The sequence below is a fragment of the Pseudomonas sp. m6p genome (genome assembly GCF_055760375.1).
The window spans coordinates 5,109,257-5,224,599 of the sequence record NZ_CM147084.1; the positions used below are offsets into that span (position 1 = coordinate 5,109,257).

Annotated in this window: 97 protein-coding genes, 7 tRNA genes and 3 rRNA genes (2 of these 107 running past the window's edge); 49 read left to right on the forward strand and 58 right to left on the reverse strand. The window is 59.0% G+C overall.

Annotated elements, in window-relative coordinates; all coding sequences use genetic code 11:
- The 22 genes from rpoC to tyrS all read right to left on the reverse strand — a co-directional run.
- Positions 1–3,946 carry the 5' portion of a DNA-directed RNA polymerase subunit beta' gene (gene rpoC / locus ACYZUM_RS23380; protein WP_041074962.1) on the reverse strand. 254 nt of this gene lie to the left of the window's left edge, so 3,946 of the gene's 4,200 nt are visible here — the first part of the coding sequence; its start codon is at positions 3,944–3,946; its stop codon lies off the left edge, out of view.
- 63 nt (positions 3,947–4,009) lie between these two features.
- On the reverse strand, positions 4,010–8,083 hold the full coding sequence (gene rpoB / locus ACYZUM_RS23385; protein WP_027614262.1) for a DNA-directed RNA polymerase subunit beta: 4,074 nt from the start codon (positions 8,081–8,083) through the stop codon (positions 4,010–4,012).
- Positions 8,084–8,304: 221 nt separating this feature from the next.
- Positions 8,305–8,670: a 50S ribosomal protein L7/L12 gene (gene rplL / locus ACYZUM_RS23390; RefSeq protein WP_041074960.1), complete on the reverse strand. Its 366-nt coding sequence runs from the start codon at positions 8,668–8,670 to the stop codon at positions 8,305–8,307.
- A 74-nt stretch (positions 8,671–8,744) separates the two neighbouring features.
- The gene (gene rplJ / locus ACYZUM_RS23395) at positions 8,745–9,245 is read right to left on the reverse strand and encodes a 50S ribosomal protein L10 (RefSeq protein WP_003228752.1); all 501 of its coding nucleotides are present in this window, start codon (positions 9,243–9,245) and stop codon (positions 8,745–8,747) included.
- A 198-nt stretch (positions 9,246–9,443) separates the two neighbouring features.
- Entirely contained in the window at positions 9,444–10,139 is a 696-nt protein-coding gene (gene rplA / locus ACYZUM_RS23400; RefSeq protein WP_003228754.1) for a 50S ribosomal protein L1, read from the reverse strand.
- Complete coding sequence (gene rplK, locus ACYZUM_RS23405; protein ID WP_003228756.1) at positions 10,139–10,570, reverse strand: 50S ribosomal protein L11; 432 nt, start codon at positions 10,568–10,570, stop codon at positions 10,139–10,141. Before rplK ends, rplA begins: the two co-directional genes overlap by 1 nt.
- Positions 10,571–10,687: 117 nt before the next feature.
- Positions 10,688–11,221 carry a transcription termination/antitermination protein NusG gene (gene nusG / locus ACYZUM_RS23410; RefSeq protein ID WP_025113545.1) on the reverse strand — a complete coding sequence of 178 codons (534 nt, stop codon included), beginning with the start codon at positions 11,219–11,221 and terminating at the stop codon, positions 10,688–10,690.
- Positions 11,222–11,230: 9 nt separating this feature from the next.
- The gene (secE, locus tag ACYZUM_RS23415; RefSeq protein WP_041074957.1) at positions 11,231–11,599 is read right to left on the reverse strand and encodes a preprotein translocase subunit SecE; all 369 of its coding nucleotides are present in this window, start codon (positions 11,597–11,599) and stop codon (positions 11,231–11,233) included.
- Between the two features lie 45 nt (positions 11,600–11,644).
- Positions 11,645–11,720, reverse strand: a tRNA-Trp gene (locus ACYZUM_RS23420).
- Positions 11,721–11,773: 53 nt separating this feature from the next.
- The gene (tuf, locus tag ACYZUM_RS23425) at positions 11,774–12,967 is read right to left on the reverse strand and encodes an elongation factor Tu (RefSeq protein WP_095668187.1); all 1,194 of its coding nucleotides are present in this window, start codon (positions 12,965–12,967) and stop codon (positions 11,774–11,776) included.
- Positions 12,968–13,051: 84 nt separating this feature from the next.
- Positions 13,052–13,127: transfer RNA gene (locus tag ACYZUM_RS23430), tRNA-Thr, on the reverse strand.
- A gap of 26 nt (positions 13,128–13,153) precedes the next feature.
- Positions 13,154–13,227: transfer RNA gene (locus ACYZUM_RS23435), tRNA-Gly, on the reverse strand.
- A 24-nt stretch (positions 13,228–13,251) separates the two neighbouring features.
- A tRNA-Tyr gene (locus ACYZUM_RS23440) sits at positions 13,252–13,336 on the reverse strand.
- Between the two features lie 142 nt (positions 13,337–13,478).
- A complete protein-coding gene (locus ACYZUM_RS23445; protein WP_108183965.1) occupies positions 13,479–13,916 on the reverse strand; it encodes a hypothetical protein in 438 nt (145 codons plus the stop codon).
- A gap of 7 nt (positions 13,917–13,923) precedes the next feature.
- On the reverse strand, positions 13,924–14,673 hold the full coding sequence (locus ACYZUM_RS23450; protein ID WP_108183966.1) for a pantothenate kinase: 750 nt from the start codon (positions 14,671–14,673) through the stop codon (positions 13,924–13,926).
- Positions 14,663–15,616 carry a bifunctional biotin--[acetyl-CoA-carboxylase] ligase/biotin operon repressor BirA gene (gene birA, locus ACYZUM_RS23455; RefSeq protein ID WP_108183967.1) on the reverse strand — a complete coding sequence of 318 codons (954 nt, stop codon included), beginning with the start codon at positions 15,614–15,616 and terminating at the stop codon, positions 14,663–14,665. The genes ACYZUM_RS23450 and birA overlap by 11 nt, the downstream gene beginning before the upstream one ends.
- A 132-nt stretch (positions 15,617–15,748) precedes the next feature.
- Positions 15,749–15,864, reverse strand: a 5S ribosomal RNA gene (gene rrf / locus ACYZUM_RS23460).
- Between the two features lie 154 nt (positions 15,865–16,018).
- Positions 16,019–18,910: ribosomal RNA gene (locus ACYZUM_RS23465) — 23S ribosomal RNA — on the reverse strand.
- A gap of 237 nt (positions 18,911–19,147) precedes the next feature.
- Positions 19,148–19,223: transfer RNA gene (locus ACYZUM_RS23470), tRNA-Ala, on the reverse strand.
- Between the two features lie 9 nt (positions 19,224–19,232).
- Positions 19,233–19,309 (reverse strand) — tRNA-Ile (locus tag ACYZUM_RS23475).
- A 124-nt stretch (positions 19,310–19,433) separates the two neighbouring features.
- Positions 19,434–20,970: ribosomal RNA gene (locus tag ACYZUM_RS23480) — 16S ribosomal RNA — on the reverse strand.
- Together the 16S, 23S and 5S rRNA genes with 2 tRNA genes alongside form the textbook arrangement of a ribosomal RNA operon.
- 553 nt (positions 20,971–21,523) lie before the next feature.
- Positions 21,524–22,723: a tyrosine--tRNA ligase gene (tyrS, locus tag ACYZUM_RS23485; protein ID WP_041070157.1), complete on the reverse strand. Its 1,200-nt coding sequence runs from the start codon at positions 22,721–22,723 to the stop codon at positions 21,524–21,526.
- A 212-nt stretch (positions 22,724–22,935) separates the two neighbouring features.
- Here tyrS and ACYZUM_RS23490 point away from each other — a divergent pair, with 212 nt between their 5' ends.
- Complete coding sequence (locus tag ACYZUM_RS23490) at positions 22,936–24,360, forward strand: peptidoglycan DD-metalloendopeptidase family protein (protein ID WP_108183968.1); 1,425 nt, start codon at positions 22,936–22,938, stop codon at positions 24,358–24,360.
- Positions 24,361–24,363: 3 nt separating this feature from the next.
- Positions 24,364–25,455 (forward strand): anhydro-N-acetylmuramic acid kinase, encoded by a 1,092-nt coding sequence (locus tag ACYZUM_RS23495; protein ID WP_108183969.1) that lies wholly within the window; start codon positions 24,364–24,366, stop codon positions 25,453–25,455.
- Positions 25,456–25,530: 75 nt separating this feature from the next.
- On the opposite strand, the gene erpA is transcribed toward ACYZUM_RS23495, so the two are convergent.
- Both erpA and argC read right to left on the reverse strand, forming a co-directional pair.
- Complete coding sequence (gene erpA, locus ACYZUM_RS23500; protein ID WP_003228776.1) at positions 25,531–25,881, reverse strand: iron-sulfur cluster insertion protein ErpA; 351 nt, start codon at positions 25,879–25,881, stop codon at positions 25,531–25,533.
- Between the two features lie 168 nt (positions 25,882–26,049).
- Positions 26,050–27,084: an N-acetyl-gamma-glutamyl-phosphate reductase gene (argC, locus tag ACYZUM_RS23505; RefSeq protein ID WP_047296942.1), complete on the reverse strand. Its 1,035-nt coding sequence runs from the start codon at positions 27,082–27,084 to the stop codon at positions 26,050–26,052.
- A 135-nt stretch (positions 27,085–27,219) separates the two neighbouring features.
- On the opposite strand from argC, the gene hemJ reads away from it, so the two are divergent.
- From hemJ to coq7, 6 genes are all read left to right on the forward strand, one after another.
- On the forward strand, positions 27,220–27,648 hold the full coding sequence (gene hemJ, locus ACYZUM_RS23510) for a protoporphyrinogen oxidase HemJ (RefSeq protein WP_041070145.1): 429 nt from the start codon (positions 27,220–27,222) through the stop codon (positions 27,646–27,648).
- A gap of 34 nt (positions 27,649–27,682) precedes the next feature.
- On the forward strand, positions 27,683–28,651 hold the full coding sequence (locus tag ACYZUM_RS23515) for an NAD(P)H-dependent flavin oxidoreductase (RefSeq protein ID WP_108183970.1): 969 nt from the start codon (positions 27,683–27,685) through the stop codon (positions 28,649–28,651).
- Between the two features lie 79 nt (positions 28,652–28,730).
- A complete protein-coding gene (locus ACYZUM_RS23520; protein ID WP_041070139.1) occupies positions 28,731–29,678 on the forward strand; it encodes a DUF805 domain-containing protein in 948 nt (315 codons plus the stop codon).
- A 61-nt stretch (positions 29,679–29,739) separates the two neighbouring features.
- Positions 29,740–30,528, forward strand: a complete 789-nt coding sequence (locus ACYZUM_RS23525; RefSeq protein WP_108183971.1) for an SDR family NAD(P)-dependent oxidoreductase — start codon at positions 29,740–29,742, stop codon at positions 30,526–30,528.
- 80 nt (positions 30,529–30,608) lie between these two features.
- Positions 30,609–30,947: a histidine triad nucleotide-binding protein gene (locus ACYZUM_RS23530; RefSeq protein ID WP_003228789.1), complete on the forward strand. Its 339-nt coding sequence runs from the start codon at positions 30,609–30,611 to the stop codon at positions 30,945–30,947.
- Positions 30,948–31,146: 199 nt separating this feature from the next.
- Positions 31,147–31,794 (forward strand): 2-polyprenyl-3-methyl-6-methoxy-1,4-benzoquinone monooxygenase, encoded by a 648-nt coding sequence (gene coq7 / locus ACYZUM_RS23535; RefSeq protein ID WP_007966428.1) that lies wholly within the window; start codon positions 31,147–31,149, stop codon positions 31,792–31,794.
- 117 nt (positions 31,795–31,911) lie between these two features.
- On the opposite strand, the gene speD is transcribed toward coq7, so the two are convergent.
- Together speD and ACYZUM_RS23545 are read right to left on the reverse strand one after the other, a co-directional pair.
- The gene (speD, locus tag ACYZUM_RS23540; RefSeq protein ID WP_047296949.1) at positions 31,912–32,706 is read right to left on the reverse strand and encodes an adenosylmethionine decarboxylase; all 795 of its coding nucleotides are present in this window, start codon (positions 32,704–32,706) and stop codon (positions 31,912–31,914) included.
- Positions 32,707–32,943: 237 nt separating this feature from the next.
- Positions 32,944–33,366, reverse strand: coding sequence for an OsmC family protein (locus tag ACYZUM_RS23545; RefSeq protein ID WP_003228794.1), 423 nt, complete (start codon positions 33,364–33,366; stop codon positions 32,944–32,946).
- A 239-nt stretch (positions 33,367–33,605) separates the two neighbouring features.
- On the opposite strand from ACYZUM_RS23545, the gene crp reads away from it, so the two are divergent.
- Positions 33,606–34,250: a cAMP-activated global transcriptional regulator CRP gene (gene crp / locus ACYZUM_RS23550; RefSeq protein ID WP_007966430.1), complete on the forward strand. Its 645-nt coding sequence runs from the start codon at positions 33,606–33,608 to the stop codon at positions 34,248–34,250.
- Positions 34,251–34,260: 10 nt separating this feature from the next.
- Here the strand turns inward: crp and ACYZUM_RS23555 are convergent, their stop codons facing one another.
- From ACYZUM_RS23555 to ACYZUM_RS23570, 4 genes are all read right to left on the reverse strand, one after another.
- On the reverse strand, positions 34,261–34,962 hold the full coding sequence (locus tag ACYZUM_RS23555; protein WP_108183972.1) for a lipoate--protein ligase family protein: 702 nt from the start codon (positions 34,960–34,962) through the stop codon (positions 34,261–34,263).
- Between the two features lie 124 nt (positions 34,963–35,086).
- Complete coding sequence (trpC, locus tag ACYZUM_RS23560; protein ID WP_108183973.1) at positions 35,087–35,923, reverse strand: indole-3-glycerol phosphate synthase TrpC; 837 nt, start codon at positions 35,921–35,923, stop codon at positions 35,087–35,089.
- Complete coding sequence (trpD, locus tag ACYZUM_RS23565) at positions 35,920–36,969, reverse strand: anthranilate phosphoribosyltransferase (RefSeq protein ID WP_047296957.1); 1,050 nt, start codon at positions 36,967–36,969, stop codon at positions 35,920–35,922. The genes trpC and trpD overlap by 4 nt, the downstream gene beginning before the upstream one ends.
- Positions 36,970–36,977: 8 nt before the next feature.
- Entirely contained in the window at positions 36,978–37,571 is a 594-nt protein-coding gene (locus ACYZUM_RS23570; RefSeq protein ID WP_041070117.1) for an aminodeoxychorismate/anthranilate synthase component II, read from the reverse strand.
- 407 nt (positions 37,572–37,978) lie between these two features.
- Between ACYZUM_RS23570 and estP the strand changes: the two genes are divergently transcribed.
- Positions 37,979–39,889, forward strand: coding sequence for an esterase EstP (gene estP / locus ACYZUM_RS23575; protein WP_108183974.1), 1,911 nt, complete (start codon positions 37,979–37,981; stop codon positions 39,887–39,889).
- A gap of 215 nt (positions 39,890–40,104) precedes the next feature.
- Here estP and trpE read toward each other — a convergent pair whose 3' ends face one another.
- The 10 genes from trpE to ACYZUM_RS23625 all read right to left on the reverse strand — a co-directional run bounded on the left by trpE (position 40,105) and on the right by ACYZUM_RS23625 (position 52,599).
- Positions 40,105–41,586 carry an anthranilate synthase component I gene (gene trpE / locus ACYZUM_RS23580; RefSeq protein ID WP_047596415.1) on the reverse strand — a complete coding sequence of 494 codons (1,482 nt, stop codon included), beginning with the start codon at positions 41,584–41,586 and terminating at the stop codon, positions 40,105–40,107.
- A gap of 71 nt (positions 41,587–41,657) precedes the next feature.
- Positions 41,658–42,476 carry a phosphoglycolate phosphatase gene (locus ACYZUM_RS23585; RefSeq protein WP_047296963.1) on the reverse strand — a complete coding sequence of 273 codons (819 nt, stop codon included), beginning with the start codon at positions 42,474–42,476 and terminating at the stop codon, positions 41,658–41,660.
- Complete coding sequence (gene rpe, locus ACYZUM_RS23590; RefSeq protein ID WP_003228808.1) at positions 42,473–43,147, reverse strand: ribulose-phosphate 3-epimerase; 675 nt, start codon at positions 43,145–43,147, stop codon at positions 42,473–42,475. Before rpe ends, ACYZUM_RS23585 begins: the two co-directional genes overlap by 4 nt.
- 80 nt (positions 43,148–43,227) lie before the next feature.
- Positions 43,228–44,376, reverse strand: coding sequence for an iron-containing alcohol dehydrogenase (locus ACYZUM_RS23595; RefSeq protein WP_142579892.1), 1,149 nt, complete (start codon positions 44,374–44,376; stop codon positions 43,228–43,230).
- 219 nt (positions 44,377–44,595) lie between these two features.
- A complete protein-coding gene (locus tag ACYZUM_RS23600; protein ID WP_041070101.1) occupies positions 44,596–45,420 on the reverse strand; it encodes an ABC transporter permease in 825 nt (274 codons plus the stop codon).
- A 12-nt stretch (positions 45,421–45,432) separates the two neighbouring features.
- Positions 45,433–46,680 carry an ABC transporter permease gene (locus tag ACYZUM_RS23605; RefSeq protein ID WP_041070099.1) on the reverse strand — a complete coding sequence of 416 codons (1,248 nt, stop codon included), beginning with the start codon at positions 46,678–46,680 and terminating at the stop codon, positions 45,433–45,435.
- Positions 46,681–46,938: 258 nt separating this feature from the next.
- Positions 46,939–47,982 (reverse strand): ABC transporter substrate-binding protein, encoded by a 1,044-nt coding sequence (locus ACYZUM_RS23610; protein WP_041070096.1) that lies wholly within the window; start codon positions 47,980–47,982, stop codon positions 46,939–46,941.
- A 49-nt stretch (positions 47,983–48,031) separates the two neighbouring features.
- Entirely contained in the window at positions 48,032–49,156 is a 1,125-nt protein-coding gene (locus tag ACYZUM_RS23615; RefSeq protein ID WP_007966453.1) for an ABC transporter ATP-binding protein, read from the reverse strand.
- A 331-nt stretch (positions 49,157–49,487) separates the two neighbouring features.
- Positions 49,488–50,117 (reverse strand): response regulator, encoded by a 630-nt coding sequence (locus ACYZUM_RS23620; protein ID WP_003228820.1) that lies wholly within the window; start codon positions 50,115–50,117, stop codon positions 49,488–49,490.
- Positions 50,118–50,202: 85 nt separating this feature from the next.
- On the reverse strand, positions 50,203–52,599 hold the full coding sequence (locus ACYZUM_RS23625) for a PAS domain-containing sensor histidine kinase (RefSeq protein WP_108183977.1): 2,397 nt from the start codon (positions 52,597–52,599) through the stop codon (positions 50,203–50,205).
- A 74-nt stretch (positions 52,600–52,673) separates the two neighbouring features.
- Between ACYZUM_RS23625 and ACYZUM_RS23630 the strand changes: the two genes are divergently transcribed.
- Entirely contained in the window at positions 52,674–53,663 is a 990-nt protein-coding gene (locus tag ACYZUM_RS23630; RefSeq protein WP_041070089.1) for an alpha/beta hydrolase family protein, read from the forward strand.
- A 101-nt stretch (positions 53,664–53,764) separates the two neighbouring features.
- Here the strand turns inward: ACYZUM_RS23630 and ACYZUM_RS23635 are convergent, their stop codons facing one another.
- From ACYZUM_RS23635 to ACYZUM_RS23645, 3 genes are read right to left on the reverse strand one after another with little or no spacing between them, the layout of a single operon-like run.
- Positions 53,765–54,532, reverse strand: coding sequence for a TerB family tellurite resistance protein (locus ACYZUM_RS23635; RefSeq protein WP_108183978.1), 768 nt, complete (start codon positions 54,530–54,532; stop codon positions 53,765–53,767).
- Position 54,533: 1 nt separating this feature from the next.
- Entirely contained in the window at positions 54,534–55,205 is a 672-nt protein-coding gene (gene murU, locus ACYZUM_RS23640; protein WP_108183979.1) for an N-acetylmuramate alpha-1-phosphate uridylyltransferase MurU, read from the reverse strand.
- Positions 55,202–56,221 (reverse strand): aminoglycoside phosphotransferase family protein, encoded by a 1,020-nt coding sequence (locus ACYZUM_RS23645; protein ID WP_108183980.1) that lies wholly within the window; start codon positions 56,219–56,221, stop codon positions 55,202–55,204. The genes murU and ACYZUM_RS23645 overlap by 4 nt, the downstream gene beginning before the upstream one ends.
- A 130-nt stretch (positions 56,222–56,351) precedes the next feature.
- On the opposite strand from ACYZUM_RS23645, the gene ACYZUM_RS23650 reads away from it, so the two are divergent.
- From ACYZUM_RS23650 to ACYZUM_RS23700, 11 genes are all read left to right on the forward strand, one after another.
- The gene (locus ACYZUM_RS23650) at positions 56,352–59,147 is read left to right on the forward strand and encodes an LPS-assembly protein LptD (RefSeq protein ID WP_108183981.1); all 2,796 of its coding nucleotides are present in this window, start codon (positions 56,352–56,354) and stop codon (positions 59,145–59,147) included.
- A complete protein-coding gene (gene surA / locus ACYZUM_RS23655) occupies positions 59,128–60,444 on the forward strand; it encodes a peptidylprolyl isomerase SurA (RefSeq protein WP_108183982.1) in 1,317 nt (438 codons plus the stop codon). The genes ACYZUM_RS23650 and surA overlap by 20 nt, the downstream gene beginning before the upstream one ends.
- Positions 60,441–61,430, forward strand: coding sequence for a 4-hydroxythreonine-4-phosphate dehydrogenase PdxA (gene pdxA, locus ACYZUM_RS23660; RefSeq protein ID WP_108183983.1), 990 nt, complete (start codon positions 60,441–60,443; stop codon positions 61,428–61,430). The genes surA and pdxA overlap by 4 nt, the downstream gene beginning before the upstream one ends.
- Positions 61,427–62,245 (forward strand): 16S rRNA (adenine(1518)-N(6)/adenine(1519)-N(6))-dimethyltransferase RsmA, encoded by an 819-nt coding sequence (gene rsmA, locus ACYZUM_RS23665; RefSeq protein ID WP_108183984.1) that lies wholly within the window; start codon positions 61,427–61,429, stop codon positions 62,243–62,245. Before pdxA ends, rsmA begins: the two co-directional genes overlap by 4 nt.
- Before the next feature lie 114 nt (positions 62,246–62,359).
- Positions 62,360–62,740 carry a Co2+/Mg2+ efflux protein ApaG gene (gene apaG / locus ACYZUM_RS23670; RefSeq protein ID WP_108183985.1) on the forward strand — a complete coding sequence of 127 codons (381 nt, stop codon included), beginning with the start codon at positions 62,360–62,362 and terminating at the stop codon, positions 62,738–62,740.
- On the forward strand, positions 62,740–63,621 hold the full coding sequence (locus ACYZUM_RS23675; protein WP_108183986.1) for a symmetrical bis(5'-nucleosyl)-tetraphosphatase: 882 nt from the start codon (positions 62,740–62,742) through the stop codon (positions 63,619–63,621). Before apaG ends, ACYZUM_RS23675 begins: the two co-directional genes overlap by 1 nt.
- A 33-nt stretch (positions 63,622–63,654) precedes the next feature.
- Complete coding sequence (glpE, locus tag ACYZUM_RS23680; RefSeq protein WP_041070058.1) at positions 63,655–63,984, forward strand: thiosulfate sulfurtransferase GlpE; 330 nt, start codon at positions 63,655–63,657, stop codon at positions 63,982–63,984.
- A 294-nt stretch (positions 63,985–64,278) separates the two neighbouring features.
- The gene (locus ACYZUM_RS23685; RefSeq protein WP_003228848.1) at positions 64,279–66,201 is read left to right on the forward strand and encodes a PrkA family serine protein kinase; all 1,923 of its coding nucleotides are present in this window, start codon (positions 64,279–64,281) and stop codon (positions 66,199–66,201) included.
- Between the two features lie 205 nt (positions 66,202–66,406).
- Positions 66,407–67,678, forward strand: coding sequence for a YeaH/YhbH family protein (locus tag ACYZUM_RS23690; protein ID WP_041070055.1), 1,272 nt, complete (start codon positions 66,407–66,409; stop codon positions 67,676–67,678).
- Positions 67,675–69,237, forward strand: a complete 1,563-nt coding sequence (locus ACYZUM_RS23695) for a SpoVR family protein (RefSeq protein ID WP_041070053.1) — start codon at positions 67,675–67,677, stop codon at positions 69,235–69,237. Before ACYZUM_RS23690 ends, ACYZUM_RS23695 begins: the two co-directional genes overlap by 4 nt.
- 64 nt (positions 69,238–69,301) lie before the next feature.
- Positions 69,302–70,525 carry a multifunctional CCA addition/repair protein gene (locus tag ACYZUM_RS23700; RefSeq protein WP_108183987.1) on the forward strand — a complete coding sequence of 408 codons (1,224 nt, stop codon included), beginning with the start codon at positions 69,302–69,304 and terminating at the stop codon, positions 70,523–70,525.
- A 91-nt stretch (positions 70,526–70,616) separates the two neighbouring features.
- Here ACYZUM_RS23700 and folK read toward each other — a convergent pair whose 3' ends face one another.
- Together folK and folB are read right to left on the reverse strand one after the other, a co-directional pair.
- A complete protein-coding gene (gene folK / locus ACYZUM_RS23705) occupies positions 70,617–71,132 on the reverse strand; it encodes a 2-amino-4-hydroxy-6-hydroxymethyldihydropteridine diphosphokinase (RefSeq protein ID WP_108183988.1) in 516 nt (171 codons plus the stop codon).
- Positions 71,123–71,479 carry a dihydroneopterin aldolase gene (gene folB, locus ACYZUM_RS23710; RefSeq protein WP_041070044.1) on the reverse strand — a complete coding sequence of 119 codons (357 nt, stop codon included), beginning with the start codon at positions 71,477–71,479 and terminating at the stop codon, positions 71,123–71,125. The genes folK and folB overlap by 10 nt, the downstream gene beginning before the upstream one ends.
- Positions 71,480–71,553: 74 nt before the next feature.
- Here folB and plsY point away from each other — a divergent pair, with 74 nt between their 5' ends.
- Positions 71,554–72,123 carry a glycerol-3-phosphate 1-O-acyltransferase PlsY gene (gene plsY / locus ACYZUM_RS23715; protein ID WP_041070041.1) on the forward strand — a complete coding sequence of 190 codons (570 nt, stop codon included), beginning with the start codon at positions 71,554–71,556 and terminating at the stop codon, positions 72,121–72,123.
- A 23-nt stretch (positions 72,124–72,146) separates the two neighbouring features.
- Here the strand turns inward: plsY and tsaD are convergent, their stop codons facing one another.
- Positions 72,147–73,172, reverse strand: a complete 1,026-nt coding sequence (gene tsaD, locus ACYZUM_RS23720; RefSeq protein WP_041070038.1) for a tRNA (adenosine(37)-N6)-threonylcarbamoyltransferase complex transferase subunit TsaD — start codon at positions 73,170–73,172, stop codon at positions 72,147–72,149.
- Between the two features lie 199 nt (positions 73,173–73,371).
- Here tsaD and rpsU point away from each other — a divergent pair, with 199 nt between their 5' ends.
- From rpsU to ACYZUM_RS23820, 20 genes are all read left to right on the forward strand, one after another.
- Positions 73,372–73,587 (forward strand): 30S ribosomal protein S21, encoded by a 216-nt coding sequence (gene rpsU, locus ACYZUM_RS23725; protein WP_002551877.1) that lies wholly within the window; start codon positions 73,372–73,374, stop codon positions 73,585–73,587.
- 478 nt (positions 73,588–74,065) lie between these two features.
- A complete protein-coding gene (gene dnaG, locus ACYZUM_RS23730; protein ID WP_108183989.1) occupies positions 74,066–76,030 on the forward strand; it encodes a DNA primase in 1,965 nt (654 codons plus the stop codon).
- A gap of 67 nt (positions 76,031–76,097) precedes the next feature.
- On the forward strand, positions 76,098–77,945 hold the full coding sequence (gene rpoD / locus ACYZUM_RS23735) for an RNA polymerase sigma factor RpoD (protein WP_041070030.1): 1,848 nt from the start codon (positions 76,098–76,100) through the stop codon (positions 77,943–77,945).
- A gap of 126 nt (positions 77,946–78,071) precedes the next feature.
- Positions 78,072–81,818, forward strand: coding sequence for a bifunctional diguanylate cyclase/phosphodiesterase (locus tag ACYZUM_RS23740; protein ID WP_473061188.1), 3,747 nt, complete (start codon positions 78,072–78,074; stop codon positions 81,816–81,818).
- Positions 81,819–81,833: 15 nt separating this feature from the next.
- Positions 81,834–81,910 (forward strand) — tRNA-Ile (locus ACYZUM_RS23745).
- Between the two features lie 366 nt (positions 81,911–82,276).
- Positions 82,277–82,501: a DUF3077 domain-containing protein gene (locus ACYZUM_RS23750; RefSeq protein WP_411157859.1), complete on the forward strand. Its 225-nt coding sequence runs from the start codon at positions 82,277–82,279 to the stop codon at positions 82,499–82,501.
- Positions 82,498–82,647: a hypothetical protein gene (locus tag ACYZUM_RS23755; protein WP_411157858.1), complete on the forward strand. Its 150-nt coding sequence runs from the start codon at positions 82,498–82,500 to the stop codon at positions 82,645–82,647. Before ACYZUM_RS23750 ends, ACYZUM_RS23755 begins: the two co-directional genes overlap by 4 nt.
- An 86-nt stretch (positions 82,648–82,733) precedes the next feature.
- On the forward strand, positions 82,734–83,327 hold the full coding sequence (locus ACYZUM_RS23760) for a HipA family kinase (protein ID WP_262948173.1): 594 nt from the start codon (positions 82,734–82,736) through the stop codon (positions 83,325–83,327).
- The gene (locus ACYZUM_RS23765; RefSeq protein ID WP_332874469.1) at positions 83,320–83,478 is read left to right on the forward strand and encodes a HipA family kinase; all 159 of its coding nucleotides are present in this window, start codon (positions 83,320–83,322) and stop codon (positions 83,476–83,478) included. The genes ACYZUM_RS23760 and ACYZUM_RS23765 overlap by 8 nt, the downstream gene beginning before the upstream one ends.
- Positions 83,475–84,284, forward strand: a complete 810-nt coding sequence (locus ACYZUM_RS23770) for a DUF3037 domain-containing protein (RefSeq protein ID WP_108183992.1) — start codon at positions 83,475–83,477, stop codon at positions 84,282–84,284. The genes ACYZUM_RS23765 and ACYZUM_RS23770 overlap by 4 nt, the downstream gene beginning before the upstream one ends.
- 124 nt (positions 84,285–84,408) lie before the next feature.
- Positions 84,409–84,870 (forward strand): Lrp/AsnC family transcriptional regulator, encoded by a 462-nt coding sequence (locus ACYZUM_RS23775; protein WP_108183993.1) that lies wholly within the window; start codon positions 84,409–84,411, stop codon positions 84,868–84,870.
- Between the two features lie 276 nt (positions 84,871–85,146).
- On the forward strand, positions 85,147–86,829 hold the full coding sequence (locus tag ACYZUM_RS23780; RefSeq protein WP_108183994.1) for a flavin monoamine oxidase family protein: 1,683 nt from the start codon (positions 85,147–85,149) through the stop codon (positions 86,827–86,829).
- 12 nt (positions 86,830–86,841) lie between these two features.
- Positions 86,842–87,636 carry a carbon-nitrogen hydrolase family protein gene (locus ACYZUM_RS23785; protein WP_108183995.1) on the forward strand — a complete coding sequence of 265 codons (795 nt, stop codon included), beginning with the start codon at positions 86,842–86,844 and terminating at the stop codon, positions 87,634–87,636.
- A gap of 48 nt (positions 87,637–87,684) precedes the next feature.
- Entirely contained in the window at positions 87,685–90,102 is a 2,418-nt protein-coding gene (pqqF, locus tag ACYZUM_RS23790; protein ID WP_108183996.1) for a pyrroloquinoline quinone biosynthesis protein PqqF, read from the forward strand.
- 156 nt (positions 90,103–90,258) lie between these two features.
- Positions 90,259–90,333, forward strand: a complete 75-nt coding sequence (gene pqqA / locus ACYZUM_RS23795) for a pyrroloquinoline quinone precursor peptide PqqA (RefSeq protein ID WP_003422658.1) — start codon at positions 90,259–90,261, stop codon at positions 90,331–90,333.
- Positions 90,334–90,414: 81 nt separating this feature from the next.
- Positions 90,415–91,326 (forward strand): pyrroloquinoline quinone biosynthesis protein PqqB, encoded by a 912-nt coding sequence (gene pqqB / locus ACYZUM_RS23800; RefSeq protein WP_041070011.1) that lies wholly within the window; start codon positions 90,415–90,417, stop codon positions 91,324–91,326.
- Positions 91,327–91,461: 135 nt separating this feature from the next.
- A complete protein-coding gene (pqqC, locus tag ACYZUM_RS23805) occupies positions 91,462–92,214 on the forward strand; it encodes a pyrroloquinoline-quinone synthase PqqC (RefSeq protein ID WP_108183997.1) in 753 nt (250 codons plus the stop codon).
- Complete coding sequence (gene pqqD / locus ACYZUM_RS23810) at positions 92,211–92,486, forward strand: pyrroloquinoline quinone biosynthesis peptide chaperone PqqD (protein ID WP_108183998.1); 276 nt, start codon at positions 92,211–92,213, stop codon at positions 92,484–92,486. Before pqqC ends, pqqD begins: the two co-directional genes overlap by 4 nt.
- The gene (gene pqqE / locus ACYZUM_RS23815; RefSeq protein WP_108183999.1) at positions 92,458–93,618 is read left to right on the forward strand and encodes a pyrroloquinoline quinone biosynthesis protein PqqE; all 1,161 of its coding nucleotides are present in this window, start codon (positions 92,458–92,460) and stop codon (positions 93,616–93,618) included. The genes pqqD and pqqE overlap by 29 nt, the downstream gene beginning before the upstream one ends.
- Positions 93,584–95,395 carry a S9 family peptidase gene (locus ACYZUM_RS23820; RefSeq protein WP_108184000.1) on the forward strand — a complete coding sequence of 604 codons (1,812 nt, stop codon included), beginning with the start codon at positions 93,584–93,586 and terminating at the stop codon, positions 95,393–95,395. The genes pqqE and ACYZUM_RS23820 overlap by 35 nt, the downstream gene beginning before the upstream one ends.
- Before the next feature lie 148 nt (positions 95,396–95,543).
- On the opposite strand, the gene ACYZUM_RS23825 is transcribed toward ACYZUM_RS23820, so the two are convergent.
- On the reverse strand, positions 95,544–95,702 hold the full coding sequence (locus ACYZUM_RS23825; RefSeq protein ID WP_003228885.1) for a YqaE/Pmp3 family membrane protein: 159 nt from the start codon (positions 95,700–95,702) through the stop codon (positions 95,544–95,546).
- A 196-nt stretch (positions 95,703–95,898) separates the two neighbouring features.
- Positions 95,899–97,182, reverse strand: coding sequence for an aspartate aminotransferase family protein (locus ACYZUM_RS23830; RefSeq protein WP_108184001.1), 1,284 nt, complete (start codon positions 97,180–97,182; stop codon positions 95,899–95,901).
- A gap of 169 nt (positions 97,183–97,351) precedes the next feature.
- Between ACYZUM_RS23830 and ACYZUM_RS23835 the strand changes: the two genes are divergently transcribed.
- Positions 97,352–98,281 carry a LysR family transcriptional regulator gene (locus tag ACYZUM_RS23835; RefSeq protein WP_108184002.1) on the forward strand — a complete coding sequence of 310 codons (930 nt, stop codon included), beginning with the start codon at positions 97,352–97,354 and terminating at the stop codon, positions 98,279–98,281.
- A gap of 227 nt (positions 98,282–98,508) precedes the next feature.
- On the opposite strand, the gene ACYZUM_RS23840 is transcribed toward ACYZUM_RS23835, so the two are convergent.
- The 9 genes from ACYZUM_RS23840 to bioB form a co-directional block, all read right to left on the reverse strand.
- Positions 98,509–100,287 (reverse strand): acyl-CoA dehydrogenase C-terminal domain-containing protein, encoded by a 1,779-nt coding sequence (locus ACYZUM_RS23840; RefSeq protein WP_108184003.1) that lies wholly within the window; start codon positions 100,285–100,287, stop codon positions 98,509–98,511.
- A 189-nt stretch (positions 100,288–100,476) separates the two neighbouring features.
- Complete coding sequence (locus ACYZUM_RS23845; RefSeq protein ID WP_041069989.1) at positions 100,477–101,766, reverse strand: GGDEF domain-containing protein; 1,290 nt, start codon at positions 101,764–101,766, stop codon at positions 100,477–100,479.
- A 193-nt stretch (positions 101,767–101,959) separates the two neighbouring features.
- Positions 101,960–103,765 (reverse strand): phenylacyl-CoA dehydrogenase, encoded by a 1,806-nt coding sequence (locus ACYZUM_RS23850; protein ID WP_108184004.1) that lies wholly within the window; start codon positions 103,763–103,765, stop codon positions 101,960–101,962.
- A gap of 276 nt (positions 103,766–104,041) precedes the next feature.
- The gene (locus ACYZUM_RS23855) at positions 104,042–104,338 is read right to left on the reverse strand and encodes a hypothetical protein (protein ID WP_047297018.1); all 297 of its coding nucleotides are present in this window, start codon (positions 104,336–104,338) and stop codon (positions 104,042–104,044) included.
- Between the two features lie 108 nt (positions 104,339–104,446).
- Positions 104,447–105,127, reverse strand: a complete 681-nt coding sequence (gene bioD / locus ACYZUM_RS23860; RefSeq protein ID WP_108184005.1) for a dethiobiotin synthase — start codon at positions 105,125–105,127, stop codon at positions 104,447–104,449.
- On the reverse strand, positions 105,124–105,936 hold the full coding sequence (gene bioC, locus ACYZUM_RS23865) for a malonyl-ACP O-methyltransferase BioC (RefSeq protein WP_108184006.1): 813 nt from the start codon (positions 105,934–105,936) through the stop codon (positions 105,124–105,126). The genes bioD and bioC overlap by 4 nt, the downstream gene beginning before the upstream one ends.
- Positions 105,929–106,660 carry an alpha/beta fold hydrolase gene (locus ACYZUM_RS23870; protein WP_108184007.1) on the reverse strand — a complete coding sequence of 244 codons (732 nt, stop codon included), beginning with the start codon at positions 106,658–106,660 and terminating at the stop codon, positions 105,929–105,931. Before ACYZUM_RS23870 ends, bioC begins: the two co-directional genes overlap by 8 nt.
- Positions 106,653–107,831, reverse strand: coding sequence for an 8-amino-7-oxononanoate synthase (gene bioF / locus ACYZUM_RS23875; protein WP_108184008.1), 1,179 nt, complete (start codon positions 107,829–107,831; stop codon positions 106,653–106,655). Before bioF ends, ACYZUM_RS23870 begins: the two co-directional genes overlap by 8 nt.
- Before the next feature lie 128 nt (positions 107,832–107,959).
- A complete protein-coding gene (gene bioB / locus ACYZUM_RS23880; protein ID WP_027610689.1) occupies positions 107,960–109,015 on the reverse strand; it encodes a biotin synthase BioB in 1,056 nt (351 codons plus the stop codon).
- A gap of 91 nt (positions 109,016–109,106) precedes the next feature.
- Between bioB and ACYZUM_RS23885 the strand changes: the two genes are divergently transcribed.
- From ACYZUM_RS23885 to rarD, 5 genes are all read left to right on the forward strand, one after another.
- Positions 109,107–109,841 carry a ComF family protein gene (locus tag ACYZUM_RS23885; RefSeq protein WP_108184009.1) on the forward strand — a complete coding sequence of 245 codons (735 nt, stop codon included), beginning with the start codon at positions 109,107–109,109 and terminating at the stop codon, positions 109,839–109,841.
- 185 nt (positions 109,842–110,026) lie between these two features.
- Positions 110,027–110,791, forward strand: coding sequence for a TOBE domain-containing protein (locus tag ACYZUM_RS23890; RefSeq protein ID WP_108184010.1), 765 nt, complete (start codon positions 110,027–110,029; stop codon positions 110,789–110,791).
- Between the two features lie 70 nt (positions 110,792–110,861).
- Complete coding sequence (locus ACYZUM_RS23895) at positions 110,862–112,763, forward strand: PhoX family protein (protein WP_108184011.1); 1,902 nt, start codon at positions 110,862–110,864, stop codon at positions 112,761–112,763.
- Between the two features lie 166 nt (positions 112,764–112,929).
- Entirely contained in the window at positions 112,930–113,904 is a 975-nt protein-coding gene (locus ACYZUM_RS23900) for a serine/threonine protein kinase (RefSeq protein WP_027610685.1), read from the forward strand.
- A 205-nt stretch (positions 113,905–114,109) separates the two neighbouring features.
- On the forward strand, positions 114,110–114,997 hold the full coding sequence (gene rarD / locus ACYZUM_RS23905) for an EamA family transporter RarD (protein ID WP_041069958.1): 888 nt from the start codon (positions 114,110–114,112) through the stop codon (positions 114,995–114,997).
- Between the two features lie 223 nt (positions 114,998–115,220).
- Here rarD and ACYZUM_RS23910 read toward each other — a convergent pair whose 3' ends face one another.
- On the reverse strand, positions 115,221–115,343 hold the 3' end of the coding sequence (locus tag ACYZUM_RS23910; RefSeq protein ID WP_007966538.1) for a glycine cleavage system transcriptional repressor. The gene runs 396 nt beyond the window's last position; only the last 123 of its 519 coding nucleotides appear in the window; the start codon falls outside the window, past its right edge; its stop codon occupies positions 115,221–115,223.

A 115,343-nucleotide genomic window follows, 5' to 3' on the forward strand; every position in this document is an offset into this window, starting at 1 on the left:
TGGACAACGACGCCTTGGTGATACCCAGCAGAACGCGAGTGAACTTGGAGACAAATTTGTCTTCCGCGTTCAGACGCTCGTTCTCTACCAGCACGTGAGTCAGTTCCATCTGGTCGCCCTTGATGAAGCTGGAATCGCCGGACTCGGAGATCTCAACTTTACGCAGCATCTGACGCAGGATGGTCTCGATGTGCTTATCGTTGATCTTCACGCCTTGCAGACGGTAAACGTCCTGGATCTCGTTCACGATGTACTTGGCCAGCGCGCTCACACCCAGCAGACGCAGGATGTCGTGCGGATCGCTTGGACCATCGGAGATAACTTCGCCGCGGTTAACCTGTTCGCCTTCGAACACGTTCAGGTGACGCCACTTCGGAATCAGCTCTTCGTACGGATCGCTACCGTCGTTCGGGGTAATAACCAGACGGCGCTTGCCTTTGGTCTCTTTACCGAACGCGATGGTGCCGCTGACTTCAGCCAGAATCGACGCTTCTTTCGGACGACGAGCTTCGAACAGGTCGGCAACACGAGGCAGACCACCGGTGATGTCGCGGGTTTTCGAAGTTTCTTGCGGGATACGAGCGATAACATCACCGATCGCGATCTTCGCACCGTCCGCAACACCGACCAGGGCGTTGGCTGGCAGGAAGTACTGAGCGATAACGTCAGTGCCTGGCAGCAACAGATCCTTGCCGTTGTCGTCGACCATCTTCACTGCTGGACGAATTTCCTTGCCCGCAGCTGGACGATCTTTCGCGTCGAGTACTTCAATGTTGGTCATACCGGTCAATTCGTCAGTCTGACGCTTGATCGTGATGCCTTCCTCCATGCCCACGTAGGTCACGGTACCTTTCATTTCGGTAACGATTGGGTGAGTGTGCGGATCCCACTTGGCCACGATTGCGCCAGCGTCGACCTTGTCACCTTCTTTAACCGAAATCACAGCACCGTACGGCAGCTTGTAACGCTCACGCTCACGACCGAAGTCATCAGCGATTGCCAGCTCACCGGAACGGGACACAGCAACCAGGTGGCCATCCACTCGCTCAACGTGTTTCAGGTTGTGCAGACGGACGGTACCGCCATTCTTCACCTGAACGCTGTCGGCTGCGGAAGTACGGCTTGCCGCACCACCAATGTGGAACGTACGCATCGTCAGCTGGGTACCCGGCTCACCGATGGACTGGGCAGCAATAACGCCGACCGCTTCGCCGATGTTCACCTGGTGACCACGAGCCAGATCACGGCCGTAGCACTTGGCGCAAATGCCATAGCGGGTTTCGCAGCTGATCGGCGAACGCACGATCACTTCGTCGATGCTGTTCAGCTCGATGAACTCGACCCACTTCTCGTCCACCAGAGTACCGGCAGGAACGATAACGTCCTCGGTGCCTGGCTTGAATACGTCACGGGCAATAACACGACCCAATACGCGCTCGCCCAACGGCTCTACAACGTCACCGCCTTCAATATGCGGAGTCATCAGCAGACCGTGTTCGGTGCCGCAATCGATCTCGGTTACAACCAGATCCTGCGCCACGTCTACCAGACGACGAGTCAGGTAACCGGAGTTCGCAGTTTTCAACGCGGTATCCGCCAGACCTTTACGAGCACCGTGAGTCGAGATGAAGTACTGGAGTACGCTCAGACCTTCACGGAAGTTCGCAGTAATCGGCGTTTCAATGATGGAACCGTCCGGCTTGGCCATCAGACCACGCATACCGGCCAGCTGACGAATCTGCGCAGCAGAACCCCGCGCACCCGAGTCGGCCATCATGTACATCGAGTTGAAGGACTCTTGGTCGACTTCGTCGCCGTGACGGTCGATGACTTTCTCTTTCGAGAGGTTGGCCATCATCGCCTTGGAAACTTCGTCGTTCGCCTTCGACCAAAGGTCGATCACTTTGTTGTACTTCTCGCCCTGGGTTACCAGGCCGGAGGCGTACTGGCTCTCGATCTCTTTCACTTCGTCGGTGGCTGCACCGATGATGCGGGCTTTTTCGTCCGGGATAACGAAGTCGTTAACACCGATGGAAACGCCGGAGATGGTCGAGTAAGCGAAACCGGTGTACATCAACTGGTCAGCGAAGATCACGGTCTCTTTCAGACCAACCACGCGGTAGCACTGGTTGATCAGCTTGGAGATCGCCTTTTTCTTCATCGGCAGGTTGACGACATCGTACGACAGACCTTTTGGCACAACCTGGAACAGCAGCGCACGGCCGACAGTGGTGTCGACGATACGAGTGTTGCTCACGCTGTTGCCGTCACGGTCGTTGACGGTTTCGTTGATACGAACCTTGACCTTGGCGTGCAGTGCGGCTTCGCCGGCACGGAACACACGGTCAACTTCCTGCAGATCCGCGAACACACGACCTTCGCCCTTGGCGTTGATCGCTTCACGAGTCATGTAGTACAGACCCAATACAACGTCCTGCGACGGAACGATGATTGGCTCACCGTTGGCTGGCGACAGAATGTTGTTGGTCGACATCATCAACGCACGCGCTTCGAGCTGGGCTTCCAGCGTCAGCGGTACGTGCACGGCCATTTGGTCGCCGTCGAAGTCGGCGTTGTACGCGGCGCAGACCAGAGGGTGCAGCTGGATAGCCTTACCTTCGATCAGTACCGGTTCAAACGCCTGGATACCCAGACGGTGAAGGGTCGGTGCACGGTTGAGAAGAACCGGGTGTTCGCGAATCACTTCAGCGAGAACGTCCCAAACCTCTGGCAGCTCGCGCTCGACCATCTTCTTGGCCGCTTTGATGGTGGTCGCGAGACCACGCATTTCCAGCTTGCCGAAAATGAACGGTTTGAACAGCTCGAGAGCCATCTTCTTCGGCAGACCGCACTGGTGCAGACGCAGGGTCGGGCCTACGGTAATTACCGAACGACCGGAGTAGTCAACACGCTTACCGAGCAAGTTCTGACGGAAACGACCTTGCTTACCCTTGATCATGTCAGCCAGGGATTTCAGAGGACGCTTGTTCGAACCGGTGATAGCGCGGCCACGACGACCGTTGTCGAGCAGTGCATCGACAGCTTCCTGCAACATACGCTTTTCGTTGCGCACGATGATGTCCGGAGCGGACAGATCCAGCAGGCGCTTCAAACGGTTGTTACGGTTGATCACTCGACGATACAGATCGTTGAGGTCGGAAGTCGCGAAACGACCGCCATCCAGCGGGACCAATGGACGCAGATCTGGCGGCAGAACCGGCAGAACGGTCAGCACCATCCACTCTGGCAGGTTGCCGGAGCCCTGGAAGGCCTCCATCAACTTCAGACGCTTGGACAGCTTCTTGATCTTGGTTTCCGAGTTGGTTTGCGGAATCTCTTCGCGCAGACGGCCAATCTCGTGCTCCAGGTCGATAGCGTGCAGCAGTTCACGGACAGCTTCAGCACCCATGCGGGCGTCGAAGTCATCACCGAACTCTTCCAGCGCTTCGAAGTACTGCTCGTCGTTCAGCAGCTGACCTTTTTCAAGGGTGGTCATGCCCGGATCGATAACGACGTAGCTCTCGAAGTAGAGAACGCGTTCGATATCACGCAGGGTCATGTCCATCAGCAGGCCGATACGGGACGGCAGCGATTTCAGGAACCAGATGTGGGCAACCGGCGAAGCCAGTTCGATGTGCGCCATGCGCTCACGACGAACCTTGGCCAGTGCGACTTCAACGCCGCACTTCTCGCAAATCACACCACGGTGCTTCAAGCGCTTGTACTTACCGCACAGGCACTCGTAATCCTTTACCGGGCCAAAGATCTTGGCGCAGAACAGACCGTCACGCTCAGGTTTGAACGTACGGTAGTTGATGGTTTCCGGCTTTTTAACTTCACCGAACGACCACGAGCGGATCATCTCAGGCGAGGCCAATCCGATACGGATGGCGTCGAACTCTTCGACTTGACCCTGGTTTTTCAGCAAATTCAGTAGGTCTTTCAAGGCCTTTCCTCCTGGCGGAGCAGAGAGCGGGCAGTCCTGCCCCGCTCTCGATCGCGTCACGTGTTATTCGGTTTCCAGATCGATATCGATGCCGAGGGAACGAATTTCCTTGATCAACACGTTGAAGGACTCGGGCATGCCCGGCTCCATACGGTGATCGCCATCCACGATGTTTTTGTACATCTTGGTACGGCCGTTCACATCGTCCGACTTCACTGTGAGCATTTCTTGCAGAGTGTAAGCAGCACCGTATGCTTCCAGTGCCCAGACCTCCATCTCCCCGAAACGCTGACCACCGAACTGCGCCTTACCACCCAGCGGCTGCTGGGTAACCAGGCTGTACGAACCGGTAGAACGCGCGTGCATCTTGTCGTCTACCAAGTGGTTCAGCTTCAGCATGTACATGTAGCCAACGGTAACTGGACGCTCGAACTTGTTGCCGGTACGGCCGTCAGTCAGCTGCATCTGGCCGCTTTCCGGCAGGTCTGCCAGTTTCAGCATGGCCTTGATTTCGCTTTCCTTGGCGCCGTCGAACACTGGAGTGGCCATTGGAACGCCGCCACGCAGGTTCTTCGCCAGATCCAGGATTTCCTGATCGGAGAAGCTGTCCAGATCTTCGTTACGACCGCCAATCTGGTTGTAGATCTCGTCCAGGAAGGTGCGCAGCTCAGCGACTTTACGCTGCTCTTCGACCATCCGGTTGATCTTCTCGCCCAGACCTTTGGCCGCGAGACCCAGGTGGGTTTCAAGAATCTGACCAACGTTCATACGCGAAGGTACGCCCAACGGGTTGAGGACCACGTCGACCGGAGTGCCATTGGCATCGTGCGGCATGTCTTCAACCGGCATGATCACGGAGACCACACCTTTGTTACCGTGACGACCGGCCATCTTGTCGCCCGGCTGGATGCGACGACGGATTGCCAGGTAAACCTTGACGATTTTCAGCACGCCTGGAGCCAGGTCATCGCCCTGCTGCAGTTTGCGCTTCTTGTCTTCGAACTTGTCGTCCAGCAGACGGCGACGATCAACGATGTAGGCCTGAGCCTTCTCGAGCTGCTCGTTCAGAGCATCTTCAGCCATGCGCAGTTTGAACCACTGACCATGCTCAAGACCGTCGAGAACTTCGTCGGTGATGTCCTGACCTTTCTTCAGACCGGCGCCGCCTTCAGCCTTGTGGCCTACCAGAGCGGAGCGCAGACGTTCGAAGGTCGCGCCTTCTACGATACGGAACTCTTCGTTCAAATCCTTGCGGATCTCGTCCAGCTGGGACTTCTCGATCGACAGAGCACGAGCATCACGCTCAACGCCGTCGCGGGTGAAGACCTGTACGTCGATGACAGTACCTTTGGTACCGGTAGGTACACGCAGGGAGGTGTCTTTAACGTCGCTGGCTTTTTCACCGAAGATCGCACGCAGCAGTTTTTCTTCCGGAGTCAGTTGAGTCTCGCCTTTCGGAGTGACTTTACCGACCAGGATGTCGCCTGCGCCTACTTCAGCACCTACGTAAACGATACCGGCTTCGTCCAGCTTGTTCAGTGCAGCCTCACCCACGTTCGGGATGTCCGCAGTGATTTCCTCTGGGCCAAGCTTGGTGTCACGCGCCACACAGGTCAGTTCCTGAATGTGGATCGTGGTGAAACGGTCTTCCTGAACCACACGCTCGGACAGGCAGATGGAGTCTTCGAAGTTGAAGCCGTTCCATGCCATAAACGCGATGCGCATGTTCTGACCCAGCGCCAGTTCACCCATGTCGGTGGACGGGCCGTCGGCCATGATGTCGCTACGCTGAACGCGATCACCCTTGCTCACCAGCGGACGCTGGTTGATGCAGGTGTTCTGGTTCGAGCGGGTGTATTTGGTCAGGTTGTAGATGTCGACACCGGCCTCACCGGTTTCAACTTCGTCATCGGCAACACGAACCACGATACGGCTGGCATCAACGGAATCGATCACGCCGCCACGACGAGCCACGACGCAAACGCCGGAGTCGCGAGCCACGTTACGCTCCATGCCGGTACCGACCAGCGGCTTGTCAGCGCGCAGGGTTGGTACAGCTTGACGCTGCATGTTCGAACCCATCAACGCACGGTTGGCGTCGTCGTGCTCGAGGAACGGAATCAGCGACGCTGCAACCGAAACTACCTGCTTCGGCGAAACGTCCATCAAGGTGACGTCTTCCGGCGCCTTGACGGTGAATTCGTTCAGGTGACGTACGGCTACCAGTTCGTCGATCAGGACTTTCTGCTCGTTCATGGTCGCCGAAGCCTGCGCGATCACGTGATCGGCTTCTTCAATAGCGGACAGGAACACGATCTCGTCGGTGACCACACCCTCTTTCACCACACGGTACGGGCTTTCCAGGAAGCCGTACTGGTTGGTGCGAGCGTACGCAGCCAAGGAGTTGATCAGACCGATGTTCGGACCTTCCGGCGTTTCAATCGGGCAGACACGACCGTAGTGAGTCGGGTGTACGTCACGGACTTCGAAGCCCGCGCGCTCACGAGTCAGACCGCCAGGGCCGAGTGCAGAGACACGACGCTTGTGGGTAATCTCGGACAACGGGTTGTTCTGGTCCATGAACTGCGACAGCTGGCTGGAACCGAAGAACTCTTTCACCGCCGCAGCCACTGGCTTGGCGTTGATCAGGTCTTGCGGCATCAGGCCTTCGCTTTCGGCCATCGACAGACGCTCTTTGACCGCACGCTCAACACGTACCAGGCCAACGCGGAACTGGTTCTCGGCCATTTCGCCTACGCAGCGAACACGACGGTTACCCAGGTGGTCGATGTCATCGACGATGCCTTTACCGTTACGGATGTCGACCAGAGTCTTCAGGACCGCGACGATGTCTTCCTTGCACAGCACGCCCGAACCTTCGATTTCGGTACGACCGATACGACGGTTGAACTTCATCCGGCCGACCGCAGACAGGTCATAGCGCTCAGGGCTGAAGAACAGGTTGTTGAACAGGGTTTCGGCAGCGTCTTTGGTTGGCGGCTCGCCTGGACGCATCATGCGATAGATCTCGACCAGCGCTTCCAATTGGTTGCTGGTGGAGTCGATCTTCAGCGTGTCGGAGATGAACGGACCGCAGTCGATGTCGTTGGTGTACAGAGTTTCAATGCGAACAACGCCCGCCTTGGCGATTTTCGCCAGGACTTCGGTCGACAGCTCGGTGTTGCACTCTGCCAGGATTTCGCCGGTAGCCGGATGCACGATGACCTTGGCGGTAGTGCGACCCAGAACGTAGTCCAGAGGCACGTCCAGCTCTTTGATCCCGGCTTTTTCCAGCTGGTTGATGTGGCGGGCAGTAATACGACGGCCCTGCTCGACAATCACCTTGCCTTTATCGTCCTGGATATCAAGGACAGCCACTTCACCGCGCAGGCGCTGAGGCACCAGTTCCAGGCTCAGGCCTTCGCCTTTAACGTGGAATACGTTGGTGGTGTAGAAAGCGTCCAGCACTTCTTCGGTGGTGTAGCCGAGCGCGCGCAGCAGTACCGAGGCCGGCAGCTTGCGACGACGGTCGATACGCACGAATACGCAGTCTTTCGGGTCGAACTCGAAATCCAGCCACGAACCGCGGTAAGGAATGATGCGCGCGGAGTACAGCAGTTTACCGGAGCTGTGCGTCTTGCCGCGGTCGTGGTCGAAGAACACGCCCGGGGAACGGTGCAGCTGGGAAACGATAACACGCTCGGTACCGTTGATTACGAAGGTACCGTTCTCAGTCATCAATGGGATTTCGCCCATGTAGACTTCTTGCTCTTTGATGTCCTTGATCGCTTTGTTCGACGATTCTTTGTCGAAAATGATCAGGCGCACTTTTACCCGCAAAGGTACGGCGAAAGTTACACCGCGCAATACGCATTCTTTGACATCAAATGCCGGTTCGCCCAAGCGATAACCGACGTACTCCAGCGCAGCATTGCCGGAGTAGCTGATGATCGGGAAAACGGATTTGAAGGCCGCATGCAGGCCCACGTCGCGGAACTGATCTTTAGTCGCTCCCGCTTGCAAGAATTCACGATACGAATCCAGCTGGATGGCCAGGAGGTACGGCACATCCATGACGTCCGGCAACTTGCTAAAGTCCTTGCGGATACGTTTTTTCTCAGTATATGAGTAAGCCATCAGCGTTCCCCAGCTTGGTCACCTGCTTGTTTGGCCCCTCCCGACGGGAGCAGCCAGAAAATCGTGCAAACCCCATGGTTTGCGCCACCGCATCGGGTGGTTACAGCGCCTTTATCAGCACCGACCCAGTCGGCTGCCAATAACGGAAAAAGGCCGGTGGCAAGAGCCACCAGCCATCAGCCTGTCGCTTGACGCTCGGGCTGGAGGAGCAAAGTCGATACTTATTTCAGCTCGACTTTAGCGCCTGCTTCTTCCAGCTTCTTCTTAGCGTCTTCAGCAGCTTCTTTCGAAACGCCTTCAGCTACAACCTGAGGAGCGCCATCTACTTTCTCTTTGGCTTCTTTCAGGCCCAGACCGGTCAGTTCACGAACTGCCTTGATCACGTTTACTTTCTTCTCGCCGGCTTCAACCAGGACAACGTTGAACTCGGTTTGCTCTTCAACAGCAGCAGCAGCTACAGCTGGGCCAGCCGAAGCGGCAGCAGCGGTAACGCCGAAGGTTTCTTCCATCGCTTTGATCAGCTCAACGATTTCCACTACGGATTTCTGGCCGATTGCTTCGATGATTTGTTCGTTAGTCAGAGACATGACTCAATTCCTGAATTGGGGGACGGCCTACGCGACCATCGAAATAAACAAAAAACGCGAGAAGTTGACGAGCCTTAGGCTGCGGCAGCTTCTTTCTGGTCGCGAATTGCCGCCAGAGTACGAGCCAATTTGCTGGTAGCGCCTTGAATCACGCTCATCAGCTGAGAAATTGCTTCGTCACGGGTCGGCAGAGTTGCCAGTACGTCGATCTGATTAGCTGCGAGGAACTTGCCCTCGAACGCAGCTGCCTTGATCTCGAACTTGTCCTGACCCTTGGCAAACTCTTTGAAGATACGGGCAGCAGCGCCCGGATGTTCGTTCGAGAATGCAATCAGGGTCGGGCCGGTGAACACGTCGTTGAGGACACTGTATTCAGTGTCAGCAACAGCGCGCTTGAGCAGGGTGTTACGTACAACACGTACGTAAACGCCAGCTTCACGAGCCTCTTTACGGAGTCCGGTCATTGCGCCTACTGTTACGCCACGGGCATCAACCACGACAGCGGACAGAGCGACTTTGGCAGCCTCGTTGACTTCAGCGACGATGGCCTTCTTGTCTTCGAGATTAATTGCCACGGGTTTAACTCCTGCTTGTTACCGTTTCACTCGGTCGAAACCGAATGTCGTTTTGGTGTCTGATTCGGTAAGGAACCGGGAGCACCATCTGCGTAGGCTTATGGTTTAAGACTTGCGTCGCCTACGGTCTTGGATAGCCCCCGCCAGGCAGGGACCCCAATCTTTCAATTGGCGCAATCAAATGCGCCAACCTTTGTCTTACGCGTCCAGCGAGCTCTGGTCGATAACCAGACCTGGGCCCATAGTGGTGCTCAGGGTAACGCGCTTGACGTAGATACCTTTCGAAGAAGCTGGCTTGATACGCTTCAGATCAGCGATCAGGGCTTCAACGTTTTCCTTCAGCTTGACGGCATCGAAGCCGATCTTGCCAACGGAAGTGTGGATGATGCCGTTTTTGTCGGTGCGATAACGAACCTGACCAGCCTTGGCGTTTTTAACTGCGGTAGCTACGTCTGGAGTTACGGTGCCGACTTTCGGGTTAGGCATCAGGCCACGTGGACCGAGGATCTGACCCAGTTGACCTACAACGCGCATGGCATCCGGGGATGCAATCACTACGTCATAGTTCAGGTCGCCGCCTTTCATTTCGGCAGCCAGGTCGTCCATACCTACACGGTCAGCGCCGGCAGCCAGAGCGGCCTCAGCAGCTGGACCCTGGGTGAACACAGCAACGCGAACGGTCTTGCCAGTGCCGTGTGGCAGCACAGTAGCGCTACGAACAACCTGGTCGGATTTACGCGGGTCTACACCCAGGTTTACAGCAACGTCGAACGACTCGCTGAACTTGACAGTCGACAGCTCAGCCAGCAGAGCAGCAGCGTCTACAATGTTGTAGGCCTTGCCTGCTTCGATTTTGCCGGCGATAGCCTTTTGACGCTTGGTCAGCTTAGCCATTACACACCCTCCACGTTAAGGCCCATGCTACGAGCAGAACCGGCGATAGTACGCACGGCTGCATCCATATCAGCTGCAGTCAGATCCGCGTTTTTGGTTTTCGCGATTTCTTCCAGCTGAGCACGGGTAACAGTGCCAACCTTAACAGTGTTCGGACGAGCGGAACCGCTAGTCAGACCGGCCGCCTTCTTCAGCAGAACCGAAGCAGGGGTGGATTTGGTTTCGAAAGTGAAGCTACGGTCGCTGTAGACAGTGATGATCACTGGAGTCGGCAGACCTGCTTCCAGACCCTGAGTACGGGCGTTGAAAGCCTTGCAGAATTCCATGATGTTCACGCCGTGCTGACCCAGAGCAGGACCAACAGGTGGGCTTGGGTTAGCCTGAGCGGCCTTCACTTGCAGCTTGATGTAAGCGGTAATCTTCTTGGCCATGAGGCACTCCAATTACGGGTTCGAACGCCTCGAAAGGCTCCCCGGTTACTTGCGCGTTTATCCCAGTGACGACAAAACCCCACAGCCTAGGGCTGCGGGGTTGGGATGCTTGTTCAGTTAGACCTTTTCGACCTGACTGAACTCTAACTCTACCGGGGTAGAGCGACCGAAAATAAGCACTGCCACCTGGACACGGCTCTTTTCGTAGTTAACTTCTTCGACGGTGCCGTTAAAGTCAGCGAACGGACCATCGGTAACACGAACCACCTCACCCGGCTCAAACAGAGTCTTCGGCTTCGGCTTATCACTACCATCGGCCACGCGACGTAGAATGGCTTCCGCCTCTTTGTCGGTGATTGGAGCAGGCTTGTCGGCGGTACCGCCAATGAAGCCCATCACCCGAGGAGTATCCTTGACCAAGTGCCAAGTACCCTCGTTCATATCCATCTGTACCAGCACATAACCTGGGAAGAACTTACGTTCGCTTTTGCGCTTCTGGCCATTACGCATTTCAACCACTTCTTCAGTGGGAACCAGAATTTCGCCGAAGCCATCTTCCATGCCAGCCAGCTTAACGCGCTCAATCAGCGAGCGCATGACATGCTTCTCGTAACCCGAGTAAGCATGCACAACGTACCAACGCTTAGCCACGGGACACCCTTAGCCGACAATCAAGGAAACAAGCCAGCCGAGCAGGGAATCAACACCCCACAACAGCAACGCCATAACGATAACCACAGCAACAACAATCAACGTTGTCTGCGTAGTTTCCTGGCGAGTTGGCCATACGACTTTACGAATCTCGGTGCGCGCTTCCTTAACCAGTACGAAGAACGACTTGCCCTTTGCAGTTTGCAGGCCTACAAAGGCAGCAACAGCAGCAATCACGAGCAGTGCGAGTACACGGTACAGGATCGGCGAAGCAGCGTAATACTGATTGCCAACTACACCCACAACCACCAAAGCAGCTACCACAAGCCACTTTAGCAGATCGAAGCGAGAGCCTTGAGCTTCAGCCTTAGGAGTCATCTATGAAGATCCTGTGAAAAGAAAGCCAGACACACCGAGTGAATCTGGCAGGTCAGGAGGGAATCGAACCCCCAACCTACGGTTTTGGAGACCGTCGCTCTGCCAATTGAGCTACTGACCTAAAACAAAATCAGGCCGACCATTATGCCGGCCCGAAAAATACATTACAACCGTTTATTCGATGATTTTGGCTACGACGCCAGCGCCGACGGTACGACCGCCTTCACGGATAGCGAAACGCAGACCGTCTTCCATCGCGATGGTTTTGATCAGGGTAACAGTCATCTGAATGTTGTCACCTGGCATTACCATTTCAACGCCTTCTGGCAGCTCGCAGTTACCAGTCACGTCAGTAGTACGGAAGTAGAACTGTGGACGGTAGCCTTTGAAGAACGGAGTGTGACGACCGCCTTCTTCCTTGCTCAGAACGTAAACTTCTGCGGTGAACTTGGTGTGCGGCTTAACCGAACCTGGCTTGACCAGAACCTGACCACGCTCAACGTCGTCACGCTTGGTACCACGCAGCAGAACGCCGCAGTTCTCACCAGCACGACCTTCGTCGAGCAGCTTGCGGAACATCTCAACACCGGTGCAGGTGGTGGTGGTGGTGTCACGCAGACCAACGATTTCCAGTGCATCTTGAACGCGAACGATACCGCGCTCGATACGACCAGTCACAACAGTACCGCGACCCGAGATCGAGAACACGTCTTCGATTGGCATCAGGAATGGCTTGTCGATCATACGAACTGGTTCTGGGATGTAGCTGTCCAGAGTTTCAACCAGCTTCTTGACGGCAGTGGTGCCCATCTCGTTGTCGTCTTTGCCTTCCAGCGCCATACGAGCCGAACCGATGATGATTGGAGTGTCATCGCCCGGGAAGTCGTAGGTGGACAGCAGGTCGCGAACTTCCATCTCAACCAGTTCCAGCAGCTCAGCGTCGTCTACCAGGTCAGCCTTGTTCAGGAAAACCACGATGTACGGAACGCCTACCTGACGGGACAGCAGGATGTGCTCACGGGTTTGTGGCATCGGACCATCAGCAGCCGAGCAAACCAGGATAGCGCCGTCCATTTGAGCAGCACCGGTGATCATGTTCTTCACATAGTCAGCGTGACCTGGGCAGTCAACGTGAGCGTAGTGACGAATGTTCGAGTTGTACTCAACGTGCGCGGTGTTGATGGTGATACCGCGAGCTTTTTCTTCTGGAGCGCTGTCGATCTTGTCGAATTCAACTACGGCCGAACCGAAAACTTCGGAGCAGACGCGAGTCAGAGCAGCAGTCAGAGTGGTTTTACCGTGGTCAACGTGACCAATGGTCCCTACGTTGACGTGGGGCAGGGAACGATCAAATTTTTCCTTAGCCATCGATAACACCCTCAACAGAAGAATTAGACGAACGATATCTACCATTAAAACAAAGGCAGATATTTTCATATCTGCCTTGTTATATGGAGCTCTTGAGCGGATTTGAACCGCTGACCTCACCCTTACCAAGGGTGTGCTCTACCAACTGAGCTACAAGAGCGTAACACTTTGCACAACCTGCAAACTTGGAGCGGGTAGCGGGAATCGAACCCGCATCATCAGCTTGGAAGGCTGAGGTTCTACCACTAAACTATACCCGCGGAGCTTGCAGCTCACGCTAAAAATGGTGGAGGGGGAAGGATTCGAACCTTCGAAGTCGTAGACGTCAGATTTACAGTCTGATCCCTTTGGCCGCTCGGGAACCCCTCCTAAGCGAGCCGGCATTCTATACTATGCCAGCCTTCTGTCAAGCATTTTCTCATTAAAAACCTGAGGTTAGCTGCGTTGACACCGCTCCGCGCTGACCACCTGTTTAGGTGTTCGCTGTGGAGCGGGCGCCATTCTATGCAAACTATTCCAGCGGTGCAACCCCCTCACACAGCATTATTTTATGTTTTAACTCATTGAATTCCTTGGAAAGGTTCTGCAACTGCACATCCCCCAATAAACGCTGGCTTTCGGGCGTAATGCGCAACCAGTAACCAAGCTCGGGGAGATCCTTTTGCGACGCCTGAACCTTCACCCCCATGGCCGCTAGACGCAGCTGCAGCGCGGAAATGCTGCTTTCTTGAGTCAAACCACCCAAAAACAGACACTCCTGTCCGCCACGGCGCGCGCCCTGCCCTCCCCCAGAGTCACCATTCGCCTCACTCAGTAAGCGAATATCTTGTTGAGACCCGCGGTACATGCTGAGTGGCGTGACATCTTTCGCACGCAAGGGTGCTTCCTGCTGATGCCAGACGTAATAAAACACATTGAGTACAACGACCAGCAGGAACAACCAACGCATACAAACCTCAAGTTAAAGGACAGGCCATCGCCAACCCTATGAATACCAGGTCAGGGACGATCCGCGCTTCAGGCACAACGTCCGCCACCAACAGAGCATCGCCACCTGTAATAAAAACAGTAAAGCGCTCTCCCCAATAGGATCGAGCCATTTCCACTTGGGTCAGGACGAAACCTCTCAACATTAAAGAGCATCCACGCTCCACCGCTTCGACGGTACTGCGCCCCGGAGCATGGCTCGTCAGCGCTCTTTCGGCAGCCGAGTCCCCATAACGGATTTTCCGGGTATGTGTACGCAATTGGTGACGCATCAAGGGCATCCCTGGGCAAATGAATCCCCCAAGGTGCTCACCTTCGGCATTAATAAAGTCGGCCGTCACTGCAGTGCCGAAATCCAGAATCAGACAGGCGCCCGCAGCCAAATGAAAGCCACCAAGCATCGCCAACCAGCGATCCAGCCCCAAGCGTTCATACTCGTCATAGCCATTCCTGACACCAGACATCTCACTGGCCGACTTGGCGCACACGGCGGAGACACCGAACTCCTGCTCAAGAATCCGGGTGAGCGCGGCAGTTTCTTCGCTGGTTCTTACGCTCACCAATCGACATTTACGCAACGACAGGCCGTCAAATGCGCTCAAGCTATCCACCAGAGCTTGATCCGAGTCGACAACACCCTCCGCGAAAAGACCGCCAGCGGCCGTATTCAATACCCGCCACTTGATAAAGCTATTCCCACAGTCGAGCTCAAGAATCATCACGCAACCTCAGGCTGAGCTCACCACCACTAAAAACTTTTTCCACGCCGTCCACCTTCAAGCGCAGCGCACCTTGGCTATCAATGCCAAGCACAACGCCTTCTATATGACTAACGCCGGCAATCAAAGAAACCGGGCGACCTTGCCACATGTGATCCTTTTCCCACTCTTCCTGGAACGCAGAGAAACCATCAACCTGATGGCGCTGGATATAGCCGCGTAGCTGCTCGCTCAGCTCAGCTACCAAGAGGTTGCGATCGCAGCTTTTGCCCGTTTCCAGTCGTACCGACGTCCATTGCTGGTCAACTTCCTCGGCAACCTGCATGTTTACATTAACGCCAATACCCAGCACCACATGGCAAACATCTGCAGGATCCCCGACTAGCTCAAGAAGAATACCGGCGATTTTCTTGTCTCCGACCAGCACATCGTTGGGCCACTTCAATCCTGCGCCCGCCACCCCCAGCTTTCGCAAGGCGTGCATAACAGCCAAACCGACCACCAGACTCAAGCCCTCAAGCTGACGCATGCCACCTTCTATGCGCAGAACCAGGCTGTAGTAGAGATTTTCAGCAAAAGGGCTTACCCACTTACGCCCACGGCGACCACGACCGGAAATCTGTCGCTCTGCCAATACCAGAAACGGCGCCGCTCGACCCTGATTGATCGCGCGAAGCGCCTCTGCGTTAGTGGAGTCAATGGAGTCAAAGACTGTAATCGGCCAAACCGCTGCCAAGGCACCAATCTTCAGGGGGTCGAGCAGCGTCAGGGGCGCAGCCAGTTGATAGCCTCTGCCCCGGACTTTGTTAATTGACAATCCGAGCTCAGCCTCAAGATGCTGAAGCTGCTTCCACACCGCGCTTCGACTGATTCCCAGGGCAAGCCCCAAGGCCTCACCGGAATGGAATCGACCATCCTTTAAAAGATTCAACAACGTCAGCATGCAGGTCTCGCCTCACAATGAGGCCCGAATAATAGCCATGAGCAGGGCGATTGCATAGAAATCAAGCGCACCACTTTCCTGCGGGCAAAACAAAACCCCAACTGCTTTCGCAATTGGGGTTTCGGAATTTAATCTTGACGATGACCTACTCTCACATGGGGAAACCCCACACTACCATCGGCGATGCATCGTTTCACTTCTGAGTTCGGGATGGGATCAGGTGGTTCCAACGCTCTATGGTCGTCAAGAAATTCGGGTACTGACTCGTGACCAACTGGCCTCGCTTCAGCAAATCGGGTATGTGATACAGGTGCTTTGTGAGCTGCGCGAACTTTCGGTTCATTGCGTCTTCACACACCGCAATCTGGTCTCTTTCGAGCATTCAGATTGCTTGGGTGTTATATGGTCAAGCCTCACGGGCAATTAGTATTGGTTAGCTCAACGCCTCACAGCGCTTACACACCCAACCTATCAACGTCGTAGTCTTCGACGGCCCTTCAGGGAACTCAAGGTTCCAGTGAGATCTCATCTTGAGGCAAGTTTCCCGCTTAGATGCTTTCAGCGGTTATCTTTCCCGAACATAGCTACCCGGCAATGCCACTGGCGTGACAACCGGAACACCAGAGGTTCGTCCACTCCGGTCCTCTCGTACTAGGAGCAGCCCCTCTCAAATCTCAAACGTCCACGGCAGATAGGGACCGAACTGTCTCACGACGTTCTAAACCCAGCTCGCGTACCACTTTAAATGGCGAACAGCCATACCCTTGGGACCGGCTTCAGCCCCAGGATGTGATGAGCCGACATCGAGGTGCCAAACACCGCCGTCGATATGAACTCTTGGGCGGTATCAGCCTGTTATCCCCGGAGTACCTTTTATCCGTTGAGCGATGGCCCTTCCATACAGAACCACCGGATCACTAAGACCTACTTTCGTACCTGCTCGACGTGTCTGTCTCGCAGTCAAGCGCGCTTTTGCCTTTATACTCTACGACCGATTTCCGACCGGTCTGAGCGCACCTTCGTACTCCTCCGTTACTCTTTAGGAGGAGACCGCCCCAGTCAAACTACCCACCATACACTGTCCTCGATCCGGATAACGGACCTGAGTTAGAACCTCAAAGTTGCCAGGGTGGTATTTCAAGGATGGCTCCACGCGAACTGGCGTCCACGCTTCAAAGCCTCCCACCTATCCTACACAAGCAAATTCAAAGTCCAGTGCAAAGCTATAGTAAAGGTTCACGGGGTCTTTCCGTCTAGCCGCGGATACACTGCATCTTCACAGCGATTTCAATTTCACTGAGTCTCGGGTGGAGACAGCGCCGCCATCGTTACGCCATTCGTGCAGGTCGGAACTTACCCGACAAGGAATTTCGCTACCTTAGGACCGTTATAGTTACGGCCGCCGTTTACCGGGGCTTCGATCAAGAGCTTCGCGTTAGCTAACCCCATCAATTAACCTTCCGGCACCGGGCAGGCGTCACACCCTATACGTCCACTTTCGTGTTTGCAGAGTGCTGTGTTTTTAATAAACAGTCGCAGCGGCCTGGTATCTTCGACCGGCATGAGCTTACGGAGCAAGTCCTTCACCCTCACCGGCGCACCTTCTCCCGAAGTTACGGTGCCATTTTGCCTAGTTCCTTCACCCGAGTTCTCTCAAGCGCCTTGGTATTCTCTACCCAACCACCTGTGTCGGTTTGGGGTACGGTTCCTGGTTATCTGAAGCTTAGAAGCTTTTCTTGGAAGCATGGCATCAACCACTTCGTCACCTGAAAGGTAACTCGTCATCAGCTCTCGGCCTTAAGATCCCGGATTTACCTAAGATCTCAGCCTACCACCTTAAACTTGGACAACCAACGCCAAGCTGGCCTAGCCTTCTCCGTCCCTCCATCGCAATAACCAGAAGTACAGGAATATTAACCTGTTTTCCATCGACTACGCTTTTCAGCCTCGCCTTAGGGACCGACTAACCCTGCGTCGATTAACGTTGCGCAGGAAACCTTGGTCTTTCGGCGTGGGTGTTTTTCACACCCATTGTCGTTACTCATGTCAGCATTCGCACTTCTGATACCTCCAGCAAGCTTCTCAACTCACCTTCACAGGCTTACAGAACGCTCCTCTACCGCATCACTTGCGTGATACCCGTAGCTTCGGTGTATGGTTTGAGCCCCGTTACATCTTCCGCGCAGGCCGACTCGACTAGTGAGCTATTACGCTTTCTTTAAAGGGTGGCTGCTTCTAAGCCAACCTCCTAGCTGTCTAAGCCTTCCCACATCGTTTCCCACTTAACCATAACTTTGGGACCTTAGCTGACGGTCTGGGTTGTTTCCCTTTTCACGACGGACGTTAGCACCCGCCGTGTGTCTCCCATGCTCGGCACTTGTAGGTATTCGGAGTTTGCATCGGTTTGGTAAGTCGGGATGACCCCCTAGCCGAAACAGTGCTCTACCCCCTACAGTGATACATGAGGCGCTACCTAAATAGCTTTCGAGGAGAACCAGCTATCTCCGAGCTTGATTAGCCTTTCACTCCGATCCACAGGTCATCCGCTAACTTTTCAACGGTAGTCGGTTCGGTCCTCCAGTCAGTGTTACCTAACCTTCAACCTGCCCATGGATAGATCGCCCGGTTTCGGGTCTATTCCCAGCGACTAGACGCCCTATTAAGACTCGCTTTCGCTACGCCTCCCCTATTCGGTTAAGCTCGCCACTGAAAATAAGTCGCTGACCCATTATACAAAAGGTACGCAGTCACAGAACAAAGTCTGCTCCCACTGCTTGTACGCATACGGTTTCAGGATCTATTTCACTCCCCTCTCCGGGGTTCTTTTCGCCTTTCCCTCACGGTACTAGTTCACTATCGGTCAGTCAGTAGTATTTAGCCTTGGAGGATGGTCCCCCCATATTCAGACAAAGTTTCTCGTGCTCCGTCCTACTCGATTTCATGACTAAGAGACTTTCGCGTACAGGGCTATCACCCACTATGGCCGCACTTTCCAGAGCGTTCCGCTAATCTCAAAGCCACTTAAGGGCTAGTCCCCGTTCGCTCGCCACTACTAAGGGAATCTCGGTTGATTTCTTTTCCTCAGGGTACTTAGATGTTTCAGTTCCCCTGGTTCGCCTCTTGCACCTATGTATTCAGTACAAGATAACCATCTTATGATGGCTGGGTTCCCCCATTCAGACATCTCCGGATCAAAGTCTGTTTGCCGACTCCCCGAAGCTTTTCGCAGGCTACCACGTCTTTCATCGCCTCTGACTGCCAAGGCATCCACCGTATGCGCTTCTTCACTTGACCATATAACCCCAAGCAATCTGGTTATACTGTGAAGACGACATTCGCCGAAAATTCGCAAAACTCTTAAGAGTCACTCACAAATTTTACCTTAGCCTGATCCGTTACCAGTGAAAGTAACGTTCAGTCTATCTTTCTATCACATACCCAAATTTTTAAAGAACGATCTAATCAAAGACTAGAAATCAATATTCGCACCGGAATATTCATTTCTAAGCTCTAACAAGCAGAAGCAGTTAATGGTGGAGCCAAGCGGGATCGAACCGCTGACCTCCTGCGTGCAAGGCAGGCGCTCTCCCAGCTGAGCTATGGCCCCATACAAAATTGGTGGGTCTGGGCAGATTCGAACTGCCGACCTCACCCTTATCAGGGGTGCGCTCTAACCAACTGAGCTACAGACCCAATTTCGAGCGCGTAACTGATTAGCTCAGAGCTATCAGCTTGGAGCTTAAAGCTGCTTCTATCGTCTTCTTCAATGAATCAAGCAATTCGTGTGGGAACTTATGGAGCAGCTGATGTCGTCGATTAAGGAGGTGATCCAGCCGCAGGTTCCCCTACGGCTACCTTGTTACGACTTCACCCCAGTCATGAATCACACCGTGGTAACCGTCCTCCCGAAGGTTAGACTAGCTACTTCTGGTGCAACCCACTCCCATGGTGTGACGGGCGGTGTGTACAAGGCCCGGGAACGTATTCACCGCGACATTCTGATTCGCGATTACTAGCGATTCCGACTTCACGCAGTCGAGTTGCAGACTGCGATCCGGACTACGATCGGTTTTGTGGGATTAGCTCCACCTCGCGGCTTGGCAACCCTCTGTACCGACCATTGTAGCACGTGTGTAGCCCAGGCCGTAAGGGCCATGATGACTTGACGTCATCCCCACCTTCCTCCGGTTTGTCACCGGCAGTCTCCTTAGAGTGCCCACCATAACGTGCTGGTAACTAAGGACAAGGGTTGCGCTCGTTACGGGACTTAACCCAACATCTCACGACACGAGCTGACGACAGCCATGCAGCACCTGTCTCAATGTTCCCGAAGGCACCAATCCATCTCTGGAAAGTTCATTGGATGTCAAGGCCTGGTAAGGTTCTTCGCGTTGCTTCGAATTAAACCACATGCTCCACCGCTTGTGCGGGCCCCCGTCAATTCATTTGAGTTTTAACCTTGCGGCCGTACTCCCCAGGCGGTCAACTTAATGCGTTAGCTGCGCCACTAAGAGCTCAAGGCTCCCAACGGCTAGTTGACATCGTTTACGGCGTGGACTACCAGGGTATCTAATCCTGTTTGCTCCCCACGCTTTCGCACCTCAGTGTCAGTATCAGTCCAGGTGGTCGCCTTCGCCACTGGTGTTCCTTCCTATATCTACGCATTTCACCGCTACACAGGAAATTCCACCACCCTCTACCATACTCTAGCTTGCCAGTTTTGGATGCAGTTCCCAGGTTGAGCCCGGGGATTTCACATCCAACTTAACAAACCACCTACGCGCGCTTTACGCCCAGTAATTCCGATTAACGCTTGCACCCTCTGTATTACCGCGGCTGCTGGCACAGAGTTAGCCGGTGCTTATTCTGTCGGTAACGTCAAAATTGCAGAGTATTAATCTACAACCCTTCCTCCCAACTTAAAGTGCTTTACAATCCGAAGACCTTCTTCACACACGCGGCATGGCTGGATCAGGCTTTCGCCCATTGTCCAATATTCCCCACTGCTGCCTCCCGTAGGAGTCTGGACCGTGTCTCAGTTCCAGTGTGACTGATCATCCTCTCAGACCAGTTACGGATCGTCGCCTTGGTGAGCCATTACCTCACCAACTAGCTAATCCGACCTAGGCTCATCTGATAGCGCAAGGCCCGAAGGTCCCCTGCTTTCTCCCGTAGGACGTATGCGGTATTAGCGTTCCTTTCGAAACGTTGTCCCCCACTACCAGGCAGATTCCTAGGCATTACTCACCCGTCCGCCGCTGAATCCAGGAGCAAGCTCCTTTCATCCGCTCGACTTGCATGTGTTAGGCCTGCCGCCAGCGTTCAATCTGAGCCATGATCAAACTCTTCAGTTCAAACATCTTTGGGTTTTTAAGAAACCCTAAACTTGGCTCAGCAATCGTTGGTTACATCTTTGATTTCTCGCGGAGTAACTTGTGATGCTGATAATCTTGTTGACTATCAGTCTGACTCCACAAGCACCCACACGAATTGCTTGATTCAGTTGTTAAAGAGCGGTTGGTTAAGATCTTTCGTCTCAACCGAGGCGCGCATTCTACAGCAGCCTCATTTGCTGTCAAGTGATTATTTTCAGAAGTTTTCGAAGAATTCTTCAACAACTTCAACCACTTGCGCTTCCGATCTCTCGTTAGCGGGAGGCGAATTCTACAGCGTTACACGCTGCTGTCAACACCTCTTTTTCTCCGCTTTCGACCGAGAAGATCGAACCGTCCAAAGAGCCAAACATCACCGCTCTTTCAACTCCTTCCAGGCTTCGATGAACTGAAGCAAGCCGCTATCGAAAACCGCGCAACTCATTGAATCTCAAGGAGTTTTCCGTTTCGACTGCGCCGGAAGTGGGGCGAATTATAGACTTCTAAAATTCGCCGTCAACCCTTATTTCAAACTTTATTCAGATTTCAGCGTGATGCGCGCAAACGCCTTCTTGCCCGCCTGACAGACGTGAGTCGCACCCAGTACATATATAAAGGAGCGATCAACCACCTCACCGTCAACACGCACACCACCGGAAGCCAACAGATCGCGCGCCGCCGCCGAGTTCTTCACCAGGCCTGCTTTATTAAGGACGGCGGCAATTGGCATATCCTCAGCAGAGGCCAGCTCGATCTCCGGCAGATCATCCGGCAACTCACCATCCTTCATACGGTTACCTGCAGCCCGATGAGCATTGGCCGCAGCCTCCTCACCGTGGAAACGCGCAACAATCTCTTCCGCCAGCTTGATCTTGATGTCGCGCGGGTTGGCCCCCGCCTCCACATCTGCACGCAAGGCATTGATCTCATCCATCGAACGGAAGCTGAGCAGCTCAAAGTAACGCCACATCAGCGCATCCGGAATCGAAACCAGCTTGCCGTACATGACACCTGGCGCCTCCTGGATACCGACGTAATTGCCCAACGACTTGGACATCTTCTTCACGCCATCCAGCCCCTCGAGCAACGGCATGGTCAGAATGCATTGAGCTTCCTGGCCATATCCACGCTGCAGCTCACGCCCCATCAGCAGGTTGAACTTCTGATCGGTACCGCCCAGCTCGACATCCGCGCGCAGAGCAACCGAGTCATAACCCTGAACCAGCGGATAGAGGAACTCATGAATAGCGATCGGCTGATTGGTGGTGTAACGCTTGTCGAAGTCATCACGCTCCAGCATACGCGCGACAGTGTATTGCGAAGTCAGACGAATGAAGTCCGCCGGCCCCATCTGATCCATCCAGGTGGAGTTGAATGCAACTTCGGTTTTCGCCGGATCAAGAATCTTGAACACTTGAGTCTTGTACGTTTCGGCGTTTTCCAGAACCTGCTCGCGAGTCAAAGGAGGACGAGTCGCACTCTTGCCGCTTGGATCACCGATCATTCCGGTGAAGTCACCAATAAGGAAGATCACTTGATGCCCCAATTCCTGGAACTGGCGCAGCTTATTAATAAGCACGGTGTGACCCAAGTGCAGATCCGGGGCGGTTGGATCGAAACCAGCCTTGATACGCAGCGGCTGGCCGCGCTTGAGCTTCTCGATCAGCTCGGACTCGACCAATAGTTCTTCCGCACCACGTTTAATCAGCGCTAGCTGCTCTTCAACCGACTTCATAACAGACCCGCAAGGCTCAGATTCAAAGGGAACCAACCATACAAGATCGTGCACCAATTACAAGTTTTGCCCGGCGCACGGACACCAATCTGCAGACAGGGTGTCTGTAGACTTGCTTCGGGGATGATTTGGTTATATTTTATACAGTTATTTCATCTTCATCATGTCATTCATCTTTTCCAATTCATCTTTTTTCAAAGTCAAAAATACTTATGACCACTGAACCGTCTAAAGCGCCACCGCTTTACCCGAAGACCCACCTGCTCGCCGCGAGTGGAATCGCCGCCCTTCTCAGCCTGGCGCTCCTGGTATTCCCTTCCAGTGATGTTGAAGCCAAAAAGACGACCCTGAGCCTTGAACTGGAAAGTCCTGCTGAACAACTGACACAAGATCAAGACGCTGCTGACGCGGCTCAAGCCACAAATGAGCCAGTAGCCTCACCTTTCGCCCAGATCGAAAACAGCACCGAAAACACTCCGCAAACCGCTGAAGCCGCATCTGCGCCCACTCCGGTTGCCGAAAAACCAAAAGCTCCAGGACACCGCGAAGTCGTTGTCTCCAAAGGCGATACGCTCTCTACATTGTTCGAGAAAGTCGGTCTGCCAGCCGCCGCCGTGCATGAAGTCCTGGCGAGCGACAAGCAAGCCAAACAATTCAGCCAGCTCAAGCACGGCCAGAAGCTTGAGTTCGAACTGGACCCGCAAGGCCAACTGACCAGCCTGCACAGCAAGGTCAGCGACGTTGAAACCATCACCCTGACCAAGAACGACAAGGGCTATGCATTCAACCGCGTCACCGCAAAACCGACCGTTCGCACGGCTTACGTGCACGGCGTGATCAATAGCTCCCTGTCACAATCCGCTGCCCGCGCAGGCCTGTCCCACAGTCTGACCATGGACATGGCCAGCGTATTTGGCTACGACGTCGACTTCGCTCAGGACATCCGTCAGGGCGACGAATTCGACGTGATCTACGAGCAGAAAGTGGTCAACGGCAAAGCCGTCGGTACTGGCCCGATTCTGTCGGCGCGCTTCACCAACCGCGGCAAGACCTACACCGCCGTGCGTTACACCAACAAACAAGGCAACAGCAGCTATTACACCGCCGATGGCAACAGCATGCGCAAGGCATTCATCCGCACACCGGTGGACTTCGCCCGCATCAGTTCCAAATTCTCCATGGGCCGCAAACACCCGATCCTCAACAAGATCCGCGCCCACAAAGGTGTCGATTACGCAGCCCCGCGCGGTACGCCGATCAAGGCGGCCGGTGACGGTAAAGTGCTGCTGGCCGGCCGCCGCGGTGGCTACGGCAACACGGTGATCATCCAGCACGGCAACACCTACCGCACGCTGTATGGCCACATGCAAGGCTTCGCCAAAGGCGTGAAAACCGGCGGCAGCGTCAAGCAGGGCCAAGTGATCGGTTACATTGGTACCACCGGCCTGTCTACCGGCCCGCACTTGCACTATGAGTTCCAGGTCAACGGTGTTCACGTCGACCCATTGGGCCAGAAGCTGCCGATGGCGGATCCGATCGCCAAGTCCGAACGCGCACGTTTCCTTGCGCAGAGCCAGCCGCTGATGGCGCGCATGGATCAAGAGAAGGCCACCATGCTGGCTTCGAGCAAGCGCTAAGCCATGGCTCTTTATATCGGCGTGATGTCCGGCACCAGTCTCGACGGGCTGGACATCGCCCTGATCGAGCAAACCTCGGCGATCAAACTGATCGCCACGCACTACATCCCCATGCCTGAATCCCTGCGCGCCGAGCTGCTTGGCTTGTGCGCCAGCGGCCCTGACGAGATCGCCCGCTCGGCGATCGCCCAACAGCACTGGGTAAAACTCGCCGCGCAGGGCATCCATACCCTACTTGATCAGCAGCAACTCAATCCTGACGCCATTCGTGCAATCGGCAGCCACGGCCAGACCATTCGCCATGAGCCCGCTCGTGGCTTCACCGTACAGATCGGCAATCCTGCGCTTCTCACGGAGCTGACCGGTATTACCGTGGTCAGCGACTTCCGCAGCCGCGACGTGGCCGCCGGCGGCCAGGGCGCGCCGCTGGTGCCAGCCTTCCATGAAGCTTTGTTCGAAGAGCGTAGCGGTAACCGTGCCGTCTTGAATGTCGGCGGTTTCAGCAATCTGAGCCTGATAGAGCCAACGCGGCCTGTAGCCGGTTTCGACTGTGGCCCCGGAAATGTGCTGATGGATGCCTGGATTCATCAGCAACGCGGCGAGAACTATGATCGCAACGGTCAGTGGGCAGCCAGCGGTACGGTCGAGCCCACCTTGCTGACAGCGCTGCTCAGCGACCCGTTCTTCGTGACAAAGGGCCCGAAGAGCACTGGCCGCGAAGTGTTCAACCTGCCGTGGCTGCAACAACACCTATCCAGACTGCCAACCTTTGCTGCTGAAAACGTCCAGGCAACATTGCTGGAACTGACGGCACTGACCATCGTCGAGTCGCTGCAAAGCGCTCAAGCCGATACCCGGGAAATGCTGGTCTGCGGCGGCGGCGCTCATAACGCCACGCTGATGAAGCGTCTGGCCGATCTGCTGCCGAACGCTATCGTCGCCAGCACTGCTACTCACGGTGTCGATCCGGACTGGGTCGAGGCCATGGCCTTCGCCTGGCTTGCTCATTGCTGCCTCGAAGGCATTGCTGCCAACCGCCCGAGCGTCACGGGCGCCAAAGGTCTGCGGGTACTCGGCGCCATCTACCCCAACTGAGCAAAACGCAGGCAACAAAAAACGCCGCAGAACCGTAAGGCTCTGCGGCGTTTTGTTGTGTGCAGCGAGGAGCGATCAGATCGAGAACGAAGAGCCGCAACCACAAGTAGTGGTGGCGTTCGGGTTCTTGATCACAAAGCGCGAACCTTCCAGACCTTCCTGGTAATCCACTTCGGCACCCGCCAGATACTGGAAGCTCATCGGATCCACCACCAGGCTCACGCCTTCGCGCTCGACGATGGTGTCGTCCTCGGCCACATCTTCATCGAAGGTGAAGCCGTACTGAAACCCTGAACAACCGCCGCCCGTAACGAATACGCGCAGCTTCAAGCGATCATTCCCCTCTTCATCGACCAGGCTCTTCACCTTGTGCGCAGCACCTTGGGTGAATTGCAAAGCCGTGGGGGTGAAGGATTCGACGCTCATGCTGACTATCTCCCGGCGTTACGCCGCCATAATGCGTGATGACGCGCATTATCCGCTTGTCCTAGAAAATCGGTCAACTATTGTTACGGTATATCAATAAACCCGACCAACTGCCCAGAATGCAAAAAGGCCCGTTAGACGGGCCTTTTTGCTGTGTTGCCGAACGTGTTACGGCAGCATGCCGGCGTGGGACAGGCCGAAGCGCTCATCCAGGCCGAACAGGATATTCATGTTCTGCACCGCCTGACCCGACGCGCCTTTGACCAGGTTGTCGATCACCGACAGCACCACCACCAGATCACCATCCTGCGGACGATGCACTGCAATGCGGCAGACGTTGGCGCCACGCACGCTGCGGGTTTCCGGATGGCTGCCGGCCGGCATCACGTCGACGAACGGCTCGTTGGCATAACGCTTTTCGAACAGAGCCTGCAGATCCACCGAACGATCAACCACGGTCGCGTAGAGCGTGGAGTGAATGCCACGGATCATCGGCGTCAGGTGCGGAACGAAGGTCAGACCGACATCCTTGCCCGCAGCGCGACGCAGACCCTGGCGAATTTCCGGCAGATGACGGTGACCTTTGACCGCATAAGCCTTCATGCTTTCCGACGTCTCAGAGTACAGCGAGCCTACAGATGCGCCGCGACCGGCACCGCTGACACCTGATTTGCAGTCGGCGATCAGCCGCGAAGTGTCAGCCAGACCCGCTTCAAGCAGCGGCAGGAAACCCAACTGCGTAGCGGTTGGGTAGCAACCCGGCACAGCGATCAGACGCGCTTTTTTGATCTGCTCGCGATTGACTTCCGGCAGGCCGTAGACCGCCTCGTCCAGCAACTCGGGCGCGCCGTGTGGCTGGCCGTACCATTTGGCCCATTCTTCAGCGTCCTGCAAACGGAAGTCCGCGGACAGGTCGATGACCTTGGTGCCCGCCGCCAGCAGTTCACCGGCCAACGCATGAGCAACGCCGTGCGGGGTGGCGAAGAACACCACATCACACGCGCCCAGGGTTTTGATGTCCGGCACGCTGAACGCCAGACCGTCGTAGTGACCGCGCAGGTTCGGGTACATGTCAGCCACGGCCAGACCGGCCTCGGATCGGGAAGTGATCACCACCACTTCTGCCTGCGGATGCTGTGCCAACAGACGCAGCAGTTCGACACCGGTGTAACCCGTGCCGCCGACGATACCGACCTTGACCATAAACCTGCCCTCAACGAACCCACTGGAAAGCCGTCGATAATAGGGGCCGCGCGCCCCTGCGACAACCATCAAGGTGACGTGCGGACGCTCAAGCCTCTACTATCCCGGCTACCGTGAACCTGGGAATAACCAAAAATGCTCTATCTATGGATCAAAGCGTTTCACATCGTCAGCGTCGTCTGCTGGTTTGCCGGGCTGTTCTACTTGCCGCGGCTGTTCGTTTATCACGCGCAAAGTGAAGATACGATCAGCAAAGAACGCTTCAGCCTCATGGAGCGCAAGCTGTATCGCGGCATCATGGGTCCGGCGATGATCGCAACGCTGATCTTCGGCGGCTGGCTGATCTACCTCAATCCAGGCATCTTCAGTATGGGCGGCTGGATTCACGCCAAGCTGACCCTGGTGGTTCTGCTGATCGGCTACCACCACATGTGCGGCGCGCAGGTAAAACGCTTCGCCCGTGGCGAGAACACCCGCAGCCATGTCTTTTATCGCTGGTTCAATGAAGTGCCGGTTCTGATATTGCTGGCTATCGTAATTCTGGTCGTGGTCAAGCCGTTCTAACTTCATAACAGCATCACACCTCGGGGGATTTCCAATGTCGCTGCCCGCTCTGCTCGAACAACGTCTGCGCTTGCCGGTAGTGGCGGCGCCGATGTTCCTGATCTCCAACCCGGAGCTGGTGCTCGCCTGCTGCCGTAACGGTGTGGTCGGCAGCTTCCCGGCGCTCAACCAGCGTGAAAGCAGCGGCTTCAAGGCCTGGCTGGAGCAGATTGAAGCGGGCCTGGCGACACTGGACAACCCGGCGCCGTATGCAGTGAACCTGATCGTGCACAACAGCAATCCGCGCCTGCAGGCGGATCTGAACATCTGCGTCGAGCACAAGGTGCCGATTGTCATCACCAGCCTCGGCGCAGTGAAGGAACTGGTCGATGCCGTGCACAGCTACGGCGGCCTGGTGTTCCACGACGTGACCACGCGTCGGCATGCCGAGAAAGCCGCCGAAGCCGGAGTCGACGGTTTGATCGCGGTTGCGGCGGGTGCCGGTGGCCATGCCGGCACCTGGAGCCCATTTGCGCTGATCGCCGAGATCCGCGAGTTCTTCGATAAAACCCTGCTGCTTGCCGGATGTCTGAACCACGGCCATGAGATTTTGGCTGCACAACTGCTTGGCGCGGATCTGGCCTACTTCGGCACACGATTTATCGGCACTACCGAAAGCCATGCGCCTGACGCCTACAAGGACATGCTGCTGACAGCGAAAGCGGCGGACATCATTCATACGCCTGCGGTCTCTGGCGTACCGGCGAGCTTCATGCGCCAAAGTCTGGAAGCTGCTGGTTTCGACATGGCCGCACTGCAGGGCAAGGGCGAAGTCAATTTTGGCGACAAGCTCAAACCGATCAACGACGAAGCCAAGGCTTGGAAGACCGTGTGGTCGGCCGGCCAGGGCGTTGGCCAGATTGACGACCTGCCGAGCGTGGATCAGTTGATCGCCCGGCTCGACGCGGAATATCGTCAGGCGCTGGAGCATGCGGCGCAGTTGCCGAAGCGTTGGCCACGCTGAGAAAATTCAGGCCAGTCTTCGAGTGACTGGCCTTACACTTGCTGACCTTCAATTCATTCGCGACAAGGATGCCTCGGCCATGAGCGAACCTCGCTACAAGATCGTTTTCGACGGTGCTCTACAGCCCGGTGTCGATCTCACCACCGCCAAGCTCAATCTGGCGGCCCTGTTCAAAAGCGATGTTGCCGCCATCGAGCGCCTGTTCAACGGCAGCACCGTCGCCCTCAAACGCGACCTGACCCACAGCGATGCGCAGACCTATCTGCAAGCACTGAGCAAGACCGGGATCGATGCGCGGATCGAAAGCGAAACGGCGATTGAACTGAGTCTTGCGGACGTGCATGAGCAACCGGCGACCTTCAACGAACCCGCATCACCTTATGCGCCCCCTCGGGCCAACGTCGGCGAAAACCTGCCAGCATTCGCCGCCCTCAAGCCCTTCAGTGTCGAAGGCCGGATCGGTCGCCTGCGCTTTTTGGCCTGGACCATGGTGCTGAGCCTGGTGACTCTGCCGATCGTGGCGATATTCGCGTTTATCGGGCTCGGACTGGTCAGCGGCGACTCAACCACCGGCCTGATCATCGGCGGGATACTCGCGTTCTTCCTGTTCCTGGGCTTCATCATTGTCAGCATTCTGTTCAGTGTGCAGCGCCTGCACGACATCGGCTGGTCCGGCTGGCTCTGGCTGCTGAATCTGGTGCCGTTCGTGGGCAGCTTCTTCCCGCTGGTGATCATGGTCGTGCCGGGCAACACCGGGGCCAACCGCTACGGGCCGCCGCCACCGCCCAACAGTACTGCGGTCAAAGTGCTGTGCTCGTTGTGGATCGTGTTCTTCGCCCTGGTATTTGCCGGCGGCATGCTCGGCGGTATTTCGGCCATTCAGCAAGAATATGAAACCAACCTTGAGAGCAGCTATGAAAGCGGCTCGGTCACCACCGATGAAGTCGAGGTCGAAACTGAACCTGCGAATTCCGTGGACGATGCAGCCGAAGCGGCCCCGGCCCCTGTAGACTCTGCGAAAGAATGAACAACGCTCTCCGCCGTGACACCTGCGTCGCTGGCGTGGAGCTGTTGCGATGGAGAATTGCATGACCCGTTACGCTCTGATCACTGGCGCCTCCAGCGGCATCGGCCTGGCCATGGCCGAAGCGCTGGCCCGACGTGGCCGCAGCCTGATTCTGGTGGCTCGCCAGCGTGATCAGCTGGAAAGTATCGCGATCGAACTGACCCAGCGCTTTGGCGTGGAAGTCTTGTTCCGCGCCTGTGATCTGGGCGAGCCATTGCGCTTGTCCGGCTTCCTGCTGGAGCTGGAAGAAGGCGACCGGCAAATCGATCTGCTGGTCAATTGCGCCGGCATCGGGACCTGCGGCCCATTCCTCGCCCAGGACTGGATGACCGAGCAGGACCTGATCGAAGTCAACATCCTCGCCCTCACCCGTCTGTGCCATGCCATCGGCAACAGCATGGCGCTGCAGGGCGGCGGGCAGATCCTCAACGTCGCCTCAGTGGCAGCGTTCAATCCCGGTCCGTGGATGAGCACTTACTACGCCAGCAAGGCTTACGTTTTGCACTTCTCCGAGGCGCTGCGGGTTGAACTGAAACAGAGCGCGGTCAAGGTTTCGGTGCTCTGCCCCGGCCCGACCCGCACCGCTTTTTTCCGCACCGCGCAGCTCAACGGCGACAAACTCAAGGACAGCAAACTGCTGATGAGCCCCGAGGAAGTCGCGCTGTACACCGTGCGTGCGCTGGAGAAAAACCGCGCAATCATTATCCCGGGACGACGCAACCGCTGGCTGGCGTTCCTGCCGCGCCTCGGCTCGCGCTGGCTCAATCGCACCCTCGTCGGCATGGTCAACAAGGCTTACTGCCCGCGCTGAACGGTCCTACGGCAAAACACTGGGCGGGGTCATTTCCCATGAGTACACTCAGGCCAGCCCCCACAACGGAGAAAACAGCAGTGGATACTCTGTTCACCAAGATCATTAACCGGGAAATCCCGGCCAAGATCATTTACGAAGACGACCAGGTTCTGGCGTTCCACGACATCGCCCCTCAGGCACCGGTGCACTTTCTGGTGATCCCGAAGAAACCGGTGCGCACCCTCAACGACCTGACCGAAGACGACAAGGCACTGGCCGGGCACATCCTGTTCACCGCCCAGCGTCTGGCGCTGGAACTGGGCTGCGAGGAAGGCTTCCGGGTGGTGATGAACTGCAATGAAAAAGGTGGACAGACCGTCTATCACATTCATATGCATGTACTCGGTCAGCGCCAGATGAACTGGCCGCCGGGCTGATACCAGCAAACCTGTGCAGGAGCTGCCGAAGGCTGCGATCTTTTGATCTTCGAGAATCAAAAACAAGAACAAAAGATCGCAGTCTTCGGCAGCTCCTGCATAAAGCAAAAAGCACATCCCGTGTGACTGATGACCCAGCGCAAACCTTCCCCGGCCGATTCGGTTAAACTGGCGGTCGAGATTTTTCCCGGAGGTCAGCATGACTACCCAACGTCACTACTCGCCGATTGACCGTCTTCTGCTGCAAGCCGATGCCGCGATGCGTACCCTGCTGCCTTTCAGTGGTCAGCCGTACCGTCCATCGCCAGCGATTGTGCAGCCGGAAGTGCAGATGAGCGATGAAGACACTCGCCACGTCGCCGGCCTGATGCGCATCAACCACACTGGTGAAGTGTGCGCCCAAGCGCTGTACCAAGGTCAGGCGCTGACCGCCAAGTTGCCGCAGGTGCGTGCCGCCATGGAGCACGCCGCCGAAGAGGAAATCGACCATCTGGTGTGGTGCGAACAGCGCATCCATCAGCTGGGCAGCCATACCAGCGTGCTCAATCCGCTGTTCTATGGAATGTCGTTCGGCATTGGCGCCGTGGCCGGTCTGATCAGCGACAAGGTCAGCCTTGGTTTCGTCGCGGCTACCGAGCATCAGGTGTGCAAGCATCTGAATGAACACCTTGAGCAATTGCCCGCCGAGGACGAGAAATCCCGGGCGATTCTGGAGCAGATGCGCATTGATGAAGAGCATCATGCGGAGAGTGCACTGGATGCGGGTGGTTTCCGCTTTCCGGCGCCGGTGAAGTTCGGGATGAGTCTGTTGGCGAAGGTGATGACCAAGAGTACCTACAGGATCTGACTTCAGTGTTGTCTGGCAGGGCCCCTTCGCGAGCAAGCTCGCTCCCACAGGGTTCTGTTTCGGCAATAAAAAAGGCGACTACCGCACGGTAGTCGCCTTTTTTTGTGCCCGGGAATCTTACGCCGGCATGTTGCGCGCGTAGAAGATTTCCAGCATTTCGTGTTTCACACGCTCGGTCACCTGAGCCCGCTGCTCAGCGGACAGGTTGCTGGTGGCGTCGCCGAACAGGTAGTTGTCCAGTTCGAAGTTCTTCAGCAGCATTTTGGTGTGGAACAGGTTTTCCTGGTACACGTTCACGTCGGTCATCTGGTACGCGTCGCGGGTGTCTTCGGAAAGGTAGTTCTGGATCGAGTTGATCTCGTGGTCGATGAAGTGCTTGTTGCCTTCAACGTCACGGGTGAAACCGCGCACACGGTAATCCACAGTCACGATGTCCGAATCGAACTGGTGAATGAGGAAGTTGAGCGCTTTAAGCGGTGAAATGACACCACAGGTCGACACATCAATGTCCACACGGAACGTAGCAATACCGGCGTCCGGATGGATTTCCGGATAGGTATGCACCGTGATGTGGCTCTTGTCGAGGTGGGCAAGGATGATTTCGGGCAATGGACCCGGGGACTCTTCGATCTGGCTGTCAGTCGGGGTCACCGGCTCTTCCGAGATCAGAATCGTGACGCTGGCACCCTGAGGCTCATAGTTCTGACTCGCGATGTTCAGAATGTTGGCACCAATGATTTCGACAACTTCCGTGAGGATCTGCGTCAGGCGTTCGGCGTTGTACTCTTGATTGATGTACTCGACGTAAGCCTGCTGGTCTTGCGGGGTTTCCGCGTAGCAGATGTCATAGATGTTGAAGCTCAAGGTCTTTGTCAGGTTATTGAACCCGTGGAGCTTGAGTTTGCTTTTCACCGTTAAAAACTCTCTATGTATGCGGCGCAGCCGCGTGATCAAGCATGCCCGTCAAGTGCGAACAACGCACCTGCGTAGGACGGTTAACACCTCTTCGCGATGGCGATTTTGGTTATCTGTTCAGGCGGACGATCCGTCGGTTGACCGATCACTGCCCTGAAAAAAGTGGCGCATTATGCAGACGTCAGCGAGGGATCGCCAGAGTCTGCACTGCTTTTATGATAGTTGAATGTCGATTCAACCGAGCTCGACGATTTCATAATCGTGAGTGATCGCCACGCCGGCCGCGCCGAGCATGATCGAGGCCGAGCAATACTTCTCGGCAGACAGTTCGATGGCGCGCTTGACCTGGGCTTCTTTCAGGCCACGGCCCTTGACCACGAAGTGCATGTGGATCTTGGTGAACACCTTCGGATCTTCGGTCGCTCGCTCGGCTTCGAGGAACGCTTCGCAGCTTTCAACCGCCTGACGCGACTTCTTCAGGATGCTGACCACGTCGAAGTTGCTGCAACCGCCAACGCCCAGCAGGAGCATTTCCATCGGGCGAACACCCAGATTACGACCACCGGCGTCCGGTGGTCCGTCCATGACCACAACATGACCGCTACCGGATTCGCCGAGGAACATGGCTTCGCCAGCCCATTGGATGCGTGCCTTCATCGCCAAGACTCCACTGTAGAAAAAAGGGTCGCCAGCTTAGCACAGGCCTTTGCTCTGACAGCGCCCCGCGTTCCTGGGAAGGATGCCTATGCTGCGTAGGTAATTTCTCGAATTTTCGACGAAGTGTCTGGTAAGCTGGCGCCAATTCGCTGGCGCCAATTGTCAGCCTGTGTAGCGACCGCCTTCAGCGCCTCATATAAAAATCAAACATCACCGTGCAGTCTTTTCGGGATACAACCATGGTTGCTATTACCCCCACACCCAAAATCAAAAACCTCGACAAACTGTTGATGCATTGCCAACGCCGTCGCCATGCGGCCAAAAGCAACATCATCTGCGCCGGCGATCGTTCGGACACGCTGTACTTCATCATCAAGGGTTCGGTCACGATCCTGATCGAAGATGACGACGGCCGCGAAATGATCATCGCCTACCTCAACGCCGGGGATTTCTTTGGCGAGCTGGGTTTGTTTGAGCAGGCAGGCCAGGAACAGCAACGCAGCGCCTGGGTGCGGGCCAAGGTTGAATGTGAAATCGCCGAAATCAGTTATGTGAAGTTCCGCGAACTGTCACAGCAGGATCCCGACATTCTTTACGTCCTCAGCGGACAAATCGCACAACGTCTGCGCAATACCACGCGCAAGGTCGGCGATCTGGCGTTCTTCGACGTTACCGGTCGTGTTGCCCGTTGCCTGCTGGAGTTGTGCAAACAGCCTGACGCAATGACTCACCCGGACGGCATGCAGATCAAGGTGACCCGTCAAGAAATCGGGCGGATTGTCGGTTGTTCGCGGGAGATGGTCGGTCGCGTGCTCAAGGATCTTGAAGAACGCAACCTGGTCGATGTGAAAGGCAAGACCATGGTGGTCTTCGGCACCCGCTAAGCGCGCCGAATCAGGCGCTGTAGACCTGCGCCAGCATCCGTCGAAACAACTCATCCAGACGCGCCAAAGCATTTGGCGCGACGAACTTCTCATGCAGGGCAATGTGGCTTTCAGCCCGCACTCGCTGCTCCAGACCGCAAGCTTCATTGAAACGATTGACCGCCGCGACCATCGACTCGCGCTCGTTATCGATCAACATTGCCCCGTGCACCAATCCCACCGGACGCTGACCGCCCTGACTCTGGCGCCAGCGCTGAGCAGTGCCGACCATCTTGCGGCCGTCGAGATTGACGTTGAAGCGGCCGTCACAGAATGCACCGTCGATTTCGCCCAACGACGATGTGCCGCCCAACTCATCCAGCAACTCACAGATTGGATCGCACAGACGCCGATAGCCGGTTTCGATGCGGTTCAGATCGCCCTCGCTGCGGGGCGGGGCGTAGACCAGTGCGATGTTGATCGTTGAGGAGGACTGCGGGACCGGTTCACCGCCGGTTTCTCGCAGCAAAACTGGCCAACCGGCTGCAGCGGAGACTTCGCAGGCGTGATCGAAACCGGGCAGACGATTGAGGCGGCGTGGCATGACCAGGGCGTTATCGCTGGGTTGCCAGAACAGCAGACCAAATTCGGCGTCGCCGGCGCAGACGGAAGCGAGCAAGTCTTGTTCGGCTTGCAGGCCGGCCTCGATGGTCAGGAAGATGGGCAGCGACATGGAGGGCTCCGGCAGATCTGGAATCTTTAGGGATTTTGAGGCCTCTTCGCGAGCAGGCTCGCTCCCACAGGGGAAATGCATTCCAATGTGGGAGCGAGCCTGCTCGCGAATGAGGTCGACTCGGTCAGTCGAGGGTCGAACCACTGACCGGTACGCCGCGTTCCGGGAAGAACAGGCGTTGCAGTTCGGTGCCCGGGCTTTCCGCGCGCATGAACGCTTCGCCCACCAGAAAGGCATACACATCGCTGATTTCCATCAGCTCGACATCGGCACGGTTAAGGATGCCACTCTCGGTAATCACCAGTCGGTCGCGCGGAATGCGCGGCAGTAGGTCGAGGGTGGTTTCCAGGCTGACGTCGAACGTGTGCAGGTTGCGGTTGTTGACCCCAACCAGCGGCGTGTCGAGGGTTTTCAGTGCGCGCTCCAGCTCATCGCCATCGTGCACTTCCACCAGCACATCGAGACCGACACCTTTGGCCACCGAGGCCAGCTCGGCCATTTTTACGTCGTCCAGTGCGGAGACGATCAACAGTACGCAGTCGGCGCCCAGCGCGCGAGCTTCGACGATCTGGTACGGATCGATCATGAAGTCTTTGCGGATCACCGGCAATTTGCACGCGGCGCGGGCCTGTTGCAGGTAGACATCAGCGCCCTGGAAGTAATCGATATCGGTCAGCACCGAAAGACAGGTCGCCCCGCCCTTCTCGTAGCTCTTGGCGATATCGGCAGGCACGAAGTTCTCGCGTATCACGCCTTTGCTCGGCGAAGCCTTCTTGATTTCGGCGATCACCGCCGGCTGCTTCTTCTTGGCCTGCGCCAGCAATGCCTGGGCAAAACCGCGGGGTGCATCGGCCGCCTTGGCCAGACTTTCCAGCTCGCTCAGGCTGACGCGAGCGCTGCGCTCGGCGACTTCCTGGACTTTGCGCGCCAGAATGTTTTCCAGAACCGTCGGTACACTCATCCCTCATTCTCCACTTTGAATACCGCGGTAAAGGCACCCAACTCCTCGAGTTTTTCCCGAGCGAGACCGGTGTGCAGGGCGTCGTGCGCGAGCGCCACGCCTTCTTTGAGACTGGTCGCCAGGTCGGCGGCATACAGCGCCGCACCGGCATTGAGCACGATCATTTCAGCAGCTTTCTGGCCACTTTCGGTTTTGCGTTTGCCCAACGCATCACGGATCAACGCCAGCGATGCTTCCGGACCTTCGACCGAGAGACCGTGCAGACTCTGGCTCTTCATGCCGAGATCTTCCGGCTCGACCCAATATTCAGTGATCTCGTTGTTCTTCAGCTCTGCGACGAAGGTCGGCGCGGCAAGACTGAACTCGTCCAGACCGTCCTTCGAATGCACTACCAGCACATGTTTGCTGCCCAAGCGCTGCAAGACTTCGGCCAATGGCCGGCACAACGCGGGCGTAAACACGCCCACCACCTGATGTTTGACACCGGCCGGATTCGTAAGCGGGCCGAGCATGTTGAACAGCGTACGCAGGCCGAGATCGCGACGCGGGCCGGCGGCGTATTTCATCGCCTTGTGGTGAGTCTGGGCAAACATGAAACCGATGCCGACGTTGTCGATGCAACGGGCAACCTGCACCGGGGTCAGGTTCAGATAGATCCCGGCGGCCTCCAGCAAATCGGCGCTGCCGCTCTTGCCCGACACCGCGCGGTTACCGTGCTTGGCCACGGTGCAACCGGCTGCCGCGACAACGAACGCCGAAGCCGTCGACACGTTGAAGATGTTGGCACCGTCACCGCCGGTGCCGACGACATCGACCACGCCGTCGAGGGTCTTGAGTTCGACCTGGTCGGCCAGCTCACGCATCACCGACACGGCGCCGACGATTTCGTCGATGCTCTCGCTCTTCATGCGCATGGCCATCATGAACGCGCCGATCTGTGCGTCGGTGCATTGCCCGGTCATGATTTCGCGCATCACGTCGCGCATTTCTTCGGTGCTGAGGTCGAGGTGTTCGACGATACGGCTCAGGGCTGTCTTGATATTCATGGGAGTCCTTAGCGCGTGCCGCCGGTTTGTTTGAGAAAGTTGGCAAACAGTTCATGACCCTGCTCGGTCAGGATCGATTCAGGGTGGAACTGTACGCCCTCAATGTTCAGGGTCTTGTGCCGCAGGCCCATGATTTCGTCGACCGAGCCGTCGTCGTGCTGGGTCCATGCGGTCAGTTCCAGGCACTCGGGCAAAGTATCGTGCTTGACGATCAGCGAGTGGTAGCGGGTAACCGTCAGCGGATGATTCAGACCGGCGAAAACGCCCTTGTCCTCATGGAATACCGGACTAGTCTTACCGTGCATCACCTGACGGGCGCGCACCACATCGCCACCGAACGCCTGGCCAATCGATTGATGGCCGAGGCAGACGCCGAGGATTGGCAGTTTGCCGGCGAAGTATTTGATGGCTTCGATGGAGATGCCGGCTTCGGTCGGCGTGCACGGACCTGGCGAGACTACGATGCGCTCGGGGTTGAGCGCTTCGATTTCGGCGACGGTCAGTTCGTCGTTGCGCACCACTTTGACCTCGGCACCCAGCTCGCCGAGGTATTGCACAACGTTGTAAGTAAAGGAGTCGTAGTTGTCGATCATCAGCAACATGGCGTTTCGAACCTCTTGAATTCTGACTTGAAGACAGCCTTCAGATGACTTGCCCGCAGGGCGCTGCACGATGTCGGACGCACAGAAAGCGTCGGCACAGCGGCATTTCAAACGGGTAAGGAAGGCAAAGCGATACAGATCCGGCCGGGCCGGCAGAAAGGATTCAGGCGCGCCAACGCCAACGGGCGTGTGCCTTGATGACTTGATCCAGAAGTTTGCTGACGATCAACACGGGGAAGGTCTCGTTCATACGTTCCGGCACAGTAACTTAGCTGGGCAGAGCGTGCAATATGGCGGGGCTGACGGGGGACAAAACTATGGGAGGCTTCGCGACCGATGGCAAAACGCCGGGAGTTTTTGGTACTGTCGTTTCGTTCACCTACAACAATAAATAAACGGACTTGCTCATGATCAAACAGACGTTGTTTGTACCGCTCGCCGGTTGCCTGCTCGCCATGGCTTGCGCCCAGGCCTACGCAGCCCCCGCGCCCTATTCGAACTTCATCGTCTTCGGCGACAGCCTGAACGATGCCGGGACTTTCAAGGACACCGGCGGCCCGGCCGGCGCCACGCAGCGCTACACCAACCGCACCGGCCCGTTGTACAAGGATGGCACCGGGGAAAACCGCGACCTCAACGCCACCCAGATCATCGGTGGCAAACTGGGTTTCAGCCCCGATCAGACCGCTTCCTCGTCCTCGGCCGTGCGGGCCGGTGAAGGTCTGGCCGATGGCAACAACTGGGCGGTGGGCGGTTACCGTACCGACCAGATTCTCGACTCGATCACCAGCCAGTCCGCCACCGGTGAACGCACGCGCAGCGGTTATCTGCCCTCGAATGGCTTCCGCGCTGATCCGAACGCGCTGTATTACCTGTCCGGGGGCGGCAACGACTTCCTTCAGGGCCGCGTGCTCAGCCTCGATCAGGCCAGCTCGGCGGCTGACCGACTGGCCGACAGCGTGCGCATACTGCAAGGTGCCGGCGCCAAATACATCATGGTCTGGCTGTTGCCAGACATCGGGCTGACCCCGGCGATCAACGGCTCGCCGCTGCAGAGCTTCACCTCGCAGCTCAGCGCCCAATTCAACACCGAACTGGTCAGCCAGTTGCAGGGCATCAACGCCGAAATCATTCCACTGAACATTCCGGTGCTGCTCAAAGAAGCGTTCGCCAACCCGGCGCAGTTCGGCCTCGCGACCGACCAGAACCTGACGGCCACCTGCTTCAGCGGCAACAGTTGCACCGAGAACGCCCGATACGGCATCAATAGCGCCACACCGGATCCGACCAAGCTGATCTACAACGATTCGGTGCACCCGACCGAAGCCGGCCAGCGCCTGATTGCCGACTACGCCTACTCGCTGCTGGCCGCCCCGTGGGAACTGACCCTGCTGCCGGAAATGGCCCAGGGTTCGTTACGCGCGCATCAGGATGAACTGCGCAATCAATGGCTGGCCGACTGGGAAAACTGGCAGGCCGTGGGCCAATGGCGCGCTATCGTCGCCGGTGGCGGTCAACACCAGGACTTCGACGGCCAGCACAGCGCCGCCAGTGCCGACGGCAACGGCTACAACCTGAACATCGGCGGCAGCTATCGCGTCAACGAAGCCTGGCGCGTCGGTTTGGCCGCAGGTTTCTATAACCAGAAACTCGAAGCCGGCGACGCCGACTCGGAATACAAACTCAACTCCTACATGGGCACCGCGTTCGCCCAGTATCAACAAAACCGCTGGTGGGGCGATCTGGCGATGACCGCCGGCAAGCTCGACTACGACAGCCTCAAACGTAAATTCCAGCTTGGGGTCAACGAGCGCGGAGAGAAAGGCGATACCGACGGTTACGTGCTGGCGATCAGCGGCCGCCTCGGCTACGACATCGCGCAGCAGGCCAGCAGCCCGTGGCACCTGTCGCCGTTCGTCAGCGCCGACTTTGGCAAGACCGAAGTCGATGGCTACTCGGAAAAAGGCGCTGACTCCACGGCGCTGACTTTTGACGACCAGTCGCGCAACTCGCGGCGTCTGGGCGTGGGTATCCAGGGCAAGTACCAGATCACCGCGCAGACTGAAGTGTTCGGCGAGTTCGCTCACGAACGTGAGTACAACGACGATCGCCAGGATCTGACCATCAACCTCAACAGCTTGCCGAACAACCGCTTCACGCTCGAAGGCTACGAGCCGCAGACCAACCTCAATCGCCTGAACCTGGGCGTGAGCCACAAGCTCACGCAGGATTTGGCGTTGCGCGCCAGCTACAACGTGCGCAAGGATGATGACTTTACCCAGCAAGGGGTGAACGTCGGGGTCAGTCTCGACTTCTGAGGCGGAAAAGCAAAAGATCGCAGGCTGCGCCAGCTCCTGCAGGGTTAGCGCAGGCATAAAAAACGCGGCGTCCTGATGGGCGCCGCGTTTTTTATGGCTGAACACAAGTCCATGTGGGAGCGAGCCTGCTCGCGAAGCGGAGTATCAGCCGACGTTTATAGCGACTGGCACGCCCACTTCGCGAGCAGGCTCGCTCCCACAGGAGACAATGTGGATCAGGCGTCCGGAGTTTGCTCAGCCAGGGCCACGGCACGGAACATCGCGCGGCGCTTGTTCAGGGTTTCTTCCCATTCCAGCGCCGGCACCGAGTCGGCCACGATGCCGCCACCGGCCTGCACGTGCAGTTCGCCGTTCTTGATCACCGCGGTACGAATCGCAATCGCGGTGTCCATATTGCCGTTCCAGGCAAAGTAACCGACCGCACCGCCATACACGCCACGCTTGACCGGCTCCAGTTCGTCGATGATTTCCATCGCACGGATCTTCGGTGCGCCAGACAAGGTGCCCGCCGGCAGAATCGCCCGCAGCGCGTCCATCGCGGTCAGCCCGGCCTTCAACTGGCCGGTGACGTTGGAGACGATGTGCATCACGTTGGAATAGCGCTCGATGACCATTTTCTCGGTGAGCTTCACCGAACCGATTTCCGAAACCCGGCCAGTGTCGTTACGACCAAGGTCGATCAGCATCAAGTGTTCGGCGATCTCTTTGTCGTCCGACAGCAGGTCTTCTTCCAGCGCCAGATCCGCTTCTTCGGTGGCGCCACGCGGCCGCGTGCCGGCAATCGGACGCACGGTGATCAAATTGTCTTCGACCCGCACCAGCACTTCCGGCGAACTGCCGACGACGTGGAAGTCGCCGAAGTTGAAGAAGTACATGTACGGCGTCGGGTTGAAGCAACGCAGGGCACGATACAGATCGATCGGCGCGGCCTTGAAGTCGATCGACATGCGCTGCGACGGCACCACTTGCATGCAGTCGCCTGCGAGGATGTATTCCTTGATGGTGTCGACGGCTTTTTCGTAGTCGCTCTGGGTGAAACTGGAGCGGAACAGCGGATCAGCCGCTTGTTGCTTGCTGAAGTCCAGGCCACGGCGCGGGGTGATCGGCTGGCGCAGTTTCTCCAGCAGTGCCTGCAATTGCGCCTGCCCCTGCTCGTAAGCATCGGCTTGCGCCGGATCGGCGAGGACAATCGCGTGCATCTTGCCGGCGAGGTTGTCGAACACCACCACCGCATCGGACACCATCAGCAGAATGTCCGGCACGCCCAGCGGATCCGGGTTCGGGCATTTGCCTAGTCGCTTTTCCACGTAGCGCACACAGTCGTAACCGAAGTATCCGACCAGCCCACCGTTGAAACGCGGCAGACCGGCGATGGTCGGCACGTTGTAGCGGGCCTTGAAGGTTTCGACGAAGGCCAGCGGGTCTTCGACGTCATGGCTTTCGGTCTCGACGCCATCGACAGTGATGCTCACGTGATGGTCGTGAACCCGCAGTACGGTGCGGCACGGCAGTCCGATGATCGAGTAACGGCCCCATTTTTCGCCACCCTGCACCGATTCGAGCAGGTAGGAGTTTGGCTGGTCGGCCAGTTTCAGGTAGATCGACAGCGGGGTGTCGAAGTCGGCCAGGGTTTCGCAGGCCAACGGAATACGGTTGTAGCCATCAGCGGCCAGGCGCAGGAATTCTTCGCGGATCATGGGGTGCCTCGTGGTGTGAGGGGCAAATCAGTCAGGTGTGCAAACGCGCCGGCAAGCCGGCCAGGAACCAGTCAGGCGCGCCAACGCCAGCGAGCCAGGGCCTTGATGACTTTCATCCAGAGTTTGCGGGTGACCACCACGATGGCGTTTCCAGAATGGGATTGAGAAGCGTCGGGCAACGTTATCTCAGCGGCTGTACCGAGGCAACCGGGAATTAGCTTGCGCAGATCGTCGATCACCAGTGCCGGGGATTCCTCGGCAATCGGTCGACCGTGGTTGTAGCCGTAGCTCAGCGCCACGCACTTGACCCCCGCCGCTTTCGCCGCCAGCACATCGCTGCGCGAGTCGCCGACGAACAGCGATTGTGAGGCCGGGATGTTGGCCATTTTCATCACGAAGAACAGCGCGGCCGGATCAGGCTTCTTCTGCGGCAAGGTATCGCCGCCGATGATCCATTTGAAGTAACGGCCGATCTTCATCTGATCCAGCAGCGGCGCGACAAAACGCTCCGGCTTGTTGGTGATCAGCGCCATGGCCACACCCTGCTTGTGCAGCCACTTGAGGGTGTCGCGCACGCCGGGATAGACCACGGTCAGCTCGTGGCTCGCGCCATAGGCCTCCATGAAAACTTCCAGCGCGTGCTCGGCCTCGACGTCATCCACCGCCGAATGATCGATGCCACCGGCCAGCGCCCGGCGCACCAGCACCGGTGCGCCATTGCCGACCCACTCGCGCACCGCCTCGATGCCGGCAGGCTTGCGGCCGAGGGAGAGCAGCATGGTGTCCACCGCCGCCGCCAGGTCGGGAACCGAGTCGATCAGCGTGCCATCCAGATCGAACATCACCAACCGTGGCAGTTGCCCCGGGAACAGCTGCTCAAAACCGCTCATGGGCGGGCCAGCGCCAGTTCGGAACGCATCTTGTCGATGACTTCCTGATAGTTCGGCGCATTGAAGATCGCCGAGCCGGCCACAAAGGTGTCAGCGCCAGCGGCCGCGATTTCGCGGATGTTGTTGACGTTGACGCCGCCATCGATTTCCAGACGGATATCACGCCCCGAGGCATCGATGATCGCCCGCGCTTCGCGCAGTTTGTCGAGGGTGCCGGGGATGAACTTCTGCCCGCCAAAGCCCGGGTTGACGCTCATCAGCAGCACCATGTCGACCTTGTCGATCACGTACTTGAGCACATCCAGCGGGGTCGCCGGGTTGAACACCAGGCCGGATTTGCAGCCGCCTTCACGGATCAGTTGCAGCGAACGATCGACGTGCAGCGTGGCTTCCGGGTGGAAAGTGATGTAAGTGGCGCCGGCCTCGATGAAGTCGCCAACGATGCGATCCACCGGGCTGACCATCAGGTGCGCGTCGATCGGCGCGGTGATGCCGTACTTGCGCAATGCCGCGCAAACCATCGGGCCGATGGTCAGGTTCGGCACGTAGTGGTTGTCCATGACATCGAAGTGGACGAAGTCGGCACCGGCGGCCAGAACGTTGTCCACTTCTTCGCCGAGGCGGGCGAAGTCGGCGGAGAGAATCGACGGAGCAATTACGAAGGGCTGCATGACGCACCTTTTCTGAGCTAAATCACGATGGCGCGCATTGTATACCTCAAGTTTCCGTGCGCGCACCGTGACCGCGATGATCAGTACGCCGCTCGGTAGATCTTCTCGATATCCGCAGCGCTGAGCCTGCGCGGGTTGTTGCGCATCAAACGCTCGATTCCCGCGGCCTCCACGGCCATGGCCGGGATCGCCTCTTGCGGGACGCCAAAACTGCGCAACCCGACAGGAATTTCCACTGACGCGCACAACTCGGTCATCGCCTGCACGGCTTTGTCCGCCGCCTCGGTCGCGCTCAAATGAGCGGTCTTCACCCCCATGGCTTCGGCGATATCCTGCATGCGCTCGACGCAGGCCATCTTGTTCCAGGTCATGACATACGGCAGCAGCAAGGCGTTACTGACGCCGTGGGCGATGTTGAAACGCCCGCCCAGCGGATACGCCAACGCATGCACCGCGCCGACCCCGGCATTGCCGAACGCCATGCCGGCCATCAGGCTGGCGGTGGCCATGTCTTCACGGGCCTGGAGATTGGCGCCATTGGCGTAGGCCTTAGGCAGGGCTTTGGCGATCAACTTGATTGCGCCGATGGCCAGTGAGTCGGTAATGGGCGAGGCATTGACCGACAGATAGGATTCGATGGCGTGCACCAGCGCATCAACACCACTGGCGGCGGTGACGCTGCGCGGGCAGGTCAAGGTCATCTGCGGACTGACCAGCGCCACATCCGGCAACAGGTAGTCGCTGACGATGCCTTTCTTCAGTTGCGCGACCTTGTCCGAGAGGATGGCGACGTTGGTCACTTCCGAGCCGGTGCCGGCGGTGGTCGGGATGGCGATCAGCGGCGGGCCTTTGCGCGGCACCTGATCGACACCGAACAGGTCTTCCAGCGCGCCGTGGTATCCGGCATACGCCGCCACGCTTTTGGCGATGTCGATGGCACTGCCGCCACCGAGGCCGATCAAACCGTCATGCCCGCCCTCGCGGTACACGCGCATGCAATCTTCGACGATGGCGATTTCCGGGTCCGGCAGCACCCGATCAAAAATCTCGTACTCGCGCCCGCCCAATTGGCACAGCGCCAGCTCCACAGTGCCGGACTTGACCAGCGCGGCGTCGGTGACAATCAGCGGGTTGTCGATATCCAGCCGCGTGAGTTCCGCCGCCAGTTGCTCGATGGCCCCGGCGCCGGTGATCAGTTTGTGAGCGATTTTGAACTGGGACAGACTCATTGTGCGCAGCCTCTTATAGATGTGGGAGCTGAGCACAAGCGTAGCTGGGGAAACCGGGTTGTCTGCCATTCACCCCATGAATGACAACCACACATAGATTTTCTGTACGCACGAACATCCCTATGTAGGAGCTGCCGAAGGCTGCAATCTTTTGATTTTGATCTTAAAAAGCCAGATCAAAAGATCGCAGCCTTCGGCAGCTCCTACAGGGGATCAGCGTCAGACCTGGGCGGTACGCAGTTTCTCGCTACGGCCACGCAACCATTCAAGGGTCAGTAACAGGATGACGGAGAAGGCGATCAGCAGTGTTGCCGCCGCCGCAATCGTCGGGCTGAGGTTCTCGCGAATCCCGCTGAACATCTGCCGGGGCAGCGTCGCTTGCTCGGGGCCGGCGAGGAACAGCGTCACCACCACTTCATCGAACGACGTGGCGAAGGCGAACAGCGCCCCGGAAATCACCCCCGGTGCGATCAGCGGCAGAGTCACCCGACGGAACGTGGTCAGCGGCGATGCGCCGAGGCTGGCCGCCGCCCGTACCAGATTGTGGTTGAACCCTTGCAGCGTTGCCGACACAGTGATGATCACGAACGGTACACCCAGCACCGCGTGCACCACGATCAGCGAGAAGAAGCTGTTACCCAGCCCCAGCGGCGCGAAGAACAGGTAACTCGCCACACCAATGATCACCACCGGCACCACCATCGGCGAAATCACCAGCGCCATCACCAGCGCCTTGCCGGGGAAATCGCCGCGGGTCAGGCCAATCGCGGCCAGTGTGCCGAAAACCATCGCCAGCACGGTCGCAGCGGGAGCGACGATGATGCTGTTCTTCAACGAACGCATCCATTCCGCCGAGGCGAAGAAGTCCTGATACCAGTGCAGCGAGAAACCTTGCAGCGGATACACCAGGAAACTGCCCGAGTTGAACGACAGCGGCACGATCACCAGCACCGGCAGGATCAGGAACAGCAGGATCAGGCCGCAGAGGATCCGCAAGCTGTAGAACCACACCCGTTCAATGGGCGACATGTAAGGACTCAGCATTTCAAATTCCCCTTAGCTCAGGCGCAGGCGACTGGCGCCCACCAGCCAGCTGTAGATCAGATAAAGCACCACGGTCGCCAGCAGCAACAAGCCGCCCAGCGCAGTGGCCATGCCCCAGTTGATGCTGGTGTTGGTGTAGAACGCGACGAAGTAGCTGACCATCTGATCGTTCGGACTGCCGAGCAGCGCCGGGGTGATGTAGTAGCCGATGGCGAGGATGAACACCAACAGGCAACCGGCGCCGACACCGGCATAGGTCTGCGGGAAATATACCCGCCAGAAACTGGCGAACGGGTGGCAGCCCAGCGAAATCGCAGCACGCATGTAGGTTGGCGAGATGCCTTTCATCACGCTGTAGATCGGCAGGATCATGAACGGCAGCAGAATGTGCACCATCGAGATGTAGACCCCGGTGCGGTTGAACACCAGCTCCAGCGGTTTATCGATGATGCCCATGGCCATCAGCGCGCTGTTGATCAGCCCGCCCGACTGCAGCAACACGATCCACGCCGCGACCCGCACCAGAATCGAGGTCCAGAACGGCAGCAACACCAGAATCATCAGCAGGTTGCTCTGCCGCGATGGCAAATTGGCCAACAGGTAAGCCAGTGGATAAGCGAGGAACAGGCAGATCACGGTGATGATCAGGCCCATCCAGAACGTGCGGGCGAAGATGTCGAGGTAGATCGCCTGATCCGGGGTGGCCGGCGCCAGTTCGCCGAGATCATCGATACGGTGATCGACCGCCGCCAGCAGGTAATACGGGGTGATGCTGCTGGTGTTGCGCTTGACCGCTTGCCAGTAGGCCGGATCGCCCCAGCGCTCGTCGAGCGCTTCGAGGGCTTCTTTATAGGAGGCCGGTTCGCTGGCGAAAGGCAGCGCCCGGGCGGTTTTGGTCAGCAGGCTGCGATAGCCGGCCAACTCCATGTTCAAGCGTTTGGACAGATCGCCCAAGGTCTGGTTTTTGCGGGCTTCGGCGAGGTCTTCGCCAGCCGCTTTGTACACTGGCTCAGCAGGCAGGCCGCGGCCGTCCCAACTGGCGATGGCCGCCACGGTGCGCGGCATGCCGCCGACCACTTCCGGGTTGCCGACGCTTTTATAGAGCAGCGCCACGATCGGCACCAGGAACACCAGCAACAGAAACAGCACCAGCGGCGCAATCAACGCCTGGGCCTTCCAGCGGTTGACCCGCTCGGCGTGCTTGAGCTTCTGCTTCAAGGTGGGGCTGGCGCCCTCGTTCAGGGGAACGGCGATGGCCATGACGTACTCCGCAAATCTTTGATCGTTACAGAGGTGGCGAACCACCTCTGTTGTGTTGAAACACCAAAACTCTCAGATGAGTTTTTGTGGCGAGGGGATTCATCCCCGATCGGCTGCGCAGCAGTCGTAAAACCTGAGAATCCGGTTTATCTGACACACCGAGCGGGTATGGCTTCGGGGGCTGCTTCGCAACCCATCGGGGATGAATCCCCTCACCACACAAGCTCCTTCGCCACAAAGTCTTCCTTCAGATTGTGGTTACTTCGCAGCCCAGGAGTTGAAGCGCTGCTCCAGTTGCTCGCCGTTGTCAGCCCAGAAGCTGACGTCGATCTGCACCTGGTTGGCGATGTTTTCCGGAGTGGTCGGCATGTCTTTCAGCACGTCCTTGCTCAGCAGTGGGACTGCCTGAGTGTTGGCCGGGCCGTAAGCGATGTTTTCCGAGTAGGTCTTTTGCTGTTGCGGCTGGACCGAATAGGCGATGAATTTCTTCGCTGCATCGGCGCGGGTCTTGTCCAGACCTTTCGGGATCGCCCAGGCGTCGAAGTCGTAGATGCCGCCGTTCCACACCACTTTCAGGTTGGATTCTTTCTGCACGGCGGCGATGCGACCGTTGTAGGCCGAGCTCATCACCACGTCACCGGAAGCGAGGTACTGCGGCGGCTGGGCGCCGGCTTCCCACCACTGAATATTCGGTTTCAGCTCATCCAGTTTCTTGAACGCACGATCCTGACCACCCTTGCTCGCCAGTTCTTTGTAGACGTCTTTCGGCGCCACACCGTCGGCCATCAGCGCGAATTCCAGGGTGTACTTGGCGCCTTTGCGCAGGCCGCGTTTGCCCGGGAATTTCTTGGTGTCCCAGAAATCGGCCCAGCTGGTTGGCGCGGTTTTCAGCTTGTCAGCGTTGTACGCGAGCACGGTCGACCAGACGAAGAAGCCCACGCCGCAAGGCTGAATCGCGCCTTTGACGTAATCTTCGGTTTTGCCGAACAGCGCCGGGTCGAGTTGTTCGAACATGTCTTCGTCGCAACCACGGGACAGCTCCGGCGATTCAACTTCCACCAGATCCCACGACACACTCTTGGTATCGACCATGGCTTTGACCTTGGCCATTTCGCCGTTGTACTCGCCGGCCACGATCTTGCCGTTGCCCGCTGCTTCCCACGGTGCGTAGAAGGCTTTGACTTGCGCCGCCTTGTTCGCCCCGCCAAACGACACCACAGTCAAATCGGGACCGGCGGCCATTGCGCTGGCCGCACCCATCAGGCCCAGGGTCAGGGCGGTGAACTTCAGGGATCTCAACATTTATTGTTCTCTCCACGTGCAGGGTTGGTGTTGGTATTGCGGGGGCGTTTTAGTGCGCCTCTAGAAGTGGGTCGAGCGCGCGAACGTGCTCGACCTGCCAGCCAAGCGGTACCACGTCCCCGACCGCGAGCGCGGGATCGAGCTCGGCAATCGGCTGTTTCACGAAGAAGTCGGTCTTGCCGCAGACTTCCAGGCGCACCCGGACGTGGTCGCCCAGATAGATGAATTCCGCCACCCTCCCTGAGAAGCGGTTGACGCATTGGTCGCTCGAGCCGTTAAGGCTGACGCGTTCCGGGCGGATCGACAGGGTCACCGGTTCGCCGGTCTGGCCGACGTTGACCGCCAACGCCTCAACCTTCTCACCACGGCCCAGTTCGACCACGCAACGCTCGCCGCTCTGGCTGAGCAGACGGCCGTTGAGGCGGTTGTTCTCGCCGATGAAGTTGGCGACGAAGGTGTTTTTCGGTTCTTCGTAGAGGGTGCGTGGCGGCGCGATCTGCTGGATTTCGCCCTGATGGAACACGGCGACGCGGTCGGACATGGTCAGCGCTTCACCCTGGTCGTGGGTCACGTAGACCACCGTCACGCCGAGGCGCTGGTGCAGGTGCTTGATCTCCATCTGCATGTGTTCGCGCAATTGCTTGTCGAGCGCGCCCAGCGGTTCGTCCATCAGCACCAGTTGCGGTTCGAACACCAGCGCCCGGGCCAGCGCTACCCGCTGCTGCTGACCGCCGGAGAGTTGCGCCGGATAACGTGAGGCGAACGCGTCGAGCTGGACCATGCTCAGGACTTTCTTGACCTTGTCGCTGACATCGCTCTTGTTCAGGCCGCGCACGGTCAGCGGGAACGCCAGGTTCTCGGCCACAGTCATGTGCGGGAACAGCGCGTAGTTCTGGAACACCATGCCGATGTCGCGTTTGTGCGGCGGCACGTTGTTGATGGCACGGCCGGCCAGGAGGATTTCGCCGGCGGTCGGCGTTTCGAACCCGGCGAGCATCATCAGGCTGGTGGTCTTGCCCGAGCCGGACGGCCCGAGCAGGGTCAGGAACTCGCCTTTGCGAATGTCCAGGTTGAGGTCTTTGACGATCAGGTTCTCGCCGTCGTAGCTCTTTTGCACTCCACGAAAGCTGACCAGCACGTCACTGGCCCCTGCGTTTGAATCGACCTGGCTCATACCCACACCTTTGTTATTGGTAACTGCTGTGGATTAAGCCTAGTGGCTGGCGCCAGCCGCGCAAATCGGGGCGCAGGAGAGAATCGCCTCAGCCGGATGGAAGGTTGGGGGTAGGGATTGCCCTACACGGATGGCGCGTTTTGGCAAGCGAGCGACGAGCGCCAAGCTGCGAGCCGCAAGAACAAGCAAAAGCGGTTGTCGCTGATGGATATGCCCACACGGTTCCAACTGTAGGAGCTGCCGAAGGCTGCGATCTTTTGATCTTGATCTTATGAAAACAAGATCAAAAGATCGCAGCCTTCGGCAGCTCCTACACACGGGATCCATGTGCTTAGAGGAGTTTGTGTTCCATCGCGTATTTGACCAGTTCGGCCAGCGAGGTGATGTTGAGTTTCTGCATCAGCCGCGCCTTGTGCGTGCTGATGGTCTTGCTGCTCAGCGCCAGTTGCTGGGCGATGTCGTTGACGTTGGCGCCTTGGGCCAGGCGTTCGAACACCGAGAATTCGCGCTCGGACAGCAGCGAATGCAACGGTCGCGTGTCGGTCAGGCCGACCTCGAAGACCATCCGGTCGGCCAGCTCCGGGTCAATGTAGCGCCCACCCGCCGCGACCTTGCGAATCGCCGTCAGCAGCAACGCCGGATCACTGTCTTTGGTCGCATAGCCAGCAGCGCCGACCTTCAGTGCGCGGGCGGCCATTTGCGCTTCATCGTGCATCGACAACACCAGAATCGCCGGTGGATTGTTCAACGCGCGAATCCGCGGGATCGCCTCCAGGCCGTTGACGCCAGGCATCGAGATGTCCAGCAGCACCACCTCGCACGGCACACTGCGCAGGGTTTCGAGCAACTGCTCGCCATTGCTCGCCTCCCCCACCACTTGCAGGTCCTTGGCCAGGCCGATCAATTGCTTGATGCCTTCCCGGACGATGGTGTGGTCTTCGGCTACCAGTACACGGATCAAATTTTCTCTCCAGATTTCAGGTACACACCAAACCCTGTGGGAGCGAGCCTGCTCGCGATAGCGTCAGCTCAAACACCACAAACCTTCAAACCTCACTCACCGGCACCCACACCTTCAGACTGGTGCCCTCACCCGGCTCACTCTCAAGCACCAGCCGCCCGCCCATGATCAACACCCGCTCGCGCATGCCGACCAGGCCAAAGGATGTCGGCCGCTGCGCCGTCGCGACAAAGCCTGCGCCATCGTCGCTGACCGTCAGACACAACTCGTCGCCTTTCAGCGCCAGCGTCAGCTCCACAGTATGCGCTTGGGCGTGGCGCATCACATTGGTCAGCGCTTCCTGCAGGATGCGGAACAGCCCGATCGCCTTGGCGTCGCTGAGCACCGGCAGATTGTCCGGCACCTGCACCAGACATGGAATCTGCGTGCGCGCCTCGAATCGCCGCGCCTGCCATTCGATCGCCGAAGCAATCCCGGCATCGAGGATCGGCGGGCGCAGCGCCGTCGCCACATCGCGCACCAGCTGGAACAACTGGGCGATCAGGCGTTTCATGCTGTTCAACCGTTCGTGCAGGCCCGGATCGAGTTGCGCGTAGGCCAGCTCGCACATCGAGGTTTCCAGTTTCAGCACAGTGAGCATCTGCCCCAGCTCATCGTGCACTTCGCGGGCAATGCGCGCCTTCTCTTCTTCGCGCACGCTTTCCAGGTGCGCCGACAGCTCACGCAGCTGCTCGCGGGACGCCGCCAGTTCCAGTTCGATGCGCTTGCTTTCGCTGATGTCCCAGACGATGCCATCCCAGACATAGGCGCCATCTTCCAGCTGGCGGGTGATTGCCTTGATCTCGGCCCAGCGCTGTTCACCCTGACGGGTGAGGATGCGGCCCTGCCACGACCAGTCACTGTCGGTGTCCAGTGCCTGATCCTGGGTCTGGTGGTAACTGGCCTTGTCGTCCGGGTGCACCAGGCTGCGCAAGCCCATGTCGCGGTGCGCAATGGCGGCCGGCGCGTAGCCGACCAGAGTCTCGCTGCCCTCGCTGATGTAGGCGAAATCGATCTGCCCGGTCACTGGCGCCCGCTCCAGGCGAAACACCAGCCCCGGTACGTTGGCGGCGATGCCTTGCAGGCGCGCTTCACTTTCCTGTAACGCGGCCAGCGCGCGGCGACGCTCGGTGACGTCGGTGAGATAAACCACCAGATACTCGCTGTCGCGAAAGCGCAGAAAACTCAGCGAAACGTCCGCCGGCAGCACGCTGCCATCAGCGCGCACGCAGCTGGTTTCAAAGCTCAGCGGTCCTTCTTCACTGGCCCGCGCGCGTTTCCACAGGTTGAGCCAGCGGTCCATGTGCAGACCGGGTTCGAAATCGATCAGCGGCCGTTCGATCAACGCGTCCTGTGGATAACCGAGCATGCTTTCCGCCGCGCGGTTGGCGTAACGCACATGGCTGTCCCAGTTGACCCAAAGAATGCCGACAGTACTTTGATCGATGGAAAACTGGGTCAGGCGCAAGGCTTCTTCGCTGGCCGCGCGCAGGGCGATGTCTTCCCGGGCGGCCAGCAGGCGGTGTTCGAGACTGTGTTGCTGGCGTCGTTGCCAGACCACAATGGCCACACAACTGAGCAACAACACCGCAAACAGCAAACTGAGGTTCTGCCAGAACCCCGGCGACTCCGACAGACGCGGGTATTTGGGTTGCAGCCATTGCGTGTGCAGGCGTTCCAGATCCTTCGCAGGAATCGCCCGCAGAGCACTTTCAACAATGCCGGCCAACGCCGGCCAGTCGCGCCGTGTGGCAATCCGCAACAGCTGCGGCAAGCCGATATCGCCGACCACCACCAACCCGGCGAACTCAGGTTCGGCAGACAACCGTCCGAGTTGCGCTTCATCCACCACGGCGTAGGACGCCTGCTGGGTCAACAGCAGTTGTAGCGCCTGACGCTCCAGCGGCACGCCTTGCAGATTCAGATGGGGATAGGTGCTGCGCAAATAGTCTGCCGTCACGCTGGGCATGCGCACGGCGACGCGCGACAGGCTGTCGAGTTTTTCCAGCTCGACCACGCCGCCGCTCTTCTGGTCGCTGACCACCAGTTGCGGCACCCGCATGTAGGGATCGGAAAACTGCCACAGACGCAGTGCACCCGGGGTCTGGGTCAGGCCCGGGGCGATGTCGATTTCGCCGTCGCGGGCGGCCTCCTCCAGTTGCGCCAGATCCTGAAAATTGCGCCAGCTCAACTCGACGTTCAAGGTCTTGGCCAGTGACTTCATCAATTCGACATTGGCCCCGGACAAGCGCTGCAGACGTCGGTCGTATTGCGCGTACGGCGCCTGCAGCACCAGGCCCACACGCAACTCACGGTGCTGCGCCAGCCATTGCTGCTCGGCGGGCGTCAACAGCGCTGCATGCGCCGCCGGCGCAGACGCCGCCCAGCCCATCAAGGGAAAACACAACCCGCCGATAACCCACAGGCAGCAAAAACGCATCATTGAAGTCTCGTACACTGACAAATTCTGACCAACCCATTAGGCTGCCGGGATACTTTTCTGGCCTGGAATAACCGATGCCCTCTGTCTATCGCCTGGCAATGCCAGCATTGTGCCTGTCGCTGATCCTGCCTTGTGCGTTTTCCGTCGAAGCCGCCGATCCGGCGCCCGCCTCCTCCGTCGAGCAACCGGCCGCCGAAAAACCCGCCGAACGCCAGCCACTGCTTGAGCGTAGTCAGGAAGAAGCCGCAGCACTCGAACGCAAAGTCCCGGCACAAGAACAGCAGCAACTGCAGGCCGGCGCCGACACTTTCCTCGCCCTGTGGAAACCGGCCAACACTGCCGAACCCAAAGGTGCAGTGATTATTGTCCCTGGCGCCGGCGAAACCGCTGACTGGCCGCAAGTGATCGGCCCGCTGCGCAACAAATTGCCCGATGTCGAGTGGAGCAGCCTGAGTATCACCCTGCCGGATCTGCAAAGCGATGTCATCGCTCCACGCGTGATTGCGCCCGCCGCCGCGCCGAAAGCCGCGGAAAGTGGCAGCAAGGATGCCACCACCGCGCAACCGATCGAACAGGCCGCGGGCGGCGAAGCGGACGTGGCGGATCAGGTCGTGGCCGAAACGACTGAAGAACAATCCAAGGCCGATGCCGAGCGAATCTTTGCGCGGATCGACGCGGCCATTGCCTACGCCGAGCAACAAAGCGCACGCCGGGTCGTGGTCCTCGGTCACGGCACAGGTGCCTACTGGGCCGCACGCTTCCTCAGCGAGCGGCAGACTGCTCAAGTCGAGAAACTACTGATGGTCGATGCGCAAACGCCGAGCAAGGCCAAGCCACAATTGGCCGAGCTGACGCCGACCCTGAAGTTGCCGACGGCGGATATTTTCTACATGGACAAGGCGCTGGATCGCAACGCGGCACTGGAGCGCATGCAGGCCAGCAAGCGCCTGAAGACTTCGGCGTTCAGCCAGGTGGCGCTCAAGGCGTTGCCGGACAAAAAGGCTGAGCAGGAACAGCTGTTTCGGCGGGTGCGTGGCTGGTTGAACCCGCAAAAGACTGACTGATAGAAACAAAAGCAAAAGATCGCAGCCTGCGGCAGCTCCTACCTCGGAATGCCTTTCCTGTAGGAGCTGCCGCAGGCTGCGATCTTTTGCTCTTTTGATCGCTAGCGAAAATCCCGCCGCGCCCGAATCAGGGTAAACGCGTTGTGCAGCTCACGGGTTTTCTCGGTCGCATCGCGCACCTGCTCAGGCGTCGCACCGCTGCCAGCGATCTTGTCCGGGTGATGACGACTGAGCAGACGTCGGTAGGCGCGCTTGATCTGTGCCGGCTCGCTGGTCGCCGACACGCCGAGCAGGCGCATCGCTTCCTGATAACTCACCGCCGCACTGACAATCGGCCGTTTATTCGGCTCGTAATCATTGGCCAGCGCCTGGATCTGGTGCGTCGTCCAACCCAGCCACTTGCCCCACTGCGCCAACAATTCACGCTCACTGACGCCCGCGCGACCGTCGGCCCAGACCATCCGCCAGCAGGCGCGCAACACGCCTTCGGCGGCATGCGGCTGAGCACTCAGGCGCCGCAGATAACCGCGCAGGCGATCACCGCCGGACTTACCACGATTGAACGCCGCAATCGCCCGCCGCCGCGCCGGCTCGCTCATTTCCAGCGCGTTCATTTCATTGCGCGCCTGCTGGATATGGCCGTCCGTCACCCGTCCGTCACTCTTGGCCAGACGCCCGAGCAACACGAACAACAATTCGTCGTTGCGCAACATCGGCCGTCCGCCGAGCTTTTCCCGCAGATGCCCCCAGCTCTGCAAGTGCAGGCGCCGATCCAGCGCCTGCCCCAACAATGCCCCAAGCATGGCCCCCGGAATGCTGGCGATCGCAAAACCCGCTCCGGCTCCAATCAGAGTCCCTGGCCACAACATATCAACGACTCGCTTCTATCAATGCTTCGGCTTCGGCCAGACGCTCATGCGTGCCGACATCCACCCAATGCCCTTTCAGACGTTCACCGCTGACCTGCCCGTCTGCCATGGCTTTGCGAAGCAACGGTGCAAGCTTGAATGCGCCGTCCGCGCAACCATCGAACAACTGCGGATGCAGGACGGCGATGCCGCTGTAGGTCAGGGTCGCCGCGTTCGGTTGGCCATCGATCACCTGACCGTTGGTCAAGGTGAAATCGCCTTGCGGGTGGTGGGCCGGGTTGTCCGCCAGCACCAGATGCGCCAGACCGTTGATCGGTTGGTGCAGTACGCTGAAGTCGTAGTCGGTCCAGATATCGCCGTTGACCACCAAAAAGGCGTCGTCACCGAGCAACGGCAAAGCACGGAAAATCCCGCCGCCGGTTTCCAGCGGCTCGCCTTCCGGCGAGTACTGGATGCTCACGCCAAACTGCGAACCGTCGCCCAGGTAATCCTCGATCTGCTGACCGAGCCAGGCATGGTTGATCACGATTTCACTGAAACCAGCCGCCGCCAGTGCGCGCAGATGGTATTCGATCAATGGCACGCCGCCGGCACGCACCAGCGGTTTCGGGGTGCTCAGGGTCAGCGGGCGCATGCGCTCGCCCTTGCCTGCCGCCAGAATCATCGCCTTCATGCGGCCACTCCGCCACGCAGACTGGCGAGCAATGCCTGCAGATCCGCCAGTTCAGGACGACGTGCAATCACCGCTTCTATATAGGCGAAGAAACGCGGCACATCGGCCAGGTAGCGCGGCTTGCCATCGCGATGGCAGATGCGGGCGAAGATGCCGATGACTTTCAGGTGGCGTTGTACGCCCATCAGGTCGCTGGCACGCAGGAAGTCTTCGAAGTCGGCCTGCACCGGGATGTCCAGCGCCGAGGCTTGCTGCCAGTAACTTTCCAGCCAGCCACGCACGCGCTCTTCAGGCCAACTGAGGAAGGCGTCCTTGAACAGGCAGGTGATGTCGTAGGTGACCGGGCCGTAGACCGCATCCTGAAAGTCCAGCACGCCGGGATTCGGCTCGCTGAGCATCAGGTTGCGCGGCATGTAGTCGCGGTGCACCAGGACTTTCGGCTGGGCCAGTGCGCTGTCGATCAGCAGTTCGCTGATGGACTGCCATTGTTGCTGCTGTGCCGCGTCGAACTCGATGCCGAGCTCGCGTTTCACGTACCACTCGGGGAACAATTCCAGCTCACGGCGCAGCAGCGCGACGTCGTAGCTCGGCAGCGGTGCAACCATCGGCAGTTGCTGAAAAGCCAACAGTGCCTGCAAGGCATCGCTGAACAAAGCATCGGCATTTTCGCCGTCGATTACGTCGAGATAGGTCTTGTTGCCCAGGTCATTGAGCAAAAGAAATCCGCGTTCGAGGTCTTCTGCATAAATTTTCGGCACGTTAATTCCGGATTTCGCCAGCAAAAAGGCGATATCCACGAACGGTTTGCAGTTTTCCTGGGGCGGTGGCGCGTCCATCACGACGAAACTGCGGCCCGCGCCTTCCCAACGGAAATACCGGCGGAAACTCGCGTCGCTGCTGGCCGCGGTCAACGTGGCCGGGGGCACGGCGCCCCAGCCCTGATCTGCAAACAGGATTGCCAACTGCTCATCGAGCCAAACTTTCAGGTGTTGCAAGCGTACATCTTGGTCAGGCATTGCAAGGGTCTCCGACGGCGCTAGCCGTCAAGCGGGTCATGCTTTATTATCCAGCATCTTTTTCAGACCATCGAGAGGCGTGCGGCCCACACCGCGGGCAGATGGCACGCAGGAAGCCCGGACTAATAAGATGGCATTGAAATCCCCCGCGTTTCGTAAAAAATTTCCGTTGTTGGTAACCGGCAGTCTGCTGGCTATGCAACCTCTGGCCAGTCAATTCGTTGTTGCCGCCGAGCAGTATGACTGCGCCGTCTCGGCAACGGGTGGCTGGGCCTGTGCGCCCAAGACGCCGGCAGCGGCATTGCCGCCGCGTCCGGTGCATGACGGCAGCGCTGTCAGCGCCACCGGCGAAGCCCCGGCCCAGAACGGTTCGACTGCCGACAGCGGCGCCAAGCCTGTGCTGGTCACCGAAGCCAAGGGCCGCGGCCTGAAATCCCGTAGCGAAGACTACAGTCACCTCGACTGGGTTCCGCGCGAGAAGCTCACCGCCGCCCAATTGGCCGAGACCGGTCCTTACTGCTCTGGTTCCTATATCGAACCGATTCGTCCTGGCATGAATGACAAGACGAATAAAAGTGACGCACCGACCTTTATCGGCGCCAAGGCCTCGCGCTACAACACCGAAGATCAGGTGGGTACGCTGGCCGGCGACGTGGTCCTGCGTCAGGGCAGCATGCAGGTCGAGTCCGACGAGGCCAGCCTGTATCAGGCCGAGAGCCGTGCCGAACTCAATGGCGACGTGCGCATTCGCGACAACGGTGCACTGATCGTCGGCGACCACGCCGATGTGCAGCTCGACACCGGTGAAGCCAAGGTCGACAACGCCGAATACGTGATGCACAAATCGCGCATCCGCGGTAACGCGCTATACGCCAAGCGTGCCGAGAACGCGATCATCCGCTTGAAGGACGGCACGTACACCACGTGCGAACCGAACAGCAACGCCTGGCAGCTCAAGGGCAACAACATCACCCTGAACCCTGCCACCGGCTTCGGTACCGCGACCAACGTGACACTGCGGGTCAAGGACATTCCGATCCTGTACACGCCGTACATCTACTTCCCGATCGACGACCGTCGCCAATCGGGTTTCCTGCCGCCGACCATCGGCACCGGCAGCGATACCGGCTTCATGCTGGTCACCCCGTACTACTTCAACCTGGCACCGAACTACGACGCCACGTTGTACCCGCGTTACATGAGCAAGCGCGGCATGCTGGTCGAAGGCGAGTTCCGTTACCTGACCAAGTCCAGCGAAGGCCAGTTCGGTGCGGCGTATCTGAACGACGAAGATACCGATCGCAGCAAACAGACCGATTACGAAAAAAATCGCTACATGTACAACTGGCAGCACAAGGGCGGTCTCGACTCCCGTGTGATGACTCAGGTTGACTACACCAAGATCAGCGACCCGTACTACTTCCAGGACCTGACCACCGATCAGATCGGTGTGAAGAGCGCTGACTTCGTGAACCAGCAGGGTTCGGTGACCTATCGTGGCGACTCGTATACCGCCATGTTGAACGCTCAGCAGTACCAACTCGCGACCGTTTCGAACATCACGCCTTACGGTCGTCTGCCACAGATCACCTTCAACGGTCAGCTGCCGTATCACCCGGAAGGTTTGAACTTCGATTACGAGACCGAGCTTGTGCGGTTTGATCGTGATCTGAAAACGGGCCAGTTCTCTGATGAAAACGGCAATCTGTCGGATCGACTCGACACAAACGTTTCCGGGTTGGCCCGCGCCAATGGCACACGCTTGAACCTGAAGCCAGGTGTCAGTCTGCCAATGAACTGGACCTATGGTTTCCTGAAGCCATCGCTCAAGTATCAATACACTCAGTACGATCTCGATCTTGATGGCCAGGGCAAAAATGATCTGGTGACAAACCGTAACGACGCCTCCGCTCTCGGCGAATCGTTCAGCAGTTCGCAGAACCGCGGTGTACCGATCGCGAGCATCGACAGTGGCTTGTACTTCGACCGCAATACGTCGTTCTTCGGCAAAAATTATCGCCAAACGCTGGAACCTCGCCTGTTCTACCTCTATGTACCTGAGAAAGACCAGAAGGACATTCCAGTATTCGACACCAGCGAATACACCTTCAACTACGCGTCGCTGTTCCGCGACAACCGCTTCTCCGGTTCCGACCGTGTCGGTGACGAGAACAAACTTTCGCTGGGTGTAACCAGCCGCTGGATCGAAGACGATGGATTCGAGCGTCAACGTATCAGCGTCGGTCAGGCTTACTACTTCAAGGATCGTGAAGTCCAACTGCCAGGCATTGTGTTCAAGGATCGCAAGGATGCCCAGTCCGACGTATCGCCATACGCGCTGGAATACGAATACCGCTGGAACCGCGACTGGCGCACCACGGCCGATTACAACTGGGACCCGGACAGCCGCAGCCCACGCTCCGGCAGCGCGATGTTCCACTACCAGCCTGAAGACAACCCGAACAAGGTGGTCAACGTCGGTTATCGCTATCGTAACGACCAGATCCGTTACGACCAGACCACGGGTAAATGGCAGACGGGTGGCGACTACGGCACTCCGGGCCAGGCTGGCTACGTGAAGGACTACTACAAGATCCAGCAGCATGACTTCTCGGTCATCTGGCCGATCGTTCCACAATGGAGCGCGATCAGCCGCTGGCAGTACGACTACAACCGCAACCGTACGCTGGAAGCCTTTGGTGGTTTCGAGTACGACAACTGCTGCTGGAAACTGCGCCTGATCAACCGTTACTGGGTTTCCTACGACGAATTCAGTCAGGAAGCTCCGCAAAACGAAAAAGGCGACCACGGCGTCTTCCTCCAAATTGTTCTGAAGGGACTCGGCGGCCTGACTGGCGCCAAGGTAGAGAGCTTCCTCGACAAAGGCATCCAAGGTTATCGTCAACGTGAAGACCAAGCTTTCTGATTCTCTGCGCCCGCTGTTGCTGGGCGCGCTGTTCCTGGGTACTGCGGCCAACGCCGCAGTACAGTCCATCGATAAAGTGGTTGCGATCGTTGATAACGACGTGGTCATGCAGAGCCAGCTGGACCAGCGTGTCCATGAAGTTCAGCAGACCATCGCCAAGCGTGGCGGCGGCATGCCGCCTCCGGGCGTGCTGGATCAGCAGGTGCTCGAGCGCCTGATCGTCGAAAACCTGCAACTGCAGATCGGCGAGCGTTCCGGCATCCGCATTACCGACGAAGAGCTGAACCAGGCAGTCGGCACCATCGCCCAGCGCAACAACATGACCGTGGATCAATTCCGCGCCGCCCTGGCTCACGACGGTTTGTCCTATGACGACGCCCGTGACCAGATCAAGCGCGAGATGATCATCAGCCGTGTGCGTCAGCGCCGCGTGGCAGAACGCATTCAGGTCTCCGAGCAGGAAGTGAAGAACTTCCTCGCTTCCGACCTGGGCAAAATGCAACTGTCCGAAGAACTGCACCTGGCCAACATCCTGATCCCGACGCCGGAAAGCGCCAGTTCTGAAGCGATTCAGAGCGCTTACCGTCAGGCGATGGACGTTTACCAGCAACTCAAGCAAGGCGCTGACTTCGGTCAGATGGCCGTGGCCAAATCCGGCAGCGACAACGCGCTGGAAGGCGGCGACATGGGCTGGCGTAAAGCCGCGCAACTGCCACCGCCGTTCGACCGCGAGTTGAGCAGCATGGCGGTGGGCGACATCACTCAGCCTGCCCGCACGCCGAGTGGTTTCATCATTCTCAAGCTGCTGGCCAAACGGGGTGGCGAAACCCAGATGCGTGATGAGGTGCATGTGCGCCACATTCTGGTCAAGCCAAGCCCGATCCGCGACGAAGCCAAGACCAAAGCCCTGGTGCAATCGCTGTACGAGCGCATCCTCGCCGGTGAAGACTTCGCTGAACTGGCGAAGAACTACTCCGAAGACCCGGGCTCGGCGCTCAACGGCGGCGACCTGAACTGGATTGACCCGAACGCACTGGTACCGGAATTCCGCGAAGTGATGGCCAAGACCCCACAGGGTCAGCTGTCCAAGCCGTTCCAGACCCAGTACGGCTGGCACGTGCTGGAAGTCCTTGGCCGCCGCGCCACCGACAGCACCGAATCGGCACGCGAGCAACAGGCAATGAATGTTCTGCGTAACAAAAAATACGATGAAGAGCTGCAAAACTGGCTGCGTCAGATTCGTGAAGAAGCCTACGTAGAAATCAAACTCCCTGGTGCAGACCAGGCAGCGCAGTGAAACCCAAGCGTTTCGCGCTGACACCCGGCGAACCAGCCGGCATCGGTCCCGACCTGTGCCTGCTGCTCGCCTCGCAAGCCCAGCCACATCCCCTGATTGCCATCACCAGCCGCGACCTGCTCACCGAGCGGGCAGCGCAGTTGGGGCTGGCCGTCACTTTGCTTGAGGTTGCGCCTGACAACTGGCCGGCTGTTCCAGCCCCCGCTGGTAGCCTGTATGTCTGGGACACTCCACTCAGCACTCCCGTGTTCGCTGGACAACTGAACAAGGCTAACGCCGCCTTCGTCCTCGAAACCCTGACCCGTGCCGGCAACGGTTGCCTGAACGGCGACTTCGCCGGAATGATCACCGCTCCGGTACACAAGGGCGTGATCAACGAATCCGGTATCCCGTTCTCCGGACACACGGAATTCCTGGCCGACCTGACCCACACCGCCCAAGTGGTGATGATGCTCGCTACTCGCGGTTTGCGCGTGGCCCTGGTGACCACTCACCTGCCCCTGCGCGAGATTGCCGATGCAATCACCCCGGAGCGGCTGGAGCGGGTCACGCGAATTCTGCACGCCGACCTGCAAGACAAATTCGGCATCGCCCGGCCACGCATTCTGGTCTGCGGACTCAACCCGCACGCCGGTGAAGGCGGACACCTGGGCCATGAAGAAATCGACATCATCGAACCGACATTGGAGCGCCTGCGCGGCGAGGGCATGGACCTCCGTGGCCCGCTGCCTGCCGACACTCTGTTTACCCCCAAATATCTGGAGCACTGCGACGCAGTGCTGGCGATGTACCACGACCAGGGCCTGCCCGTGCTGAAGTACAAAGGCTTCGGCGCGGCGGTCAACGTGACCCTCGGCCTGCCGATCATCCGCACGTCGGTCGACCACGGCACTGCCCTGGATCTGGCCGGCAGCGGCAAGATCGACACCGGCAGCCTGCAGGTCGCCCTGGAAACCGCCTACCAGATGGCCGAGACCCGTTTATGACCGAGCAATACCAACACAAGGCGCGCAAACGCTTTGGCCAGAACTTCCTGCACGATGCCGGCGTCATCGACCGCATCCTGCGCTCCATCAGCGCCAAGCCTGACGACCGCATGCTGGAAATCGGCCCGGGCCAGGGCGCACTGACCGCCGGCATCCTCAACTCCGGCGCGCAACTCGACGTGGTGGAACTGGACAAGGACCTGATCCCGATTCTCAACCAGCAGTTCGCCGGCAAGAGCAACTTCAACCTGCATCAGGGCGATGCGCTGAAGTTCGACTTCAACAGCCTCAACGCCGCGCCGAACAGTCTGCGTGTGGTGGGCAACCTGCCTTACAACATTTCCACGCCGCTGATTTTCCATCTGCTGAACAACGCCGGCATCATTCGCGACATGCACTTCATGCTGCAGAAGGAAGTGGTCGAGCGTCTGGCCGCAGGCCCGGGCGGCGGCGACTGGGGTCGTCTGTCGATCATGGTTCAGTACCACTGCCGCGTGGAACACCTGTTCAACGTCGGCCCGGGCGCGTTCAATCCGCCGCCGAAGGTCGACTCGGCCATCGTCCGTCTGGTGCCGCACGCGGTGCTGCCGCACCCGGCCAAGGATCATCGCCTGCTGGAGCGCGTCGTTCGCGAAGCCTTCAACCAGCGTCGCAAGACCCTGCGCAACACCCTCAAGCAATTGATGACCGCCGCCGAGATCGAAGCCGCCGGCGTCGATGGCAGCCTGCGTCCCGAACAACTGGACCTGGCCGCATTCGTGCGCCTGGCCGACAAGCTCGCCGAGCAGGTTGCTGCCGCCCCCGCCGCCGACTGACCGGCGATGAACGCTATCGGGCAGGACGCCACTCTGGTTTACTGCCCGATACTTGCCTAGACTGATTCCCCATCAGCTACGCCTCGCGTTCCGCTTTGCTTAAGGCCCTTTTGCATGTCCGATCCTCGTTATCAGGTCGATGTCAGTGTCGTTACCCGCTACCTGGCAGACCAATCGCAACCCGAGCACCACCGCTTCGCCTTCGCCTACACCATCACCGTGCAGAACAATGGCGAGCGCCCTGCCCAGCTGATGTCACGACATTGGGTGATTACCGACGGTGACGGGCATGTCGAAGAGGTTCGCGGCGCCGGCGTTGTCGGCCAGCAACCGCTGATCGAGGTCGGCAAAAGCCACACCTACAGCAGCGGCACAGTGATGACCACCAAGGTCGGCACCATGCAGGGCACCTACGAAATGGTCGCCGACGATGGCAAGCATTTCGACGCGATCATCAAGCCTTTCCGCCTCGCCGTGCCTGGAGCCCTGCACTGATGACGACGTACGCCGTCGGCGACCTGCAAGGCTGCCTTGCACCGCTCAAATGCCTGCTCAAGCAAGTCGCGTTCGACCCCGGGCTTGATCGGCTGTGGCTGGTCGGCGATCTGGTCAACCGTGGTCCTCAATCGCTGGAAACCCTGCGGTTTCTCTACGGCATGCGCGACTCACTGGTTTGCGTACTCGGCAACCACGATCTGCATCTGCTCGCCGCCGCCAACAATATCGAGCGCCTGAAGAAATCCGACACCCTGCGCGAGATTCTCGAAGCCCCCGATGCGGCTGACCTGCTCGAATGGCTGCGCCAACAGAAACTCATGCACTACGACGAACAACGCGAAGTCGCCATGGTGCACGCGGGCATCCCCCCGCAGTGGTCGTTGCGCAAGGCCTTGAAGTACGCCGCCGAAGCCGAAGCCGCGCTGCGTGACGACAACCTGTTTCCGTTGTACCTCGATGGCATGTACGGCAACGAGCCGGCGAAGTGGGACAGTGATCTCACCGGCGTGACCCGTTTGCGCGTGATCACCAACTATTTCACCCGCATGCGCTTCTGCACCGCCGACGGCAAGCTCGATCTTAAAAGCAAGGAAGGCCTGGATACTGCCCCGCCCGGCTACAAGCCATGGTTCCAGCACAAGGAGCGTAAAACCCGTGGCCTGCGGATCATTTTCGGCCACTGGGCCGCACTGGAAGGCGATGTCCGCGAACCGGGCGTCTCGGCACTGGACACCGGTTGTGTCTGGGGCGGCAGCCTGACCCTGATGAACGTCGACAGCGGCGAGCGCGTGTCGTGCAAATGCGATGAGCACGGCGGGCTTGCCCCGACCGTCGCCCCACTTATCCCCGAAACGTCGCCAGTCAGCGTCCCGCGTTAGACTGCGCATTCTGCCGAGCTACAGGAACCCGCCATGAGCGAATTCAAACGAATCCCCCCGGAACAGGCCCAGGCCCTGCGTGAACAAGGCGCAGTGGTGGTCGACATCCGCGACCCGCAAACCTATGCCGCGCTGCACATCGCCGGCTCGACCCATCTGGATAACCACTCGATCTCGGAATTCATCCGTAACGCCGATCTCGACGCACCGTTGGTGGTGGTCTGTTATCACGGCAACTCCAGCCAGAACGCTGCGGCTTACCTGATCAGCCAGGGCTTCTCCGACGTCTACAGCATGGACGGCGGCTTCGAGCTGTGGCGTACGACTTATCCTGCGGAAACCGCGCAAGGCGGCGCCGAATAATTTTTTTGTCACGCGCAGGCCCCGGCTCACGCGGGCCTGCGCGTGACAGACGAACGGTCTGCCACAACTAATTACGTATCTCGCCTTTACCTCTCGAATTCCCAACTATCCTTAAGCGCAGGCCATCCAAAACAGGGGAGAGCCGGTACACCGGCGCACGGGTCATCGGGAGTGACTTTCAAGGTTGTCGACCGCGAAAGTGTTCTGGGGGGTAAACAAGCGGCCACCACGGCTGCTTGCCAGCATCGACTGAGTGATCCGGCGTCGGCTCCACGTATCGAGCGAGGTGACGTCATGAGTATCTTTAGCCACTTCCAACAACGCTTCGAGTCCACACGCCAGGAAGAACTCTCGCTGCAGGAGTACCTGGAGCTGTGCAAAAAGGATCGCAGCGCTTACGTTTCCGCCGCCGAGCGTCTACTGATGGCTATTGGCGAACCCGAGCTGCTCGATACGTCGACCAACTCGCGGCTGTCGCGGATCTTCTCCAACAAGGTGATTCGTCGCTATCCGGCCTTTGAAGACTTCCACGGGATGGAAGAATGCATCGACCAGATCGTCTCGTATTTCCGCCATGCCGCCCAAGGCCTGGAAGAGAAGAAACAGATTCTCTACCTGCTCGGCCCCGTCGGTGGCGGTAAATCGTCCCTGGCCGAGAAGCTGAAACAGCTGATGGAAAAAGTGCCCTTCTACGCGATCAAGGGCTCGCCGGTATTCGAATCGCCTCTGGGTCTGTTCAACGCCACCGAAGATGGCGCGATCCTCGAGGAAGACTTCGGCATCCCACGGCGCTACCTGAACACCATCATGTCGCCATGGGCGACCAAACGCCTGGCTGAATTTGGCGGCGACATCAGCCAGTTCCGCGTGGTCAAGCTGTACCCGTCGATCCTCAATCAGATCGCCGTGGCCAAGACCGAACCGGGCGACGAGAACAACCAGGACATCTCCGCGCTGGTGGGCAAGGTCGACATCCGCAAACTCGAGGAATACCCACAGAACGACGCCGACGCCTACAGCTACTCCGGCGCGCTGTGCCGGGCCAACCAGGGCCTGATGGAATTCGTCGAAATGTTCAAGGCACCGATCAAGGTGCTGCACCCATTGCTGACCGCCACCCAGGAAGGCAACTACAACAGTACCGAAGGCCTCGGTGCGATTCCGTTCACCGGGATCCTGCTCGCCCACTCCAACGAATCGGAATGGCACACCTTCCGCAACAACAAGAACAACGAAGCCTTCATCGACCGGATCTATATCGTCAAAGTGCCGTACTGCCTGCGGGTCAGTGACGAAGTGAAGATCTACGACAAGTTGCTGTTCAACAGTTCGCTGGCCAAGGCTCACTGCGCGCCGGACACCCTGAAGATGCTGGCGCAGTTCACTGTGCTGTCGCGCCTCAAGGAGCCGGAAAACTCCAACATCTATTCGAAGATGCGCGTCTACGACGGGGAAAACCTCAAGGACACCGATCCGAAGGCCAAGTCGATCCAGGAATACCGCGATTCGGCGGGCGTCGACGAAGGCATGAACGGTCTGTCGACCCGCTTTGCCTTCAAGATCCTGTCCAAAGTGTTCAACTTCGATCCGCATGAAATCGCCGCCAACCCGGTGCACCTGTTGTATGTGCTGGAGCAGCAGATCGAACAGGAACAGTTCCAGGCTGAAACCCGCGAACGCTACCTGCGCTACCTCAAGGAGTACCTGGCGCCGCGTTATATCGAATTCATCGGCAAGGAGATCCAGACCGCTTACCTGGAGTCTTACAGCGAGTACGGGCAAAACATCTTCGACCGCTACGTGCTGTATGCGGACTTCTGGATTCAGGATCAGGAATACCGCGATCCGGAAACCGGCGAGATTCTCAACCGCGTCGCCCTGAACGAAGAACTGGAGAAAATCGAGAAACCGGCCGGCATCAGCAATCCGAAGGATTTCCGCAACGAGATCGTCAACTTCGTGTTGCGCGCCCGAGCCAACAACAACGGCAAAAACCCGACCTGGCTCAGCTACGAAAAACTGCGGGTGGTCATCGAGAAGAAAATGTTCTCCAACACCGAAGACCTGCTGCCAGTCATCAGCTTCAATGCCAAGGCCAGCAAAGAGGATCAACAGAAACACAACGACTTCGTTACTCGAATGGTCGAACGCGGCTACACCGACAAACAGGTACGACTGCTGTCCGAGTGGTACCTGCGGGTCAGAAAGTCACAGTAAACCGCGGCCGGTCAGACCGGTTGTCGTCAGCCCGAGGCCTGTGCCCGCATTTTCTGCTACACAGGCCTCTGGAAGGTGTTCGCAAGTCGGTAGCGAGGTATAGGCAGCATCCAGAGCGCTTGGGGGAGCGTGTACGTCCCTTGGCATTCGGCTCAATGCTGCATGACCGCTCCCGCCTTTGCAGGACAGCTTCTAAGGAGCAGTCATGAGTTATGTGATCGACCGACGTCTCAATGGCAAGAACAAGAGCACGGTGAACCGCCAGCGCTTCCTGCGGCGTTACCGTGATCACATCAAGAAGGCTGTCGAAGAGGCGGTCAGCCGGCGTTCCATCACTGACATGGAACACGGTGAGCAGATCAGCATTCCCGGTCGCGACATCGACGAACCGGTGCTTCACCACGGTCGCGGCGGCAAACAGACCGTGGTTCACCCCGGCAACAAGGAATTCACTGCCGGCGAACACATCGCCCGGCCACCGGGAGGTGGCGGCGGACGCGGTCCCGGCAAGGCTGGCAATTCCGGCGAGGGCATGGACGAATTCGTTTTCCAGATCACTCAGGAAGAATTCCTCGAATTCATGTTCGAAGACCTCGAACTGCCGAATCTGGTGAAACGCAATCTCAGCGGGACTGACACGTTCAAGACCGTGCGCGCCGGGATCAGCAACGAGGGCAACCCGTCGCGGATCAACATCATCCGCACCCTGCGTTCGGCCCACGCCCGGCGCATTGCGCTGTCCGGCAGCAGCCGCGCCAAGCTGCGCGAGGCCAAAGAGGAACTGGCGCGATTAAAGCGCGAAGAGCCGGACAACTTCGGCGATATTCAGGAACTCGAAGCCGAAATAGAGAAACTCAGTGCGCGCATCCACCGTGTGCCGTTTCTCGATACGTTCGACCTCAAATACAATCTGCTGGTCAAGCAGCCCAACCCCAGCTCCAAAGCGGTGATGTTCTGCCTGATGGACGTTTCCGGTTCGATGACCCAGGCCACCAAGGACATCGCCAAACGCTTTTTCATCCTGCTGTACCTGTTCCTCAAACGTAACTACGACAAGATCGACGTGGTGTTCATTCGCCACCACACCAGCGCCCGGGAAGTGGACGAGGAAGAGTTCTTTTACTCGCGGGAAACCGGCGGCACCATCGTCTCCAGCGCCCTGAAACTGATGCAGGAGATCATGGCCGAGCGTTATCCGAGCAACGAGTGGAACATCTACGCAGCGCAGGCTTCCGACGGCGACAACTGGAACGACGACTCACCGATCTGCCGCGACATCCTGATCAACCAGATCATGCCGTTTGTGCAGTACTACACTTATGTGGAGATCACCCCACGCGAACACCAGGCCCTCTGGTACGAATACGAACGCATCGCCGAAGCCTTTTCCGACACGTTTGCCCAGCAGCAGCTGGTCTCGGCCGGGGATATTTATCCGGTCTTCCGTGAACTCTTCCAGCGCAGGTTAGTGACATGACCGCCAAAGAGCAGAAGCGCCAACCCATTTCCACCGGCTCCGAATGGACGTTCGAGCTGATTCAGGCCTACGACCGCGAGATCGCCCGGATTGCGGCCCGGTATGCTCTGGATACTTACCCCAACCAGATCGAAGTGATCACCGCCGAGCAGATGATGGACGCCTATGCCTCGGTTGGCATGCCACTGGGCTATCACCACTGGTCCTACGGCAAACACTTCCTCAGCACCGAGAAATCCTACAGCCGCGGGCAAATGGGTCTGGCTTACGAGATCGTGATCAATTCCGACCCGTGCATCGCCTATCTGATGGAGGAAAACACCATCTGCATGCAGGCCCTGGTTGTGGCGCACGCGTGCTATGGCCACAACAGCTTCTTCAAGGGCAACTATCTGTTCCGCACCTGGACCGACGCCAGCTCGATCATCGATTACCTGGTGTTCGCCAAGCAGTACATCATGCAGTGCGAGGAGCGCCACGGTATCGATGCGGTGGAGGACCTGCTCGACTCCTGCCATGCGCTGATGAACTATGGCGTCGACCGCTACAAACGTCCTTATCCGATTTCTGCTGAAGAGGAACGTCGGCGGCAGAAGGACCGCGAAGAGCACCTGCAGAAGCAGATCAACGATCTGTGGCGCACCATTCCCAAAGGCGCAGACAAATACAGCGACAAGGACAACGCCCGCTTCCCGGCCGAGCCGCAGGAAAACATCCTGTATTTCATCGAGAAGCACGCGCCGTTGCTGGAGCCGTGGCAACGGGAGATCGTGCGCATCGTGCGCAAGATCGCCCAGTATTTTTATCCACAGCGTCAGACGCAGGTGATGAACGAAGGCTGGGCCACGTTCTGGCACTACACGCTGATGAACGATCTGTATGACGAAGGCCTGGTAACCGACGGCTTCATGATGGAATTCCTTACCTCGCACACCAGCGTGGTGTTCCAGCCAGGTTTCGACAGCCCGTATTACAGCGGAATCAACCCCTACGCACTGGGCTTTGCGATGTATCGCGACATTCGCCGCATGTGCGAAAACCCTACCGAGGAAGACCGGCGCTGGTTCCCGGACATTGCCGGTTCCGACTGGCTCTCGACCATCAAGTTCGCCATGAGCAGCTTCAAGGACGAAAGCTTCATCCTGCAGTACTTGTCACCCAAGGTCATCCGCGACCTCAAGCTGTTCAGCATCCTCGATGACGACCAGAAGGACGATTTGCTGGTGCCGGCGATCCACGACGAAACCGGTTACCGGATCATCCGTGAAACCCTGGCTGCGCAGTACAACCTCGGCAACCGTGAGCCGAACGTGCAGATCTACAGCATCGACCGACGCGGCGACCGCTCGCTGACCTTGCGTCACCAGCAACACGACCGTAAACCGCTGGGCGACTCCACCGATGAGGTACTCAAGCATCTGCACCGGCTGTGGGGCTTCGACATTCATCTGGAAACCCTGCAGGGCGACCAGATCATGAAAACCCATCACGTGCCGCCCCGCAGTGAACACAGCGAGGGTGATTACGGCCGGCTCGACCTGGCCGTGATTCATCTCTAGTTGCGGTTCTGACCTCCGAAAGTCCGGCACAAGGTTTATCCTGTCGGGCTAACGGAGGTTTTTTATGCAGATTTTCAAGGTTGGCGGTGCGGTACGCGATCGCTTGCTCGGGTTACCGGTGACCGATATTGATTGGGTAGTGGTCGGCGCCACGGCGGACGAGATGCTCGCCAAGGGTTATCGCCCGGTTGGCGCGGATTTTCCGGTATTCCTTCACCCGCAAACCGGCGAGGAATACGCTCTCGCCCGCACCGAACGCAAAAGCGGTCGCGGTTATGGCGGCTTCACCTTTCACGCCAGCCCCGAAGTCCCCCTTGAAGAGGACCTGATCCGCCGCGACCTGACCATCAATGCAATGGCCGAGGATGATCAGCAGAACCTGACGGATCCGTACCATGGCCAGCGCGATCTCGAAGCGCGCATTCTGCGTCACGTTTCCCCCGCATTTGCCGAAGATCCGCTCCGGGTACTGCGCGTTGCGCGCTTTGCCGCGCGTTATGCCGGACTGGGTTTCACCGTTGCCTCAGAAACGCTGGAATTGATGCGTCAGCTCAGCGAATCCGGCGAGCTGGAAGCGTTGACCGCCGAGCGCAGCTGGAAAGAAATCTCCCGCGCGCTTATGGAGGATCAGCCACAGGTATTCATTCAGGTGCTTCGCGACTGCGGCGCGCTGAAAGTACTGATGCCGGAAGTTGACGCGCTGTTTGGCGTGCCGCAACCGGAAGCGCATCACCCGGAAATCGATACCGGGCTCCACACACTCAGCGTGCTGGAACAATCGGCGCTGCACAAACAACCGCTCACCGTACGCTGGGCCTGTCTGCTGCACGATCTTGGCAAAGGCCTGACTCCTGAAGAAGCGTGGCCTCGGCACATCGCCCATGAACACACGGGGTTGAAACTGATCAAAGCGGTCAACGAACGCTTCAAGGCGCCAAAGGACTGTCAGGAACTGGCGTTGCTGGTCGGCCAGTACCACACCCACGGCCACCGCGCCCTGGAGCTGAAGGCATCGACCTTGCTGGAGCTTTTGCAGAGCTTTGACGTGTATCGTCGCCCGCAGCGTTTCGAGGAGTTCATCGTCGCGTGCGAGATGGATGCGCGCGGACGCAAGGGGCTGGAACAGCGCAGTTATCCACAGGCCGATTATCTGCGTGGAGCAGCCAATGTGGCACGCGGGGTGGCGGTGCAGCCGCTGCTGGAGAAGGGTTTTAAAGGGCCGGAGCTTGGGGAAGCGCTCAAGCGTGAGCGGCTCAAGGCGTTGAAGGCGTACAAAGAGAACGCTTGAAACAAGATCAAAAGATCGCAGCCTGCGGCAGCTCCTACATGGAAACGCGAATCCCTGTGTAGGAGTTGCCGCAGGCTGCGATCTTTTGCTTTTAAAGACTCGGCGGGGTCAATTGCTCGCCCCGCCATTCAAATCCCACCGGTGCCAACACCTGATCAATCTGCGCCTCGGCCCACAACGTCGCGAAGTTTTTTCCCACACCCGGATGCACCCGGTCCGGCGCAATCAGCGACAGCGGCCACAGCACAAAGGCGTTTTTCAGAATTTCGGCACGCGGCAGGATCAAGCCGTCGAAGTTACCGGTCAGATCGCCGTATAACAGCACGTCGATATCCAGCGGCAGCCCCTTGCGATCCGGCGCATAGCGACCATTATCGGCCTCGATGAATTTCAGGCGTCGATCCAGTTCCATCAACGGCAGATCGGTCAATGCCGAGACTACGAAATTGAAGAACGGCCCGCTCTTGATTCCCACTGGCTGGCTCTCGAACACCGCCGAACAGCGGATATCCACCAGAAATGTCGCCAAAGCGTCGAGCCCGGCGCGCAAATGGGTTTCGCGCTCGATATTGCTACCGAGCCCGAGGTACACCTGAGTCAGCGACATCCGCGCTCGATCTCCACACCCACGCCACCCTTGGCGGCCGGCACGGCGCCCGGCTTGGTCAGTTTCAGGCGAACCCAGGTAATCTTGAACTCGGTCATCAGCACTTCGACCAGACGCTCGGCAAAGGTCTCGACCAATTGATATTGCGCTTGTTCGGCAAAGGCCTGGATGCGCGTGGAAACGCTGGCGTAATCGAGCGCCAGGGTCAGGTCGTCACCGGCGGCGGCCGGGCGATTGTCCCAGGCGAAGCTCAGATCAAGACGCAAGCACTGACGGATGCCGCGCTCCCAGTCATAGGCACCGATCACGGTGTCGACTTCCAGGCCCTCGATAAACACTCTGTCCAAGCACTTCTCTCCGCTGCACGACAAGGGCGCAATGCGCCGTTAGAATCAGGGCGTCCTCGCCCGGAATAGTTAGCATGTTTTGGTTACTGGCGACTCTCGCCTACCTGCTCGGCTCTCTGTCCTTCGCCATTTTGCTCAGCCGCCTGACCGGAAATCCGGACCCGCGAATGAGTGGCTCGGGTAATGCTGGCGCCACCAACATGCTGCGCCTGGCCGGTCGCAAACTGGCGATCCTGACCTTGCTCGGTGATCTGTGCAAAGGCCTGCTGCCGGTGCTGATCGCAGCAGCCGCTGGCCTTTCGCTGCAGGATCAGGCCTGGATCGGCGTGTGCGCCGTGATCGGTCACCTGTTCCCGCTGTATTTCCGTTTTCGCGGCGGCAAAGGCGTCGCCACGGCTGCCGGCATGCTGCTGGGCCTGTATCCACCCGCCGCGCTGCTGGCGGTGTGCGCCTGGCTGCTGACGTTCTACCTGACCCGTACCAGCTCGCTGGCGGCGCTGATCGCCACGCCCCTGACCTTGCCCTTACTTGCCTGGCAAGAGCCGGAGGCGCTGCTGCCGATGAGCGCGCTGACGCTTCTGATCGTCTGGCGCCACCGCGGCAATCTACGCGACCTGTTTGCCGGGCGCGAACGGCATTTTTAAATACCGCCCATGAGCGCCGCACATTACAGCGCCGACAACTGCTCCATCGGCCAGCGCGCCTGCACGCTGATCGCCAGACTTTCCTGCTGACCGGCCTGCAAACGCTGACAACCGGCAAACGCGATCATCGCGCCATTGTCGGTGCAGAACTCGGGACGGGCGTAAAACACATCGCCCTTCATATCGCCGAGCATCTTTTCCAGCGAAGCGCGCAACGCCTTGTTGGCACTGACGCCGCCAGCGATCACCAGACGTTTCATGCCTGCGTGTTTCAGGGCGCGCTTGCATTTGATGGTCAAAGTCTCCACCACGGCCTGCTGGAACGCCAGCGCAATGTCGCAACGGGCTTGCTCGCTGTCGTCCCCGGCGCTGACGCATTGCTGCCAGGTGTTGAGGGCAAAGGTCTTCAAGCCGCTGAAGCTGAAATCCAGGCCCGGGCGATCACACATCGGACGCGGGAAGGTGAAACGTCCCGCAACGCCCTTCTCGGCCAGCTTGGCGATTTCCGGCCCGCCCGGATAATTGAGGCCCATCATTTTCGCGGTTTTGTCGAACGCTTCACCGGCGGCATCGTCGAGGGTCTCGCCGAGCAGGCTGTATTGGCCAATTCCATCGACCTGAACCAGTTGCGTGTGCCCACCGGACACCAACAAAGCGACGAACGGGAATTCCGGCGGTTTTGGCTCCAGCATCGGCGCTAGCAAGTGGCCTTCCATGTGGTGCACACCGAGTGCCGGAATACCCCAGGCAAACGCCAGCGCCTGAGCGCACGAGGCACCGACCAGCAGCGCCCCGACCAGGCCCGGGCCCGCGGTGTAGGCGATCGCATCGATCTCGGTCGGCACGCAGTCGGCCTCGGCCAACACCTGACGAATCAAGGGCAGCATGCGTTTGACGTGGTCACGCGAGGCCAGCTCCGGCACCACGCCGCCATAGACGCGGTGCAGGTCGATCTGGCTGAACAGCGCGTCGGCCAGCAGGCCGCGTTCACTGTCGTATAGCGCGACGCCGGTTTCGTCGCAGGAGGTTTCTAATCCCAGTACTAGCATGGGTTTGCGCCTTGTTTAGGCTGAATTCGAAGGCGCGCATAATAGTCGCCACGCGATGCCCCGACTAGCGGTTTTCGATCAGAGGCTTTGCATTCCGAGCGATGAGGGGTTAACATCCGCAACCCTTAAAAACCGACGTCTTCAAGTGCTCTTTTGCCGCGAGGATGTTGACCCCGGTAATGAATGAAGGTAGCTCTGGATGCCAGCCGTCAAAGTTAAAGAGAACGAACCCTTCGACGTAGCTCTGCGTCGTTTCAAGCGCTCCTGCGAAAAAGCCGGTGTACTGGCTGAAGTTCGTAGCCGCGAATTTTACGAGAAGCCAACTTCTGAGCGTAAGCGCAAAGCAGCAGCCGCTGTTAAGCGTCACGCCAAGAAAGTTCAGCGCGAACAGCGCCGCGCCGTTCGTCTGTACTAATACACAGACGTTCGTAGCAAGCTTCTTGCCTAAGCCCGGCCTTCAGCCGGGCTAATGGCATTTGCGTAAAACGCTTGATGCTTCACCGTCGAAGCCGCACACGCGACCGAGACAAATCTGCTTCACGCGTCAGACCTGGCTCTTTTGCCAGCGGTGCACGTCTTTTCTGACGAGTCTTTCAAGGCTACTGACGAGCACACCCACTGATTCCTCTTACGACGATCAGCCCAAGGCACCGCCATGCGTGCCCGCTTTATTGAGCTATCCGAGGCCATTTATCGGCCGCCAGCGGATTCAGCGCAACACTTTCAAATAGTCGACGACTGATGGGTACTAACGTCAGTGGATTATCGGCAGATACACTTCCCGACAGCGAATATGCACCGACCGGTCGAACCGCCCACTTTGTGCGCTTCACTCAAGACCTGTGCCCGGCCGCCCTTCGCATCGGACTCATTACAGCGCATACGAGAACGCCATGGCCGGGCTGATTCCCCAGAGCTTTATTGACGACCTCCTGAACCGCACCGACATCGTCGACGTGGTCAGCTCGCGCGTGCAACTGAAAAAGGCCGGCAAGAACTACACCGCCTGCTGCCCGTTCCATAAAGAGAAAACCCCGTCGTTCAGCGTCAGCCCCGACAAGCAGTTCTATTACTGCTTCGGCTGCGGCGCCGGCGGCAACGCCCTCGGCTTTCTCATGGACCACGACAACCTGGATTTCCCCCAGGCCGTCGAGGACCTGGCCAAAGCCGCCGGCATGGAAGTCCCCCGCGAAGAAAGCGGCCGTCCGCACAAACCGCGACAGCCAACCGACTCGCCGCTGTATCCGCTGCTCAGCGCCGCCGCCGACTTCTACCGCCAGGCGCTCAAGAGCCATCCGGCGCGCAAGGCTGCGGTGGATTACCTCAAGGGCCGCGGCCTGACCGGCGAGATCGCCCGGGACTTCGGTCTCGGCTTTGCGCCGCCGGGCTGGGACAATCTGTTCAAGCACTTGAGCAGCGACACTTTGCAACAGAAGGCCATGATCGACGCCGGCCTGCTGATCGAGAACGCCGAAACCGGCAAGCGCTATGACCGCTTCCGCGATCGCGTGATGTTCCCGATCCGCGATACCCGTGGCCGGATCATCGCTTTCGGTGGCCGGGTACTGGGTGACGACAAGCCGAAATACCTGAACTCGCCGGAAACCCCGGTCTTCCATAAAGGCCAGGAACTCTACGGCCTCTATGAAGCACGCAAGAACAACCGCAACCTCGACGAAATCATCGTCGTCGAGGGTTACATGGACGTCATCGCCCTCGCCCAGCAAGGCTTGCGCAATGCCGTCGCAACCTTGGGCACAGCGACCAGCGAAGAGCACCTCAAGCGCCTGTTTCGCGTCGTGCCCAACGTTCTGTTCTGCTTCGATGGCGACCAGGCCGGCCGCAATGCTGCATGGCGCGCACTGGAGGCGACACTGCCGTGCCTGCAGGACGGGCGCCGTGCGCGCTTCCTGTTCCTGCCCGAAGGCGAAGATCCGGATACGCTGGTTCGCGCCGAAGGCACTGACGCCTTCAAGGCCCGCATCAATCAGCATGCCCAGCCGCTGGCAGATTATTTCTTCCAGCAACTGACCGAGGAAGCCGATCCGCGCTCGCTCGAAGGCAAGGCCCACATGGCCACCCTCGCCGCGCCGCTGATCGACAAAGTGCCGGGCGCCAACCTGCGTATTCTGATGCGCCAGCGCCTGACCGAAATCACCGGCCTGAGCAGCGAAACGGTCAGCCAGCTCGCGCAAAGTGCGCCGCAGGAAGCTCCTCCGGCCTACGATCCGGGCATTGATTACGACGCAATGCCGGACTACAGCGACTACCATCAGCCGCAGACACAGGACATGTATGTGCCGCAGCAGGAGTGGACGCCAAAGAAACCCGGCGCCGGCGGCAAGAAATGGGACAAGAAACCCTGGGACAAGAACGGCAAGCGTGGCGGCGATCGCGATCAACAGCGCCCGCGCACGCCGATTGGCGTCGAGTCCCCGACGCTGACCGCCCTGCGTACGTTGCTGCACCACCCGCAACTGGCCGAACGTGTCGAAGACGCCGGGCACATTGCGGACGAAAATCAGACCAATGCCCAGTTGCTCGTGGCGCTGCTTGAAGCCGTACAGAAGAATCCCAAGCTAAACTCATTTCAGTTGATCGCGCGATGGCATGGCACTGAACAGGGTCGCTTGCTCAAGGCGCTGGCGGAAAAGGAGTGGCTGATTGACGGAGAAAACCTTGAACAACAGTTTTTCGACACCATTACTAGCTTGTCAGCCCGCCAACGCGAGCGAAATCTGGAACAGTTGCTCAGGAAAGCGCGTCAAAGCGAACTGAGCGCCGAAGAGAAAAATCAACTGCGCGACCTACTAAGTCGCAATGTTTCCGCATCAAACCCGACCTCAACTGGCGCGTGAGGTCATAGCTCAGGTATAATCCTCGGCTTGTTTTTTGCCCGCCAAGACCTTCAGTGGATAGGGTGTTATGTCCGGAAAAGCGCAACAGCAGTCTCGTATTATTGAGTTGATCAAACTGGGTCGTGAGCAGAAGTATCTGACTTACGCCGAGGTCAACGACCACCTGCCCGAGGATATTTCAGATCCGGAGCAGGTGGAAGACATCATCCGCATGATTAACGACATGGGGATCCCCGTACACGAGAGTGCTCCGGATGCGGACGCCCTTATGTTGGCCGACGCCGATACCGACGAGGCCGCTGCGGAAGAAGCAGCCGCCGCGTTGGCCGCGGTGGAGACCGATATCGGTCGCACCACTGACCCGGTGCGCATGTACATGCGTGAAATGGGTACGGTCGAGCTTCTGACTCGTGAAGGCGAAATCGAAATCGCCAAGCGTATCGAAGAAGGCATCCGTGAGGTGATGAGCGCTATCGCGCACTTCCCAGGCACGGTTGACCACATTCTCTCCGAGTACACTCGCGTCACCACCGAAGGTGGTCGCCTGTCCGACGTTCTGAGCGGTTACATCGACCCGGACGACGGCATTGCGCCGCCTGCTGCCGAAGTGCCACCGCCGATCGACGCGAAAGCCGCCAAGGCTGACGACGATACCGACGACGATGACGCCGAAGCTTCGGATGACGAAGAGGAAGCCGAAAGCGGTCCGGATCCGGTCATCGCTGCCCAGCGTTTCGGCGCTGTGTCCGACCAGATGGAAATCACCCGCAAGGCCCTGAAAAAGCACGGTCGTCACAACAAGGCCGCCGTTGCCGAGTTGCTGGCCCTGGCCGAACTGTTCATGCCGATCAAACTGGTGCCGAAGCAATTCGAAGCCCTGGTCGAGCGTGTTCGCAGTGCCCTTGATCGTCTGCGTCAGCAAGAGCGCGCGATCATGCAACTGTGCGTACGTGATGCACGTATGCCACGCGCCGATTTCCTGCGTCAGTTCCCGGGCAATGAAGTCGATGAAAGCTGGTCCGACGCCCTGGCCAAAGGCAAGAGCAAATACGCCGAAGCCATTGGTCGCGTGCAGCCAGACATCATCCGTTGCCAGCAGAAGCTGATCGCGCTGGAAACCGAGACCGGTCTGACCATCGCTGAAATCAAGGACATCAACCGTCGCATGTCGATCGGTGAGGCCAAGGCCCGCCGCGCGAAGAAAGAGATGGTTGAAGCGAACTTGCGTCTGGTGATCTCGATCGCCAAGAAGTACACCAACCGCGGCCTGCAATTCCTCGATCTGATCCAGGAAGGCAACATCGGTCTGATGAAAGCGGTGGACAAGTTCGAATACCGTCGTGGTTACAAGTTCTCGACTTATGCCACCTGGTGGATCCGTCAGGCGATCACTCGCTCGATCGCCGACCAGGCTCGCACCATCCGTATTCCGGTGCACATGATCGAGACGATCAACAAGCTCAACCGCATTTCCCGCCAGATGCTGCAGGAAATGGGTCGCGAACCGACTCCGGAAGAGCTTGGCGAACGCATGGAAATGCCTGAGGACAAGATCCGCAAGGTGTTGAAGATCGCTAAAGAGCCGATCTCCATGGAAACCCCGATCGGTGATGACGAAGACTCTCATCTGGGTGACTTCATCGAAGACTCGACCATGCAGTCGCCAATCGATGTGGCAACCGTTGAAAGCTTGAAAGAAGCAACCCGCGAAGTGCTGTCCGGCCTCACAGCCCGTGAAGCCAAAGTACTGCGCATGCGCTTCGGTATCGACATGAACACCGACCACACACTCGAAGAAGTGGGCAAACAGTTTGACGTAACGCGCGAGCGGATCCGTCAGATCGAAGCCAAGGCGCTGCGCAAGCTGCGCCACCCGACGCGAAGCGAGCATCTGCGCTCCTTCCTCGACGAGTGATACCAGAACCCCCGGCCCAGGCCGGGGGTTTTGTTTATACGGCAGATTAAATCCCTCGCACCGCCCCTCCCCCGCATACCCCGTCTACACTCGAAACAATCAATCCCGTGCCCTAACGAGACGGTTATGCCCAGACTGGCGCCCGTGCTTTTCTTGCTGTCACTGATGATCTGGACCGCAACGGCTAACGCGCTGACTCTGACCGATGAAGAACGTAGCTGGCTCGCGGCTCACCCGGACTTGCGCCTGGGTGTCGATGCCTCGTGGCCGCCGTTCGAGTTCCGTGATGAACAGAATCGCTATCAAGGCCTGGCCGCTGATTACATCGACGTGATCCGCCAGCGCCTGGCCGTCAAACTCACCCCGGTCGAGCCGTCGAGCTGGACTGAGGTGCTGGCGCAGGTGAAAACCGGCAAGATTGATCTGCTGCCCGGGATCATGTCCACGCCCGAACGCCAGAACTATCTGTCGTTTACTCGCCCTTATCTCGATTTCCCGATCGTGATCCTCGCCCATATCGGCGGCGCGCAACCGCGCAAAATCGAAGACCTGTACGGACTGAAGATCGCCGTGGTGGAAAACTACGCCCCCCACGAACTGTTGCGCACCCACCATCCGGATCTGAATCTGGTGGCCATGCCCAATGTCAGCTCAGCCTTGCAGGCCCTGGCTACCGATGAAGTAGATGCGGTCGTCGGCGATCTCGCCTCCAGCGTCTGGAGCCTGCGCCAGCTCAAGCTCGACGGTTTATACGTAAGCGGCGAAACCCCGTATCGCTACCAGTTGGCCATGGGCGTGCCCCGTGACAACAAAATGCTGGTGGGCATTCTGGACAAGGTCCTGGCGGACATGAGCCCGGAGGAAATCAGCAGCATTCAGGAACATTGGGTCGGCAATGTCCTCGATCATCGGACATTCTGGTCGGATTTGCTGATTTACGGCCTGCCGGGCCTGTTATTGCTGATGATCATCCTGGCCGTGGTCATTCGCATCAATCGCCGCCTGAGTTCGGAAATCGCCCGCCGCGTCGACCTCGAACAGGAATTGCGCAGCAGCGAATACCACTACCGCGGACTGGTGGAGAGCCTGTCGGCCATCGCCTGGGAAGCGCGCATGAGCGACTTCACCTACAGCTATGTGTCGCCGCATGCCGAGGATCTGCTCGGTTATCCACAGGCGCACTGGCTGATTCCGGGTTTCTGGCGCAACATCATCCACCCCGCCGACCTGACGCGTGCCCAGGCCATCTGCGATGAGGCGGTGCGCGAAGGGCGCGATCACACCCTCGATTATCGGGTGATTACCGCAGACGGGCGCTGCCTGTGGGTGCGCGATATTGTCAGCCTGATCGAGCACGGCCATGAGCCGGTGATGCGCGGGCTGATGATCGACATCAGCGAGACCAAACGTACAGAAGAAGCATTGCGGCTGTCGGAGCAGAAGTTCGCTTCAGTGTTCCAGCAATGCCCGGACATTCTGGTCATCGCGAGGCTGTCCGATGGCTGCCTGTTGGAGGTCAACGAAGCCTTTGAAGAACAGATCGGCTTGAAGGCCGAAGAAGTCATAGGCCAGACCGCCACGGAACTCAACATCTGGGGCATTCCCGGGGTCGGGCCAGGACTGCTCCAGCGCTTGCAGGCCGGCAGCATCCGCAACCTGGAGATGCCCTTTCGCCGCAACAACGGTCAGGTATTCACCGGCCTGATCTCCGCCGAACCCTTCGACCTCGACACCACTCCAGCGCTGGTGGTGGTGGTGCGCGACATCACTCAGCTCAAGGAAACCCAACAACAACTGCAAACCTCCGAAGAGAAGTTCGCCAAGGCTTTTCATGCCTCACCGGACGGCTTGCTGCTGTCGCGTCAGAGCGATGGCTTGCTGCTGGAAGTCAACGAGGGCTTCAGCCGCATCACCGGATTCAATAGCGCGATGTCGGTGGATCGCTCGGCGCTGGACCTGGGGATCTGGGTCAACCTCAACGAACGCAAGCAGATGCTCGACCTGTTGCACCGCGACGGCTTCGTGCGCGACTTCACCTGCCATATCCGCCGCAGCGACGGGCAGATCCGCCTGTGCGAAGTGTCCAGCCGACCGCTGCCGATCGGCGAAGAAGACTGCATGCTGACCATCGCCCGGGACATCACCGAACGCCATCTGATGCAGGAAAAGCTGCAACAGGCCGCCACCGTTTTCGAGAGCACCGCCGAGGGCGTGCTGATCACCGACACCCAGCAGCATATCAGCGCGGTGAACCGTGCGTTCACCGAAATTACCGGCTACAGCGAAAGCGAAGCCCTCGGCCACACCCCGCGCCTGCTCGCCTCCGGCCTGCATGACAGCGCGTTTTACGCGGCGATGTGGCACCAATTGACCGCCGAGGGTCACTGGCAAGGCGAGATTTCCAACCGGCGCAAGAACGGCGAGCTGTACCCGAGCTGGCTGGCCATTAGCGCCGTGCGCAACCGCGACAAATTCATCACCCACTTCGTCGCGGTGTTTGCTGACATCTCCAGCCTCAAACACGCACAAGCCAAACTCGACTATCAAGCGCACCACGACCCACTCACCGGCCTGCCGAATCGCACCCTGTTCGAAAGTCGCCTGCTCACCGCGCTGAACAGTCAGCAGGAAAATGGCGGTCAGGGCGCTGTGCTGTTTCTCGATCTCGACCGTTTCAAACACATCAACGACAGCCTCGGGCACCCGGTTGGCGACCTGTTGCTCAAAGGCATTGCCGTACGCCTGAAGGAGCAATTGCGCGATATCGACACCGTCGCCCGACTGGGCGGGGATGAATTCATTATCCTGCTGCCGGGCCTGCAACAAGCCAGTGATGCCGACAATATCGCTATCAAACTGCTCAACTGCTTTGGCGCACCGTTTCAGGCCGGTGAGCACGAGTTTTTCATCAGCGCCAGCATCGGCACCAGCCTCTACCCACGGGATGGCTGCGACGTTGCCACCCTGGTGAAAAACGCCGACGCCGCGATGTACCGCTCCAAAGCCAAGGGCCGCAACCGCGTCGAAAGCTACACCCGCGATCTCACCGCCCAAGCCAGCGAACGCGTGGCACTGAAACACGAACTGCGCCGGGCCATCGAACGCGAAGAGTTGTTCCTCTACTACCAACCGAAAATCAGCCTCGACGACCATCGCCTGGTCGGCGCCGAAGCACTGATCCGCTGGCGCCACCCGACCTTCGGCGAAGTGCCGCCCGAGCACTTCATCCCGCTGGCCGAAGAGAACGGCATGATCTTGCAGATCGGTGATTGGGTGCTCGAGACCGCCTGCCGGCAGATGTTCGAGTGGAATCAGATCTACGACAGCCTCGGCCCGCTGTCAGTCAACCTCGCCGGTGCGCAACTGCGCCAGCCGAATCTGCTCGGGCGTATCGAACAACTGCTCAGGGACAACCGTCTGCAGCCGGATTTACTGCAACTGGAAATTACCGAAAACTTCATCATGAGTCAGGCTGAAGAGGCCTTGGCGGTGCTGCACCAGCTCAAACATCTGGGTGTACAACTGGCGATCGACGACTTCGGTACCGGTTATTCTTCGCTCAGTTACCTGAAACGCCTGCCGCTGGACATCCTCAAGATTGACCAGTCTTTTGTTCGCGGGCTGCCCGACGACCCGCACGACGCGGCGATTGTGCGGGCGATCATCGCACTGGGCCGGAGCATGCAATTCACCGTGATTGCCGAAGGCGTGGAATCCCAGGCGCAACAACAATTTCTGGCGGCTGAGGGCTGCGAGCAGATTCAGGGCTACATCGTCAGCCTGCCACTGCCCCCAGAAGAATTCGCCGCAACGTTTCTTCGTGTAACCGTATCGGATTATTCGGATAGCACAGCCGAGAAACCGTCGCTATAATCCGCGACCTACTGAGGGCCTATAGCTCAGTTGGTTAGAGCAGAGGACTCATAATCCTTTGGTCCACGGTTCAAGTCCGTGTGGGCCCACCACATTTGAAAGCCGCGCTACATGCGCGGCTTTTTCTTGGGCGATCGGTTGGGGGAACAATTTCTGCGAGCGCAATGTTCGGAAGACTTCCTCGGAGTCTGTAGGCAAGTTCCGAAGCTGTGATTTTAAAGGCTTTGATGTCTGTTGGGCTGGTCTTTGGCGGGATACTCTCGAGGCGTCGCTGCTTATCAGCGGTCGGGCTTTGAAACCCGTCGAATCAAAACGCACCTGCTCTTTTTATGGTGGCTGAGCGTGGGACGTCTTCGGGCGTGCCGGTTCCTTGGTTCCCGGTTTTCCAACCTGCGTACAGCCGCCACTCATTCGCTTGGAAACGGATGGACCGGCTCCTTGAACCAGGGATTATCACCATGATTGAAACAGACTCGCCCGCAGATTCAAAAAAACATTGGCCTCACCCCCTTCATCTACTGCGCCAACCACCCCCTCTTCCCGTCAGCGCCGACGTCCCGATCGGCGACGCACTGGCTCAAGCCTCCGACCTGCTGTTTCTGATCAAGCCCTTCGCTGAAAATGTCGATTACGACAAAAAACCGCCCGCTATACCTAGGGCGCTCATTTCCTGGCGCCGATGAGCAAAGCGGTGATTGATGATGTGGTGAAAGTCATCAACCATCAGAGAATTACGACACGGAATCAAACGCAGGTTTGTCGCTACTTTCCTAGATACGCGCTCCGGCAAATCGGGACGTCGATGCCTTTTCACCCTAATACCCACTGAATGTCGCCCGGAAATGATTACGAGACATGGTGCATCGAGAGACAGACCAGTATTGTCTTCCAAGCAGATTTATGAGGGAGCCATGAATGGCCGTCGTTAACTACATAGAAGCGGTGGAGATCATTCGTCGATTGGAAGGAGGCATCACACGCCCATTCCTGTGTCGGGCAAACAATGACAAACACTATGTGGTCAAAGGTTTGGAACTGCCGCCCGCCGAACGCATTGCCGAACTACTCTGCGCCCGATTGGCTGCTCAGTTCGGCTTACCGATCCCCGAGCATGGCTGTATCTATGTCGATCCAGCTTTGTTGCGTTATAACCCGGAAGCTCGTAGTGATCTCGGACCAGGGGACAGCTATGCCCTTGCTTACGTCGCCGACGCTGCTGACCTACTGTATTCACAAGCACTGCAGGTTCCGAGCAACCTTCAAAAAGCCGTCTTCGCATTTGATTACTGGGTCGGTAACAGTGATCGCCAATTGGGACCACTTGGTGGGCGTCCGAATCTGCTTATGTGCAGTACCAACAATCAGCTACAGCTGATCGATCACAACCAGGCATTCCAATGGCCACTGGACGCTTCAAGGTTCGCTGAAAGCCATGTGTTTGGCCCCGAAAATCGGGCATGGCGTTTGGATCTGGTGGATAAAGTTGAATACGCATCAGCGGATGCATGACACTGCTGGACGATTTCGTGACCTATGCTCAGATATTCCTGACGAGTGGCGTGAGGCCATCGGAGCACTCGGGCTGGAAACTCTGCTTGAAGAAATCGAACACAACCTGATGCTTTGCCAATCGGACGAATTCTGGAGCGTCCTGAAATGAAATACACCTGTCTTTACAGCATTGTGCGCTTCGCGCCTTTTGCGGAGACCGAAGAGTTTGCCAATGTGGGCATCGTTCTCTCGGCGCCCGCTATCGGCCGCATGGAGTACAAACTCGCTCGTAAAAATCTGAAACGGGTCAATCATTTCTTTGAGTGCAGTAACCTTTTTGCCAAGGCGATGGAAATAGCCCAAAACGAACTCGACAGCATCCGCCTCATGACAGCAGGCGCTCAAGAGTCGCAGATCGTTAACCACTTCCGATTCATGACGGAACCGAAGGAGTCGATGATTCGCTTCAGCCCCATGCGCTCGATACTGGTGGAAAATCTCGACGATACGCTCGCTGCGCTGTTCAACCGCTACATTGATCGTCAAGGCGTTGGCCGTGAGCGTCGTGAAGAGGTGATGGTTCGAGAGATCCGGGAAATGTTTTCGCAGGCATCGATTCGCAATTTCCGTGATGACACGCTGGCCGGCGATCTCACCAAATTGCATCTCCCCCTGGTGCATCGCAATAAGGTCGTGGCGGCTATTAAACCCTTGGCTTTTGACCAGTCAGAGCCCAGCGCGATACTCGACCACTGCGATCAGTGGCTGATGAAATTCGTGAGAGCGGAGCAGGAAGGCATAATTCAGTTGCAAAACGTGCTCATCCCCGTGAGCACTCCTGCAGAGAACGAATCACCTCGCCACCACAAAGCGGTGGAAGTTGCGAAGGAGAGTATTGAGGCGCGTGGCCTGCAGTTGGTTGATTTCCAGGCAACACAGAAAATTGCCGACTTCGCACAGCGCTACGCTCAATAGTTGCTTTTCGCTCAATAAGCCGCGCAATTGTGCGGCTTTTCCGTCTTTGCGTGACCTCTATATCTCACTGGCAGAGTCTGTAACATGTTCTGGCCTACCAACCCGCGCCTTTGGAGCCGCCCCTTTGCCCGACACCCGCCCCCCCGCCCTCGACGAAATCGACCGCCAGCTGATCGCCGCCCTGCAAATCAACGCCCGCGAAAGCGTGGCGATGCTTGCCCGACACTTGGGCATTGCGCGCACCACCGTGACTTCGCGGTTGGCGCGGCTGGAGAAGGCCAAGGTGATCACCGGTTATGGCGTGCGTCTGGGGCAGCGCGTGGTCGATGGCGGGTTGCAGGCGTATGTCGGGATCAAGGTGCAGCCGCGTTCCGGCAAGGAAGTGTTGCGCCGGCTGAGCGCGATGGCGCAGGTGCAGCAGTTGTGTGCGGTGAGTGGCGAATTTGATTATGTGGCGTGGTTGCGCACCGACTCGCCGGAGCAGCTCGATCAGTTGCTGGATCAGATTGGCAGTGTGGATGGGGTGGAGAAGACGACGACGTCGATCATTTTGAGTAGCAAGATCGATCGGGGGCAGCCGGTTTAAATGTGTTGGCTGAGAGGGACTCTTCGCGGGCAAGCCCGCTCCCACATTTTGACTGGGGCGCGCGCAGAACCTGCGTCAGGTACAAATCCACTGTGGGAACGGACTAATCTCCTAAACTTGGTCAGTATGCAGCCACCTATCGTCATATTGATCAGTTAAATGGCAAAACGACGACAGATTGCGTCTTATTAACGTATTCCAGGCTCCCTAGAATGGCTGGCATCTTTTCCTATACTCAGACGCGCATCCTGCGTCGGGTCGCCAGCAAGGTCAGCCATGAACAAGAACAATCGCCATCCTGCAGACGGTAAGAAACCCGTCACCATTTTCGGCCCGGACTTTCCGTTCGCGTTTGACGACTGGATCGAACACCCGGCCGGTCTCGGCAGCATTCCTGAGCACCACCATGGCGCTGAAGTGGCGATTGTCGGCGCGGGTATCGCTGGTCTGGTGGCCGCGTACGAGCTGATGAAGCTCGGCCTGAAACCGGTGGTATACGAAGCTTCGAAGCTCGGTGGGCGCCTGCGTTCGCAGGCGTTCAACGGTACCGACGGCATCGTCGCGGAACTGGGCGGCATGCGTTTCCCCGTCTCCTCCACGGCGTTCTACCACTACGTCGACAAACTCGGGCTTGAGACCAAACCGTTCCCGAACCCGCTGACGCCAGCCTCCGGCAGCACGGTGATCGATCTGGAAGGCAAAACCCATTACGCACAAAGCCTGAAGGATCTTCCTGCACTGTTTCAGGAAGTGGCTGACGCCTGGGCGGATGCGCTGGAGGCGGGCTCGCAGTTCGCTGATATCCAGCAAGCCATCCGTGACCGCGATGTGCCACGCCTCAAAGAACTGTGGAACAAACTCGTGCCGCTGTGGGACGACCGCACGTTCTACGACTTCGTGGCCACCTCCAAGGCCTTCGCCAAACTGTCGTTTCATCACCGCGAAGTGTTCGGTCAGGTCGGTTTCGGTACCGGCGGCTGGGATTCGGACTTCCCCAACTCGATGCTGGAAATTTTCCGCGTGGTGATGACCAACTGCGACGATCACCAGCACCTGGTGGTGGGCGGTGTGGAGCAAGTGCCGCAAGGCATCTGGCGCCATGTACCGGAGCGTTGCGTGCACTGGCCGCAAGGCACCAGTCTGAAATCCCTGCACCGTGGCGCGCCGCGCTCCGGCGTGAAGAAAATCGCTCACGCGCCGGACGGCCGTTTCGCTGTCACCGACAACAACGGCGACACCCGCGAATACGCCGCCGTGCTGACCACCTGCCAGAGCTGGTTGCTGACCACGCAGATCGAATGCGACGAAACCCTGTTCTCGCAAAAAATGTGGATGGCGCTGGACCGCACGCGCTACATGCAGTCGTCGAAGACCTTCGTGATGGTCGACCGCCCGTTCTGGAAGGACAAGGATCCGGAAACCGGCCGCGACCTGATGAGCATGACCCTCACCGATCGCCTGACCCGCGGTACCTATCTGTTCGACAACGGTGACGACAAGCCGGGGGTGATCTGCCTGTCCTATTCGTGGATGAGCGACGCGCTGAAGATGCTGCCGCACCCGGTAGAAAAACGCGTGGAGCTGGCGTTGAACGCGCTGAAGAAGATCTACCCGAAAGTCGACATCGCCGCACGGATCATCGGTGATCCGATCACCGTGTCGTGGGAAGCCGATCCGTACTTCCTCGGCGCATTCAAAGGCGCCCTGCCCGGCCACTATCGCTATAACCAGCGGATGTACGCGCACTTCATGCAGGACGACATGCCAGCGGAGCAGCGCGGGATTTTCATCGCCGGCGACGATGTGTCGTGGACGCCGGCGTGGGTCGAAGGCGCGGTGCAGACTTCACTCAACGCGGTGTGGGGCATCATGAAACACTTCGACGGTTCGACACATAAAGAGAACCCGGGCCCGGGTGATGTGTTCAAAGACATCGGCCCTATCGCCCTGCCCGAGTAAGAGGATTCCCCGATGCGTGTCGCCCTTTACCAATGTCCACCGCTGCCCCTGGAACCCGCCGCCAACCTGCATCGCCTGCAGCAACTGGCGATGGAGGCCAAGGGTGCCGACCTGCTGGTGCTGCCGGAAATGTTTCTGAGCGGCTACAACATCGGCAAGGAAGCGGTCAGCACCTTGGCCGAGGTCTACAACGGCGAATGGGCGCAACAGATCGGTCGAATCGCCAAAGCCGCCGGGCTGGCGATCGCTTACGGGTACCCCGAGCGCACGGCCGACGGGCAGATCTACAACGCCGTGCAGTTGATCGACGCGCACGGCGAGCGCCTGTGCAATTACCGCAAGACCCACCTGTTCGGCGATCTCGATCGGTCGATGTTCAGCCCGGGGGATGATGACTTTCCCATCGTCGAACTCAACGGCTGGAAAATCGGTTTCCTGATCTGCTACGACCTCGAGTTTCCGGAGAATGCGCGGCGTTTGGCGTTGGCCGGTGCCGAGCTGATTTTGGTACCGACGGCGAACATGATTCCGTTCGATTTCGTCGCCGACGTCACCGTGCGTTCCCGCGCCTTCGAAAACCAATGCTACGTGGCGTACGCCAATTACTGCGGACAGGAAGGCGAGATCCACTATTGCGGGCAAAGCAGCATCGCTGCGCCGGACGGCAGCCGTATCGCCCAGGCCGGCCTCGATGAAGCGTTGATCGTCGGTGAGCTGGATCGGCAATTGATGGCCGATTCCCGCGCGGCCAATCACTACCTCAACGACCGTCGCCCCGAGCTTTACCACGCGCTGAACAAGCGCTGACCCCACGCAATCCGCTAGCATGGGCACTTCACTGTTCTGGAAGTGCCCATGCCTGCGCCGACTCACACCCGCCCCCACACTGAAACCCTGGCCAACGGCTTGCGCGTGACCCTGCGTCAGGTGCCCGGTTTGAAGCGCAGTGCCGCTGCATTGCGGGTGGCCGCCGGTAGTCATGACGTGCCGCTGGAGTGGCCGGGACTGGCGCATTTTCTCGAGCATTTGCTGTTTCTCGGTACCGAGCGATTTCCTGCGAGTCAGGCGCTGATGGCCTATGTGCAAAGTCACGGTGGCCAAGTGAACGCCAGCACCCGTGAACGCACCACCGACTTCTTCTTCGAACTGCCGACCTCGGCCTTCAGTGCCGGGCTTGAGCGTCTGTCAGACATGCTCGCCCAGCCGCGTATGAATCCGGACGATCAATTGCGCGAACGGGAAGTACTGGACGCGGAATTTGTCGCGTGGTCGCAAGATCCCATAGCTCAGCAGGAACTGGCGTTATACGACGGTTTGCCGGCAACACATCCGCTGCGCGGATTTCATGCGGGGAATCGCGACAGCCTGAAAGTTGAGTTACCAGCGTTTCAACAGGCGCTGAAGGATTTCCATCAGCAGTTTTATCGCAGCGGGCAAATGACGCTGAGCCTGGTCGGACCGCAGAGCATTGAGGCGTTACGCATACTGGCGCAGCAGTTTGCCGCCGCGCTGCCGGTTGGGGATAAGCTCGAACAGGCAGCGACCGTGCCCTTGGCGGTGAACAGTTATCAACAGGTCGGCGAGCGGAGCAGCCATCTGTTGTTCGCTTTCGAAGCGCTGCCCGACTCGTCCGCCGAAGCGCTGGTGTTTCTCTGCCATTGGCTGAGCAGCGCCAAGCCCGGCGGTTTGCTCGCCCATTTGCAGCAACAACGCCTCGCGGACGGTTTGAAAGCGGTGCCGCTGTATCAGTTCGCCGGGCAAGCGTTGCTGCACCTGCAATTCACCGCCCCCGCCGAATCCCTCAGCGCCATTCGTGAACAGCTGCTGGACTGGTTGAGCTTCTTCGCCGCGCAACAGGATTGGGCAGCGCTACACGAGGAATACGCCAAATTGCTGGAACGCCAGCAGCAAGTCAGTGGCGCACTGCAACTGGCGCGCCGCGACAGCGAACAGCTTGAACGCGGCTTGTCGGAAAACGGCGTGGCCGCACTCAAACACATCCTGCGCGACATCGGTGTTGTGGATAACTTCAGCGCGCACTGGCATCGGCCTGCCGCCAACCCATTCCTCGGTTCCAGCCAACCGCTGGCCAACGCCGGGCTGATCCGCGGCCAGACCAGCGCCCATCGTGGATTGCGCACTTTCGCTCAGGATCGCTCGCGCGGGCGGCGTGAGCGTTCACCGATGCAGTTCAGTCAGGCGCTGCCGGACCACACTGATCACGGCGCGATCTACTTGCGTTGGCAAACCGCAGCGCAGGCTGGCGTCGATCTGCAAGGCAAGCTGCAACGCAGTCTGCAGGAAACTCAGGAAGATGCACGGCAGGCCGGCGTCGAAATCGCGTTCAGTGCCACCGGCACTCAGTGGCTGCTGAAACTGACGGGCCTGCAGGAGCCGATGCCCGGTGTCCTGGAACATGCGCTGAAATGTTTGACGCAAATTGACGCCGATTCAGCCAACGCAGGACCGGAAGCGCCGTTGATACCAATCCGTCAGTTGCTCAAGGCGTTGCCTGAACATTGCCTGCCATCGGCCGTCGAGTCGAACGACGCCAAACAGGTGTGGACAACGTCGCGCTGGGACGGACTGGCGCTTGGTCTCAACGCACAAACTCAATCGGCCATGGGTCTGGCCCTGAGCCGCATCCCCGGCACACCGGACAATCAACTGCCGACAGTGCCGACGATCACTACGCAACATTTGTGGAGCCACATCGACACCGCCTCCAGCGAGCATGCGCTGCTGCTGTTCTGCCCGACCGCAGGCCACGAAATCGCTGACGAAGCCGCCTGGCAACTGCTCGCGCAGCTGTGCCAGACCCCGTTCTATCAGCGCCTGCGCGTCGAATTGCAATTGGGCTACGCGGTGTTCAGTGCCTTGCGGCAGGTGCATGGTCAGAGTGGATTGCTGTTCGGTGTGCAGTCGCCAGAGACTGCGCCCGTTGAGCTGCTCGGCCATATCCAGCAGTTCCTCAAAGACATTCCTGCGCTGATCGAAAACCTCGACGACGTGCATTTCACCCAGAAACGCCAGTCACTCGCCGATCAGTTCGATGAGCGTCAGCTGTCCGGCAAAGACGCCGCCGAATTGTTGTGGCAGGCCAGACTCGCGGGCCACTCGTCGGATTATCTGGCACAACTGCACACGGCCATTGGTCAACTGCAACGCTCGGCATTGCTGGCGGCAGCGCAGCGCTTGCTCAACGCCGAGGGCGGCTGGCGCTGCCTGGCCAGCGAATCGTCACCCGGCGCACCGTGGCGAGCGACAAAATGATCATTACCAAGGCTGCAAGGAGCTTTCTCAAAGATTCACGGGCAATACCGTTGAAATTTTGAGTAACATAGCAGCCTAACTATTTGGAACATCCCTGCGCTGCCGTGGACTATAACTATGGACAGCGCTATCCCACCCACCCTGAAGGAGACACCCATGTCCTGGACAAAACCGGCTTACACCGACCTGCGTATCGGCTTCGAAGTCACCATGTACTTCGCCAGCCGCTGAGTTCTGCCTACGCAGACTTGCAGTGCAACGCCTCGGCCCGCCGAGGCGTTTTATTTTCAGCGTTGAAAGATGGGAGCGTTCATGTTCGTCCAGATTCTGGGTTCGGCCGCCGGTGGCGGATTTCCGCAGTGGAACTGCAACTGCGTCAATTGCGCAGGCTTTCGCGACGGCAGCCTGAATGCCAAGGCCCGCACCCAGTCGTCCATCGCGATTTCCGATGACGGCGTGAACTGGGTGCTGTGCAACGCTTCGCCGGACATCCGCGCGCAGCTGCAGAGCTTCGCCCCGATGCAACCGGGCCGAGCCCTGCGCGACACCGGCATCAGCGCGATCATCCTGATGGACAGCCAGATCGACCACACCACCGGCCTGCTCAGCCTGCGCGAAGGCTGCCCGCATCAGGTCTGGTGCACAGACATGGTTCACGAGGATTTGAGCACCGGTTTCCCGCTGTTCAAGATGCTCACCCACTGGAACGGCGGGTTGAACTGGAACCGCATCGAACTCGACCAGAGCTTCACCGTCGCTGCCTGCCCGAACCTGCGCTTCACGCCGCTGCCGTTGCGCAGCGCCGCCCCGCCGTATTCGCCGCACCGTTTCGACCCGCACCCGGGCGACAACATCGGGCTGATCGTCGAAGACCTCAACACCGGCGGCAAACTGTTCTATGCACCGGGCCTGGGCAAGGTCGACGCGCCGCTGCTGGAAATCATGGCCGGCAGCGACTGCCTGCTGGTGGACGGCACGCTGTGGGATGACGATGAAATGCAGCGCCGTGGCGTCGGCACCCGCACCGGTCGTGAAATGGGCCACTTGGCGCAGAACGGCCCCGGCGGCATGCTCGAAGTGCTGGAGCAGTTGCCTGAGCAACGCAAAGTGCTTATCCACATCAACAACACCAACCCGATTCTCGATGAGGATTCGCCGGAGCGCGCGGAGCTGGCGCGGCGTAATGTTGAAGTGGCGTTCGATGGCATGAGTATTGTGCTGTAGCGGATGGCCCCATCGCTGGCAAGCCAGCTCCCACAGGGTTCTGTGGCGTTCACAAAAACTGTGGGAGCTGGCTTGCCAGCGATGACGTCCGACCAGACACCCAAGATTTTAACGGTTGTTCCCCGGAGAACCGCAATGACCGACACCCCGCTGTCCCTCACCGAATTCGAAGCCGCCCTGCGCGCCAAAGGCGCCTACTACCACATCTACCACCCGTATCACGTGGCGATGTACGAAGGCCGCGCCACCCGCGAGCAGATTCAGGGCTGGGTCGCCAACCGCTTTTACTATCAGGTGAACATCCCCCTGAAAGACGCGGCGATCCTCGCCAATTGCCCGGATCGCGAGATCCGTCGCGAGTGGATTCAACGCCTGCTCGACCACGACGGCGCCCCCGGTGAAGACGGCGGGATTGAAGCCTGGCTGCGTCTCGGGCAAGCGGTCGGCCTCGATCCGGATCAGTTGCGCTCCCAGGAGCTGGTGCTGCCCGGCGTACGTTTCGCTGTCGATGCCTACGTCAACTTCGCCCGCCGCGCCAGTTGGCAGGAAGCCGCCAGCAGCTCGTTGACCGAGCTGTTCGCGCCGCAGATCCACCAGTCGCGCCTCGACAGCTGGCCGCAGCATTACCCGTGGATCGACCCGGCCGGTTACGAATATTTCCGCACCCGCCTCGGTCAGGCGCGGCGCGATGTCGAGCATGGTCTGGCGATCACGCTTGAGCATTACAAGACCCGCGAGGGTCAGGAGCGCATGCTGGAAATTCTCCAGTTCAAACTGGACATTCTTTGGAGCATGCTCGATGCCATGAGCATGGCTTACGAACTTAACCGCCCGCCGTACCACAGCGTCACCGAACAACGGGTCTGGCACAAAGGAATCACCTTATGAGTTTCGATCGCAGCAAGATCCCGACCTGGCGTCCCGGCTACCGCTTCCAGTACGAACCGGCGCAAAAAGGCCACGTGCTGCTCTACCCCGAGGGCATGATCAAGCTCAACGACAGCGCCGCGCTGATCGGCGGTTTGATCGACGGTGAGCGCGATGTCGCGGCGATCATCGCCAAACTCGATGAGCAGTTCCCCGACGTGCCCGAACTCGGTGACGACATCGAGCAATTCATGGAGGTTGCCCGTGCGCAACACTGGATCACCCTTGACTGATGTGCCGTCCAGGCCCGAGGTCGGCCTGCCGCTGTGGCTGCTCGCCGAGCTGACCTACCGCTGCCCGCTGCAATGCCCGTACTGCTCCAATCCGCTGGATTTCGCCGAGCAGGGCAAAGAGCTGAGCACCGAGCAGTGGATCAAGGTGTTCCGCGAAGCGCGGGAGATGGGCGCGGCACAGCTGGGCTTTTCCGGTGGCGAACCGCTGGTGCGTCAGGACCTCGCCGAACTGATCCGTGAAGCGCGGCAGCTGGGTTTCTACACCAACCTGATTACCTCGGGCATCGGCCTGACCGAACAGAAGATCAGTGACTTCAAGAAGGCCGGCCTCGATCACATCCAGATCAGTTTCCAGGCCAGCGACGAGCAAGTGAACAACCTGCTCGCCGGCTCGAAAAAGGCTTTCGCGCAGAAGCTGGAAATGGCTCGCGCGGTGAAGGCCCACGGCTATCCGATGGTGCTGAACTTCGTCACCCATCGGCACAACATCGACAAGATCGACCGCATTATCGAGCTGTGCATCGCGCTCGAAGCGGACTTCGTCGAGCTTGCCACCTGCCAGTTCTACGGCTGGGCGCAGCTCAACCGTGTCGGCCTGCTGCCGACCAAGGAACAGTTGGTGCGCGCCGAACGCATCACCAACGAATACCGCGCCAAACTGGAAGCCGAAGGGCATCCCTGCAAGTTGATTTTCGTCACCCCGGATTACTACGAAGAACGCCCGAAAGCCTGCATGAACGGCTGGGGCAGCATCTTTCTGACGGTTACCCCGGACGGCACCGCCCTGCCCTGTCATGGCGCCCGACAGCTGCCGGTGCAATTTCCCAATGTGCGCGACCACAGCATGCAGCACATCTGGTACGACTCGTTCGGCTTCAACCGCTTTCGCGGCTATGACTGGATGCCCGAGCCGTGCCGCTCCTGCGACGAGAAGGAACAGGACTTCGGCGGCTGCCGCTGTCAGGCGTTCATGCTCACGGGGGACGCGAGTAACGCCGATCCGGTGTGCAGCAAGTCCGAACATCACGGCGTGATTCTCAAGGCCCGCGAAGAAGCCGAGACCGCCACCCAGACCATCGAACAACTGGCCTTCCGTAATGAACGAAACTCACGCCTCATCGCCAAGGGCTGAGCCTTTCAGCGCCACCCAGGCCGTCGCCGCCGGAATGGACTTCGCCGAACTGCAACTCGGTGCCAACGGTTTATTCTGGAATGAATATCGCCCCGAAGACGCCGCGTGCCGGATCTGGCACTGGCGCGACGGCGTGGCGATATGTCTGACGCCGAATGGCTTCAGCGTGCGCAGCCGGGTGTACGAATATGGCGGTGGCGCGTTTTGTCTGACGCCGGACGGGGTGGTTTTCGTCAATGAGGCGGATCAGCAGTTGTATCGGCAGACGTTGCAGGGTACGCCTGAAGCGCTGACGTCAGGCGAGTGTCGTTATGGTGATCTGCATTTTGCATGCGGGCAGGTTCTGGCGGTTGAGGAGCAACAAGATCAGCATCGACTCGTCGCCATTGATCTGGCTGACGGTACCCGGCATTTGCTGGCTGAAGGCGCGGATTTCTATGCCGCGCCCACCATCAGCCCGAATGGCCGACGTTTGGCGTGGATCGAGTGGAGCCGACCGCATCAGCCGTGGACTTCAACTCGCTTGATGGTGACTGAGCGTCTGACCGACGACGCATTTGCGCCCCCGGTATGCGTGGCTGGCATCGTGCGTGAAGAGTCGATCCAGCAACCGCGATTCGACACTGAAAATCGCCTGTACTGCCTGACCGATCGCGGCGGCTTCTGGCAGCCGTGGGGCGAAACGTCTGACGGTTTGCAGCGACTGCCTTGCGCCGAGGCCGATCATGCGCCCGCCCCTTGGCAAATGGGTGGCTGCACCTGGTTGCCGGTGGGCGATTCGTTTCTGGCGAGCTTGACCGAGGGCGGTTTTGGTCGCCTGGCGCTCGACGGCGACGACTTCACCGGCGACTACAGTCGTTTCCGGCACCTGGCGCTGGATCAGCAACTCATCTATTGCATCGCCGCCTCGCCAATCAGCCCCTCGGCGGTGATTGCCATTGATCGTTCCAGCCGCGAAGTGAACGTGCTGGCCGGTGGTATTGCGCCACTGCCGGCGGAGCGCATCAGTCGTCCACAGACCTTGCGCTACCCGAGCGGCAGCGGTGAGGCTCATGGGTTCTTTTATCCGGCAATGAACGACGAAGCACAGCCACCGCTGGTGGTGTTCATCCACGGTGGCCCGACCTCGGCCTGCTACCCGATGCTCGACCCGCGCATCCAGTACTGGACGCAACGCGGCTTTGCTGTCGCCGACCTCAACTACCGCGGCAGTAGCGGTTATGGCCGCGAATACCGTCAAGCGTTGCATCTGAGCTGGGGCGAGGTGGACGTCGAGGACGCCTGCGCGGTGGTGGCGTATCTGGCCAGACAAGGTCTGATCGACGGCGAGCGCGCGTTTATCCGCGGCGGCAGCGCCGGGGGTTACACCACGTTGTGTGCGCTGGCGTTTCACCAGGTGTTCCGCGCCGGCGCCAGCCTCTACGGCGTCAGCGACCCGGTAGCACTGGCCCGCGCGACCCACAAGTTCGAAGGCGATTATCTCGACTGGCTGATCGGCGATCCCCAACAGGACGCCGAGCGCTACGCCGCACGCACGCCATTGCTGCACGCGAATAACATCCGGGTGCCGGTGATTTTCTTTCAGGGTGAACTGGATGCCGTGGTGGTGCCGCAACAGACCCGCGACATGGTCACGGCGCTGGAACGCAATGGCATCCCGGTCGAGGCGCATTATTACGCAGAAGAGCGCCATGGTTTTCGCCGGGCGGTGAATCAGGCGCATGCACTGGAGCAGGAGTGGAGGTTTTATCGACGAGTGATGGAGTTGGCGGACTGAATATCGCACTTCTTTCAAAATGGCGCCGCCCCCATCGCGGGCAAGCCCGCTCCCACAGGTTCTTTGGTGTACACAAAATGTGTGACCTACCGAAAACACTGTGGGAGCGGGCTTGCCCGCGATAGCAATCTATCGCGCGCCGCTGAACTCAGCGCTTGGCGATGATGTACACCGCATGCACGATCCCCGGGATATAACCACACAGCGTCAACAGGATGTTCAGCCAGAACGCCCCGCCGAACCCGACCTGCAGAAACACACCCAGTGGCGGCAACAGAATGGCGATGATGATACGAATGAAGTCCATGGGTCAGCTCCTGAATGGGGGTTGGCTCACATGAGCCATACAAGCTAATCGACCTGCGCCGTTCGTCAGGGTTCAGTGCAAACGCCATTTGATCGCCACTATCGGGCATAAAAAAACGCCCCACGCCAAAAGAATCAGGCGTGAGGCGTGCGTTATACCGCGAGACGGTTCTTGAAATCGGGCAGGAAACTTCAGTTCAGACGGCAATCCCTTTGCGGCATTGCAGTTGCGCGGTGCGCACCCGCGAGAAAGCGCGGGCCAGGCGCAGGAGCATTTCGTCGATGTTGGCCTTGCTGACGGTGAGTGCCGGGGTGAAACGCAGGCAATCGGCTTGCGGCGCGTTGAGCAGCAGGCCTTCGTGCAGGGCGGCACTGACTACGGCATCGGCGCAATCCTCTGACAGGCTCAGCCCCCAGAACAGGCCTTGACCACGCAGTTCGCCATGGCCGTAACGGTGCGCCAGGCGCGCAAGTCCCTCGCGCAAGTGCTGACCGTGGTCTTTGACCTGTTCGAGAAATGCCCGGTCCTGCACGCTGTCGAGCACCACCAGACCGGCCGCGGTCATCAGTGCATTGCCGTGATGAGTGCCGCCCAGTTCACCCGCATCAAAGCAGCAGGCTTTGCCTCGGGCCAGCAGCGCTGCCAGCGGCACACCACCACCCAGGCCCTTGCCGAGTACGACAATATCGGCGCGCACACCGTAGGATTGCTCGGCGAGCAAACTGCCGCAGCGGCCGATACCGGTCTGCACTTCGTCGAGGATCAGCAGAATGCCCAGTTCGCGGCACAGCCGCTCAACGCCTTTGAGGTAATGCTCAGTGGCCGGAATCACCCCGGCATCGCTCTGAATCGGCTCGAGCATGATCGCCACGGTTTGCGCATCGACAGCCGCGTGCAGCGCCGGCAAGTCGTTGAACGGCACCAGATCGAAACCTGGCAGCAGCGGAGCGAAGCGGTTGTGCAGGTTGCAACTGTCTGACGCGGAAATCGTCGCCAGACTACGGCCGTGACAACCTTGTCTGGCAACAATGATCCGCGACGCGCCGCCACGATGCAGTTGGCCCCACTTGCGCGCCAGTTTGATTGCCGCTTCACAGGCCTCGCTGCCACTGTTGAGCAAGTAAGCCTGGTCGCTGGAAGTGCTGGCACACAAACGTTCGGCAAGGTTGAGCATGCCGCGATTGTGCAGATTGAAACCGGGATTGATCAGCGCCTGGGCCTGACTGGCAATCGCTTTGACCAGCGCCGAGGGGCTGTGCCCCAGACTGTTGGCACCGCCGGCCTGGGAGAAGTCGAGGTAGGCGCGATCATGACTGTCCCACAGCCAGGAACCCTGACCACGAACGAACACCTGCAGCGGGCGCTCGACGCTGGGCATCAAGCGCTCGGCATTCGGACTGTCGCCTGCCCCGGCGGGATTGGGCTCGAACGCGAGGTCATCAAGACTCGGCGCCTGGCGCCGCAAACTGAACAGATTCATTGAAAGAAACCTCGTTTGAGGTTTTTTGAACTGCCTATGCAAACACTGTCGAAGCAAACGCTATTCATCGCGCTTTCTGGCCCTGTAAGCCTTGTGATTGCGGTTAGACTAGGCTCACAGCGGGCTTCGAGCCATTTCGATTTACCAGCATTTTCGATAAGCATTACTTATGGATTTCAAACAACTGCGTTATTTCGTCGCGGTCTACGAAGAAGGCCATGTGGGCCGGGCCGCTGAGCGTCTGTCGATCTCGCAACCGGCGCTCTCGCAACAGATCCGCCAGCTCGAGCAGAACCTCGACGTCACCCTGTTCGAACGTAGCAGCAAACGCCTGCTGCCGACCCTCGCCGCGCATACGCTGTACAACCACGCCCTGCCACTGCTCGACGGTTTGCAGCGGGCGCGGGAAGCGCTGGGGAACTTCAAGGGGCAGGCCTTGCGCACGCTGGCGATCGGCGTACTGCAAACCGTGCACACCAGTCTCGTGCCGCAAATGCTCGAACGGGTGCGTAAGGCGCAGCCGCATCTTGTGGTGCAGATTTATGAACTGACGGGGCTGGAGATCGAGCGCCGTTTGCTCAACGGCTCGCTGGATATCGGCATCAGCTACCTGCCACCGCGGCAACCCGGTCTGCATGGCGTAATGCTGTATGAAGATGAGCTGACGCTGGTGATCCCGGCGGATCATCCGCTGCGTGAATTCAAAAAGGTTTCGATGCGTCAGGCGGCGGAATTGCCGATGTTGCTGCTGGGCGAAGAGTTTCAGATCCGGCAGATCTGGCAGGCGCAACTGACCAGCCTGGGGCGACGCCCGCAAGTGCAGGCCGAGCTGAACAATATGCTGGGGATTCTCGACAGTTTGCCGCACACCAAACTGGCGACGGTGCTGCCCGGGCGCTCACAGAGGGAATACGACGATCAGGATCTGCTGTGGAAACCGCTGAGCGAGCCACGGGTGCCCCTGCAGGTTGGCCTGGTGTGTCGCGATGTGCAGCGCCAGCAGGCGTCTTTGGCATTGCTGCGCACGTTGCTGGAAGAGGTGATTCAGCGTGAACACAAACCGCTGAAAGCCGCGCTGCCACTGGATCCGCTGCCCTGAGAACTTTTCTTCAGGCAAAAGAAAACCCCGCCGAAGCGGGGCTTTGCAGACTGTTTCCCTGACATCCATTTCACTCCGCCACCCTGGCAGAATCCTACGTGTCCGTGTTGTTGCTTTGCGCTTCCTGCGCGACGTCCATGAGTTGTAGATTAGCTGTGGATCCAATCTACGCCTATGGGAGAACAGCAGCACGTCATGTAAGAGAATGCTTACATGACGTTACATCATCAGAACTGTTCAGCGTTCAGCAAGAACAGCGACTCGCTGCCCGCCTTCACCGATGCGCTCAACGAGTGGATACGCGGCAGCAGACGAGCGAAATAGAAGCGCGCAGTGCCCAGTTTGCTGGCATAGAAATCGTCCTGCGCTTCTTTGCCCAGCGCGGCTTTCGCCATCAATGCCCACATGTAGGCATAAGCGGTGTAGCCGAACGCTTGCAGATATTCGACCGAGGCCGCGCCGATTTCGTTCGGATTGGTTTTCGCCCGATCCAGCAGCCACGCTGTCAGCTCGTCGAGGGTGCTGACGGCATCGTTCAATGGCTTGGTGAATTCGCTGAGGTCAGCGCTGGCGGTTGCGGTGAAGTGGCGGATCTCGTCAGCGAACAGCTTGTAGAACGCGCCGCCACTGCCGACGATCTTGCGCCCGACCAGGTCCAGGGCCTGAATGCCGTTGGTGCCTTCGTAGATCTGGGTGATGCGCACGTCACGCACCAGTTGCTCCTGACCCCACTCGCGGATGTAACCGTGGCCGCCGAAAATCTGCTGGCCGTGGACGGTGGTTTCCAGGCCCAGGTCAGTGAGGAATGCCTTGGCCACCGGCGTCAGCAACGCGACCAGATCTTCTGCGCGCTTGCGGGTGGTGGCGTCTTCGCTGAATTTGGCGGTGTCGAGTTGCATCGCCACGTAAGTGGAGAAGGCGCGACCGCCCTCGTTCGAGGCTTTCATGGTCAGCAGCATGCGACGCACGTCAGGGTGGACGATGATCGGGTCGGCAACCTTGTCCTTGTTCTGCGCGCCGGTCGGCGAACGGCTCTGCAGACGATCGCGCGCGTATTCGACGGCGTTCTGATAGGAGCGCTCGCCGCTGGCCAGGCCTTGAATGCCGACGCCCAGACGTTCGTAGTTCATCATGGTGAACATCGCTGCCAGGCCCTTGTTCGGCTCGCCGACCAGATAACCCACGGCTTCGTCGAAGTTCATCACGCAGGTCGCGGACGCCTGGATGCCCATCTTGTGTTCGATCGAACCGCAGTTGGCCGGGTTGCGCGCGCCCAGGCTGCCATCGGCATTGACCATGAACTTCGGCACCAGGAACAGCGAGATGCCTTTCGGGCCAGCCGGGGCGTCCGGCAATTTCGCCAGCACCAGGTGGATGATGTTCTCGGTCAGGTCGTGCTCTCCGCCGGTGATGAAGATCTTGGTGCCGCTGACCTTGTAGGAACCGTCGGCCTGCGGTTCGGCCTTGGTGCGGATGATGCCCAGGTCGGTGCCGGCGTGCGGCTCGGTCAGGCACATGGAACCGGCCCAGATGCCGGCGTACATGTTCGGCAGGTAGGCGGCCTTCAGCTCTTCGCTGGCGTGGGCGTTGATCGACAGGCAGGCACCGGCGGTCAGCATCGGGTACAGACCGAACGACAGGCTGGCGGAGTTGACCATCTCTTCTACTTGAGCCGAAACAGCCTTGGGCATGCCCATGCCGCCGTAGGCCGGATCGCCACCGACACCGACCCAGCCGCCTTCAGCGTAAGTCTGATAGGCCTGTGGGAAACCGGCCGGGGTGCTGACGGCACCGTCCTTCCAGTGGCAGCCTTCTTCGTCGGCTGCGCGGCTCAGGGGGGCGATGCTTTTGCTGGTGACCTTACCGGCTTCTTCGAGAATGGCTTCTACGGTTTCTGCATCGACAGTCTCGGCCAAGGCCGGCAGTTCGGCCCAGAGTTTGGCGACTTCGAATACTTCATTGAGGACGAAGCGCATATCGCGCAGCGGCGCTTTGTAGTCAGCCATGGCAAACCTCGCAAGATCTAAACAGGTGATTCGTGGAAGAGTGTTTTCGTTGAGGCCGAGTGTACCTCAACAACTTTTGCGACACATAGGGTCAACCGGTGACTGATTTGTTATTTTTGGTCACCAGCATTCAGCGATAAAACAAAGCCCGCAATCAGCGGGCTTTTGAGTGATGACGTGTGGCTTGAGTCAGCCAGCGGCGCTGTCCATGCGCACCGCGCCGCGACGGTTCTGACCGAACGCCATGACGCAGTTACGCCCGGCGCCCTTGGCGCTGTACAACGCCTGGTCGGCAGACTTGAGGACTTCTTCCGGCGTTCGCTGCTCGACGCGTTCGGCGACACCGATACTGACCGTGACCGAGACACTGGAAGCACCGCTGCCGCCACGCCGCTGGCGACCTTGCTGGTCGTCCTGCGGGCGGTTCTCCTGATTGCGCAACTGGATGTTGTAGGAGGCAATCGACTCGCGGATCACTTCCAGGTGCGGCATGCATTCCTCGAGGGTTTTGCCCGCAAACACCAGGGCGAATTCCTCACCACCATAGCGATATGCCCTACCGCCACCGCTGATTTTCGACAGTTTGCTCGCGACCAGCCGTAGCACTTGGTCACCGACGTCGTGACCGTGGGTGTCGTTGAATTTCTTGAAGTGATCGACGTCGCTCATCGCCAGCACATAGTTGCGCCCCAGACGCTGCATGCGTTCATTGAGCGCACGACGCCCCGGCAGACCGGTGAGTTCATCGCGGAAGGCCATTTGGTAGGCCTCATGCGCCACGGCGGCGGCAATCATCAGCATCACCTGACTGCACATGATGTTCAGGGTGAACGGCAGGATGAAGGTTTTCGGCAGCATCCAGAACAACCCGAGCAAGCCGACCAGTTGCGCCGCATGCAACGGGCGCGGGTTGCGCCAGTATTGCCAGGCCAGCAGCAGGAACGCCGAGAGAAACACCGGATAGGACATCTGGATCAGGCTCATCCAGGCGCCGTGCAGTGCAGGCCAGCGGATTTCCGAGAGCCACATCAGCAACGCCTGGGGATAACTTTGCTCAAGACCGAGGGCGACGCTGCCAAAGGCCAGCAACACGGCGAACCGCGCGACCATGTCCTGAAACAGATGGGTGCGCTCTTGCCACGCGGCGAACAGGCCGAACAACAGCGGCAACAGCAGACAGACCAGATGAAACACCACCGCGGCGTCTTCGCGCACTTTGCCGTTATCGCGGTAATAGTCAGTCTGGGTGTCGAGCAGAAAGTAGGCGATGTATACCGTGAGCATCAGAAACAGTTCGCGCTGACGTCGGTAAACCGCACAGTAAGCGCCGCCCAACAGCAGCACCAGGGTCGGCAGCACGTTGAACAGCGAAGTGAAGAACACATTGAGGTCTTTGACGTACGCAGCCGCCAACCCCGCAAGCAATAACAGCAGTGAAGGCAGGAAATGACTGAAACGTACAGCGGAAGAACGCGGCAAGGGTAAAGCTCCGACCCGTCATATCAAAGAGATGGCATTGTGCCTGCAATGTGGCCAGTTAAGCACACACAATGTGATCCAGATCACAGGCAGTCTCTTTAACGGCAGAAAAGCCGGGTTGCTGAGCGATTCAGCAACAAAAAAAAACCGCTGCCCCCGGAAGAGCAGCGGTTTGGTCAGACCGCGTTGAGGCTTAGTAGCCCAGTGCGAAGTCTTCTTCTTTCATGTCCATCAGGTTGTTGGCGCCCGACAGCATGGTGGCCACGTGGGTACGGGTACGTGGCAGGATGCGCTGGAAGTAGAAGCGCGCGGTTTGCAGCTTGGCGGTGTAGAACGCCTCGTCGGTGGTGCCGGCAGCCAGTTTTTCAGCAGCCAGGCGCGCCATGTCAGCCCAGAAGTAGGCCAGGCAGGCGTAACCGGAGTACATCAGGTAATCCACGGAGGCCGCGCCGACTTCTTCACGGTCTTTCATGGCTGCCATACCGACCTTCATGGTCAGCTCGCCCCATTCCTTGTTCAGTGCAGCCAGCGGTGCAACGAATTCTTTGACGGCGTCGTTGCCTTCGTTGTTCTGGCAGAACTTGTGAACGATCTTGGTGAAGCCTTTCAGAGCCTCGCCTTGAGTCATCAGCACTTTACGGCCCAGCAGGTCGAGTGCCTGGATACCGGTGGTGCCTTCGTACAGCATCGAAATGCGGCTGTCGCGAACGTTCTGCTCCATGCCCCACTCGGCGATGAAACCGTGACCACCGTAGATCTGCACGCCGTGGTTGGCGGCTTCGAAACCGACTTCGGTCATGAACGCCTTGGCGATCGGCGTCATGAACGCCAGCAGTGCGTCGGCCTTCTTCTTCTCTTCTTCGTCGACGCCGTACTTGACGATGTCGACCTGTTTGGCGGTGAAGTACACCATCGCGCGGTTGCCTTCGGCGAAGGCCTTCATAGTCAGCAGCATGCGACGTACGTCAGGGTGCACGATGATCGGGTCAGCGGCCTTGTCCGGCGCTTTCGGGCCAGTCAGGGAACGCATTTGCAGACGATCGCGAGCATATTTCAGGCCGCCCTGGAAGCCGATTTCGGCGTGGGCCAGACCTTGCAGCGCGGTACCCAGACGTGCGGTGTTCATGAAGGTGAACATGCAGTTCAGGCCTTTGTTCGCCGGGCCGATCAGGAAACCGGTGGCGCCGTCGAAGTTCATCACGCAAGTGGCGTTGCCGTGAATGCCCATCTTGTGTTCCAGCGAGCCGCAGCTCACTGCGTTACGCGCACCGATGGTGCCATCGGCGTTCGGCAGGAATTTTGGAACGATGAACAGGGAAATGCCTTTGGTGCCAGCCGGTGCGTCCGGCAGGCGGGCCAGTACGATGTGGACGATGTTGTCGGCCATGTCGTGTTCACCGGCCGAGATGAAGATCTTGGTGCCGGAAACCTTGTAGGAGCCATCGGCCTGAGGCTCGGCCTTGGTGCGCAGCATGCCCAGGTCGGTGCCGCAGTGCGGCTCGGTCAGGCACATGGTGCCGGTCCACTCGCCGGAGACCAGTTTGGTCAGATAGGCTTCTTGCTGCTCAGGGGTACCGTGCTCGGAGATGGTGTTCATCGCGCCGTGCGACAGGCCCGGGTACATGCCCCACGACCAGTTGGCTTCACCGACCATTTCGCTCACAGCCAGACCCAGCGACTCCGGCAGGCCTTGGCCGCCGTGCTCGACGTCGTGCGCCAGGCTCGGCCAGCCGCCTTCAACGAATTGCTTGTAAGCCTCTTTGAAGCCAGTCGGGGTTTTCACACCGGACTCGCTCCAGGTGCAGCCTTCGAGGTCGCCCACGCGGTTCAGCGGTGCCAATACCTGCTCACAAAACTTGGCGCCTTCTTCGAGGATGGCGTCAACCATGTCCGGCGTTGCTTCGGAGCAAGCTGGAAGGCTCTGATAGTGCGCTTCGTAGCCGAGCAGTTCGTCACGAACGAAGCGAATATCACGCAAGGGGGCCTTGTAGTCAGGCATAGCGATAAACCTCTGCTGATGTAACCGGGAATGAACGACCGTGTTGATTTGTTATGACGGTCAAACAGTTGTTTGAAACATACGTTTACGCCGAAATCTTGTCAAGCGTCGATCTTTTGCCGTTCGTCATGACTTTTTTCAAACGCCGGACACAGCAAACGGCCATGGGCTGCAAAGCGCCACGGGCAATGAAAAAAGATTAGTTGAGGGAGAAGGACTTACAACGAAAAACGCCGCGACAAAGCGCGGCGTTCAGCAGGCAGGGACCACAAAAAATCAGGCAAACGTATCAATGATCGTACCGAGCATTTCATCGGAAGCCTTGGCGACCTTGGTGCCCAGCTCCACCTGAAACTTGCCTTGAGCCATTTCGGCCATGGCGCTGCCCGGATCCATTTGCTGACTGCGATCGATACCGCGCAGGCGATCGATCTGCGCCTCGGAAGACTGGCTGGTAACCGAACGCTCGATCGTATTATTGGCGATCTGGCTGGCGGCCTGATCGACACGATTCTGCCCGGTTTGAATGGTGCTCAAACCCGCATAAAAAGCTGTGTTACCGGTGATTTCCATGGGAGTTCTCATCCTTGGGAAGGATCAATGGTTGCCATTGAAGCAGAGGTGCCAGAAAAACACCCGTCAAAAATACTGATGGCACAGTGCCCTGTCATAGCAAAAGCATTAGTCCAGCAGATCGAGTTGCAAGTGGGCAGCCACCGCCTCGGCGCTGAGCGACTTAAGTTTCGGTACCCGCCCCAGACACGGCGCGGGAAGCCGCTCGGCCAGCGTCGCCAGATTCTCTTCCAGCCGCGACGTCTTCGGGTCGATGATATTCGCCACCCAACCGGCCAGTTGCAGGCCATCGCGGGCAATTGCCTCGGCCGTCAGCAAGGCATGACTGATACAGCCCAGCCGCACGCCCACCACCAGAATCACCGGCAGCTTCAGCGCGATGGCCAGATCCGACAGATTGTCCTGATCCGCCAACGGCACCCGCCAGCCACCCGCCCCTTCGATCAAGGTGAAATCGGCATTCAGCGCCAGGATTTCGCGCATCGGCGCCAACAGCGATTGCACGGTCAGCGCGATACCCGCCTCGCGCGCCGCCAGATGTGGCGCGATGGCCGGCTCGAACGCGACCGGATTGACCTGTTGATAAGTCAGCGGCACCGAGCTTTCGGCCAGCAGCGCCAACGCATCAGCATTGCGCAAACCCTTGGCGGTTACCTCGCACCCCGAAGCCACCGGTTTGCCCGCCGCCGTACTCAGCCCCGCCGAGCGCGCAGCATGCAGCAATCCGGCTGCCACGGTGGTCTTGCCGACATCGGTGTCAGTCCCGGTGATGAAATAGGCTGCGCTCATAAGGGTTTCTCCAACACCGCGTAAACCACCTGGTAAGTCGCCGGCAATCCCTGCGGCTGACGGAACTGTTCATACGCCTCAATCAGGCCGAGGATCCGCGCCCGCCCGGTCAAACCACCCGGCCGCCCGGGGTTCAGATTGTGCGCACCGAGCGCCTTGAGTTCGTGGGTCAGGTTGCGCACATCCGGGTAGTGCAGCACATGCGCCTGATTCTGCAGACTCACCGAACGCAAGCCACTGGCGGCGCACAACTGCTCATACCGGGCGAATTCGCGGAAGCGGTTGACGTGCACCAGCCCATCGACCTGCCGCCAACTGTCGCGCAATTCGTACAACGTCCCGACACAAAGACTAGCAAACGCGAAAACCCCGCCCGGCTTGAGCACACGAAAAGCTTCGCTGAGCACCGATTCGAAGTCCGCACACCACTGCACCGCGAGGCTGGAGAAGATCAGCTCGCAGGTCGAATCCTGCAATGGCAGACGCTCCGCATCACCCGCGATGAAATGCTGCGCGCCGCCCAGTGGCCGTGCGTGACCGAGCATGCCCTCGGCGATATCCAGTGCCAGACCCTGCCCCTCGACATATCGCTCGGCCAATGCGCGAGTGAAATAGCCGGTGCCGCAGCCAAGATCCAGCCAGCGCGACGGCAGAAAATCTTCCGGCAACCGCTGCAGCAACTGTGAGCCGACATCACGCTGCAATTCGGCAACACTGTCGTAACTGGCCGCCGCACGGGAGAAAGAGGCCGCGACCTGGCGCTTGTCGGGCAAGCCGCCGGGCAGCGCAACAAGAGACAAATCAGTCATCACCGCACTCGTGTAGAAAAGCCTGGATCGCACCCGCCACGCCATGGGGGTCTTCCAGAAGAAACGCATGACTGGCCTGTTCGATCAGACCAATTTCGATATCCGGCAACAGCGCGAACAACGCCCCCGCCGCTTCCGCTGGCACCAAACCGTCCTGCCCGGCGAACAAGTGCAACTGGGGGCCGCGAAACGCCTGCAACGCTTCACGGGTATCCAGTTGGGCGAGCAGTTCCAGCCCGGCCAACAAGGTTTCGGGGGCCGCATTCGGCGCGCCGCCCAGCATCAGCCGCGACAAGCCGCGCGGCTCTTGCGCGCCCTGAGCACACAACAACGAGAACCGTTTGAGGGTCAGCCGCGGATCGGCCTGGCAGCCGGCAAGAAATGCATCGAACGTCTCGTCCGGCATCGCACTCGGCCAATGCTCGTGGGCCACGAAAGAAGGATTGCTCGCCAGCGTCAGCAGACCGCAGCAACGCTCGCCGCGCCGTGCTGCCAACTCAGAGGCAAGCATGCCGCCCAGCGACCAGCCGCCCAGCCACACATCCTGAGGAATACGTTCATCGAGATCGTCGAGCCACTCCTGCAAGTCGCTCGAATCAAGCTCGGGCAACGGCTCGATCTCGACATACAGATGCTCGTCGAGTCCCTGTAACGCTGCGGTCAAAGGCTCCAGCGGCGAAATACCAAGGCCCCAGCCCGGCAGCAGAATCAGACGATCACGCATGGCTTGGCTCCGGCGGCAGTTGGGCAAAGCAATCGGCCAGTCCTTCCAACAATAGCTGCACCTGCGCGTCGCTGTGGGCAGCGGTCAGGGTCACGCGCAGGCGTGCGCTGCCCGCCGGGACGGTCGGCGGACGGATTGCCGTGACCATCAAGCCGCGCTCGCGCAGCATCTGCGACAGGCGCACGGCGCGACCGGCATCGCCGATCAGAATCGGCTGGATCGGGGTGAAGCTGTCCATCAATTGCAGGCCGATCTGCTCGGCGCCGTGGCGGAACTGGCGGATCAGCGTCTGCAAATGTTCACGACGCCAGTGTTCCGTGCGCAGTAATTCCAGACTTTTCAGCGTTGCGCAGGCCAGCGCCGGTGGCTGGCTGGTGGTGTAGATGTACGGCCGGGCAAACTGGATCAGGCTTTCGATCAGCTCTTCGCTGCCGGCGACAAAAGCACCCGCCGTGCCGAACGCCTTGCCGAGGGTGCCGACCAGCACCGGCACATCGTCCTGACTCAAGCCGAAATGCTCGACGATCCCGCCGCCATTGGCGCCGAGCGGGCCGAAGCCATGGGCATCATCGACCATCAGCCACGCGCCCCTGGCCTTGGCTTCCCGGGCCAGCGCGGGCAGATCGGCAATGTCGCCGTCCATGCTGAACACGCCATCGGTGACCACCAGCGTGTTGCCCGTGGCTTTCTCCAGACGCGTGGCCAGACTGTCGGCGTCGTTGTGCAGATAACGATTGAAACGCGCGCCGGACAACAGACCGGCATCCAGCAACGAGGCGTGATTGAGGCGGTCTTCCAACACCGTATCGCCCTGCCCGACCAGTGCCGTGACCGCACCGAGGTTGGCCATGTAGCCAGTGGTGAACAGCAACGCACGCGGCCGGCCGGTGAGGTCAGCCAGCGCTTCTTCCAGTGCGTGATGCGGGCCGCTGTGGCCGATCACCAGATGCGACGCTCCGCCACCCACGCCCCAGCGCTCGGCACCGGCGCGCCAGGCTTCGATCACCTGCGGGTGATTGGCCAGACCAAGGTAGTCGTTATTGCAGAACGCCAGCAACGGCTGCCCGTCGACCACCACTTCAGGCCCCTGCGGGGACTCGAGCAACGGACGCTGGCGATAGAGATTTTCAGCACGGCGGGCAGCAAGGCGTGCGGCGAGATCGAAAGACATGCAGGCCTCACATCTGAAAAATGACTGTGTAGGAGCTGCCGCAGGCTGCGATCTTTTGATGTTGTTTTTAAAGACAAGATCAAAAGATCGCAGCCTGCGGCAGCTCCTACATGGAATCCGTAAAGTGATCAGACCGCAGCGTTATAGAACTGCTCGCTGCTCTTCTGCTCCACCAGCGCCTGCTCGATCGCGGCCTGATGCACCTCATCGGCATGCTCTTCACGGGCTTCTGGCTGAATACCCAGACGCGCGAACAGTTGCATGTCCTTGTCGGCCTGCGGGTTGGCAGTGGTCAGCAGTTTGTCGCCGTAAAAAATCGAGTTGGCACCGGCAAAGAATGCCAACGCCTGCATCTGCTCGTTCATCGCTTCGCGGCCGGCGGACAGGCGCACGTGGGATTGCGGCATGAGGATGCGCGCCACGGCAAGCATGCGGATGAAATCGAACGGATCGACGTCGTCGGCGTTTTCCAGCGGCGTACCGGCCACTTTCACCAGCATGTTGATCGGCACTGACTCCGGATGCTCCGGCAGGTTGGCCAGCTGGATCAGCAGGTTGGCGCGGTCGTCCAGCGACTCGCCCATGCCGAGGATGCCGCCGGAGCAGATCTTCATCCCCGACTCACGCACGTAGGCCAGGGTCTGCAGGCGCTCGCTGTAAGTACGGGTGGTGATGATGCTGCCGTAGAACTCCGGCGAGGTGTCGAGGTTGTGGTTGTAGTAATCCAGGCCAGCCTTGGCCAGCGCTTCGGTCTGCTCCTGATCGAGACGCCCAAGGGTCATGCAGGTTTCCAGACCCATGGCTTTCACGCCTTCGACCATCTTCAGCACATACGGCATGTCTTTGGCCGACGGGTGCTTCCACGCGGCCCCCATGCAGAAACGGGTCGAGCCGATGGCCTTAGCGCGGGCAGCCTCTTCGAGGACTTTCTGCACTTCCATCAGCTTTTCTTTTTCCAGGCCGGTGTTGTAGTGACCGGACTGCGGGCAGTACTTGCAGTCTTCCGGGCAGGCGCCGGTCTTGATCGACAGCAGCGTGGAAACCTGCACCCGGTTGGCGTTGAAATGTGCACGGTGCACCGTCTGCGCCTGGAACAGCAAGTCGTTGAATGGCTGTACGAAGAGCGCTTTAACTTCGGCTAAAGACCAGTCGTGACGCAGGGTGGCAGAGGTGCTGGCGCTCATGGGCAGTTCCTTGGTTATGCTTGGCTGGCGGCTGCGGGAACGGAATACCCACAGGCGCGACACGGATGTTCGGCATATTTAAGGAAGAGTCATGCGCTGTCAACCACGATACGCACAACAGGTTTACATCTGTTTAAAAAACGTACAGACCTGCTTGCTGTGCGATGAGCCCGCAGAAGCAGAATTGCCAATGTGCGTCGCCTGTGAAACCGAGCTGCCCTGGCTCGGCGACCAGTGCCAGACGTGCGCGTTGCCGATGCCGGCTGTCGGTCTGACCTGCAGCGAGTGCCTGCTAGAGCCGCCGGCGTTCGAACAGGTGGTCGTGCCGTGGCGCTATGACTTCCCGGTGGACAGTCTGATTACACGCTTTAAACACAAGGCGAAATGGCCGTTTGGTCACCTGCTCGCCGATGTTGCCGGACAATACCTGCAACATCGCTTCGATGAGGGATTGCCACGACCCGACGCGTTGGTGCCGGTGCCATTGGCCAGCAAACGACTGCGCCAACGCGGGTTCAATCAAGCCGCGATGCTCGGGCGATGGTTGAGCCAACAGCTGGATCTGCCTTTTGAGGAACAGGCGCTACGGCGGGTCCACGACACCAGCGCCCAGCAGGATCTCGACGCCAAGGCGCGCAAGCGCAATTTGCGTCATGCCTTCGCGCTGAACCCTGACACCGATGTGAAAGGTCGGCACTTCGCATTGGTCGATGACGTGCTGACCACCGGCGCCACGGCCCAAGCATTGGCGCGACTGCTAAAAAATGCAGGCGCAGCGCGGATTGACGTGTATTGCCTGGCGCGCACGCCAAAACCAGGGAATTGAAGTCAGCACAATCCCATTGTGGGAGCGAGCCTGCTCGCGAAAGCGCAGTGTCGGTCATCATCAGCGTTGAATATGCTGACGCCTTCGCGAGCAGGCTCGCTCCCACAGGGTTATGTGTCAGGCTTGACTCCGGCGTTGCAAGCCGCCAATTTCCCCCCACCGCCACCGTGAAAAAGCCCCCATCCATGTCCCTGCCCACCCTGCTCTCCCAGCACATCGTCCGCCGTCCGCAGCGCATCGCCCTGCTGCAACACATTGCCGAACAGGGCTCGATCACCCGCGCCGCAAAAAGCGCCGGTTTGAGTTACAAAGCGGCATGGGATGCGATTGATGAGCTGAACAACCTGGCGCAGAAGCCACTGGTGGAACGTGCGGTCGGCGGCAAGGGCGGCGGTGGCGCCAGATTGTCCAGCGAAGGCGAGCGGGTGTTGCGCCTTTATCAAAAGCTGCAGGCCTTGCAGGCGCAGGTACTGGAAGCCGCTGAAGACGCCAGTGATCTGGATCTGCTCGGGCGATTGATGCTCAGAACCAGCGCCCGCAATCAACTGCACGGCAAAGTCGTGAACATCGAAGGTCAGGGCCGCAATGACATGATCCGCCTCGAACTGGCTGAAGGCCTGTGGATCAATGCACAGATCACCCACGACAGCACCGTGCATCTGGAACTGCAACCGGGCACTGAAGTGGTGGCATTGATCAAGGCCGGCTGGCTTGAACTGCTGGCGGCGGACCAAGCTGCAACATCTGGACACAATCTACTAAGCGGCACCCTCGAAGCCATTCTCGATGCCGAGGACGGCCCCAGCGAAGTGCGCATCGCTTTGCCCAACGGCCAGACGCTCTGCGCTCTGGCTGAGCCGCTGCAACTGCGCACCCGCGGGCTGAGTGTCGGGCAACCGGTACAGGTACAGTTTTCGCCGTCCAATGTGCTGATCGGCACGCCACTGTAATCAAACGCTGCAACGAAAGCGTAATCGACGCTCATTAAGGTGGCTGCCAAAACCAAGCAGGGAGCCTGATGTGAGCCTATTAGAAGAAAACCAATCGACAGACCTGGAAAAAATGGTCGGCCTCAGCCGTCGCGGTTTCATCAGCGCCGGTGCGCTGTGCGGCGCCGCCATGTTCCTCGGCGGCAACCTGCTCAGTCGCAGCGCGCTGGCCACCGGCATCAGCGCCGGCAACAGCCGCCTGCTCGGTTTCGAGAGCATTCCCGCCGCCACCACAGACGTCATCAGCCTGCCCAAGGGCTACAAGTCCTCGGTGCTGATCAGTTGGGGTCAGCCATTGCACAAGAACGGCCCGGCGTTCGACCCGAGCGGCAATGGCACCGCCGTCGCACAGGAAGTGCAGTTCGGTGACAACAACGACGGCATGAGCCTGTTCGAATTCCCCGACGACAGAAACCGCGCGTTGATGGCGATCAACAACGAATACACCAACTACCGCTACCTCTACCCGCACGGCGGCATGCCGCAATCGGCCGAAGACGTGCGCAAGGCGCTGGCCTGCGAAGGTGTATCGGTGATCGAAGTGCAGAGCAAGAACGGCCAATGGCAGTTCGTCCAGGGCTCGCGTTACAACCGGCGCATCCACGGCAACTCGCCGTTGCGCATCAGCGGCCCGGCGGCTGGTCACGAGCTGATGAAGACGGCCGCCGACAAGCACGGCAAGAGAGTCCTCGGCACCTTCCAGAACTGCGCCAACGGCAAGACACCGTGGGGCACCTATCTGACCTGCGAAGAAAACTTCACCGACTGCTTTGGCAGCAGTAACGCCCAGCAGCAGTTCGACCCGGCGCAGAAGCGTTACGGTGTGTCGGCGGCCAGCCGCGAGATCAACTGGCATCCGTTCGATCCACGCTTCGACATGGCCAAGAACCCCAACGAGCTCAACCGTCACGGCTGGGTGGTCGAGATCGATCCGTTCGATCCGCAATCGACCCCGGTCAAACGTACCGCGCTGGGTCGCTTCAAACATGAAAACGCCGCACTGGCCGAGACCGACGACGGCCGCGCCGTGGTGTACATGGGCGACGACGAACGGGGCGAGTTCATCTACAAATTCGTCAGCCGCGACCGCATCAACCACCGCAACGCCAAGGCCAACCGCAACATCCTCGACCACGGCACTTTGTACGTGGCGAAATTCGATGCCGGTGACGGCAACCCGGATCATCCGAAAGGCCAGGGCCAGTGGATCGAACTAACCCATGGCAAGAACGGCATCGACGCCAGCAGCGGTTTCGCCGATCAGGCCGAAGTGCTGATCCACGCCCGCCTCGCCGCCAGCGTGGTCGGCGCCACGCGCATGGACCGCCCGGAATGGATCGTGGTCAGTCCGAAGGACGGCCAGGTTTATTGCACCCTGACCAACAACGCCAAGCGCGGCGAAGACGGACAGCCGGTGGGCGGGCCGAACCCGCGCGCGAAGAACGTCTACGGGCAGATCCTGCGCTGGCGCACCGACCGCGACGATCACGCCTCGAAGACCTTCGCCTGGGATCTGTTTGTGGTCGCCGGCAATCCAGGCGTCCATGCCGGTACGCCGAAGGGCGGTTCGTCGAACATCACCTCGCAGAACATGTTCAACAGCCCCGACGGGCTGGGCTTCGACAAGGCCGGGCGCCTGTGGATTCTGACGGACGGCGACTCAAGCAATGCCGGCGACTTTGCCGGGATGGGCAACAACCAGATGCTCTGTGCCGACCCCAAGACCGGCGAGATTCGCCGTTTCATGGTCGGGCCGATTGGTTGCGAAGTCACCGGGATCAGCTTCTCGCCGGACCAGAAGACCCTGTTTGTCGGGATTCAGCACCCGGGCGAGAACGGTGGTTCGACCTTCCCCGAGCATCTGCCGAATGGCAAGCCGCGTTCATCGGTGATGGCGATTACCCGTGAGGACGGTGGAATCGTCGGCGCCTGACAAATCGCTTTCGCGAGCAGGCTCGCTCCCACAGGGGATTGCATTCCAAATGTGGGAGCGAGCCTGCTCGCGAAGAAGTCCAACCAGACACCAACCCACTCCCCCGCTGCCATCTGCGCTACCATGCTGGGCCGGACGCGGCAGCCTGCTGCGCGCAGGAGTCAGCATGGCCCACCCGTTTGAAACCCTTACACCCGATCTCGTGCTCGATGCCGTCGAAAGCATCGGTTTCCTCAGCGATGCGCGCATTCTCGCGCTCAACAGCTACGAAAACCGCGTCTATCAGGTCGGCATCGAAGACTCCGAACCGCTGATCGCCAAGTTCTACCGTCCGCAACGCTGGACCAACGAAGCCATCCTCGAAGAACACCAGTTCACCTTCGAACTGGCCGACGTCGAAATCCCGGTGGTGGCGCCGCTGATCCACAACGGCCAGACCCTGCACGAACACGCCGGTTTCCGTTTCACCCTGTTTCCGCGTCGCGGCGGCCGTGCGCCGGAGCCGGGCAATCTCGATCAGTTGTATCGCCTCGGCCAGTTGCTCGGGCGCATTCATGCAGTCGGCGCGACCAAGCCGTTCGAACACCGTGAAGCACTCGGCGTGCAGAACTTCGGCCATGCCTCGCTGGCAACATTGCTTGAAGGCAACTTCATCCCCAAGAGCCTCCTGCCAGCCTACGAGTCTGTGGCCCGCGACTTGCTCAAGCGTGTCGAAGACGTCTACGCCGCCACGCCGCACCAGAACATCCGCATGCACGGCGACTGCCACCCCGGCAACATGATGTGCCGCGATGAAATGTTCCACATCGTCGACCTCGACGACTGCCGCATGGGCCCGGCCGTGCAGGACATCTGGATGATGCTGGCGGGCGATCGTCAGGAATGCCTCGGCCAGCTCTCGGAACTGATGGATGGCTACAACGAATTCCACGACTTCGATCCGCGCGAACTGGCGCTGATCGAACCGCTGCGCGCCCTGCGGCTGATGCACTACAGCGCGTGGCTGGCGCGGCGCTGGGACGACCCGGCGTTTCCGCACAGCTTTCCTTGGTTCGGCACCGAACGGTATTGGGGCGATCAGGTGTTGGCGCTGCGTGAACAGCTTTCGGCGCTCAACGAAGAACCCTTGAAGCTGTTCTGATTCACCAAAATCCTTCTGGGAGCGAGCCTGCTCGCGAATACGGACAGACAATCAACACTGATGTCGACTGAAACGACGCCTTCGCGAGCAGGCTCGCTCCCACAATTGTCCGCCGTTCACAATTTCTTGATCATTGCGCTACGGCATTCGTCGACAAACCTCCTTACAATCCCTCCTTTGTTAGCTGCCTAAGCAAGGATTCTGCATGCAAGCCGCCAACCCGCGTCGCGGGTACATTCTGGGCCTGAGTGCCTACATCATCTGGGGCCTGTTCCCGATCTACTTCAAAGCCATCGCCGAAGTACCCGCTGTCGAGATCATCATTCACCGGGTGCTGTGGTCGGCGCTGTTCGGCGCCCTGTTGCTGATGGTGTGGAAGCATCCGGGCTGGTTGCGTGAATTGCTCGACAACCCCAAACGCCTGGCGATTCTGGCCCTGAGCGGTACCTTGATCGCGGCCAACTGGCTGACCTACGTGTGGTCGGTGAACAACGGACGCATGCTCGAAGCGAGTCTCGGTTACTACATCAACCCGCTGGTCAACGTGCTGTTGGGGATGCTGATTCTCGGCGAACGCCTGCGGCGCATGCAGTGGATCGCCGTGGGGCTGGCGGCCATCGGCGTGGCGCAGCAAGTGTGGCAGGTCGGCAGTCTGCCGTGGGTGTCGCTGGTGCTGGCGCTGACCTTTGGTTTTTACGGTTTGATCCGCAAACAGGCGCCGGTCAAAGCCTTGCCGGGGCTGGTAGTGGAAACCTGGATGCTGGTGCCGATCGCCATTGCCTGGCTGTTGTTCAACCAGACCGCAACCAGCGCGCAACCGGAGTTCTGGACCACCTCGCAAGCCTGGTGGCTGGTAGCCGCCGGCCCGGTGACACTGGTGCCGCTGGTGTGCTTCAACGCTGCCACGCGCCACCTGCCTTACACCACCATCGGCTTCCTGCAATACCTGGCACCAACGCTGGTGCTGCTGCAGGCGGTGTTGCTGTTTGGTGAGCATCTGTCGTCGAGCACGCTGATCGCGTTCATCTTTATCTGGGCAGGTCTGGCCGTTTATAGCGTCGATGCGGTGATCAGTCTGCGTCGTCGCAGCTGATCAAAAAACGCACAAAGCTTTGCAGGCCACGATTCTCGTGGCCTGCAACGTTCCTTCCCAAGGTTATCCACAGCGTGATCCCCGCCGTTTGTGCGCAAGTCACTGAATGCTGGCGGTTTTTTGATCAGTTCCCGGCAAGCCACAGCCTGCGTGGCGTTGCGCCCGGTCTCTACAGGTTATCCACAGGCAGGTGCACGTTAAAACTGGATAACCCTGGCGGCGCTTAAACGTCTGTGCGTAACACCAGTTCGACCATCAGATCATCGGCCAGGGTTTCCAGGCGCGATTGCAGCACGTCCAGCGACAGGGTCAGCGGCACCGCGAGAATTGCTTCGGCGTGGAATAA

What these genes read in the sequence shown, in the direction of transcription:
- rpoB (WP_027614262.1), bottom strand. Translation starts at nt 8,083, where the DNA reads ATGGCTTACTCATATACTGAGAAAAAACGTATCCGCAAGGACTTTAGC.
- rplL (WP_041074960.1), bottom strand. Translation starts at nt 8,670, where the DNA reads ATGTCTCTGACTAACGAACAAATCATCGAAGCAATCGGCCAGAAATCC.
- rplA (WP_003228754.1), bottom strand. Translation starts at nt 10,139, where the DNA reads ATGGCTAAGCTGACCAAGCGTCAAAAGGCTATCGCCGGCAAAATCGAA.
- rplK (WP_003228756.1), bottom strand. Translation starts at nt 10,570, where the DNA reads ATGGCCAAGAAGATTACCGCTTACATCAAGCTGCAAGTGAAGGCCGCT.
- secE (WP_041074957.1), bottom strand. Translation starts at nt 11,599, where the DNA reads ATGACTCCTAAGGCTGAAGCTCAAGGCTCTCGCTTCGATCTGCTAAAG.
- tuf (WP_095668187.1), bottom strand. Translation starts at nt 12,967, where the DNA reads ATGGCTAAGGAAAAATTTGATCGTTCCCTGCCCCACGTCAACGTAGGG.
- ACYZUM_RS23445 (WP_108183965.1), bottom strand. Translation starts at nt 13,916, where the DNA reads ATGCGTTGGTTGTTCCTGCTGGTCGTTGTACTCAATGTGTTTTATTAC.
- ACYZUM_RS23450 (WP_108183966.1), bottom strand. Translation starts at nt 14,673, where the DNA reads ATGATTCTTGAGCTCGACTGTGGGAATAGCTTTATCAAGTGGCGGGTA.
- birA (WP_108183967.1), bottom strand. Translation starts at nt 15,616, where the DNA reads ATGCTGACGTTGTTGAATCTTTTAAAGGATGGTCGATTCCATTCCGGT.
- tyrS (WP_041070157.1), bottom strand. Translation starts at nt 22,723, where the DNA reads ATGAAGTCGGTTGAAGAGCAGCTAGCGCTGATTAAACGTGGTGCGGAA.
- ACYZUM_RS23490 (WP_108183968.1), top strand. Translation starts at nt 22,936, where the DNA reads ATGACCACTGAACCGTCTAAAGCGCCACCGCTTTACCCGAAGACCCAC.
- ACYZUM_RS23495 (WP_108183969.1), top strand. Translation starts at nt 24,364, where the DNA reads ATGGCTCTTTATATCGGCGTGATGTCCGGCACCAGTCTCGACGGGCTG.
- erpA (WP_003228776.1), bottom strand. Translation starts at nt 25,881, where the DNA reads ATGAGCGTCGAATCCTTCACCCCCACGGCTTTGCAATTCACCCAAGGT.
- argC (WP_047296942.1), bottom strand. Translation starts at nt 27,084, where the DNA reads ATGGTCAAGGTCGGTATCGTCGGCGGCACGGGTTACACCGGTGTCGAA.
- hemJ (WP_041070145.1), top strand. Translation starts at nt 27,220, where the DNA reads ATGCTCTATCTATGGATCAAAGCGTTTCACATCGTCAGCGTCGTCTGC.
- ACYZUM_RS23515 (WP_108183970.1), top strand. Translation starts at nt 27,683, where the DNA reads ATGTCGCTGCCCGCTCTGCTCGAACAACGTCTGCGCTTGCCGGTAGTG.
- ACYZUM_RS23520 (WP_041070139.1), top strand. Translation starts at nt 28,731, where the DNA reads ATGAGCGAACCTCGCTACAAGATCGTTTTCGACGGTGCTCTACAGCCC.
- ACYZUM_RS23525 (WP_108183971.1), top strand. Translation starts at nt 29,740, where the DNA reads ATGACCCGTTACGCTCTGATCACTGGCGCCTCCAGCGGCATCGGCCTG.
- coq7 (WP_007966428.1), top strand. Translation starts at nt 31,147, where the DNA reads ATGACTACCCAACGTCACTACTCGCCGATTGACCGTCTTCTGCTGCAA.
- ACYZUM_RS23545 (WP_003228794.1), bottom strand. Translation starts at nt 33,366, where the DNA reads ATGAAGGCACGCATCCAATGGGCTGGCGAAGCCATGTTCCTCGGCGAA.
- crp (WP_007966430.1), top strand. Translation starts at nt 33,606, where the DNA reads ATGGTTGCTATTACCCCCACACCCAAAATCAAAAACCTCGACAAACTG.
- ACYZUM_RS23555 (WP_108183972.1), bottom strand. Translation starts at nt 34,962, where the DNA reads ATGTCGCTGCCCATCTTCCTGACCATCGAGGCCGGCCTGCAAGCCGAA.
- trpC (WP_108183973.1), bottom strand. Translation starts at nt 35,923, where the DNA reads ATGAGTGTACCGACGGTTCTGGAAAACATTCTGGCGCGCAAAGTCCAG.
- trpD (WP_047296957.1), bottom strand. Translation starts at nt 36,969, where the DNA reads ATGAATATCAAGACAGCCCTGAGCCGTATCGTCGAACACCTCGACCTC.
- ACYZUM_RS23570 (WP_041070117.1), bottom strand. Translation starts at nt 37,571, where the DNA reads ATGTTGCTGATGATCGACAACTACGACTCCTTTACTTACAACGTTGTG.
- estP (WP_108183974.1), top strand. Translation starts at nt 37,979, where the DNA reads ATGATCAAACAGACGTTGTTTGTACCGCTCGCCGGTTGCCTGCTCGCC.
- trpE (WP_047596415.1), bottom strand. Translation starts at nt 41,586, where the DNA reads ATGATCCGCGAAGAATTCCTGCGCCTGGCCGCTGATGGCTACAACCGT.
- ACYZUM_RS23585 (WP_047296963.1), bottom strand. Translation starts at nt 42,476, where the DNA reads ATGAGCGGTTTTGAGCAGCTGTTCCCGGGGCAACTGCCACGGTTGGTG.
- rpe (WP_003228808.1), bottom strand. Translation starts at nt 43,147, where the DNA reads ATGCAGCCCTTCGTAATTGCTCCGTCGATTCTCTCCGCCGACTTCGCC.
- ACYZUM_RS23595 (WP_142579892.1), bottom strand. Translation starts at nt 44,376, where the DNA reads ATGAGTCTGTCCCAGTTCAAAATCGCTCACAAACTGATCACCGGCGCC.
- ACYZUM_RS23600 (WP_041070101.1), bottom strand. Translation starts at nt 45,420, where the DNA reads ATGCTGAGTCCTTACATGTCGCCCATTGAACGGGTGTGGTTCTACAGC.
- ACYZUM_RS23605 (WP_041070099.1), bottom strand. Translation starts at nt 46,680, where the DNA reads ATGGCCATCGCCGTTCCCCTGAACGAGGGCGCCAGCCCCACCTTGAAG.
- ACYZUM_RS23610 (WP_041070096.1), bottom strand. Translation starts at nt 47,982, where the DNA reads ATGTTGAGATCCCTGAAGTTCACCGCCCTGACCCTGGGCCTGATGGGT.
- ACYZUM_RS23615 (WP_007966453.1), bottom strand. Translation starts at nt 49,156, where the DNA reads ATGAGCCAGGTCGATTCAAACGCAGGGGCCAGTGACGTGCTGGTCAGC.
- ACYZUM_RS23625 (WP_108183977.1), bottom strand. Translation starts at nt 52,599, where the DNA reads ATGATGCGTTTTTGCTGCCTGTGGGTTATCGGCGGGTTGTGTTTTCCC.
- ACYZUM_RS23630 (WP_041070089.1), top strand. Translation starts at nt 52,674, where the DNA reads ATGCCCTCTGTCTATCGCCTGGCAATGCCAGCATTGTGCCTGTCGCTG.
- ACYZUM_RS23635 (WP_108183978.1), bottom strand. Translation starts at nt 54,532, where the DNA reads ATGTTGTGGCCAGGGACTCTGATTGGAGCCGGAGCGGGTTTTGCGATC.
- murU (WP_108183979.1), bottom strand. Translation starts at nt 55,205, where the DNA reads ATGAAGGCGATGATTCTGGCGGCAGGCAAGGGCGAGCGCATGCGCCCG.
- ACYZUM_RS23645 (WP_108183980.1), bottom strand. Translation starts at nt 56,221, where the DNA reads ATGCCTGACCAAGATGTACGCTTGCAACACCTGAAAGTTTGGCTCGAT.
- ACYZUM_RS23650 (WP_108183981.1), top strand. Translation starts at nt 56,352, where the DNA reads ATGGCATTGAAATCCCCCGCGTTTCGTAAAAAATTTCCGTTGTTGGTA.
- rsmA (WP_108183984.1), top strand. Translation starts at nt 61,427, where the DNA reads ATGACCGAGCAATACCAACACAAGGCGCGCAAACGCTTTGGCCAGAAC.
- apaG (WP_108183985.1), top strand. Translation starts at nt 62,360, where the DNA reads ATGTCCGATCCTCGTTATCAGGTCGATGTCAGTGTCGTTACCCGCTAC.
- ACYZUM_RS23675 (WP_108183986.1), top strand. Translation starts at nt 62,740, where the DNA reads ATGACGACGTACGCCGTCGGCGACCTGCAAGGCTGCCTTGCACCGCTC.
- glpE (WP_041070058.1), top strand. Translation starts at nt 63,655, where the DNA reads ATGAGCGAATTCAAACGAATCCCCCCGGAACAGGCCCAGGCCCTGCGT.
- ACYZUM_RS23685 (WP_003228848.1), top strand. Translation starts at nt 64,279, where the DNA reads ATGAGTATCTTTAGCCACTTCCAACAACGCTTCGAGTCCACACGCCAG.
- ACYZUM_RS23690 (WP_041070055.1), top strand. Translation starts at nt 66,407, where the DNA reads ATGAGTTATGTGATCGACCGACGTCTCAATGGCAAGAACAAGAGCACG.
- ACYZUM_RS23695 (WP_041070053.1), top strand. Translation starts at nt 67,675, where the DNA reads ATGACCGCCAAAGAGCAGAAGCGCCAACCCATTTCCACCGGCTCCGAA.
- ACYZUM_RS23700 (WP_108183987.1), top strand. Translation starts at nt 69,302, where the DNA reads ATGCAGATTTTCAAGGTTGGCGGTGCGGTACGCGATCGCTTGCTCGGG.
- folK (WP_108183988.1), bottom strand. Translation starts at nt 71,132, where the DNA reads ATGTCGCTGACTCAGGTGTACCTCGGGCTCGGTAGCAATATCGAGCGC.
- plsY (WP_041070041.1), top strand. Translation starts at nt 71,554, where the DNA reads ATGTTTTGGTTACTGGCGACTCTCGCCTACCTGCTCGGCTCTCTGTCC.
- tsaD (WP_041070038.1), bottom strand. Translation starts at nt 73,172, where the DNA reads ATGCTAGTACTGGGATTAGAAACCTCCTGCGACGAAACCGGCGTCGCG.
- rpsU (WP_002551877.1), top strand. Translation starts at nt 73,372, where the DNA reads ATGCCAGCCGTCAAAGTTAAAGAGAACGAACCCTTCGACGTAGCTCTG.
- dnaG (WP_108183989.1), top strand. Translation starts at nt 74,066, where the DNA reads ATGGCCGGGCTGATTCCCCAGAGCTTTATTGACGACCTCCTGAACCGC.
- rpoD (WP_041070030.1), top strand. Translation starts at nt 76,098, where the DNA reads ATGTCCGGAAAAGCGCAACAGCAGTCTCGTATTATTGAGTTGATCAAA.
- ACYZUM_RS23740 (WP_473061188.1), top strand. Translation starts at nt 78,072, where the DNA reads ATGCCCAGACTGGCGCCCGTGCTTTTCTTGCTGTCACTGATGATCTGG.
- ACYZUM_RS23750 (WP_411157859.1), top strand. Translation starts at nt 82,277, where the DNA reads ATGATTGAAACAGACTCGCCCGCAGATTCAAAAAAACATTGGCCTCAC.
- ACYZUM_RS23755 (WP_411157858.1), top strand. Translation starts at nt 82,498, where the DNA reads ATGAGCAAAGCGGTGATTGATGATGTGGTGAAAGTCATCAACCATCAG.
- ACYZUM_RS23760 (WP_262948173.1), top strand. Translation starts at nt 82,734, where the DNA reads ATGGCCGTCGTTAACTACATAGAAGCGGTGGAGATCATTCGTCGATTG.
- ACYZUM_RS23765 (WP_332874469.1), top strand. Translation starts at nt 83,320, where the DNA reads ATGCATGACACTGCTGGACGATTTCGTGACCTATGCTCAGATATTCCT.
- ACYZUM_RS23770 (WP_108183992.1), top strand. Translation starts at nt 83,475, where the DNA reads ATGAAATACACCTGTCTTTACAGCATTGTGCGCTTCGCGCCTTTTGCG.
- ACYZUM_RS23780 (WP_108183994.1), top strand. Translation starts at nt 85,147, where the DNA reads ATGAACAAGAACAATCGCCATCCTGCAGACGGTAAGAAACCCGTCACC.
- ACYZUM_RS23785 (WP_108183995.1), top strand. Translation starts at nt 86,842, where the DNA reads ATGCGTGTCGCCCTTTACCAATGTCCACCGCTGCCCCTGGAACCCGCC.
- pqqF (WP_108183996.1), top strand. Translation starts at nt 87,685, where the DNA reads ATGCCTGCGCCGACTCACACCCGCCCCCACACTGAAACCCTGGCCAAC.
- pqqB (WP_041070011.1), top strand. Translation starts at nt 90,415, where the DNA reads ATGTTCGTCCAGATTCTGGGTTCGGCCGCCGGTGGCGGATTTCCGCAG.
- pqqC (WP_108183997.1), top strand. Translation starts at nt 91,462, where the DNA reads ATGACCGACACCCCGCTGTCCCTCACCGAATTCGAAGCCGCCCTGCGC.
- pqqD (WP_108183998.1), top strand. Translation starts at nt 92,211, where the DNA reads ATGAGTTTCGATCGCAGCAAGATCCCGACCTGGCGTCCCGGCTACCGC.
- ACYZUM_RS23820 (WP_108184000.1), top strand. Translation starts at nt 93,584, where the DNA reads ATGAACGAAACTCACGCCTCATCGCCAAGGGCTGAGCCTTTCAGCGCC.
- ACYZUM_RS23825 (WP_003228885.1), bottom strand. Translation starts at nt 95,702, where the DNA reads ATGGACTTCATTCGTATCATCATCGCCATTCTGTTGCCGCCACTGGGT.
- ACYZUM_RS23830 (WP_108184001.1), bottom strand. Translation starts at nt 97,182, where the DNA reads ATGAATCTGTTCAGTTTGCGGCGCCAGGCGCCGAGTCTTGATGACCTC.
- ACYZUM_RS23835 (WP_108184002.1), top strand. Translation starts at nt 97,352, where the DNA reads ATGGATTTCAAACAACTGCGTTATTTCGTCGCGGTCTACGAAGAAGGC.
- ACYZUM_RS23840 (WP_108184003.1), bottom strand. Translation starts at nt 100,287, where the DNA reads ATGGCTGACTACAAAGCGCCGCTGCGCGATATGCGCTTCGTCCTCAAT.
- ACYZUM_RS23850 (WP_108184004.1), bottom strand. Translation starts at nt 103,765, where the DNA reads ATGCCTGACTACAAGGCCCCCTTGCGTGATATTCGCTTCGTTCGTGAC.
- ACYZUM_RS23855 (WP_047297018.1), bottom strand. Translation starts at nt 104,338, where the DNA reads ATGGAAATCACCGGTAACACAGCTTTTTATGCGGGTTTGAGCACCATT.
- bioD (WP_108184005.1), bottom strand. Translation starts at nt 105,127, where the DNA reads ATGAGCGCAGCCTATTTCATCACCGGGACTGACACCGATGTCGGCAAG.
- bioC (WP_108184006.1), bottom strand. Translation starts at nt 105,936, where the DNA reads ATGACTGATTTGTCTCTTGTTGCGCTGCCCGGCGGCTTGCCCGACAAG.
- ACYZUM_RS23870 (WP_108184007.1), bottom strand. Translation starts at nt 106,660, where the DNA reads ATGCGTGATCGTCTGATTCTGCTGCCGGGCTGGGGCCTTGGTATTTCG.
- bioF (WP_108184008.1), bottom strand. Translation starts at nt 107,831, where the DNA reads ATGTCTTTCGATCTCGCCGCACGCCTTGCTGCCCGCCGTGCTGAAAAT.
- bioB (WP_027610689.1), bottom strand. Translation starts at nt 109,015, where the DNA reads ATGAGCGCCAGCACCTCTGCCACCCTGCGTCACGACTGGTCTTTAGCC.
- ACYZUM_RS23885 (WP_108184009.1), top strand. Translation starts at nt 109,107, where the DNA reads ATGCGCTGTCAACCACGATACGCACAACAGGTTTACATCTGTTTAAAA.
- ACYZUM_RS23890 (WP_108184010.1), top strand. Translation starts at nt 110,027, where the DNA reads ATGTCCCTGCCCACCCTGCTCTCCCAGCACATCGTCCGCCGTCCGCAG.
- ACYZUM_RS23900 (WP_027610685.1), top strand. Translation starts at nt 112,930, where the DNA reads ATGGCCCACCCGTTTGAAACCCTTACACCCGATCTCGTGCTCGATGCC.
- rarD (WP_041069958.1), top strand. Translation starts at nt 114,110, where the DNA reads ATGCAAGCCGCCAACCCGCGTCGCGGGTACATTCTGGGCCTGAGTGCC.